This window comes from Campylobacter sp. RKI_CA19_01128 (assembly GCF_025771175.1).
Taxonomy (GTDB): domain Bacteria; phylum Campylobacterota; class Campylobacteria; order Campylobacterales; family Campylobacteraceae; genus Campylobacter_D.
In genome coordinates this window covers 1-115343 of record NZ_JAKMPU010000003.1, presented here as the reverse complement: position 1 = coordinate 115343, position 115343 = coordinate 1, and the positions used below count along the sequence as shown (strand labels likewise).

Sequence of the window (115343 nt, the reverse complement as noted above, 5' to 3'; positions counted from 1 at the left end):
TTTTAACGAAGCACCACAATATGCATCTTGGATATAAATATCACTATTACTAAGCTGCTTTTTAGCTTTTGCTAAAAGTTTTTCAAATAATTCCTCGCTAATAGGTTGGTTAATCTTACCCCAAGCAATATATTTTTGTGAAGGATCTTGTTTTACAAAATATTTATCCTTAGGACTTCTTCCGGTAAAAATTCCCGTATCCACACTAAAGGTACCATTTTTAGTACATACACCTTCATTGTTATTTTTTTCATGTTTTAAAAGCTCATCATAACTAAGATTATGAAAAACTTGCCCGATATTTTCTAAACCTAAATTTTCTAAACCTATCATTTTTGCCTCCTTATTTATAAGTCATTAAAACCTGGCCTTCACTTACACTCTCACCAGCATTTACTAAAAGTTCTGCAATTTCTCCATCTTTACTTGCACTAACTTCAATCTCCATTTTCATAGCTTCAAGCACAGCTACAACTTGACCTGCTTTAACACTATCATTTTCTTTTACTAAAATTTTAAATACATTTGCATTCATACTCGCAACGATGGCATTAGCACTATCATCTACTTGTGTCTTTTTCACTTCTGTTTTGTCTGAATTTACTTTGACAGCACTTTTAACATTAACATCTCTATCAAAACCTGCACTTACTTCCACATGATATTTATTACCATTAACTGAAACGGTAAATTGATTTTCATTGATAAGACTTGGTTTTAATTTGCTATTTTTTCTAACATTAACCTTAGCTTCACCTTTTAAGAAAGCTATACCTTTTTCTTTACAAGCTGCAACGATAAAAATATTTTCTTCACTTGTTTCTAAATTTTCTTTTTCCAATAAGTTTTTAATATAAGCTATACTTTTACTCTCATCTGCATCAGCGATATCTGTAGCTAATTTTGTAGTTGGTTCTAATTTTAATTGCTCGCTTGCAAGCTTAATTACTTCAGGATCTGGAGCAACGGGAGTTTTTCCAAAATATCCTAAAACCATCTTACCATACCCATCTGCTATTTTTTTCCAAGGTCCAAACATTACATTATTAAAAGCTTGTTGAAAATAAAATTGCGATACAGGAGTAACCGAAGTACCATAACCACCTTTTTCTACCACTTCTTGCATGGCTTTTATAACTTGAGGAAATTTATCTAAAATATTATTATCTCTCATCATTTGTGTATTAGCAGTTAATGCTCCACCTGGCATAGGCGAAAAAGGTATTAAAGGATTTACCGCTGTTGCTTCAGGTGGTAGAAAATAATCTTTTAAACAATCTTTTAACACTTCTTCATATTTTAAAATTTTTTCTTCATCCAAACCAAGATCAAAATTGCTTCCCTTTAAAGCATGAAGCATGGTTAAAATATCAGGTTGGCTTGTACCACCACTAACAGGAGCAGCAGCCAAATCTATACCATCAACACCTGCTTCTAAAGCCGCTAAATAGCATGCTATGCTTACCCCTGCAGTTTCATGCGTATGTAACCTTATATGCATATTTCCAGGCAAGTTTTTTCTAGCCATTTTAATAACTTCATAAATTTTATTTGGATTTGAAGTTCCACTTGCGTCTTTAAAACAAATACTATCAAAAGGAATTTGTGCTTGTAGGATTTCTTTTAAAATTCTTTCATAAAAAGGTACATCATGCGCGCCTTTACATTTTGGAGGTAAATCCATTAAAGTAATAGTGATTTCATGTTTTAAACCATGTTTAACTATGCATTCTCCACTAAATTTCAAATTATTTACATCATTTAATGCATCAAAATTTCTTATGGTAGTTGTACCATGTTTTGCAAACATTTTTGCATGTAAATCAATAATTTCTTTACTACCTGTATCAAGTGCTACAGTATTAACCCCTCTTGCAAGGGTTTGTAAATTTGCTTCTTTTCCAACGATGGCTCTAAATTTATCCATCATTTCAAAGGCATTTTCATTTAAATAAAAAAATAAGCTTTGAAACCTAGCTCCACCGCCAAATTCAAAATGCTTAATATCTGCTTCTTTAGCTGCTTCTAGGGCAGGAAAAAAGTCATTCATCAAAACTCTAGCACCATAAACAGATTGAAAACCATCTCTAAATGTGGTATCCATCACATCAATTAATTTTTTAGCCATAATTTTTCCTTATTTTTGCATCTTTGCAATTATAACCTTACTTTCTTAAAAAATAAATTTATAAAATTTGGTTTAACATAATGATAATAATCGCAACAGGCGCAACAAATCTGAGTAAAAAATACCATATTTCAAAAATACTTTTACTCATAAATTTAGAAAACAAATTATACATTTTCATTTTATCTACAAAAAATCCTACAAAAATAGCACTAGCAATAGCTCCAAGTGGGAGCATAAAATTAGAAGTTAATTTATCCAAAATATCAAAAAAACTAAAACCAAAAAAACTAAAACTAGCCCCATAACTAGCACTAAAAGATAAAATACAACTCATCCCTAAAAGAAAAACCACAAAACCTATAAAAACCAAAGCCTTTTTTCTTGAAATTTTATATTCATTCACAAGATAAAAAGTAAAAGGTTCTATCATAGAAACTGCTGAAGTAATCCCTGCAAAAAATAAGGCCAAGAAAAAATAAAAGGCTAAAAAATGCCCAAAGATAGCACCTAAGTTGGAAAATAAAGTCGTTAAAGATATAAATACAAGTCCAGCGCCTTCTGCGGGATTGGCATTAAATTTAAATATAAAAGTAAATACAATAAGTCCCATCATTAAGCCTATGCTGATATTTAAAAGCACAATTATGGCTGAACTTGTGATTAAATTTGTATCATCTTTTAATGAAGCTGCGTAAGTAGTAATACAACCTATACCTAAACATAAGGTAAAAAAAGCAAGGCCTAAAGCTGTTAAAACTGAGTTTAAACTAAGTTTAGTAAAATCAGGATAAAACAAATAAACAAAAGCTTCTTTAAAACCATCTTGAAAAAAGCAATACACTAGCATTAATACAAGCATGATAAATAAACTTGGCATGATCCAAACATTCAGTTTTTCTATACCACTTTTAACCCCTCTTGAGACAACAAACAAGGTAAGAAAAAAAGCAATTAAAAAATACAAACTACTTTCTAAAATACTATTTTGTATTAAATTTCCAAACAAAGCTCCTGCCTCTTGGGTATTACTAGGCAAATAATAAATCGAAGTTATCATGTATTTTAAAACCCAACCCATAATAACAAGATAAAAAGATAATACAAAAATTCCACCAAGCATAAAAAATCCCGCAAATTTCCATTTTTGAGCATACTTGGTTGCTAAACTTTTATAAGCATTTACAGGATCACTTTGACTTAATCTTCCCATAGCAATTTCAGCTAAAAATACACAAAATCCCACGCTAATAGTCAAAAGCAAATACAAAAGCACAAAAGCAAAACCACCATTTTGCCCTACTAAGGTTGGAAATTTCCAAGCATTTCCAAGCCCTATAGCACCACCTGCAACAGCTAATACAAAGCCTATTTTAGAAAATTTATCATTCATTTTAATGCCTTAGAAAAAAAGCTGTCTGGCCATGATTAAAATCACTGCTAATGGAGAAATATATCTTAAAAAGATATACCAAATTTCAAAATACACCCCACGCATAAAGGGATGAAATAAAATTTGCAAAGCTTCTTTTTTAAGCACAAAACCCACAAAAAACGCTGTAATTAAAGCAGAAATTGGCATTAATAAATTTTGTATGAAAAAGTCTAAAATATCAAAAAAACTTTTTCCAAAGAAATTTAAACTTGGTGCGCTTACATGATAAAAAGAAAGTATAGATAAACTTCCAAGAAAATAAACAATCACACCTACAAAAACCAAAGCTTTCTTTCTTGAAATTTGATAACGATTTATAAGATAAAAAGTAAAAGGTTCTATCATGGAAATAGCTGAAGTAATTCCTGCAAAAAATAAAGCTATAAAAAAGGCTATAGCTAAAACATTTCCTAAAAATCCTAATTTTGCAAAAAGTGTTGTTAATGATATAAATATAAGCCCTGGACCTTGTTGGGTAGGATCAGCCCCAAATTCAAATATAAAAGTAAATACAATAAGCCCCATCATTAAACCAATGATAGTATTAATGATGATAATATTTAAAGCACTACTTATAAAATTTGTTTTATCGGGCAAGCTTGCTGCGTAAGTTAAAATCACACAAACACCCAAAGACATACTAAAAAATGCAAGCCCTAGTGCATCTAATATAGAATTAACATTTAATTTTGAAAAATCAGGTACAAACAAAAACTCACTCGCTTTAGAAAAACCATCCATACTAAAAGAATACCCAAGCATTAAAATAAGTAGTATAAATAAACTTGGCATCATCCAAACATTGAGTTTTTCTATACCACTTTTAACACCTTTTGATACTACATAAAAAATAACTATAAATACAAAAGTAAAACATATAAATTGAGATAAAACATCATTAGAAAGTAAATTTCCAAAAATAGTGCCTGCTTCATTTGTATCTTTAGGTAGTTCAAAAAACCCAAAATAAGCATATTTTGCTATCCAACCTATCACAACACTATAAAAAGACACTAAAATAATAGCACCAAGCATAAAAAATCCCGCTAGTGACCATGCCTTTTTATTTTTTGGTGCTAAAGTATGATAAGCATTTACAGGATCTTTTTCGCTAAGTTTTCCTATGCTAAGTTCTGCTAAAAATATCACAAAAGCCACACCCAAGGTTAAAAGTAAATACACCACTACAAAAGCTGAACCGCCATTGTTACCTACCAGAGTTGGAAATTTCCAAGCATTTCCAAGCCCAACGGCTGAACCTGCCACTGCTAATACAAAACCTATTTTAGAAAATTTTTCATTCATCTTTTAACCTTAAAAAAATAATTGTTTTATCATGATTAAAATCACCGCCAAAGGTGAAATATATCTTACAAAAAAATACCAGCACTCAAAGTATTTACCCCTCATATAAGGATAAAATAAAGTTTGCAAAGCTTCTTTTTTAAGTACAAAGCCTACAAAGATTGCACCAAATAACCCGCCCAAAGGCATCATTAAATTTGAAGCTATAAAATCTAATATATCAAAAAAACTTTTTCCAAAAAATTCCAAAGAATCTTTACTCCACTCAATTCCTGATAAAATACACAAACTTCCCAAAAAATACACAATGAAAGCTATAAAAATCAAAGCTTTTTTTCTTGTAAAATTATAAGAATTAATTAAATAAAAGGTTAAAGGTTCTATCATGGAAACTGCTGAAGTAATCCCTGCAAAAAATAAAGCTATAAAAAAGGCTATGGCTAAAATATTTCCCAAAGGTAAAAAGCCAATTGGATCAATATTTGAAAACAAACTCATTAAAGATACAAAAATCAAACCTGGACCTTGCTGAGCTGGATTGCCATTAAATTCAAATATGAAAGTAAATACAATAAGTCCCATCATAATACCAATGATAATATTAATAATAATAATATTAATAGTACTTGTAATAAAATTTGTTTTATCAGGCAAACTTGCAGAATAAGTTATAATCGAACCCACTCCAATAGATAAAGAAAAGCAAGCAAGTCCTAAAGCACTCAAAAACGCCCCTACACCAAGCTTAGAAAAATCAGGAGAAAACAAAAATTCACTCGCCTTAGAAAAACCATCCATACTAAAAGAATACCCAAGCATTAAAATAAGTAGCATAAATAAACTTGGCATCATCCAAACATTGAGTTTTTCTATACCACTTTTAACACCTTTTGATACTACATAAAAAATAACTATAAATACAAAAGTAAAACATATAAATTGAGATAAAACATCATTAGAAAGTAAATTTCCAAAAATAGTGCCACTTTCTTCTATGCTTTTTGGTAAAGGAAAAAATCCAAAATAAGCATACTTCACAATCCATCCTATAATCACACTATAAAAAGAAACAATCAAAATAGCGCCTATTAAAGAAAAGCCGACTATAGACCAAGCTCTTTTGTGTTTTGGTGCTAAAGTATAATAAGCATTTACAGGATCTTTTTCACTAAGTTTTCCTATACTAAGTTCTGCTAAAAATATCACAAAACCTACACCCAAAGTCAAAAATAAATACAAAAGTACAAAGGCTGAGCCTCCATTTTGCCCTACTAAAGTTGGAAATTTCCAAGCATTTCCAAGCCCAACAGCCGAACCTGCCACTGCTAATACAAAGCCTATTTTAGAAAATTTATCATTCATAAAAATAACCTTAAATTTTATAAACACATAAAAAACATTTAATGTAGCTAAAAAAAACTTTAATTTATTTTAAAATATGCTTATTAATTTAAATTTCAATAATTTTAAAGCTATATTAATATATAATTTCGCTTTTATAAATCACGAGTAGGGATACGCAAGCCGAAAGGATTTAAATTTTAATCGAGGGAATACTATGAAAAAAATCGTATTTTTAATGCTAGCTTTAAGTGGTTTTGCATTCGCGGCTGAAGGTTCTATGAATCAGTGGTTAGCTTCTTTTTCTATCTTAGCAGCAGGTTTAGGACTTGGTGTTGCAGCTTTAGGTGGTGCTATTGGTATGGGTAATACTGCGGCAGCAACTATAGCAGGTACTGCTAGAAACCCTGGTCTTGGTGGTAAATTAATGACTACTATGTTTATTGCTTTAGCGATGATTGAAGCTCAAGTTATCTATGCACTTGTTATTGCTCTTATTGCTCTTTATGCTAATCCATTCCAAGCATTAGTAGCAGCTTAATTATAAAAGCCCTTTTTAGGGCTTTATGCGGTTATGGTGGAACTGGTAGACACGCCATCTTGAGGGGGTGGTGCGCTCAGCGTGTGCGAGTTCAAATCTCGCTAACCGCACCATTTAAGGAATTTTAAAAAATGGTTTTTTATCTCTTAATTAGCGCAATAGCTTTTTTAATTCTTTTTTTTGCTATTAAAAAATATACACTAAAATTAGATGAGCAAGCCTTACTTGAACCCATTAAAAATGATATCTATCCTGAATTTTGCGATCTTATTAACGAAGAAATAAGAAATATCAAAAACAATCTTTTACAAAACACTTTTACACTTCAAAATGAAAATAATAAAGATGAATTTTTGGAAAATTTAAGCGATATGAGCAGAAAGCTTAACCATATTCAAACTATGAATTTAAGTAAAAAAAGCAATGCTTTGTGGGAAGAAGCTCTTTTTGACTTTTTAAAAGAGCTCGAAAAGCTTAATGAACAATACTTAAAGAATAGTGATGAGATTAATGATTCAATCAGAACTTCTTTGCAAGAAAAATTTTCTAATTTAACAAAAAACTAACACAAACAAATTATTTATTTCAAAAAACACTTTATAATTTTAAGCTATTTTTATAAAGGAAATTCATGTTTGTCAATAAGAAAAAAATCAATGAGCAAATTATTCAATTAGAACAATCTAATCAAGCTTTTCAAGATATACTTAATGCTATTAGCAAAACTATGGCGATGATAGAATTTCAAACAGATGGGACCATCATTAGCGCTAATGAAAATTTTCTAAAAACTATGAATTACTCTCTAGATGAAATTAAAGGAAAACACCATAGTATGTTTTGCTTACCTGAAGTAGTAAAGTCTCAACGCTATGTTGATTTTTGGAGAGATTTAAAAGGTGGTAAATCAAGAAATGGTCTTTTTAGACGCATCGCAAAAGGTGGAAAAGACATTTATCTTGAAGCTAATTATCTTCCTATTTTAGATCAAAATAACAAAGTATATAAGGTTATTAAATTCGCCAATGACATTACTCAAAGGCACTATGAAATGCTTGATTTAAAAAATACCATAGATGCAGCTAATCGTTCTATGGCTATTATTGAATTTAATCCTTATGGAGAGATTTTAAATGCTAATGAAAACTTCACTCAAACTATGGGTTATTCACTAAATGAAATCAAAGGAAAACACCATAATATGTTTTGCGAAGAAAAGTTTAGAAACTCAAAAGAATATACAATTTTTTGGGAAGAATTAAGAAGTGGTAAATTCCAATCAGGAAAATTTATACGCTTTGGTAAAAACAATAAACTAATCCACCTAGAAGCAAGTTATAATCCTATCAAAAATGATGATGGAGAAATTTATAAAGTTATTAAATTTGCAACAGATATTACCGAGCAAGTTGTAAGAGATGAGGAAAAACTAAAGCTCATTAGCGAACTAGCAGAACAAAATGATAATTTAACTCAAGAAGGTGATAGTGTTATAGAAAATACGGTTCAAAATATTCAAAATATTGCCGAGATGATGAATAATAGTAGTAATTTAGTTTCATCATTAAATGAACAATCAGAAGAAATCAAAAATATCATTCAAACTATTAGTGATATAGCAGATCAAACCAATCTTTTAGCGCTAAATGCTGCCATAGAAGCAGCGCGTGCTGGAGAACATGGACGTGGTTTTGCCGTGGTTGCTGATGAAGTTAGAAATCTAGCTGAAAGAACTGGACATTCAGTAAATGAAATTACCACTACGATTAATTCTATTAGAAATGTAACAGCTGAAGTGGTGCAAAGTATTAAAGATGGTTTAAGTGGTGTAAATCAAAGTGTGGATTTAGCCAAAGAAGCTAGAGAATGTATGGAAAAAATTAGAAATAGCTCAACTAAAGTAGCACAAGCTATGCAGGATAAATAAGAGTTTTTAGCTCAAAAGCTAAAAACTTTTCCTGCTATAAAGCTTTTTTCTACCTTACCTTGCAAGGTATCATTTGCATATAAACCTTCCCCTTTAAAAGAAAGATTTTCTTCAAATACAACCAAATCAGCATCAAAACCAAGTTCTATTTTACCTTTGTTTAATCCTAAAAATTGCGCTTGATTATAGCTTGTAAAATCACATAATTCTTTCCAAGTTAAAATACCTTCTTTTACTAAATATGTAAAACATAAACTCATATACATAGCTATGGCATTAATTCCAAAGTCTGCTTCATCAAAAGCTAAATCTTTTTTAGTGCTAGGAGTATGCAAAGAGCTTAAGAAAGTAATTTTTTTATCTTGAAGTAATTTTTTAAGACCTATTAATTCATTTTTTGCTCTTAGTGGAGGTAAAATTTTTGCTTGAGTATTGAAATTTTCACAAGCGTTTTCATCTTTGATTAAATGATGGATTGAAATTTCACTATATTGATCATGTAGTAATTCAAATGATCTTGTAATTGCTAAAGAGTTAAAACAAGCTTTGTTTTTATAAAACTCCACTAATTCTTTCATTTTTGCTACTTCACTAGTCTCAGCTATATCGCTAATTCCTATAAGTCCTAATTCAAAACTTGTTTGCCCATCATTCATCACCCCATGATCATCAAAACTCTCATCAAAACACTTTAAAAACACCGGAGTTGATTTCATATTAGCATATTGCATGCACTGTCTTAAATAATTTGCGCCTAAAGTACTTGAAAGCTCCAAACCTTTTGCACCCATATCAATTAAGGTGGCGATATTTTTTAATTTTTCTGTTTTATCTAATACATTAATAGTAGGTAAAACATTAATATCTAAAGATTTTAATTTATCAAAATAAAGTGCATAGCCTTGAGTGTTAGCTTCTAAACTATCTTTTAAAACAATAGTCCCTACCCCGCCTTTTAAGCATGCTTTTTCAAGATCATATAATTTATCTATACTAAATTCATTATCAAGCAAACTAACATTTAAATCAATAAACGAAGGAAGCAAAGTTTTGCCTTTTATATCAACAATATGCTCATCATCTTTTAAATCATTAGCAATTTGAGTGATTTTTCCATCTTCTATTTTAAGATCAAGTACTTGTTCACCATAAATTTTTGCATTTTTAATAATCATGATATTTCCTCCTTTGATGACATCAAATCTTTCAAAGATTCCCAAGCATTTTTACCCTCTAGCATTAAAACCACTTCATTGACAATCGGGGTATAAATTTGAAATTGCTTTGATAAGGCATGTATGGCATAAGCAGTTTGCACTCCTTCGGCTACCTCTCCAAGCTCCATTAAAATATCTTTTATATTTTTGCCACTAGCCAAACTCAAACCTACTCTATAATTTCTTGATAGATTGCTTGAAGCTGTTAAAAATAAATCTCCAGCCCCACTAAGTCCTAAAAATGTTTCTTCTTTAGCACTAAAAAACTGCCCAAAACGGTGCATTTCTACTAAACCTCTTGAGACTAAAGAAGCTCTTGCATTATTGCCTAAATTTAAGCCATCACAAACTCCGCTTGCAATTGCTAAAACATTCTTATAAGCACCACAAATTTCAGCACCTTTAACATCAGAACTTGTATAGGTTTTAATATAGTTTGGAAAAAAACTCGCAAATTGATTACAGAGTTCTTGATTTTTACCACTAATAACCAAAGCACAAGGTTTTTTTTCTAGCACTTCGCTTGCAAAAGAAGGTCCGCTTAAAAAACAAAGTCTATCACTACTTATGAACTCACCAAATACCTCATCCATAAATTTTAAACTTTTGCAATCAATGCCCTTAGAAGCTACAAGAATTTTTTGATTTAAATCTTTAAAATTATTTGCAAGCCATTCATGTATTCCTTGAGCATATAAAGCAAAAACCAAATATTCATACCCTAAAGCTTCTTTGGTGCTAACAAAATAAGAAAGATCTTTTTCGTGAAAAGAAGTTATCACGCATTCATTTTTAACACTCAATGCATCATATAAAGCACTTCCCCATTTTCCTGCACCAATAACTGCTATTTTCATATTTAACCAAGTTTTGCTTTTAAAATTTCATTTACCTTAGCAGGATTAAACGCACCCTTGCCTGCTTTCATTGCTTGACCAACAAAGAAACCAAAAAGTTTATCTTTACCACTTTTATATTCAGCTACTTTATCTTCATTGTTTGCTAAAATTTCATCAACAATCTTTTCAATAGCACCATCATCGCTTACTTGTTTTAAACCAAGTTTTTCAATAGCATTATCAATTTCAACTTCTGTATTTTCAAACACATAAGCTAAAATATCCTTACCTGCTTTAGCACTAATAACACCTTCTTCTATGCGTTTGATTAAAACAGCTAATTTTTCTTGTTTTATAGGTGAGTTTTCTATAGTTAACTCACCTTTTAAAAGTCCCATTAACTCAGTTGTAAGCCAAGTAACACAAAGTTTTGGATTTAATTTTTGATCAATTAAATACTCAAAATATCTACAAAGCTCTAATGAAGAAACAATCACTTCACTATCGCTTTCTTTAATACCTAACTCACTAACAAATCTAGCTTTTTTCTCATCAGGAAGTTCAGGTATATCTTGATTTAGCATTTCATCATCTAAAATTACAGGTAAAAGATCAGGATCAGGAAAGTATCTATATTCAGCAGAATCTTCCTTACCTCTCATACTTCTAGTAACCAAATTAACCGTATCAAATAATCTTGTTTCTTGCACAACTTCTTGATCGTATTTTCCATCTTCCCAAGCTTCACTTTGGCGTTTTACTTCATACTCAATCGCCTTTTGGATAAAACGGAATGAATTTAAATTTTTAATCTCCACTCTAGTATAAAGCTTATCATCACCCTTTGGACGAATACTAACATTAGCATCACATCTAAAACTACCTTCTTGCATATTTGCATCTGAAATATCTAAAAATCTTATAATAGAATGAAGCTTTTTCAAATAAGCCACTGCTTCATCAGAACTTCTAAGTTCAGGCTCGCTAACGATTTCAAGCAAAGGTGTACCTGCTCTATTTAAATCTACTTTTGAAAAATTACTTTCATGTATATTTTTCCCTGCATCTTCTTCTAAATGAGCTCTAGTGATACCTATGCGTTTATTTTCTCCATTTACATTGATAAACAACTCGCCATTTTCCACTATAGGAATGTCAAATTGCGAAATTTGATAAGCTTTTGGCAAATCAGGATAAAAATAATTTTTTCTATTAAAAATACTTTTTTTATTTATAGTTGCATTAACTGCTTTTCCAAATGCTATAGCTTTTTTCACTGCTTCTTGATTTAATACAGGCAAAGCACCTGGCAAAGCTAAACATGTTGGGCATACATTAGTATTTGATTTTTCTCCAAAAGAAGTTGCACATGAACAAAAGATTTTTGTTTTTGTATTTAATTGTGCATGAACTTCAAGTCCTATAACAACTTCAAACATTAAAATTTTCCTTAAAATTTTTTGTTTATTCTAGCGTTTTTTATTTCAAAAAGAGTTTAAAAAAGAATAGAAGAAGATTAAAAAAGAAAAAAGCAAAAAATATTTTTTGCTTTTTAAAAATTAATGATGTTCATCAACTACAGTCGCACCTGCTAAATAAACATAAGTTAAAATCATAAAAATAAAAGATTGTAAAAATGCCATAAAAGTTAAAAGCATATAAGCAGGTAGTGGTGCAACCCAAGGCACAAGAGCTAAAATAACTGCTAAGAATAAATCATCTCCTTTGATATTACCAAACAAACGGAAAGATAAAGAAATAACTCTTGAAAAATGAGAAACCACTTCTATAGGAAACATTAAAGGTGCTAGAATTTTAACAGGTCCCATAAAATGTGCAAAATACTTAAAAAATCCTTGAGTTCTAATGCCTTCAAAATGATAATACACAAATACTATAATAGCCAAAGAAGCACTAAAATTTAAACTAGCACTTGGAGCTTCAAAACCTGGGATAATTCCTATGATATTACTAAAAAACACCATAAAACCTATAGTTGCAACTAAAGGCAAGTATTTTCTAGCAGCTTCATCACTACCCATGGTATCTCTACCCATACTTAAAATGCCTTCCATATAAGCCTCAGCTAAATTCTGACTACCTCTTGGGACAATTTGCATGGATCTTGTAGCAAGTTTTGCTAAAATTAAAGAAATCACAACCACTATACCCAAATGAAAAAAGTATGCAAAAGTGTGACTAGAATCTATAAAAGAACTAAATAAAAATAAATCTTTCATTAAAAATCCTTAGCAGAATAAATATTTCAAAGCTAATATTATAGAAAAAATTTGCTTATATTTTAATGAAAATTCATTTTATTAGCGCAAAAATATCCTCCTAAAATCGCACCTGTAAAACCACCTCCAGGAAATATAAAAGCATTAGCAAAATATAAATTTTCTATACTTTTACTTTTGTAATACAATCTATATTTAGCCCCTTCTTGATCTTGAGAAAATCCATAAATTGCACCCTCATAAGCTTTAGTATATCTTTGTATAGTTTTTGGCGTAGCTAATTCTTGATGGATTAAGTGTGAACTTAAATTTGGAAATATCTCATCTAGTCTTTGCACTATAGCTTTTAATACCTCTTCTTTTTTAGCTTTATAATCTTGTTTATTTAAATCCCATTCACTATAATTTGAACTAAAAGCTACAACACCTATGTATTTATCGCTAGCTAAACCACTATCAATTTTAGAATAATTCACAAAAGCCATAGGTCTTTTTTTGATATCTAATTTTAAAATATTAGTATTTTCATATGAACTATTTAAAAAATCATCTTCAAATATAAAATTGCAATAATCCATATTTTCATAAATTTTAGAAATATCTTTATCATAAATAAAATAAGCACTTACCAAAGAACAAGCGCGCTTTTTAGACTCTATTGTTTTGATTTCTTGGGTTAAATTTAAATCTTTAAGCAAGTCTTTATATACGATTAAAGGATCACAATTTGCAATGATATTTTGCGCATAGATGGTGTATTTTTGATTATTTTGAATGTATTCTACTCCATAAGCTTTTTGATCTTTTGTGAGTATTTTAACAACTTCAGCCTTAGCTAAAACCTGTCCTTGATTTTCTTTTATAACCTCAGCCAAAGCATCACTTAAAGCTTGTGAGCCACCTTTAATATATACCCCACCATCATAATAATGCTTTTGAGCAATGCCATGAAAACTAAAAATAAATTCCTTACTATCATGATGATAATAACTCATATTTGCATTTAAAATCTTTTTTAACTTATCATTTTTAATATAAGCATTTAAAACATCATAAACTTTTTTATTAAACAATCTATTTTTGATAAATATCCAAGAAGTGCTAAATGGAAATAACAATAATTCACTTAATTTTAAATCCCAAGGAAACCTTCTAATAGCATAAGCTTGCGTTTTTATAGCTTTAAAATATTTATCAATACCTTTACTTTCTTGTGGAAATTCTTTTTTCAAAACCTCTTTTACGTTTTCTATGCCATGAGGTAAAGTTAGATTATAATTTTTACTTTTAATACTCCATGCACTTGGTAAAGGTAAAATTTCAATTTTATTTTTTATACCAAGTTTTTCAAAAACCAAATGCTTCATGTCAGTTTTTGCTTCACCTAGGTCCATTTCATGAAGCCCCGCATCAATCAAAGCACCTTTTCTTTTAAAACAAGTAGCACAACCACCGATTAAAGAATGCTGTTCTAAAACTAAAACTTTTTTACCATTTCTAGCTAAAAAAGCACCCGCGCTTAAGCCTCCAAGTCCTGAACCTATAATGATTACATCAAATTTTACATCCATTCTAAAACCTCACGTAATTCTTTAGCTACAAAACATTTTAAACCAAGTTCTTCCATAGGTTTAACCGGCACTATGGCATTTTTAAATTTTTGCATTTTAGCTTCTTTTAAACGCACATCAAGTGAAAATACTTCTTTGATTTCACCATTTAAGCTAAGCTCACCCACAAAAACACTATCTTTACTCAAGGGGCGGTTTTTAAAACTTGAAATAATCGCTGCAACCACCGCTAAATCTGCCGCAGTTTCACTAATTTTTACCCCACCACTTACATTAATAAACACATCATAATGTCCCAAAGGAATTTCAAGCTTTCTCTCAAGTAAAGCTATGAGCATATCTAAACGATTTTTTTCATAGCCTGTTGCACTGCGTTTTGGGTATGCACTCTCACAAACTAAGGCTTGAATTTCTAGTACTAAAGCTCTGCTTCCTTCCATCACTACACTCAAAGCGCTACCACTTACCGCCTTACCACGCGTAAAAAATCTATTAGCTATGTCTTTAGCACTAATTAAACCCTTAGAAGTCATTTCAAAAATACCAACTTCGGAAATATTTCCAAAACGATTTTTAAAACCTCTTAAAATCCTTATTTCTTTATTAGCATCACCTTCAAAATAAAGCACTACATCTACCATATGTTCTAAAATTCTAGGTCCAGCTATAGCTCCATCTTTAGTAATATGACCTATGATAAAAGTGCTAATATTATTGGCTTTAGAATAGCGCATTAACTCAAAAGTAATTTCTCTAACTTGAGTGATACTACCTGCTGCTGAAGTAATTTTATTAGAATATAAAGTTTGAATAGAATCAATAATTAAAATTTCATAATCTTTTTTAGAAAGCTCGCTTAAAATATCTTCCAAGCAAAGTTCAGTAAGTAAAAATAAATTCTCACAATTTGCATTCAAACGATCTGCGCGCAGTTTGATTTGAGATTTACTCTCCTCTCCACTTACATAAAGTACTTTTTTACCACTTTTTGCCAAATTGGAAGCAATTTTTAATAAAAGTGTGGATTTTCCAACCCCAGGTGAACCCCCAATTAACACCAAAGAGCCCACAACAAGCCCGCCACCTAAAACCAAATCAAGCTCATTATCATCAGTGCTAATGCGAGTGAAATTTTCTGCTATAACGTCATTTATACATACTGCAGAACTTGGAGTGTTTGAGAGTGAATTTAACTCTTTTAAAACCTTAATTTGTTCTTGCTTTAGCTCAATAAAACTATCCCAAGAACCACATTCAGGACATTTGCCTAGCCATTTACTTTGTTGATTTCCACAAGCTTGACATTCAAATAAAATATGTTTTTTAGCCATAAATTATGCAAAAATCTCTTCAACTAAAGTTTTAACGTATTCATTAGGATTAAACTCATGAATTTGTCCTAGTTGCTCCCCTACTCCTACATATAAAACAGGAAGCTCAAGTTCTCTTGCTATACTAAACAAAGCCCCACCTTTAGCGGTTCCATCAAGTTTTGTAATAATTACTCCATCAAGTTTTACTAAATCATTAAAAGCTTTTGCTTGCAAAATTCCTGCCACACCTTGAGTACCATCAAGTACAAGGATTTTTCTATGAGGAGCTCCTTGCATAGCTTTATCGCTTATGCGAACGATTTTTTCAAGCTCATTAGCAAGATTTTTTTGATTTTGCAAGCGTCCTGCTGTATCTAAAATAACCCTATCATAGTTTTTTGCCAAAGCTTTAGAAATAGCATCATAAGCAACTGCTGAAGGATCATGTCCTTGTGAAGTAGCTATGATATCTATATCTAATTTTTGCGCCCATAATTTTAACTGCTCTATAGCTCCTGCCCTAAAAGTATCACAAGCTCCAAGTATAACTTTTTCGCCATTTTCTTTATGCAAATGTGCCATTTTAGCAATGCTTGTGGTCTTACCCACTCCATTTACACCTAAAATCAAATCCACAAAAGGTTTGGCATTAGCAAGTTCTGGCTTATCATAAATAAAATAAGTTCCCATAACACGCTCTAAATCGGCCTTTTTAACCTCATCGTTTGGAGGAAGATAGTAAATAATCTCTTCAACTATTTCATACGCCACATCAGCTTCTAAAAGCATTTCTTCAAGCAAATCTTTAGTAATGATTTTATTTGAAGCCTTAACTAAATGAATACTTTCTAAGGTTTTTTTCAAACCATTTTTTAAAAATCCAAACATCACATTATCGCTTTTTGTATATCTATATCTAACATTTCTTCAGGGATTATCCCTAAATACTCTTTAATCTTTTCACCTTTTGTATTAAATAACACCATTGTTGGTATAGAACTGACATTTAAAACTTTAGAAAAAACAAAATTATTCTCTCCTATAGCTACTGGAAATTTAATTTTTTCATCTTCTATAAAAGTTAATATTTCTTGCTCCTTATTCTCTTCTAAAAAAAGCGCTATTACTTCAAATCTATCTTGATATTTATTATTTAAATTATTTAAATGTGGAATTTGAGCCTTACAAGGTGCACACCAAGTCGTAAAAAAAACAAACAATTTAGCTTTAGCTGTATCATCAAAATTAAATGCTTGCTCATGATATTTCACATACATTTTTCTACCATCTAAAAATTTTAAAGTAAAATCAGTATTTTCACTTTGAGTTAAACTTGCATTGTCTGTATTTTCAGTGCTAGAATTTTCTTTATCACTCGAACATGAAGTAAAAAATATCATAATAAAAATTACTAAAAAAATTTTAAATTTCAAGTCTTATCCTTATGATTTTTTAAGCTTAAAAGTATAACATAAAAAGTTAAAAACTTTAAGGAAAGCCTTGATAAAAAACAATTTTAGAATAAAACAAAAATCCAAAATGCATTTAAAATTAAAGTATCAATACAAAAGGGATTTTTTGGTTTTTCAAGAAATAAAGAAAATTCTAAATTTATGCAAAAATTGTAGAAATATCCTTATATATATCCCTTTAAAATATGAAATTAATCTTTATAAATTCAGGCATTTTCTAACAAAAAAATATCAAATTTTCGTCCCATTTATGCAAGATAAAAGTTTAAAGGTAGTAAAATTAAGATTAGCTCTTGAAAAAAAGAGCTTTGGGGTGTATGAGCCAAAAGATTCTTTTTTGCAAACTCGCATTGATATTGCGATTATCCCTGTAATAGGCGTAGATGCAAAGTTAGGAAGAATCGGTCATGGTCAAGGTTTTTACGATAGGTTTTTTGAAAGCATTTCTTATAAAAAACCTTTGGTTATTTTTACGCAAATGATCGATGCAAAATCTGATCAATTTTTTAGCCAAGATCATGATATAAAAGGAAATTTTTATATAAACCCTTATAAAAAATATTTTAGGAAAGTTAAAAACAATGATAGAAATATTAGTCGCATTAATAGCCGTTTTTATAGGCGGAGGGATTGGGTATATAGTCGCCAAAAAGATTAATGATGCAAATTTCAATATCTTTTTAGAGCAAGCAAAAGCAAAAGCAAAAGCCATTGAATATGAAGCTGAGCTAACACTTAAAGATGCTAAAAATTCAGTTGCTGAAGCTGAATTTGCGGCAAAGAAAAAATTTGATGAAAAAATTCAAAAACTTCAAAAAGAACATTCTATTAAGCTAGAAGAGCTTAATAAAAAAGAACAAAATCTTCATTATCAAGAAAAACTTCATGAGGAAAACAAAAACAAGCTGGCAAAAGAACAGCAAGCTATAAAAGCTTTACATGAGGAAAATGAAAATTTAAAACAAAATTATGAAACAAAGCTTAGTGAAGTATTAAAAATTCTTGAACATTCAGCTGGTCTTACACAAGAAGAAGCAAAAAATATAGTTTTACAAAAAGTAGAAGAAAACTCAAGAGCTGAGATTGCTCATATTGTTAGAAAATACGAAGAAGAAGCTAGAAATGAAGCCAAAAGAAAAGCTAATTTTATCTTAGCGCAAGCTACTTCAAGATTTGCAGGGGAATTTGCTGCTGAAAGATTAATCAATGTGGTAAATATCAAAAATGATGAGCTAAAAGGTCGTATTATAGGTAAAGAAGGGAGAAATGTTAAAACTTTAGAAATGGTTTTGGGTGTTGATATTATCATCGATGATACACCTGGAGCAATTATTGTAAGTTGTTTTAATCTATATAGACGCGCCATTGCTACAAAAGTGATTGAACTTTTAGTTGAAGATGGCAGAATTCAACCTGCAAAAATAGAAGAAATTCATGAAAAAGTTTGCAAAGAATTTGAAGATAATATCTTAGAAGAAGGTCAAACTATAGTAATGGATTTAGGACTTAATAATATACATCCTGAAATTGTCAAATTAATAGGAAAATTAAGATATAGAGCAAGTTATGGCCAAAATGCTCTAGCACATTCTTTAGAAGTGGCACATTTAGCTGGAATCATAGCAGCTGAGTGTGGAGGGGATGAAAAATTAGCAAGAAGAGCTGGGATTTTACACGATATAGGCAAGGCTTTAACACATGAATTTGAAGGCTCTCATGTGGATTTAGGAGCTGAGCTTTGTAAAAGATACAAAGAGCATCCTGTTGTGATTAATGCAATTTATGCTCATCATGGGCATGAAGAAGCTATTAGCATAGAATCAGCTGCAGTTTGCACAGCAGATACACTAAGCGCTGCACGCCCTGGAGCAAGACGTGAAGTTTTAGAAGCCTTCTTAAAAAGAGTGAGTGAGCTTGAAGATATAGCAAAGAGCAAAGAAGGGGTTAAAAAAGCTTATGCTATTAATGCTGGTAGGGAAATTAGAGTTATTGTTAATGCAAAATTAGTCAATGATGATGAATCTGTGCTTTTAGCTAAAGAAATAGCTGAAGAAATTCAAGAAAAAGTTCAATACCCTGGTGAAATAAAAGTCAATGTCATCAGAGAGCTTAGAGCTATTGATTTTGCAAGATAAGGTTTTTCATGCAAGAAATGATAGATAATCTAAGCACTTATGGCTATTTGATTTTATTTTTTTATTCTTTTGGTGGAGGTATGGTTGCTATACTTGCTGCAGGGGTACTTTGTGCAAGTTCAACTAAACTTGATTTGCATTTGTGTATATTTTTAGCCTTTTTGGCTAATACCATAGGCTCAACTTTATTATTTATCTTAGGAAAATACTATAAAAAAGACATAATGCCTTATTTTAAAAATCATAGAAGAAAAATCGCTCTTGCTATGATGAAAATCAAAAAATATGGTGATTTGCTTTTAGTAGTGCAAAAATTTATCTATGGAGTAAAGACTATCATTCCTGTAGCAGCAGGTCTTTGTAAATTTAGCTTTATAAGATTTTTTATCATCAATACCTTAGCTAGTTTAATTTGGGCTGTTATTTTAGGTTATGCTGGTTTTATTTTTGGAAATACCCTAAAAGAAGCTTTTGAAACATTTGCCAACTATCCTTACATAGCTCCTGTTTTTATAATCACTTTAATTTTTATTATATGGTTATATTTATCACGCTTTTCTAAGAAAAAATGAGTTTAAAATTCTCTATAAAAGAAACTTATAGAGAATTTTTTATTTTATTATTATGTTTTTTAGTAATTTTTAGTTTAAATCTCATCTTTGAGTATAAAAAATATCAAAATTTTAAACTTACTAAGCATTTATTACTTAAAGATAACATTGTTTTGTCTTCTTATGAAAAAACTAATAAAAAAGGTAAAAAATATCAAGTTTTAAAACTCAAAAATTCTGATTTTATTTTTTACACCACTAGCTTTAAAGATCTAAATTTAAGTAAAAATGATGTGATAAATCTTAGAATAATCACTAAAAATATTAACTTTAAAGATTATCTTAGTAAAAGTTTTTATGCACCAAGTTATGATTTTAACAAAACTAAAACACAACAAGAAAATACCTTAATAAAGTATTTTTTAAATCAACATCATAATGAAAAAATCAAAGAATTTTATGGGGCTTTATTTTTTGCCAAAAATGTATCAAGTGAGCTTAGAAATGATGTAAATTTTTATAATATCGCACATTTAATTGCTATTAGTGGATATCATTTGGGCTTGTTATTTAGTTTTTGCTTTTTGATTTTTGCTCCTTTATATGCTTTTTTTCATAAACGATATTTTCCTTATAGAAGTTTAAAACTTGATATTAGCATTTTTGCTTTCTTACTTTTAATTTTTTATATATTTTTAATAGATTTTAGCCCTTCTTATACAAGAGCTTTACTGATGAGTCTTTTTGCTTTTTATTTATTTAGTAAAAATATTAAAATACTCAGTTTTAAATTTTTATTTTTAAGTATAGTCTTTTGCATTAGCATTTTTCCAAAACTTCTTTTTAATGTTGGGTTTTTATTTTCTATTTTGGGAGTTTTTTATATTTATTTATATCTTCATCATTTTAAAGATCAATTTTCAAATTTTACTCATGTTTTTTTGCTAAATATTTGGACCTTTTTAGCAATGATTATCCCTGTCTTATACTTTTTTCCTCTACTTAGCTTTCAGCAATTTTTAGCCATACCTTTAAGCTTAGCCTTTATAATATTTTATCCTTTGGTTTTAATCTTGCATATTTTCTCTTATGGAAATTTATTAGATTTATATTTAATGCATTTTTTTGAGTTTAAAATGCATGCGATTAATCTATCAATACCTTTTGTGTTTTATTGTATTTATTTAATTTTATCTTTAATCGCTATATTTAATAAATACTTAGCTCTTTTTGTAGTTTCTCTTGGGTTTATTCCCTTTATTTTCTTGATTTAAAAGCAAATAAGCCTTTAAGCCCAAAAGATAAATAATCCAAGAAATGTAAATCCACAAAAAGAAAAATAATATTACAGAAAAAGAACCATATACATTTAAATAAGTTTTATTATATACAGCATAATACACAAAAATCATCTTGGAAATATACCAAATTACAGAAGCACCAAAAGAACTAATAAGTAAGGTTTTTAAATCACCTTTTTTGCTTACTGAACTTGAATAAGAGACAAAAAATAAAGCCCATATAATCACATAGGGTAAAATCTCAAAAAAATTTAAAGCAATATTAAAATCATCTAAGGTTTTTTGTATAAAACCTGAAATATAAAAACTCACCCCAAGTCCAAGCGGAGTTAAAGTTGCTAAAGTCCAATAAGAACTTATACTATGCCAAAGACTTTTAGAATCTTCCTCTAAAAGCTTATTAATCACATAATCATAACCTGAAAAAAAAGCCAAAGAAGTCAAAGCCATAGCCAAAAGCCCTATAAGACCTAAATTTACGCTGTTTTTTAAAAAGGTATTGATATATTGTATGATTAATTCTTGTTGAGTTGGGATTAAAAAAGTAAAAATTAAATTTTTAATTCTTTCTTGATACATTTCAAAACTTGGAATTTGGGTAAAAACCCAAAAACATAAAAACAAAAGTGGTATTAAAGATAAGATAGTATAAAAACTCAAAGCCGCAGCATAATTTAAAATTTCTTTATCTCTTAAAGCTAAAAGAATTTTAAATAAGTTTTTAAAACTCATCAAAGTCCCATTTTGAAAGGATTGAGTATATTATTTGGATCAAATGCTTTTTTGATATTTCTCATTAAGTCCATTTCAGCTTCACTAAAAGCAAGCTTCATAAAAGGAGCTTTTGAAATGCCTATGCCATGCTCTCCACTTAAAGTCCCACCTAAAGAAACTGTAAGCTTAAACACCTCTTCCACAGCTTCATAACCTTTTTTAACTAATTCAGGATTGTTTTTGTCACTTACCATTACATTAGTATGTACATTCCCATCGCCAGTATGACCAAAACAAGGGATTTTAAAACCATATTTTTTAGAAATTTCAGCTATGCCTTTTAAAAGCTCAGGTAGTTTTGAACGTGGCACTGTAATATCTTCATTAAGTTTTAAATTTCCATACATTGCTATGCTTTGAGAACAATTTCTTCTAGCAAACCAAATATTAGCTGCTTCTTGCTCATCTTTTGCTATTTTAAACTCTCTTACGCCAGATTCATAAAAACTTTCTTGCAAGATTTTTAAATCTGCTTCCAAAGCCTCTTCTACATTACCATCTACATCAGCGATTAAAATCGCACCTGCATCCATAGGCAAGCCTTTTTGAAATTTTTGCTCTAATGCTTGTATGCTTAGTTGATCTAAAAATTCCATGGATACAGGAGTTACACCTTTAGCTAAAGTTTTATAAACTGCATTCATTGCTTCATCAATGCTGTTAAAAATCCCCATTGCTGTCTTTTTAAACTTTGGCAAAGCTACTAGTTTTAAAGTAATCTCGCTAAGCACAGCCAAAGATCCCTCACTTGCTATTAAAATTCCAGCTAGATTATAACCCGCTACATCTTTTATAGTTTTTTTACCTGCTCTAATAATTTCTCCATTAGGTAAAACAGCTCTTAAAGCCATTACGTAATCTTTAGTTATACCATACTTAGCAGCCCTCATACCCCCTGCATTTTCGCTTACATTTCCCCCTAAAGAAGAATACTCCATACTAGCAGGATCAGGCGGATAAAATAAACCATATTCTTTTACTTTTTCTTGTAAAGCCATATTTATCACACCAGGTTGTACCACTGCGACTAAATTTTCAAGATCAATTTCTAAAATTTTATTCATATGTTTTTCAAAGCTTAGCACCACTCCACCATTAATAGCTAAGCTTCCACCGGTAAATCCGCTGCCTGAACCCCTAGGAATAACGATGATTTTATTTTCATTGCAATATTTTAGAATTTGACTAATATCATTTTCATCTCTTGGAAAAAGCACTCCATCAGGCAAATAATGCTTTTTAGTAGCATCATAACTATACGCTCTTTTATGGATAGGATCAAAATGCGCATTTTCAACCCCTAAAAGATCTTGAAAGAATTTTTGATGAATTTCTTGCATTATTTTTCTCTAGTTAAGCTAATTAATTTTTCATAATATACATAATAATTTCCAATGGCCTCATCATTTAAGCTAAAAATATCACTTTTGTAACCTGTGATTCTTGAATAAAATGGAATTTGCAAACTTTGAGCTTGCGGTATGGCAAATTCTTCTATCTTGCCAAAATCTTGACAATCAACTATCTCAGCTTTATTTTCTAAAGCTACTACTAAAAGCCCTACAGCATTTTTTGAACAAAAAGATCTAAAATCTGATCTTCTTGGAGTTTGGCGGTATTCTTGTATCATATGCGCACCAAATAAATCAGGATGTAAAAAATAAATTCCATTTAATTTTTGAGCTATAAAATCATACACACTTTTATCAGGAGCTATAATCAAAGCTCTATCATATAAATAATTTAAAACTATTTTATCCCCTACTTGTGGTAATACATTTGGCAAAGGCATAGCATCTTGAGCTAGCATATCAAAAACTTTAAATTGTAATTTAACCAAGCCATTTTCACGCCCTATCACACTAGCTCTTGCAATGATAGATTTTTGTGTATCAATTTCATGCACAACTATACCACTTGAGTGCAATAAAATTCTAGGATCATCTTTTATATAACCATAAATATCATCTACTTTTTCAAGTTTTGTTTGTATTAAATCAAAATTTTTAGCTTGTAAAAATGCTAAAAAACAGCAAAGCATTAAGATAATTCTTGACAATTTATACTCCTTAAAAAGTGTAAAAAATAAATTATATTGTTTTTTCCTTACAAAATTGTAAGAAAAATTAAGTAAAATACAAATTTATGTTTAAATTTTAGAAGGCTTTAGATTATCATGAAAAAAATTTTCATATCTTTACTTATATCCATAAAACTTTTTGCTATTTCAAGTGTTGAAGAACTTTCTTGGGAAAATGGCAAAACTTTACTTGATTTTTTACAAGATCATTCTATACCGCTTAATTTATATTATAATCTTGACACCGAAGATAAAGAACTAAGCGCAGAAATTGCAAGTGGCATTAAATACCAAATGCTAAAAGATGAGCAAGGTGAGCTCGAGCAAGTTTTAATCCCAATTAGTGATGATTTACAAATTCATATTTACAAAAATATAGAAAATAAATTCGTATTGAGTTTTACCCCTATTTCTTACACTAAAGAAAAAAGAACCATTCGCGTAGCTATTAACAACTCAGCTTATCAAGATGTTTATGATGAAAGTGGCAGTGTAACCTTAGCAAGAGCTATGGTGAGAGCTTTTAAAAATAGTGTTAATTTTAAAAATGTCAGAAAAGGCGATAGCGTAGTATTAATTTATGAGCAAAAAAGAAGACTAGGAAGACTTTTTGGCGATATTAATATCCAAGCAGCTTTAGCTAACATTAGAGGTAAAGAATATTCTGTGTTTTTATATAAAGATTCTTATTATAATGCTCAAGGAAAAGAGCTTGAAAATTTCTTTTTAACTAAACCTGTTAAATACACAAGAATTTCAGATCGCTTTACTAGGGCAAGATATCATCCTATATTAAAACGCTACAGGGCTCACTTAGGTATTGACTATGCTGCTCCAACGGGTACTCCGGTTAAGAGCGCAGGAGATGGAACGATTAGTTTTGTTGGGACAAAAGGTGGCTATGGTAAGGTTGTACAAGTAAAACATGTATCAGGCTATATGACTTTATATGCTCACCTTAGCCGTTTTGCAAAAATCAAACGTGGTCAAAAAGTCAAACAAGGTCAAGTGATTGCTTATGTAGGCTCTACTGGTATGAGTACTGGGCCACATTTGCATTTTGGACTTTATCTAAATAACAAAGCAATTAATCCTGAAACCATAGTGAAAATTCCAAAATCAAGCCTAAGCGGTAAAAATAAAGAAGAATTTTTAAAAATGGCAAAAGAGTATGAAAATCGCTTGCAAAGCATTGATGAAAACTATAAAAATCCACCAAAAGAACAAAATATAGAAAATTCTATGGAGCTTTGAGATGATGAATGATTTTTTAGAAGCACAAGAACTTTTAAAAAATATTTCCAAAGATCAAAGCACCTATGAAACCAATGAAGCCCTAAAGACTATCAAAAGATATAACGAAGAGCTTTATTTGCAAACTCTTAAATCTTTTGATACTTACACACTTGCAAATGTAGCTACTATAACACCTGAACATATCTTAGAAGATATTTTAGAACACTTAAGCATTATAAAGATTGCAAAAGCAGTAGAAGAGCTTGAAAGTGATGATGCAACAGACTTAATTAAGCGTTTTGAAGAGCTAAATCCGCAAAAAACTTTAGCTATTTTAAACCGCTTAAGCTCTGAAGATAAAGAAGAAATTTTACGCCTTAAAAATTATGATGAAAATACTGCTGGTGCTTATATGCAAACAGAAATTTTCACAGCTTCTATTGATGAGAGTATAGAAAAAGCTATTAAAAGATATAGAATTTTAAAACATTCAGGACAAGTAGATCAAATTTTTCAAGTTTATATCATAGATAATCAAGGAAAGCTTTGCAATGCTATCAACCTAAGCGATCTTTTGCTTTGGGATTTTAAACTAAGTTTTGCGGATATTATTAAAAACAATAATGAAAGATATAAAAGCTATAGCATAAAAGATCATGAGGATATACAAAAGGCTATTGATATAGTAGAAGATTATGATTTGAGTGTTTTAGCGGTTGTAAATGATGATGGAGTGCTTTTAGGTAGAATTACCTATGATGATATCCATGATTTAATCCAAGAAAACGCAACAGAACAAATTTATAACTTAGCTGGAGTCGATGCAGATGTTGAGGAAGAAAGTGCTTTTAAAGCGGCTAAAGCTAGAGCTTTTTGGCTTATGATTAATCTTACTACTTCATTAATCTCAGCTAATATCATTAGCCTTTTTTCAGGTGAAATAGAACAACTTGTAGCCCTAGCAGTACTTATGCCTATCGTAGCTTCCATGGGAGGCAATACAGGCTCACAAGCTTTAGCAGTAACAGTTAGAAAACTCTCACTCAATGAAGTAGAATTTAAAGATGCTAAAAAAGTTATATTAAGAGAGAGTGGAATTTCTTTACTCAATGGATTTATATTTGCTAGTATTATGAGCATTATAGCTTTCATATGGTTTAAAACAGCTCTTTTGGGACTTGTTATAGCCTTATCAATGCTAATTAATCTAGCCTTAGCCGGTTTTGTAGGTTCTTTTGTACCTCTAACTTTGAAAAAATTTAAAATCGATCCTGCGGTAGGATCAAGTGTAGTGATTACTGCGATTACTGATGGTTTGGGATTTTTTAGCTTCTTACTTTTAGCAAAAATGATTTTATTATAAAAAAGGGAAATTATGTCAAACATTACATATAAAGGTCAAATTATAGAACTTGCAGGAATTGAACTAGAAGTTGGCGATAATGCTCCAAGGGTAGTTCTAAGAACCAAAAATCTTGCCCCAGTAGAAATAGCACCACCTGGAAAAACTCAAATTTTATTAACTCTACCCAGCTTGGATACGCCAGTATGTTCAAAACAAGCCAAAGAAACCAATAAAAGGCTAGCTTCTATGAAAAATATTGAAGTTATTATTGTTAGTATGGATTTACCTTTTGCTATGGATCGCTTTTGTGCTACTGAAGGGATTGATAATATTATAACCGCAAGTGATTTTGCCTTTAAAGATTTTGGCATAAACTATGGGGTATTAATAAATGATAGTATATTTGCAGGATTGCTAGCAAGAGCAGCTTTTGTAATTAAAGATGGAAAAATAGTATACAAACAGCTCGTAAAAGAGCTGATGGGAAAAATCGATTTTAAAGATTTAGAACTTTTTATGCATAGAAATTATGGTTACCCTTTGAATTAACCTTCAAAGTTTGTAACCACAAAATCTTCTTTTGGAGCTTCGATAAAGCACGATTTTTCTTTCAAAAAAAGCAAATCCACATGCCCTACAGGGCCATTTCTATTTTTACCTATAATGAGCTCAGCCTTTTCTTGCACAGGATTTGGCATAAATTTTCTCTCATAAGTCTTGCCTTCATTTTTGGCTTTATTTTCTCTTTCTTTTTCTTCTTGCTCTCTATAAACTTCATCTCTATATACAAATAAAATCGTATCTGCATCTTGTTCTATAGCACCACTTTCTCTTAAATCACTAAGCATAGGACGCTTGTTTGCTCTACTTTCTAATGAACGATTTAATTGCGAAAGTGCCACTACTGGCATATTTAATTCTCTTGCTAAAAGCTTTAAACCTCTTGAAATTTCACTCACTTGCAAATGCCTATCATTAAAAGCTGAGTTACTCATCATAAGACCGATATAATCTACCACGCAAAGCTCAATACTTTCATCTTGAGCTTTAATTTTGCGTAAAATCGAACGAATATCAGCTATACTAGCATAACCACTATCGTAAATATAAAGATTTTTTTGTGCATATTCATTACAAGCATCACCCACCCTACTCCACTCATCATCATTTAAATCTGCAATGAGAATTTTTTGCAAAGGAATGGAAGTTTTTGCACTGATTAATCTTTGCATGATTTGTGTAGCAGGCATTTCTAGTGAAAACATTACAACGCCTTTATTTTGTCTTAGTGTTTTTTCTATAAAATTTAAACAAATTGTAGTTTTTCCCATACCTGGGCGTGCAGCGATGATTACAAGATCGCCAGGTTTAAAGCCTTTTGTCATTTTATTAAGCTCACTAAAACCTGTATCAAGTCCTAAAATATCCTTGTTTTCAGCTTCTTTTTGCTTTTTAAACTCATCCATAAGCTCAGACATAACCATAGTCATATCTTTAATACTATTACTATTTACACGGTTGGTAAGATTAAAAATCTCTTTGCCTATTTCATCTGAAATTTGAGAAATGCTTTTATCTTCATTTACCCTTGTAGGTATAGTATAAGCAAAATTTAAAAGTTGGCGTCTAATGGATTTTTCTCTTAATTCATAAGCGTATTTGCTCACATCTGCTATAGAAGTAGTGGCTAAAACTTCAGCTAAAATTTGCTCATCTATTTTTTTATGTTTTCTTATAAAACTTGCACTTATAGGCTCACCTGCATTCACACAAGCTAAAATCGCTTTGTAAATATCTTGATGAGCTTTGAGTGAAAAATCATTAATCTCAATATCCGAAGAAATGCTAAAAAAAGAATCCTCACTATATATACAAGAACTTAAAATCGCCCTTTCAAGATCTAAATCAAAATGCTCATTATTTTGACTCATATTCACTCCTAATTATAAATTTGCAAATAAATCAGTTGATAAATATCGCTCGGCTGTATCATTTAGCATAGTTAAGACTTTTTTATCAGGATTTTCTAAAGCAATTTTTCTAGCCATATATACATTTGCCCCGCTTGAAATTCCTGCCATTATGCCATTTTTACCAAGCTCTAAGGCTGTATTTATAGCATCTTCATTACTTACACAAACTATCTCATCTATGATTTTTTGATTTAAAATTTTAGGGATAAAATTTGCGCCTATACCTTGAATTTTATGACTTGCAGCGGTATTTTGGCTCAAAAGTGGTGAAGATGCGGGTTCTAAGGCTATGATTTTAATATTAGGATTGTGTTCTTTTAAAATTTCTCCTACTCCACTAATAGTCCCACCTGTACCAAAACCTGCTAAAAAAATATCAAGATCAGGCAAAACTTTTAAAATTTCTAAGGCAGTATTTTTTCTATGTGCGTTTTTGTTGTTGATATTTTCAAATTGACTTACCATAAATGAATTTGGAATTTCACTCAAAAGCTCATTAGCTCTATCAAGCGCTCCTTGCATGCCTTTGCTTGCTTGAGTAAGCTCTAGCTTTGCACCAAAAAAACTCATCATTTTTCTACGCTCAATACTCATAGACTCAGGCATAGCTATGATAAGTTTAAGCTTTAAGCTTGCACAAATCATTGCTAAAGCTATGCCGGTATTTCCACTTGTAGCTTCTATAATGGTTGTTTCTTGATTAATCTTACCTTCATTTAAAGCTTGTTTTATCATCTCCACAGCCGCTCTATCTTTTATAGAATGACTTGGATTAAAATACTCGCATTTAGCATAAAGATTTGGAGCAAATTCTTTTAAAGAAATAATCGGGGTATTACCTATACAATCTAAGATATTATTATAAACTGACATTGTTTTCCTTGTAATTTTTTAAAACAATATCAAAAGAAAATTAATACTTAATTATGAAGAAAAACGCAAAAGTTAGAAACTTTTGCGCAAAGAATTATTTTTTAGCTTTTTTAGCAGTTTTAGCAGCAGCAACTGCGTCTTTAAGGTTTTTACCTACTTTAAATTTAGCAACTTTAGTAGCAGGTACTTTGATAGTAGCGCCAGTGCTTGGTACTCTAGCTTCCCTAGCAGCTCTTTCAGCCACAGAAAATGTACCAAAACCGATAAAGCTAATGCTATCACCTTTAGCTAATACATCAGTAATAGTAGCGATTACTGCATCAGTAGCTGCAGTTGCATCTTTTTTAGTTAGCCCAGCAGTTTGAGCAACTTGAGAAATAAAATCTGCTTTAGTCATAAAAAGCTCCTTGATTAAAAATGATTGTTAAGTTTAACACATTTATCAAGCTTTTGCAAGAGGTTTTCATGCAAAAAAGCTTTTCTTAGTACTATTTATCTAAAATATCACTTGCTTTTATTTGTTTAATTAAAGGATTTAAATCATAATTTTTGATTTTTTCTTCCATAATTTTAAAATACTCATCCATATTTTCAGGAGTTAAAATATTTGTTTGGTTTTTAATAGCATCAAGTTGCATTGAATTCATATCTATATTATAGTGGTTTAAGTCTTTATAATTTGCAATATCATCTGCATAATCTAAATCATCAAATCCGTATATTTTAATATTTTCAAGTGTTTTTGACTTTAAAATAATATATTTTATCAAATCTAACCATTGTTGGTAATATTGAAAATCAACTTGTGCCATCTTGTGATAAACTCTAGAATAAGTTGGTAAGATTAAAGAAAACTGAATATTTGGATACATTTTAGCGTAGTTAAATATATAAATATCAATATGATTTTTTAAAACATTAAGATCTTTACTCGAATAATCATGTATGTAATTTCCATTATATAATTGCATAATTTTTTTAATATCCTCTCTAACACCCTCTTCTATATTTTTAACCCAATTTTCAATCCCTCCAAATTGTTTTTGCGCAATCGGACTTTTAATCCATTTTGGTAAATTTTCTAACTCAGTATCACCTCCAACACATTTTTTACTACTAGAAAATTTCAATGCACAAAAAATAAATTTTTTATTAAGATAAATTTTTAAATCATTATAGGTGTTTTGATCATATAAATAGCTAAAATTAGAAAAATTTTGAAATTTTACATCCATAATTGCAAATTCATCTAAAGATATTACTAAATGTTTAATAATATGTTTTTGCAATATATAATCTAAAATAATCTTTCTTTGTTCAAAAGTGCTTCCACCTATTGATAAATTAATAAATTGCCCTCCAAGTTTAGAAGTTGCTTCAAAAGATGAAGTATTTTGAAGCATTGAAGTTCCAAAAATTATAGAATCAAATTTATTGTGATCAATTATACCTTTGGAGCTAATAGTTAAATCATTGTAATATGTTTTTTTTCTAAACCAAGGTTCATGATAAAGTTGTAATGGATCATACACATAAAGTAAAACTCCTAAAAACAATATAAAAGGCAAAGGTATTAATAAAGAACAAATTACAAATTTTTTATATGATTTAAACATTTTTATCCTTAGAAATTAAAATAAATAAATTCAGTATAAGGAACCACTCCTAAAGTTATCAAAGCTATATATAAAAAAAGCATGACTAATAAAGAATTTATATAACTAGCTTTAAAATTTTCAAGTTTTTCAATACTATTTTTAAACCCAATACATAAAATCATACAAACGATGATGTAAATTAAAGTTTCATTACTACCACTAATTTGCGCTAAAGATTCTTTCATTCTATGCCATTTTATTGGCAATTCCATCCAAGTTATACCAAACATAGCTTTTAAAAGATTTATAGCACCTTGAAGATTTTCGCTTCTAAAAAATATCCACGCAAGGTTAATAAAATTAAAAGTTACAAACCATGCAAATATTTTATAAATGATACTTTCTTTAAATTTTGCATTTGTGGTTATAAATGAATATATTCTATGAAGTACCATAGCTAGTCCATGCAACACTCCCCATATCACAAAACCCCATCCAGCTCCATGCCATACTCCACTTACAAAAGCCACTATAAAAAGATTTCTTAAATTTATAATCTTAGAAACCCTATTACCACCCAAGGGTATATATAAATAATCTTTTAAAAATTTACCTAATGTTATATGCCATCTTCTCCAAAAATCACTTATACTTAATGCTTTATAAGGAGAGTTAAAATTAATAGGAAGTTTTATACTAAAAAATAAAGCTATACCTATAGCCATATCACAATAGCCACTAAAATCAAAATAAAGTTGAAAAGTATAAGATAAAGAAGTTGCCCAAGCTTCGAAAATATTTAAAGTACCTCCATTTTCAACTATCTTAAACCCTGCATTAGCCCAAAGCGCAAAAGAATCAGCAATATATACTTTCTTAAATAAACCCATAGAAAATATAAATAATCCTTTAGCTATATTTTCCCAATTAATAAGAATAGAATTATTCCAAAGCATACTCTTAAATTGAGGCATCATTTCTTTATGATGTACTATTGGACCTGCTATAAGCTGAGGAAAAAATGTTATGAACAAAGCATAATCTAAAATATTTATTTTATATGTATTTTCACTTTTTAAACCTTCTATGTTTGTTCTTTTATAACAATCTACCAAAAAAGCAATTTGTTGAAAAGTAAAAAAAGATATAGCCAAAGGTAGCAATATATGTGGCAAAGGAATATTAAAATCTAGTTGGACTATTTGAAAAAATACATTAAAATTTTCCAAAAGAAAATCAGTGTATTTGAAAAAAGAAAGCAAAGCTAAATTAAAAAGCACTCCACTATAAAATAATAGCTTTACCCCCCCCCTATTAAGTAAAATTAAATTTGCAAGATAAAAATTCACACTCATAGAAAGCAATAAAATCAACACATATTCAACCTTCCAAAAAGCATAAAAAAATAAACTTGCTAAGACTAAAAATAATTTTGCACTTTGAACATGATTAAATTTTTTAAGCATATAAAATATAATTAAAGTTATAGGTAAAAATATAAATATAAATTCATAAGAACTAAAAACCATTTATACTCCTGAAAAATTTTTTGCTAAATTTATTACCACTTCAGGCTTTAAGTCTTTCATGCATTTGTGGTGTTTTAAAGGGCAGACCTTTTGCATACAAGGCATACAAGTTAAATTTAAATGTGCTATTTTAGCATTTTCTTGCCAAGGCGAGGTTTGACTAAATTTAGTAGAGCCAAAAACAGCCACCGTTTTCACCCCATAAGCTGCACCTATATGCATAGGACCACTATCATTTGTGATGAGCAAATCAAGCATAGAAATATTTTTACATAAAGTATAAATGCTAGTTTTACCACAAAGATTTTTTGCCCTTATGCCTTCTTTTAAAAGAAAATGCTCAATTTCATCACAAATTTCTCTCTCACTTTCCACTCCAAAGATTAAAATTTGATGGGTGGAGCTAAATTCCTTTGCTACCCTTGCAAAATAACTCGCTTCCCATCTTTTAGCACTTCCAAAATGTGCACCTGCATTTATACCTAAAATTTTTTGAGTTGATTTTGCTTTTATAGGAAGCTTTAAAGCATTTGAAGTTGCTTTAAAATTTAAGGCTTTTTCTATGAAATTTAAGTATTTTAAAACTTGATGTTCTTCTTTTAGAATATTTTTATCAAAATAAAATCTTTTCTTTGTTTTGATTAGATTTAAAACAATCTTACTTGAAAATGCCGAGCGAAATGAAAAAGCTAGATCAAATTTACCAAGATTTTTTCTAGCTTGTAAAATTTGCTTATATCTTTGCTTTTTATTTTCTACTAAAATTTGAGCATTTTCAAAGCGTTTAAAAAGCTCTGTACTTACAAAAGAACCATAAAAAGTAAATTTAGCTTGGGGGTATTTTTCTTTTATAGCATAAATAGCCGCACTAGCCATTACTGCATCGCCAAGCCAAGTAGGAAGGTTGATAAAAATATTCATGATTTTCCTTAAAAATAAAAGCTATAATTATACCAAAAAATAAAGAGCTAAAATGAGTCAAATTTCCATCATACTACCAACTTATAATGCGGAAAAATATATAGCTAGAGCATTAGAAAGTTGTATCAACCAAACTTTTAAAGATATAGAAATTATTGCGGTAGATGACCTTGGCAATGATAAAAGTATAGATATAGCTAAAGAATATACTAGCAAAGATGATAGAATAAAAATCATACATAATGAAGAAAATTTAGGAACTTTTGCTAGTAGAAATATAGGTGTATTAAATTCAAGTTCACCCTATATAATGTTTTTAGATCCTGATGATTATTTAGAGCTTAATGCTTGTGAAGTTGGACTTGAAAAAATCAAAAATGTAGATATGGTAGTGTTTGATGCATATGTACATAGAGTGAAATTTAAGAAATTTTATAGATTTAAACAAGATGGGCTTTTTAACAAAGATGAATTTTTGGAATTTTTACTTAAACAAAAACATTTTTGCTGGAGTGTTTGGGCAAAAGTATATAGGAAAAATTTGATTTTAAAAAGTTTTGAGTATGTTGATTTTAAAGAAAAACTTTGTTATGGGGAAGATGTGCTTTTTAACTATATAAATTTTATGCTAAGTGAGAGTTTTTTTGTATCGAAAGAATGTACATACCGCTATGAATTTAATGAAAATGGCAGATATGAAAACAAAAATAAAGAAATTTTATGGCAAAATTATAAAGATAAAAAAAGAACTTTTGAGCTTATAAGACAAATTCTAAATAATGATAAAAAACTTAACAAGAAAATATCTGATATTTTACAATACGAAATAAATGCTTTAAGAAATAGAGTGTTTTAGTAACTCTTTTAAATATATTTTTTTACTTATAAATTTTTGAATTTTGTTATTAATAATTTTACACTCCAACTGATCTAGATATTTATTTATATCCAAATTTAAATTTATATCATGAAAATCAGCAAAATGATAATCCCACCATTTTAATTTTAATAATCTTTCTATGGTTTTTTCATCAAATCTATATCTTATGATTTTAGCGGGTACTCCACCCACTATAGCATATGGTGGTACATCTTTTGTTACAACAGCTCTTTGTCCCACAACACAACCATTTCCAAGAATAATTCCTTGTTTTAAAAGAGCATCTTTTCCTATCCACACATCATTTTCTATGACTAATTTTTTTACTGATGAACTTGGATTGTAATCTTTTATAGGAAAATATTCACCTATTTTTTCAATTGAAGCCTTATTTACAAACAAATGGTTTTTTTCATAAGTAAAACTTGCTGTACTAATTCTATCTAATGGATGTTGATACCTAAACATTTCTACATTGCTAGCTATTGAACAATATCTACCAACTTTTACATAATAAGGTAAAATAGAACCTGTATAAGAAAATGAACCAATTTGATGTAAATGTGTTGAGAATCTACAGTATTCTTCTATACCCCCCCCCGTTAAAAGTTCTTGTGATACATATATAAAATATTTTTTAAATATCCTCAGTTTTCTTTCTTTTGTTTTTTTAAAAAAAATATTATTTTCATTTAATATATTTTCTATATTTTTATTAATTTCTATTTTGTAATAACTCATTAGCTTTTTTTAAATCCTCTGTTGTATCTATATCCAAACTATCTTTTTCATCCATTATATAGTAACTCGTTTTTTCTTGTAAAAAAGTTTGGTTATTTAAAAATAAATCTGACTTTACTATATAAATAGCACCATTGCTCATATAAGTTTTTGGTAATTTTTGTCTAGGCATAAATGGATATTTGTTATTACAAATTCCTTGCAAATTACCATTATCATCTATAAAAGCTTTTAAAATTTTATTATCACATTCTACAACACTTATTAATGCATTTGAGTTTTCATTTTTAAATTTTAAAAAAGCTTCATCTATATGTACATTTGTCCTTAAGGGAGAAGTGGGTTGTAATAAAACAATATTTTCATAATCTTTATAAAAACTCAAGGCATGCAATACAACCTTATCACTAGTTGTATCATCTAGTGCTAATTCTTTAGGTCTTTTTAACACATCTACACCTTGAGTTTGTCCATATTCTAATATATTATTACCATCGCTACTTAAAACAATTTTATCTACATACTTTGAATTTTTTGCCGCATTGATAGTATAATACAACAAAGGCTTATTATGTAAAAGAGCTAAATTTTTATTTTTTATACCTTTTGAACCAGTTCGAGCAGGTATTATAGCTAAAGTCATTTTTTATCCATGAATATTTTTTGCTTGTTTATAGCAAACAAAGTGTTATTTTTTAATAATTCATAAAATTGCTCAGAACTATTTAAAATTTCTAGTCTTTTATTTGTAATATTAGTGCATTTGCTAGTATTTAAAATCGCTTCTAATATATCTTTTTCCTTTGCATTTACTCTTATTGTTTTATTAATGTCAGTTCTACCATCTTGTCTTGAACCAACTAAAATTCCATTTACACCAAGATATATAGCTTCTTTTAAAATACAACTTGAATTTCCTATGATAAAATTGGCATTTTTTAACAGACTTATAAAATACTCAAATCTTAAAGAAGGAAAAATTTTAAATCTTTCATTATTTTTTAGCCTTTCATAGTTTTGCAAAATCAACTCAAATCCTAAATCGTTATTTGGATAAATAACTATATAATTTTTCTCACTTTTTATAAGGGCATTTACAAATTCTTCACTTTGTTTATACAAAGAGTTTATTTCGGTTGTAACTGGATGAAATATAGCTATAGCATAATTTTTAAATTTTATATCATAATATTTTTTTACTTCATCTAAAGATATAGTATTATTTAGCAATTCTAAATCAGGAGAACCTATAATAAAAATAGATTTTTCATCTTCACCCATTTGTATTAATCTTTTTTTTGCTATTTCATCATTTACTAAATGAATATGTGCTAATTTACTAATAGCGTGTCTTAAACTCTCATCTATAGTTCCTGAAAGCTCTCCGCCTTCTATATGTGCCACTAAGATATTATTTAAACTTCCTACTATAGCAGCAGCTAAAGGCTCCACTCTATCACCATGCACTACTATCAAATCAGGCTCTATCTCATGTATAAATTTAGAAAAACCATCTATTGTTGATGATAAAGCTTTATCCATTTGATAATACTTATCGTGATTTATATATTTATATATATTTTTAAAACCACATTTTTCTATTTCCATATAAGTAGAACCAAATTTTTTACTCATATGCATACCAGTTACAAATATAAATAATTCAAATTCATTTGAATTTTCAACTTTCATCATTAGTGATTTTATTTTAGAAAAATCAGCTCTAGTTCCACTAACAAAAACTATTTTTTTCATTCAAAATCATCCCAAGTTAGCTGTATATTATTTTTTATATCTTTTTTTGCTCTTTTTCCAAGTATGGATTCAAAATCCTTTGCACTTATGCCACCTTTTGAAGGTCTTTTTACCCAAATATTATCCATAGATAAAACTTCACCCTTTTTTATATCTTTAATACTTACTACACTAGCAAATGCAAAATCAATGGTTACTTGCTCTTCTTTTAAAGGATTTTTATTATTATCACCCATTAAAAGCACCATTTCTTGTGTTTGATTTATAAGATCTTTTAAGGCACTTTCATCCATAGAGCAAACTATATCAGGGCCTTTTCTATCCATGGTATCTGTAAAGTGTCTTTCTAGTACACTTGCTCCAAGAGCTATTGCGCCTATACACGCAAGATTGTTTGTGGTGTGATCACTAAGTCCATAAAGACAATTAAATTCTTTATATAATTCTAACATAGCTTGTAATCTTACTAAGTGCGATGGAGTGGGATATAAATTTGTAGTATGAAGCAAAACAAAAGGTATTTCATAGTCTCTAAGTATCTTAACTGTAGGTTTTATACTTTCTATGCTATTCATTCCGGTACTTATAATCATAGGTTTTTTAAATTGCGCTATATGTTTTATTAAAGGATAATTATTGCATTCACCCGAGCCTATTTTATAAGCACTTACACCCATATCTTCTAAGCGATTTGCAGCAGCTCTACTAAATGGAGTGCTAAGATATACTAAACCTTGTTTTTCTGCATACTCTTTTAAAGCTAGCTCATCTTTATAGTTTAATGCACATTGTTCCATAATCTCATAAATGCTAATATTTGCATTACCCGGTATAACATTTTTAGCTTCTTGACTCATTTCATCTTCGACTATATGAGTTTGGTGTTTTATTATCTTAGCTCCTGCTCTTTTAGCTGCATCTACCATAAGTTTTGCTATCTCCAAACTACCATTATGGTTTATGCCTATTTCAGGGATTACCAAAGGATTTTTCTGAGAAATAGTTAATTTATCTATTTTTATTTGCATATTTTTCCTTTAAGTAGTGTTTTATGTCACTTGGAAGCTTTACAAAGTCTCTTATTAGTTTATAATAAAAATTACTAAAAATTCTCCCATTTTTATCTTGTCTTATCTTAGCAATTTCCGCATAATGATAAGCACTAAAATTTGGAATTAATATATCATCAATAAAATCCTTTGGCTTTTCACTTAATATGAAAATATTATCAATATTTGGTGCAATATCAATATGTTGGCTCAAAATGGAATCTGGATTTAGAGAATATATTTTTACATCATAATTTTTTTGCAAAAAATCCAAAGCTTCTAAATCCATATCTCTACTGTGTTTATTGTATTTTGAATTTTTCGTATTAAATGCTGGTGCCAAGTTAATAATATTTTGTTTCTTGCTCTCAAAAGCATATTCCTGTAGGGTCTCATCGTAAAAATCAATACCCGTTAAATACAATTCTTTATAGTTTAAAGCTATGGCGATAGCACACATATAAATGCCAGAGGTTATTCTTCTATCATTATAAATTTCATTAAATTTAATAAATTCGTGAAACTTATGCAAGTCCCTAATTAAATCATATGCAAGCATTGCTCCAGGAAAATAATCGCTGAATTTATCTATAAAAATTTTATTCACCATATGATCCAAATTAAATGTTGCGCAAAATATATTATCAATATTATATTCATTTTTATTTTTTAAAACATTTAAAGTATAATATTGCTCTAAAAATAAACCGGGATTTGCGAATGCATATTTAATTTTATTTCCAAGATAATATTTTTTTTCAAAATAAAATTGATTTGTCCTAAAGACATCAAAATCTTTTGGCATCCGTTTATAATCTATTTTACTTAAGCTAGGACCATTGCCAGCTATAATGGCACTTCTTGAATTTCCATTCATTAACATATTCCTTAATCTATTATTTTTAGATATTATATCAAAAAACTTTTTAGGAATATATATGCAAATACAACAAAACAACCATTTGCTTTATAATAATCTAACAAAAAAACTAAGTTCACTTGTGCCTATAAAACCAATAAGAAGAAAATTAAGAAATCATATCCAATATAAGTTAGAACACCCTAAAGTAGCTAGTTATCTTTCAAAAAATTATGTCAATCCTTTTTTAGAAGGGAGAATTCCTCATTTTGATTTTGAAAAAAAACATCATTTTAAAAACGATAAAATCATTTGGCAATTTTGGTATCAAGGTAAAAATCAAGCTTCACCTATGATACAACAATGTTTCAATTCAGTGCAAAGTCAAATGAAAGATGACTACATAATCATCATTTTAGATAAAGACAATATAAAAGATTACCTTGATTTTCCACCATTTGTTATAGAAAAATTAGAAAATAATTTTTTTGGAGAAAAAACTATAACTTTTTTTTCAGATCTTTTAAGAGTATGCTTGCTTGCAACTTATGGTGGTATATGGTGTGATGCAAGTATATTTTTAAGCTCTAAAATTCCTAGTGAACTTTGCGATAAAGACTTTTTTACCTTTGAAAGATCAAAAATAAAACCTAGCAAAGAAAAATTGAAAAAATTTATTAAAAGTGGATATTTTTCTTATGGATATTTTAATTGGAATGATGATTTTAAGGTTAAAATGCTAAATAGTTTTATAATCTCAAAATCTCATCATAAAAATATCCAAGCCATGAAAGATACACTTATATACTATTGGTCAAATGAGAAAAATTCTAATAACTTTTATTATTTTACTTTTCAAATTATCTTTGAACTTTTAAAAGAACATGGCTTTATAAATGATACTTATAAAAACATGAGCGATATAGAATGTCATTTATTGCAATTTAGCGCCAAAGAAAAATTTAATTCAACTCTTTGGGAAGAAATTCAAAAACAAAGTTTTTTACACAAACTCACGCATTTTAAATCTATAAAAAAAGATTCAATGATAGATAAAATCATCTTGCAAAGTTGATTTTATCTAAAAATACCTTTTATTTTTTGGCAAATTTTCCAAAGATCATAAGGGATTTTTGTCTGGATAAAAGGTTTGATTATAGGTAATTTTTCCTTTAAATTTAAAGGATCTTTTTTAAATTTTTTAATCATCAAAGCCTTTTTTACATAAAAAGGCAAAAAAGCCTCTTTTATGGCTTGAGAATTTTCACTTTTTTGATCTTTAAAAAATTCTATCAACTCCAAAGCTGTTATCATCCTACTTGCTGCTTTTAAATAGTTTTTTGCCTCTTTAGCATTTTCTCCAAAAAATTCATACAAGTCTTTAAAATACTCTGACACATTTGCCTTTGTAACTTTTTTATCATGATTTGATATACTATTTGCCCTCAAACGGCATAAGTACAATCTTTTTGGTAAAATATAGATACTATCAGCACTCGCAAACAAAACCATGCCAAAATGAATATCTTCATTGATGATTTTGTTGATAAATTTAAGTTTTAATTGTTTTAAAAATGAAAAATCTATCATACCACCCCAGCTAAATGAGATATCCCTCGAACCTACTTTTATAGCTTGCTTAGCATAGTCTCTTGGAGTGATAGTGCATTCTTGAGTAAAATTAAATACATTCATTCTTGTTTTTTGACCCTTATCTTCTATACCATCATCATAAATACAAGCATGGTCAAACCATAATACATCTACATTTTGCATTCTCGCAACACACTCTTCTATGCAGTTTAACTCCCAATAATTATCAGAATCTAAAAAGATAATATAATCAATCTTTGGAATTTCTAATTTATCATCAATTAAAGTATTTTTGTACTTATAAATTTTATAAATATTTTGTGGATTATCGCCAATAATCTTAAAAATATTTAATTCATTTTCTTGTTCAATATGTTGTGTTTTATATTCACCATAAAAAAATTCTATACCTACATTTCTAGCACTACTTAAACCACCATTTTTTTTATCAAAAAGAGTGATTCTTTTGTCTTTTAAAGTGTATTCTTTTGCAATATTGAGTGAGTTCTCATCTGTGCTACCATCATTTACTAGTATGATTTCTAAGTTAGTATAAGTTTGATTGATTACACTATCTAAACATTCTTTTAGATATTTTTCTACATTGTATATGGGGATTACTACACCTACTTTTTTCATGCTTTATCTCCAAGTTGTTTTTTTATTTTTTATAGTTTCAAGATAAATTTGATGATTAATTTCAAGCATATTTTTGCTGTTTTCTTCATGGTAAATATGATAAGCTAGAGCATTAAATTTAAGCCTTTTAAACACTCCATCATTAAATAAAAATCTAGCTACAAACTCACTATCTTCCCTACCCCAGCCTATAAATTTTTCATTAAATCCCTCAATGGCTTCAAAATCACTTTTATAAAAGCTCATATTACAAGTTTTACTACCTTTAACAAGTTGTGATTTTTTAAAAAAAATCTTAGTTAGTTTTGAAAATTTATATATACATTTAGCTAAAAAAATATTTCTTTGATTTTTAAAACCTTTTTTATCAAATGCCAAACTAAAATCATTTTTGTTTAAAAGTTCTTTGCTTTCATTTTCATTTAAAATAGTTCTTGAGCCTTGCAAAATAGTCTTTAAACTAGCAAATTTTAAATGATCGCCGATGAAGTTTTTCTCTAAAATCATATCCCCATCGATTAAGATAATATATTCGCTATTAGAAGCATTAATTGCCTTATTGCGACTTGCCGCAGCACGAAACCCCTCATCTTCTTGCCAAATATGCTCTAACTTACAAGGAAAATCCTTTTGATAAGCTTGTATAAGTTTAGCCGTATCTTCCCTGCTTCCATCATCAGCTATTAAAACCTCATCTGGTAAAGGCTCTAAGTTTTTAACACTATCAAGCACCAAAGCAAGTCTTTCTTTTTGATTATAGGTTGTGATAATTAAAGCACAAGTTTTTGGCTTTTGCCTTTTTAGCTCATACAATTTCATATATTTAAAAAATGCTCCAAGACCATTGCAAGTACTTATGATAAAGCCTTTATAACCATAAAAAATTCCCTTTTTTAAAATATAATTTCTAAAAAAAGTCCAAATTCCTCTTAGCAATGCCTTGCAAACACTACTTTCTTTGTGTAAATTTTGCAAAGCCCAAAGCTTAGAATATTTTTGAAGCTTATCTAACAAACTATCGATATCATCAAATGTAAAATGCCTCAAACCATTTTGCAACTTAATCTTTTTGCTATCTTCATGCAAAACCAAACTCTCATGTACCAAATTTTCATTAAAACTAGTATGGGTTTTATTAAACACTCGCATTACATGATCAGGCCACCATCCACAAGCTTTAATCCACTCTCCATTGTATAAATTTTCTCTTGGCAAAGCTATGATATCTTCTTTATTAGGCTCAATTTGCCATAATTCTTGTAAAAATTCTTTCTTAGCAAGCTCATCTGCGTCAATATTAAAAATCCAATCATTGCTAGCATAACTTATGGCTAAATTTTTCAAAGGCCCAAAACCTATAAATTTATGTTGATAAATCTTGATATTTTTATAACTTTTACTAAACTCATAAGCAATTTTCAAAGTATCATCATTGCTATCATTTTCTATCAAAACGATCTCGCCAAATTCTTGCAAAGATTCCAAGCAAGCTTTTAAGGTTTTTTGAGCATTTTTAACAATCATTATCACACTAATTTGCTTTAAATCCATTTTATATCCTATAAATACAACTCATGGTTATATCTTTTAAATCTCTTATGAAAGAAAAAATACTCATCAGGTTTAAATTTAATCATCTCTTCACAACACTTTGCTTGATACTTAGTAAGCTCTTCTATACTTGCCTTACTTGCGTCTAAAGCCTTAAAAGTTTTTACAAAAAATTTCTCATCTTTTTGATACACAAAACAAGGTAAAATCATAGCATTTGTTTTTTTAGCAAGCACACTTGCACCTGCTATAAAATTTACTTCTTGATTAAAATATTGCACCTTTATACTTTCACCATCTACCGCATCTTGATCGGTTAAAATTCCAAGCGATCTACCTTCTTTTAAGGCTTTTAGCATTTTTTTAAGTCCACCTTTTTTCTCTATAAGCTCTATGTTAAACTGCGTGCGATTTTTACTTAAAATTTTATCCATTATCACGCTATCAAGCGCTCTTCCAACTATGGAAATTCCTTGAAACTTTGCCCCAAAAGATAAAGCCAAAAGCTCCCAGTTACCATAATGAGCCGTAGTTACGATCAGGGGTCTTTTACTTTGCATTATATTTAAAATTTGTTCCTCATCATCAAAGCAAATTTTATTGATGATTTCTTCTTTATTTGTATTTTGATTTTTGATAAAATCAATCCCAAATTTAGCAAAATTTTTATAGATATTATGGCTAGTTTCATCACGCCATTTTTGATCTTTTTCAGGAAAGCAAATTTTTAAGTTTGTATCAATGATTTTGCGGTGTTTGTGATTAAGTCTATAAGTGATTAAAGCAACCAAATTTGCAAAAGAGCTTAAAAGTTTTGAAGGTAAAATCTTCACAAGAGCTTTTAGTATATAAAAAAGGCTTAGATATATATAATTTATCATTTTTCTAAAAGCTCACAAGCAAGTTTAAAAATATCTTTTTCATCGATATTTTGTATACAAAAATCACTTCTATCAAATTTGAATTTAACATTAGTATCAAATTTTTTGCCCGCACTTATGGTTTTATTAATCTGAGTTTCAATGCACACACGACTATCCCATGTAGCGCCAAATATAGTTATAGAAGGTTTATTTAGCGCAAAAGCTAAATGAGTAGGTCCACTATCATTGCCTATAACCAAATCACTTATCTTTGTCATGCATATTAATTCTTTTAAAGATAGTTTTGGTAGTTGAATTAATGCTTGAGTTGAAGAATTAATAATTTGACTCAATTGAATTAATTCCTGTGATAAGCAATATTCTTTTTGATTGCCCCAACAAAGATAAATATTAATTTCTGAAAAAGCATTCACAAGCATTTTACACAATAATGCCATTTTCGTTATAGAATATATTTTATTATCTTCTGCAGAACCAACATGGATTAACACATTTTTTAAATTTTGATTGAAATCAATTCTTTGAATCAATTCATCTTTAACTTCTTCATCCAAAGGAAAAACTGCTTGTTTGTGATAAATTTCTTTATAGTCAAATTCTTCATTAAAAGCATAGTGTACGAGAGATAAATACCGAATGTACACATTTTCATTATAACTTACATCAAATTTTTGGCTATAAAAATTATGTGCAAAAGTTTCCCTTAAACCATTTTTATCAAAACCAAAAACATTAGAGCCTAAAATTCTACTGACCACAGCTGATTTAATCAAACCTTGCAAGTCAATCACAACATCATATTTATTTTGCCTGGCTTCAAAAAGGATCGCAAAGGTTTCTTTGAATTTTTTATCTTTTAAAGGTAACACATAAAGTTCATCTATCAAAGGATGATCTTGTAATAAATTAGCAAATCTTTTATCGACAAACCAATGAATTTCAATATTTTTGTTTATTTTTTTAATAAACTGCAAAACGATCGCAGATTGAATAATATCACCCAAAGCAGAAAGTCTTACAATTGCTATTTTCATTTTATATTAAACCTAATTTTAAATTTTCTGTTATGATTTTAACAAAGATTTTTTTAAAAAAAGGTTTATCATGCAAGAATATATTTGCGTTTTTGATTGTGAAAGCATTCCTGATATAGAATTGATAAAACATCTTTATGATTTTAATGGTGATGATTTAAGCATTAGCAAGCAAGCCTTAGAAAAACAAAAAGAAGAAAGTGGAAGTGAATTTTTACCCCTGCCTTTTCATAAAGTTGTAAGCATTTGTGCAGTAATTGCAGATAAATTTGGAAATTTCATCAAAGTCAATAAAATCAAAGGCGAAAATGAAAAGCAAATGCTAGAAGAGTTTTTAACTTCATAGACAAACACCAACCCCGCCTTGTAAGTTTTAATGGTAAAAGCTATGACATGCCTTTGCTTGTTATAAGAGCATTAAAATACAATATCAACGCAAGTGCTTATTTAGACGCAAGCGATAAATGGAATAATTATAAAAGTAAATTTGTAGAAAATAAACATTGTGATTTATTAGAATCTTTAGGAAGTTTTGGCCAAAAAGGCTTAAGACTTGACACACTTTGTGCTATGGCAGGACTTCCTGGAAAGTATGATGTACATGGAAATGAAGTATTAGAACTTTTTTATCAAAACAAATTAGAAAAAATTCACGAATACTGTGAAAGCGATGTGTTAAACACCTATATGCTATTTTTAAAATACGAACTCATCAAAGCTAATTTAACCCAAGAAGATTATCTTAATATTTTAGAAAATTTCAAAGAAGAACTTTTGCAAAAACATAGCGTTAAAAGCTATCAAAAGCCATTTTTAGAGGCCATAGAAAAAGAAAAGAGCAAGTTTTGAATTAATTAAGAAAAGTATATTAAAATAACTATTATTAAATATCACAAAAAGGATAAAAATGAAAATTTTAATCACCGGTGGCGCAGGATACATAGGCTCTCATACCTTAAAACAATTTTTAGAAACAAATCATGAAATTTGTGTATTAGATAATCTTTCAAAAGGCAGTAAAAAAAGCTTAGATGAACTTTCTAAAATCAGACCTTTTAAGTTTTTTGAGCAAGATTTAAGCGATTATGCTGGGATTAAAAAACTTTTCAAAGAAGAAAAATTTGATGCAATTGTGCATTTTGCAGCTAGCATTGAAGTTCCTGAAAGTATGGAAAATCCTTTAAAATACTATATGAACAATACCGCAAATACAAGTAATCTAATCCAAACTTGTTTAGAAACAGGTGTGAAAAAATTCATTTTTTCTTCAACCGCAGCTACTTATGGAGAACCACAAACTCCTATTGTAGATGAGCAAAGTCCATTAGCACCGATTAATCCTTATGGGCAAAGCAAACTAATGAGTGAAAAAGTCTTACAAGATGCTAATATGGCTAATCCTGAATTTAAATACTGCATTTTAAGATACTTTAATGTAGCAGGTGCTTGCATGAGTTATCCTATAGGTCAACGCTATCCAAAAGCTACTTTACTTATCAAGGTTGCTGCTGAAGTAGCCACAGGAAAAAGAGAAAAACTTTATATTTTTGGCGATGATTATAATACTAAAGATGGTACTTGTATTAGAGATTTTATCCATGTTGATGATATTTCAAGTGCGCATTTAGCTGCTTTAGAATACCTAGAAAACAATGAAAGTAATATTTTCAATGTAGGCTATGGGCATGGCTTTAGCGTAAAAGAAGTTATTGAAACCATGAAAAAAGTAAGTGGAGTAGATTTCACAGTAGAACTTGCACCAAAAAGAGCTGGGGATCCTTCTGTGCTTATTTCAAATGCGGATAAAATCAAAACTCTAACTAATTGGAAACCAAAATATGATGATTTAGAATTAATCTGTAAAAGTGCTTATGAGTGGGAAAAACAGTGTTAAAAAAACTTTTTTTCATACTCAATGCTCATGATAAGAAATTTTTATTTGCCTTACTAATTTTTTCTATTTTTATAGGATTTATAGAAAGCTTTGCTATTTCTTTGATCATGCCTTTTGTATCGGTAGCGAGTAATTTTGAGCTTTTAGAAAAAAGCTCCTATTTTCAACCTATCTATGAGTATTTTAATCTACCAAGCTATAAGATTATTGCTTATTTTGGCTGTATATTAATCGCCTTTTATATTTTTAGAGCCTTTTTAAATGCCTTTTATTTTCATTTGCTTGCGCGTTTTTCTAAAGGGCGCTATCACAGCCTTGCTTGTCGTATTTTTGATAAATACTTACATCTTGAATATGAAAATTTTACTAATAAAAATCAATCAGAACTTTTAAAAACCATCACTCAAGAAGTATTTCATTTAAGTACTTTAATTAGTGCATTTTTACTTATGTTAAGTGAAAGTTTTGTGGTGTTTTTGCTTTATACTTTATTGCTAATTATCAACTATAAAATCACTCTAGCTTTGAGTGCTTTTTTACTTTTAAATGCTTTTATTTTGATTAAAATCCTCTCACCCTTGGTAAAAAAAGCTTCCATAGCTAGAGAAGAGGCGATGAAAAATTATTTTGAAATTTTAAATGCAAATTTAAACAACCTTAAAATCATCAAACTCAAAACCAAAGAACAAAGCACACAAAAGCTTTATGAAATTCAAAGTGGGCTTTTTGCCAAAGCAAACATTAGCAATGAAAGCATGTCAAGCATTCCTAGAATTTACCTTGAAGGTATAGGTTTTTGTATGCTTTGTTTTATCGTGGTGTATTTAGTTTTAAGATATGAAAGTGATATTTCATCTATCTTAGCAACCATTACTATTTTCGTAGTAGCTCTTTATAGGCTTATGCCAAGTGCTAATCGTATCATCACAAGTTACAATGAAATCACATATTATAAAAACTCTTTAGATATTATTTATAATATGCTTAATGAAAAAGAAGAAAAGTTAGGCGATGAAAGTATTGAATTTAAAGAAAAAATCGTTTTGAAAAATCTTTTCTTTGCTTATAAGGGTAAGAAAAATTTATTTAAAAATTTAAATTTTGAGCTTAATAAAAATGAAAAAATCGCTTTTATAGGTAAAAGTGGAAGTGGTAAAAGTACTTTAGTTGATCTTATCATAGGGCTTTTAAAACCAAGCGATGGAGCTATTTTTGTAGATGGAATTAAACTTGATGAGAGCAATATAAAAAGTTTTAGAAGTAAAATTGGCTACATACCTCAACAAATTTATCTTTTTAATGATTCTATTGCTAAAAATATTAGCTTTGGAGAAGAAGTGGATGAAGCACTTTTGCATAAGGTGATCAAACAAGCTAATCTAGAAAGCTTTGTAAATTCACTTGAAGATGGAGTGCATACTAAGGTGGGTGATTCAGGTTCGTTTTTAAGTGGAGGCCAAAGACAAAGAATAGCCATAGCAAGAGCGCTTTATCAACAACCTGAAATTTTAGTTTTAGATGAAGCAACTAGCGCTCTTGATCAAGAAAGTGAAGCAAAAATCATGGAAGAAATCTATAAAATTTCAAAAGATAAAACCCTCATCATCATAGCCCATAGGCTCTCAACTATACAAGGTTGTGATAGAGTATTTGAAGTAAAACATGGGCACTTAAAGGAACAAGTATGAAAATCACTTTCATCATAGCTACTTTAAATTCAGGTGGTGCTGAAAGAGTATTGGTCACTTTAGCTAATGAGCTTTGCAAAAAGCATGAAATAAATATTATTAAATTTCACAAAGAAGACTCTTTTTACAAGCTTGATCCAAAAATCAAACTTTTTACCCTAGAGCAGTTTGACTTTTCCACTCTTTATAATAAAATAGCCTCACGCATTAAAAAATTCAAAGCCTTAAAACAAGCACTTAAAGACCATAAAAGCGATGTTTTTATCTCATTTTTAGATACTACCAATATCGCTTGCATTTGGGCAAATAAAGGCTCCAATACACCTTTAATTATTAGCGAGCATAGCTCTTATACTTATTTAAAATCTAAAATTTGGAAGTTTTTACGCCGTATAAGTTTTCCTCATGCAAATGCTTTAACCGTGCTAAGTAATGATGATAAAAAATACTATGAAAACTTTGTTAAAAAAGTTATCAATATGCCAAATCCTTGTCATTTTAGCCCCATTAAAGAAAATTTAGAAAAAGAAAATAATGTCATTTTCGTAGGCAGACTTGATCATAATAAAAATGCTTCTATGTTTTTAAAAGCCATAGCAAGGCTAGATACAAATTTACAAAAACAATACAATTTTTTCATAGCAGGCGATGGAGAATTAAGACAAGATTTAGAACAAGAAGCTAAGAATTTAAATATCAAGGTTAATTTTTTAGGTAAAGTTGAAAATATGCAAGAGCTTTATAAAAAAGCAAAAATAATCTGCCTTTGCTCTTTCATAGAAGGCTTGCCAACGGTTTTGCTTGAAAGTTTATATTATCAAGTAGCGCGTATTAGCACTAAATACACAAGCGGTCATAAAGATTTAATTGATGATGGAAAAGATGGATTTTTAGTAGATTTAGATGATGAAAAAGCTTTAAGCGAAAAACTCACGCTTTTAATGCAAGATGAAAATTTAAGAAAAACACTAGCACTTAATGCACAGCAGCGATGTAAAGATTACGAAGTGGCCAATGTAGCACAAAAATGGCTTGATTTAATCAAAGAAGTAAGGGTTTAAAATGAAAAAACTAGCAATTTTTATTTATTCTTTAGGAAGTGGTGGTGCTGAAAGAGTTGTATCTACGCTATTACCTGTGTTAAATTTAAAATATGAAGTACATTTGATTTTAATGAATGATAAAATATCATATGATATTCCTGAGATCAATATCCACTACCTTGAAAAATCAAATCCAAGCGAAAGTAATTTAGCTAAATTTTTAAAACTACCCTTGCTAGCTATGAAATACAAAAAGCTTTGTGAAGATTTAAAAATCAATTTACAATTTGTATTATTAAATAGACCTAATTATATTGCTTTAATGGCAAAATCCCTAGGACTTAAATCAACCCTTATTATCAATGAATGCACCACTCCAAGTGTGATTTATAAACATAATAATCTAAATTCTTTTATTAATAAATTTCTTATTAAAAAACTTTATAATAAAGCAGATTTAATCTTAGCAAATTCTATAGGAAACAAAGAAGATTTAATACAAAATTTCAATATAGAGGCTAAAAAATGTGATATTTTATACAATGCCATAGATTTAGAAAGCATTATAGAAAAATCTAAAGAAGAAATAGACTTTAAAGAACCTTTTATACTTAGTGTTGGCAGACTTGATCATGGTAAAAATCATGCTATGCTTATAAGAGCTTATGCAAAAGTTAAAACTGATTTAAAATTAATCATTTTAGGCGAGGGTATTTTAAAAGATGAGCTTTTAGCTTTAATAGAAACTTTAAATTTAAAAGACAAGGTCTTTTTACTAGGTTTTGATAAAAATCCTTATAAATACATGAGCAAATGTGACTTTTTTGCTTTTGCCTCAAGTTTTGAAGGCTTTTCTAATGTTTTAATCGAATGCCTAGCTTGTAATACTGCCGTGCTTTGCACTGATCATAAAAGCGGCGCAAGGGAGCTATTTTTAAATGATGAGTTTGGACTTTTAGTAAAAGTAGATGATGAAAAAGCCATGCAAGAAGGCTTAGAAAAAATGTGCAATGATGAAGCATTAAAAGCTTCATATAGACAAAAGGCTTTTTTGCGTGCAAAAGAATTTGATAAAATTAGCATAGCAAAGCAATTATTTGAATTTTTCAACAAGGCATAAAATGAAACTACAACAAAATTTCACGAATAATAATTCTATAAAATATACCTGTATTTTAATCCTTATAGCCTTTGCTTTTAGTGTTTTGTGTAGATTATACTGGGTAGCTTGGGCAAGTGAGTTTTATGAGTTTTTCTTTAATGATCAACTCATGATTACTACTAATGATGGCTATGCTTTTGCAGAAGGCGCAAGAGATATGATAGCAGGTTTTCATCAACCTAATGACTTATCTTATTTTGGAAGCTCACTTTCTACTTTGACTTACTGGCTTTATAGTATTTTGCCTTTTAGCTTTGAAAGTATTATTTTATATATGAGTACTTTTTTTGCTTCTTTGATTGTTGTGCCTATTATATTAATCGCAAGAGAGTATAAACTCACTACCTATGGCTTTATAGCAGCCTTGCTTGGAAGCATTGCAAATAGTTATTATAACCGCACTATGAGCGGGTATTATGATACAGATATGCTAGTATTAGTTTTACCAATGCTTGTTTTACTTACTTTTATACGCTTAACTATTAATAAAGACATTTTCACCCTACTTTTAAGTCCAATTTTCATCATGATTTATTTGTGGTGGTATCCATCAAGTTATTCTTTAAATTTTGCTATGATAGGACTTTTTGGACTTTATACTTTAGTATTTCATAGAAAAGAAAAGATTTTTTATCTAGCTATTGCTTTAATGATCATAGCTTTAAGTATGCTAGCATGGCAATATAAACTTGCTTTGATTGTATTATTATTTGCTATTTTTGCTTTTAAAGAAGAAAAAATTAATTTTCATATGATTTGGGCTTTGATTTTTATTAGCATTTTGATTTTACATTTAAGTGGTGGCTTAGATCCTGTTTTATATCAACTTAAATTTTACGTTTTTAAAGCTTCTGATGTACAAAATTTAAAAGATGCTGCCTTTATGTATTTTAATGTTAATGAAACTATTATGGAAGTAAATACTATCGATCCTGAAGTATTTATGCAAAGAATTAGTTCTAGTGTTTTAGTATTTATCCTTTCTTTTATAGGTTTTATCTTACTTTGTAAAGATCATAAAAGCATGCTTTTAGCTCTACCTATGCTTGCACTAGGTTTTATGGCTTTAAGAGCTGGACTTAGATTTACCATTTATGCAGTTCCTGTGATGGCTTTGGGTTTTGGGTATTTTTTATATACATTTTTTAATTTTTTAGAAAAAAAACAAATCAAACTTAGTCTAAGAAATAAAAATATCTTACTCATACTCATTGCATTTTTTAGTATAAGCCCTGCTTTGATGCATATTTATTATTATAAATCCTCTACTGTTTTTACTTCTTATGAAGCTAGTATTTTAAATGATTTAAAAAATAAAGCTCAAAGAGAAGATTATGTTGTTGCTTGGTGGGATTATGGTTATCCAATACGCTATTATAGCGATGTAAAAACCTTAATCGATGGTGGAAAACACCTAGGAAAAGATAATTTTTTCTCATCTTTTGTCTTAAGCAAAGAACAAATTCCAGCGGCCAATATGGCAAGACTTAGCGTAGAATACACTGAAAAATCTTTCAAAGAAAACTATCCTGATGTTTTAAAAGCTATGGTTAAAGACTATAACCAAACAAGTGCTAAAGATTTTTTAGAAAGTTTAAATGATAAAGATTTTAAATTTGATACCAATAAAACTAGAGATGTATATATTTACATGCCTTATAGAATGCTGCGTATTATGCCTGTGGTGGCACAATTTGCAAATACAAATCCTGACAATGGAGAGCAAGAAAAAAGTTTATTTTTCTCCCAAGCTAATGCCATAGCTCAAGATAAAACCACAGGTTCTGTTATGCTTGATAATGGAGTAGAAATTATTAATGATTTTAGAGCTTTAAAAGTAGAAGGTGCAAGTATACCTTTAAAAGCTTTTGTGGATATAGAATCTATCACTAATGGCAAATTTTATTACAATGAAATTGATTCAAAAGCTCAAATTTATTTGCTCTTTTTAAGAGAATATAAAAGCTTTGTGATTTTAGATGAAAGTCTTTATAATAGTGCTTATATACAAATGTTTTTATTAAATCAATACGATCAAGATTTATTTGAGCAAGTCACTAATGATGCAAGAGCAAAAATTTATAGGCTAAAAAGATGAAAATAGGAATTTTAACCCATAGTGCAATGAGTGTGTATTATTTTCGTCTTGCACTCATTAGGGCTTTAGAAAAAAATAATCATGAAGTTATAATCATCACTCCAAAAGATGATTTTGCTATTAAATTACAAGAACTAGGCTATAAGGTTTGTTTTTATGATTTAGCTAGATCAAGTGTCAATCCTTTGATTGTTTTTAAAAATCTACTTAGTTTAAAAAATACACTCAAAAGTTTAAATTTAGATCTTTTACAAACAAGTGCTCACAAAAGCAATACAACAGGTATCATAGCAGCTAAAATGGCGGGCATTAAATATACTTTTGGTTTGGTTGAGGGCTTAGGAAGTTTTTATATAGATGATGATTTTAAAAGCAAATTAGTAAGAATGAGCATTAATTTACTTTATAAAATTTCTTTTAAACTTGCTAATGGTTTTATTTTTGTCAATGAAAGCAATGCTTTATTTATGAAAAATTTAGGCTTAAAAGAAGAAAAAATCAAAATCATCAAATCCGTAGGACTAAATTTAAAACAATTTTTACCTTTAAAAATTAGCACAGAAGAAAAACAAGCTTTTTTAAAAGAACACAATATGCCTGATAAACCTATCGTTTTAATGATCTCAAGAGCGCTTTGGCATAAAGGCATTAAAGAATTTTATGAGGCAAGCCAAATTTTAAAAGATAAGGCAAATTTTGTTTTGGTAGGCGGAAGGGATGATAATAAATCTTGCGCACCATTAGAATTTTTAAACTCAAATGATGTTTTTTATCTTGGTGCAAGAAGTGATATTGCACATTTATTAAATTTATGCGATATTTTTGTTTTACCAAGTTATAAAGAAGGCTATCCAAGAACGGTTTTAGAAGCACAAGCTTGCAAAAAAGCATGTGTTGTAAGTGATGCTGAGGGTTGCATTGAAGCAGTGGATAATGCCATAGATGGTTTGATTTGCAAATGCAAAGATAGTAAAGATTTAGCTGAAAAAATCGCAGTTTTATTAGAAGGTGAAAAACTAAAAAATACTTTAGCGCAAAATGCTTTTCTTAGAGCGCAAAATTATGATGAAAATATCATAGCTTTGAAATATCTTGACTTTTATAGGGGTTTTACAAATGTATAAAAATGGTTTAAAGCGTGTTTTTGACTTTTTTTTAGCTTTGATTTTGTTGATTGTTTTTTCACCCTTTATAGTGCTTATAGGTATTGTTTTAAAAATCGTTCAAGGAAGTGTGCTTTTTAAACAAGCAAGACCAGGATTAAATGAAAAAATTTTTTATATTTATAAATTTAAAACCATGAGTGATGAAACCGATGAAAATGGAGAATTACTTCCTGATGAATTACGCTTAAAGCCTTTTGGCAAACTAGTTAGAAGCTTGAGCTTAGATGAATTACCACAGCTTTTTAATGTATTAAAAGGCGATATGAGCTTCATAGGCCCAAGACCTTTACTTGTAGAATACTTGCCCTTATACAATCAAGAGCAAAAAAAACGCCACGATGTAAGACCAGGTATTACAGGTTGGGCACAGATTAATGGACGCAATGCTATTTCTTGGGAGCAAAAATTTAAATATGATGTAGAATATGTGCAAAATTGCTCTTTTTTATTTGACCTTAAAATCTTTTTTATGACTATTATTAAAGTTTTAAAAAGAAGTGGGGTTAATAAAGAAGGAGTAGCTACAACGGATAAATTCAATGGACACAACTAAAAGTATTTATATATATGGTTCTAGTGGGCATGGTTTAGTCTGTGCTGATGTGGCTAGAAATTTAGGATATGAAAAAATCATCTTTTTAGATGATAATAAAGGCTTAAAATATCACTCCAACTTAGAAAAACACGATATGTTTATTGCTATTGGTGCAAACTCTATTAGAGAAAAACTTTTCAAAAAAGCAAAAGAAGATGGATTTAGATTAGTAAATTTGATACACAAAAGTGCTATTATTAGTCCAAGTGCTTTTTTAGATGATGAGGGTATTTTGATCATGCCAAATGTCGTAGTTAATGCTAAAGCTAGCATTGCAAAAGGTGTGATTTTAAATACTGCTTGTGTGATTGAGCATGAGTGTTTTGTAGATGAGTTTAGCCATATTAGCGTTGGAGCTAAACTAACAGGAAATGTAAAAATAGGAAAGCGTTGTTTTTTAGGAGTTAATTCAAGCGTTATTCCTTGTATGAGTTTAAATGATGATATAACTTTAGGCGCAGGAGCAGTTGTAGTTAAAAACTTAACTTCTAAAGGCATTTATGCCGGAGTTCCTGCTAAGAAAATAAAGGAGGTAAAATGAGATTTTTTCTATCAGCACCACATATGAGTGGAAAAGAATTAGAATACATACACAAAGCTTTTGAAAGTAATTATATAGCACCTTTGGGTGAGTTTGTTAATGCCTTAGAACAAAGTATTAAAGATTATACAAAAAGTTCCAACGCACTTGCTCTAAATGCAGCCACTGCAGCCATTCATCTAGCTTTAAGAGTTTTGGGTATCAAAGAAGGTGATGTAGTTTTAGCTTCAAGTTTTACTTTTATTGCTTCAGTAGCGCCTATTTCTTATATGAACGCTACGCCTGTGTTTATTGATTGTGATGAAACTTATAATTTAGATGTAAATTTATTAAAAAAAGCTATCAAAGAAAGTCCTAAAAAGCCAAAAGCTCTCATTTTAACACACCTTTATGGTAATGCTTCTAAAATGGATGAGATTGTCCAAATTTGTAAAGAAAATGAGATTTTTTTAATCGAAGATGCCGCTGAAGCTTTGGGAAGTTTTTACAAAAATAAAGCTTTAGGTACTTTTGGGGATTTTGGAGTATATTCTTTTAATGGTAATAAAATCATCACAACAGGTGGTGGTGGTATGCTTGTGAGTGAAAATCATGCTAATCTTGAAAAAGCAAGATTTTATAGCACTCAAGCTAGAGAAAATTGCCTTCATTATGAGCATAAAGAATACGGCTATAATTATAGAATGAGCAATATCTTAGGTGCAATCGGTACTGCTCAAATGGAAGTTTTAGAAGAAAGAGTGAGTAAAAAGCGTGAAATTTATAGCTGGTATAAAGAATTTTTAAGTGGCACCTTTACTTTTTTAGATGAACTTGAAAATACCAAGTCAAATCGCTGGTTAAGCACTGCTTTGCTTGATTTTGATTTAAATAAACTTAATACTTATGAAAAACATTGTATATGTGAAAATAAAAATATTCAAATTCAAGATAAAATTTTAAAAATCATACAAGTTTTAAAAGATAATAAAATCGAAAGTCGTCCGCTTTGGAAACCAATGCATTTACAAGAACTTTACAAAGGTTGCGATGCTTACTTAAATGGCAATAGTGAGTTTTTCTTTAGCAATGGAATTTGTCTTCCAAGCGCAACTACTATGAGTAAAGCTGATGTAGAGGAAGTTTCTACTTTAATCTTAAACACCTTAAAGGACTAAGATGGATTATAAAAGCAAACGCTTAGGTTTTTTCCTAGGCGCTGATATTTTACTTTTTGTTATAAGTATTTATTTGTCTTTTTCTTTACGCTTTAGTGCAGACATCCCAAGTGAATTTTATGAAGGTATGTTTAAAAGTGCTGTGATTTTGATTTTACTTAAAATCATTTTTCTAGCTTTTTTTAAAATTTATCAAGTTGCTTGGAGATTTTTTTCACTTAATGAGGCACGTAAATTAGTTATCGCTTTAGCTTTAGCTGAACTTGTATTTTTAGCAATTTATTATTTTTATGATGATTTTTTTAACCCTTTTCCAAGAAGCGTTATAGGAATAGACTTTGTTTTATCTTGTATGCTAATTGGAAGTTTGCGTATAAGCAAAAGAATGATAGTTGATTTTAGAAAGCCAAAATACAACGAAGAACATCCTTGTATAGTAGTTGGTGCCACTTCAAAGGCTTTGCATTTATTAAAAGGAGCCAAAGAAGGAAGCTTAGGACTTTTCCCTGTAGCTGTGGTAGATGAGCGTAAAAATTTAATAGGTACTTATTGTGATAAATTTATAGTTGAAGAAAAAGAAGCAATTAGAAAATATACCGCTGAAGGTATTCATACTGCTATCATTGCTTTAAAACTTGAGCAAGAAGAACTTAAAAAGCTTTTTGATGAACTCATTGCTTATGGGATTAATGATATAAAACTTTTTTCTTTTACGCAAAATGAAGCAAGAGATATAAGCATTGAAGATTTATTAGCGCGTAAGCCAAAAGATTTAGATAATGCTTGTGTGATTGATTTTATCAAAGATAAAATAGTTTTAGTTAGTGGAGCTGGTGGAACTATAGGAAGTGAGCTTTGCAAACAATGCATTAAATTTGGCGCAAAACACTTAATCATGCTTGATCATAGCGAGTATAATTTATATAAAATCAATGAAGAATTAAGCTTACATAAAGAAAAAATCGAACCTATTATGATGAGTATATTAGACAAAGAAGCATTAGAAAAACTTTTACAAGAAAAAAACATAGATTTGATTTTACACGCAGCAGCTTATAAACACGTGCCTTTGTGTGAGCAAAATCCACATTCAGCTATTTTAAATAATATCATAGGTACTAAAAATTTAATCGATCTTGCAAAAACTTACAAGGTTGCTAAATTTGTTATGATAAGCACTGATAAAGCTGTAAGACCAACTAATATCATGGGTTGTACAAAAAGAATTTGTGAGCTTTATGCGCTAAGTTCAAGTTGTGAAAATTTTGAAGTAGCTTGTGTGCGTTTTGGTAATGTTTTAGGCTCAAGTGGAAGTGTCATACCTAAATTTAAAGCTCAAATTGCAGCTAATGAACCACTTACTCTTACTCATCCTGATATAGTGCGTTATTTTATGCTTGTGGATGAAGCTGTGCAACTTGTTTTACAAGCTGCTGCTATTGCTAAAGGTGGAGAATTATTTGTACTTGATATGGGTGAACCTGTTAAAATCATGGATTTAGCTAAAAAAATGCTTTTACTTTCTAATAAAAAGTTAGAAATTAAAATCACTGGACTAAGAAAAGGTGAAAAACTTTACGAAGAGCTTTTAATCCATGAAGATGATTTGAAAACTCAATATGAAAGTATATTTGTTACCACTAGTGAAATTAAAGATTTAAAAATTTTAAATCAAGAAATAGAAAGATTACTCCAAAGCACAGATCCTGCAAAAGTTTTAAAGGAAATTGTGCCTGAGTTTAATCACAATAAAAATGGAGAGTGATTAAATTCTAATTTTATTTTTAAATGGTATAATATAAACTTTTAATTGATTAATAAAAATAAAAACGATACAATTACACTTTTATGTAATTACATCAAGACAAAGGAAAAAAAGTGAAGTTATTAGTAGTTGATGATAGTTCTACCATGAGAAGAATAATCAAAAACACTCTTGTAAGATTAGGCCACAAAGATGTTTTAGAAGCTGAACATGGAGTTGAAGCTTGGGATTTGCTTTCACAAAATGATGACATAAAAATTTTAATTACTGACTGGAATATGCCTGAAATGAATGGCTTAGAATTAGTAAAAAAAGTAAGAGCGGAAGAAAAATATGCTGATATGCCTATTATCATGGTAACTACAGAAGGTGGTAAGGCAGAAGTTATCACAGCTTTAAAAGCAGGTGTAAATAACTATATTGTAAAACCTTTTACACCTCAAGTATTAAAAGAAAAACTTGAAGATGTTTTAGGAACAAACGAAGGCTGATTATAAGTTTTTATGCAAACACATTATTACGAACTTTTTTTTCAAACAGATAAGGAATATTTAGATTTATTCCTTGATCTTGTTTTTTCTCTAGATATAGATGCCATAGAAGAAAAGGATGATGGCGTTTATATACGATCAGAAGAAGATATAAAACTCATTCAAATAGCCTTGCAAAGCTTTCATCAAAAATTATGTGAAAAATTTAACACTAAGATTTATTTTCATTCTACTTTAGAAAAAAAAGAAAATAAAAACTGGATAGAAGAGTATAAAAAAGGCATACAAGCTTTAACCATTGACAATATCCACATTCACACGACTTGGCAAGAAGCTATACAAGATAAAATCAATATTATTATAGACCCTGCCCTAGCTTTTGGCTCAGGACATCATGAAAGCACTTACACTTGTATAGAATTTTTACAAAAATACACAGATGATTCTAAATTTTGCTTAGATGTAGGCTGTGGAAGTGGGATTTTAAGTATCATCATGGCAAAGCTTGGAGCTAAAGTGCAAGCTTGTGATACAGATGAGCTAGCCATAGTTGCAAGCAAGGAAAATGCAAAATTAAATCAAGTTAGCTTTGATGATATTTGGGTAGGTTCTATTAATAAAAGCTTACATAAATATGATATAGTTGTGGCAAATATCATTGCTGATATTTTAATCATACTAGAAAAAGATCTTAAAGAAAAAACCAAAGAAGGTGGAATTTTAATCTTATCTGGTATTTTAAACAAATATGAAGAAAGAATTAAAGATAAATTCAAAGATTTGACTTTGTTAGAATGTAAACACAAAGGAGAGTGGTTGAGTTTAGCTTACAAAAAGGAAACAAAATAATGAATAAAAAACCAAACGAACCAAAAGATAATCCAAACAATAATAGCTTTTTTAATAAAAACCCTATTTTTATTTTCGCTATTTTTGCCATTGTGATGATTCTTTTATTTAAAGGATTTTCAGATGATGGTAGTATGGGTATTATGGGCGGAGAAAATACCAAAAAAGTTACTTATTCTGAATTAAAAACTTTAATCGAAAATAATCAAATTGCCCAAGTTAACATAGGTCAAACTACCATAAAAGCAGTGTCTAAAGCAGGAAATATGGTATATATTACCAAAAAAGTTCCAAATGATGCTACTTTTGTGCCTTTGCTTGATTCAAAAGGCGTTTCTTATGGAGCTTTTAACGAGAATAATTGGTTTATAGATATCTTACTTTCTTGGGTTTTACCGGTATTTATTTTCTTTGGTATATGGATGTTTTTAGCTTCTCGTATGCAAAAAAATATGGGCGGATCTATACTTGGTATAGGAAGCTCTAAAAAGCTTGTAAATTCAGAAAAACCAAAAGTTAAATTCAATGATGTTGCAGGTGTTGAGGAAGCAAAAGAAGAAGTTAAAGAAATAGTTGATTTTCTAAAATATCCTGAAAGATATATCAATCTTGGAGCAAAAATTCCAAAAGGACTTTTGCTTGTAGGTCCTCCAGGTACAGGTAAAACTTTACTTGCAAAAGCAGTAGCAGGCGAAGCTGATGTACCATTTTTTAGCGTATCAGGTTCATCTTTTATAGAAATGTTTGTGGGTGTTGGTGCTAGTAGGGTTAGAGATTTATTTGAAAATGCTAAAAAAGAAGCTCCAGCTATTGTATTTATAGATGAAATTGATGCTATAGGCAAATCACGTGCTGCAAGTGGCATGATGGGTGGAAACGATGAAAGAGAGCAAACTTTAAATCAACTTCTAGCAGAAATGGATGGCTTTGGTACTGAAAGCTCGCCAGTAATCGTACTAGCAGCGACAAACCGTCCTGAAGTCTTAGATGCAGCATTACTTAGACCGGGACGTTTTGATAGACAAGTTTTGGTAGACAAGCCTGATTTTAAAGGCAGATGTGATATTTTAAAAGTTCATATGAAAGATGTTAAAATTTCACCTGAAGTAAAAGTAGAAGATATCGCAAGATTAACAGCAGGTCTTGCGGGTGCTGATTTAGCAAATATCATTAACGAAGCAGCTTTACTTGCAGGTAGGGATTCTAAAAAACATGTAGAACAAAAAGACTTAGTTGAAGCAGTAGAAAGAGCTATAGCAGGACTTGAGAAAAAATCACGTAGAATTAATGATAAAGAGAAAAAAATCGTAACTTATCATGAATGTGGCCATGCTTTAATCGCTGAAACCACAAAAGGTGCTAAAAAAGTAAGTAAAGTTTCTGTTATACCGCGTGGTTTAGCAGCTTTAGGATATACGCTCAATACTCCTGAAGAAAATAAATTTTTAATGCAAAAACATGAGCTTTTGGCTGAAGTTGATGTGCTTTTAGGTGGGCGTGCAGCTGAAGAAATTTTCATTAAAGAAATTTCAACTGGTGCAAGCAATGACCTTGAGCGTGCAACTGATATCATAAAAGCTATGATTTCTATGTATGGTATGAGTGAAATTGCAGGTTTAATGGTGCTTGAAAAACAAAGAAATACTTTCTTAAGTGGCGGACAAACTATCAAAGATTATTCTGATAAAATGGCTCAAGATTTAGATGAGTATGTGAAGAAAACCTTAGATGAACGCTATGCGGGTGTAAAAGAAATTTTAAAAACTTATAGTGGTGCTATAGAAGTAATGGTACAAGCACTTTATGAAGAAGAAACTATTGATGGTGCTAAAGTAAGAGAGATTATTAAAAACTATGAAGAAGAAAACAATCTTCCAACGCGCTTAGAAGAAAAAGAGCAAGAAGTTACTAAGGATAACTAATGAAAACAAATTTTATTGCAAAGGCTGGCTGGAATTTACTTATAATTCTAGCTATAGTTTTTGCAATAGCTCAATTTATATGGGGATTTTCTTGGCTTTTATGGTGTATTTTTATACTTTTTGCTTGCCTTTTTAGAGCTAGTAAAATCGATTATATAGCAGATCCAAATACTATCATAGCTCCCATAGAAGGAAAAATAAAATGCATTAAAACAAGCTCATATAAAGAGCTTGGCGAATGCATAGAAGTGCAAATTATAAATAATATCGTTCATCAAGGCAGCATCATAGCTCCACTTAATATGGATATAGAAGAAACTAGACCAAGACACGGACTTTTTTTATGTCCATTTATGAAAAATACAAATTTAATGGGCGAAAGAATGCTATTTTTAGCACGCTCTAAAGGCAAACAATTGGCATTACGCGTTATTTTTGGCGCCTTAAATAGAAAAGTTCATATTGATGATTTTGGTCATCATTTAAACCATGGACAAAATATAGGTTTTATGTTTGATGGCAGTGTGAGTTTATTGCTTCCAAAAGATACTAGAATTTGCGTAAATGAAAACGATAAAGTACGCATTGGTGCATTGATAGGGTATTTAAATCCATGAATTTTAAACTAATTTATATTTTACCTAATCTTTTTACAGCTGCTTCCATATTTTTAGGCATTATTTCAGTGATTGCTTCTATTAATCAAAATTTTGATAAAGCATTAATTTATATCATTTTATCATTAATTTGTGATGGCTTGGATGGACGCGTTGCAAGAGCTACTAATTCTACTTCTAAATTTGGAGTTGAGTTTGACTCACTAGCAGATTTAATAGCCTTTGGTGTTGCACCTGCTATGCTTTTTTATATGAGTATAGGTTATGAATATGATCGTTTTGGTTCCTTAATAGCTGGTTTATTTGTAGTTTTTGGCGCTATACGCTTAGCAAGATTTAATGTCACCACAGGTACTTATGAACCTTCAGTTTTTATAGGACTTCCTATACCAACAGCTGCAGTTGTAAGTGCTTTATGGGTAAGCGCTTATTTATATTATGATTTTTTACGTGATTTTTCTTTGGTGATAGTATGTATTCAAATGCTTTTAGCTTTTTTAATGGTAAGCAATATAAGATATCCAAGTTTTAAAAAAATTGATTTAAAACGGGCAAATGTTTTAAAAGTATTAATCCTTTTAGTAATCTTATTTTCCATGCTTTATTTGTATTTTTTAGAAAGTGCGTTAATCGTCGCAAGCTTATATGTACTTTATGGAATCATTCGAAGCTTTTTTACTCTAGCTCGTAAATTTAAAAAAGATTAAAATTTTATTTTCACTTCACTTTTTAATAATATACTTCTCATTATTTTCAAAAAGGAGTAAAAATGAATAAAAACAAATTATTCAGACAAATTCACATTTACATTAGCTTATTTTTCTTACCACTAGCATTTTTATATGCTGTTACTGGTTTTGCTTATATAGCTGGTTTTGATGGGGAAAGTGGAGCTAAAATTCAAACTCAAAAAGTTCAAGCTATTATCCAAGAAGGCGCTGAAGCTGAATTTTTAATTGATTTTTTAAAGAAAAATAACTTAAAACTTCCTTCATCTTTGGAACCAAAACTTAACAAAAAAGGCGATGGAATAGAGCTTGGCACTATAAACTATACTGCAAGTATTGTCAAAATAGATGAAAATAATTATGAAATTATCACAAAAGAAAGAAGTTTACTTGGAAATATGATTTTACTTCACAAAGATAAAGGTATGTGGTATTTTTCTGTTCTTGGGCTAGCTTTTGCACTTGCTATGATAATCCTTTATATTTCAGGACTTTTAATCACTATCATAGCTATACGCAAAGACAGAGGCAAACAAATCGCAGTTTTAGGTGCTGGTTTTGTTATAACTTTAATCATAGCTTATCTTAGTGTATAAATTTAAGGTATATCTTATAATCAATAAGATATACTTTCCCTTTTAATACGGACAGATGGGTGAGTGGCTGAAACCACACCCCTGCTAAGGGTGCAGATCTTAACGGGTCTCGAGGGTTCAAATCCCTCTCTGTCCGCCACCTTATAAAATTCATTTCCTTTCATCTATTTTAATAATTTTTACTGTTATAATTATAATAAATTTAAAGGTAAGCTTCACATACTATGCAAATTTATGCTTCTATTGATTTGAAATCTTTTTACGCTTCAGCTGAATGTGTTTTAAGAAATTTAGATCCTTTAACAACTAATCTCATTGTAGCAGATGAATCAAGAACAGATAAAACCATCATACTAGCAGTTTCACCTGCACTAAAAACTTACAATATACCTGGTAGATTAAGACTTTTTGAGTTTAAACAAAAAATCCACTCAATCAACCAAGAAAGATTAAAACAAACTCAAAAACACTGCTTTAAAGCTAAAAGTTTTGATACATTAGAACTTAAAAATGATTTAAATTTAGAACTAGATTACATCATCGCCAAGCCCAGAATGGCTACTTATATAGAATTTAGCACAAAAATATACAGTATTTATTTGAAGTATTTTGATGCAAAAGATATCCATATATACTCTATTGATGAAGTTTTTATTGATCTTAGTTCTTATCTTGAAAAATACAAACTTTCAGCTTATGAGTTACTTACTAAGGTTTTACTTGATATTTTACACACAAGTAAAATCACTGCAACAGCAGGTATAGGCACAAATTTATACTTAGCTAAAATTGCTATGGATATACTTGCTAAAAGACAGCAAGTAGATGAAAATGGCTTACTTATAGCCTTTTTAGATGAAAAATTATATAGATATAAATTATGGCAACACAAACCTTTAAAAGATTTTTGGCGTATAGGCAAAGGCATTGCCTTAAAACTTGCAAATTTAAACATTTATACTATGGGAGATCTTGCAAGATTTTCTTTAAAACACGAAGCTTTGCTTTATAAACACTTTGGTGTTAATGCTGAATTATTAATTGATCATGCATGGGGTATTGAAACTTGCACGATGAAAGATATTAAAAATTACAAATCACAAAATCACTCTAAAGTCATGGCTAAAGTTTTGCCTTTTGCATATGATAATAATCAAACAATAAAAGTTTTAAAAGAACTTGTCGATCATTTAGTGCTTGAACTTATACAAAATAACCTTAAAACAAACCATATCACGCTAGATATACAATATGATAAAAGCAATTTAGAAAATTCAAGCTTTTTGGGTTCTTACAAAGGAGCTATCACTAAAGATAATTATGGAAGAACTATACCTAAAAATGCTCATGGAAGTATAAATTTAGAAAATTTTACCCATTCTTTAAAAATCATCAATAAAAAAGCCTTGGAACTTTTTTACAAAATCAGCGATAAAAACTTAAGCATTAGAAAAATCAGCCTAAGTTTAAATAATATCACAGATAAAGCACAAGAAAATTTCCAAGAATTAAATTTATTTAGTGATTTTAATGCAATTTTGCAAGAAAAAAATCAACTTGAAAAAGAAGAAAAGCTCCAAAAAGCAAGACTTCAAATCATGCAAAAATTTGGTAAAAAAGCTATTTTAAAAGCTTCAAGCTTGGATGATGAGACTAAAGAAATTACTTCTTTAATAGGAGGTCATAATGCATGATGATTATAAAGATATAATAAATAAAAAATATCAAAAATCAAAACAATTTCCACCAATGCCAAGAGAAAAAAGAGCGGCGCAATTTGCTCCATTTTCAGTGCTAAATGGTTTTAACAAAGCTATTTTAAAAACGCAAAAAGATATGGAAAAAGCATTAGAAAATAGCAAATATCAAGAAGAAAGCTAAGTTCTTCTTGATAAAATTTTATTTTGCATTAGAGTATTTTTCAAACTCTCCACTTTCATCGATTTCATTGCCATAAAGTTTGTGTAATTCATAGTAATATTTTACAAATTCCTTACATTCTTCATCAAGTGGTAAAAACACCTCATCTTCTAAAATACAAAACTCATCTAAATAATTTTTAGCATCTTCTTTTAGCATATAATGTCTTGCTAACTTATAGTAATTTTGCATAAACACAGCTTTAAAGGCTTCATAAGCTTCTTCATCAAATTTAATGTTTAATTTCTCATTTGCAAAAGATAACACCCCTGATTTAAACAACAATGATAAATGAATCAAACCTTCTGTATAATAAGGCTTAACCTCCTCTACTCTTTGCCAAGCGATCAATCCTATAGCCCTTTTAATAAGCTCATAAAACACTGGAAGCTTTAAATCATATTCTTCATGTAAAAAGAAATTCACAAGCCCGCCCGCAGTAGCTTTAAACTCTTCTATATTTTTAAATACACCACTTTCATTCATTTTCTTTTCGCTATCATTTGCCACAAAGAAAATATGTCCAAACTCATGACCTATGGTAGAAACTTCATAAATTCTTTTCCATAATTTTTCATTATAAAATAAAATTTCTCTCCCATAATCTAAAAATTCTTTTTCAAATACCATAGATGAAAGCTTCATAAAAGGCTTGGTTTTAGCATTTTCATAAACATAATTTAAAAAAGCAAAAATCTTTTTGCCTGCTATATTGCTTACATACTCATCATTTGGCACTACTTGAGCAGAAAAAAGTCCCTTAAGCTCTGCCCCATAAAAAATCATAGGCATACAAATATAAAGCTGAGTTTTTTCAAGATTAAAATTCACTTCATCAAACAAAGCTTCATCTTCTTCATCTAAATTTGCATACACCATTGCAAAACTTTCTTTGATTTTATCTTTAAACTCACTCCCATTAAAATCACTCACATCTTCTAAGCGTATATCCCACTCAAGTGCTACTGCATGTGTGTAAGAGTCTTCATAGTATTCTAAAGGATGGCCAATTTGCAATGGGCATTTTACTTCCATCCACGCAAGCTCTGCTTCTTGCCATTTTTTAACCACTTCATTATTATCTTTTTCACAAAATGCAAATTTTAATTTTTCTATATAATCAATATAAGCATTTTTTTCATCATCTAACGCACAATTTCTTAGTTTTTCTAAAAGTTTATCAAACTCATATTCAAGCTTTAAAACCTCATTTTCAAAAGCCTTTGCATAAGGTAAAAATCTCCAAAGTGTTCCTATTTTAACTAAAGCCCCATAACTTCTTTCACAAATTTCACCATCTTGATTAAGCTGATAAAGCTCATTTTGTTTTAAAAACTCCAAAGCATCACTTAAATTTGGAAATTGTTCTTTTAAGATTTTATTATTTGTATCTAAAATTTGCTTGCTCCAAACAAGCTCAAAAGAATTCATAACTACACCTATATTATGCACACCTTGAACTAAAGCCAAATAAAACTCATCAAGTAAATTTTTACTCTTAATCTCATCGATTAAATCTTGATGTTCTACTTCATAAAAGGCTCTTACCAAAGAAAAAACTTTATATTTTATTTGAGAAATTTCTTCTTCATTTAAACCTTTTTTTTCAAGTTCTTGGACTAAATTTTCCTCTTTTAAATCCACCAAACGACGCAACATTGCCAAAACATTGCTTTTTTCATTTTCAAGATTAGCTAGTTCTAAGGCTCTATCTATCAAAGGATGACTTTGATTCGTTTGAAGTATATTATAAAGACTATTGATATTTTGTTTCCTATTTTTCACAATTTTTGCTATTTGCTTAAAATCATTCATTTTTTACCTTTCTTTATTTTTAAAACTTAATTATAATGTTTTTTTTAAAACACAAGGAGAATGTATGAAAGATATGGGAGAACCTAAGCTAAGAGTTATAGCTATGCCAAGCAATACAAACCCCGCTGGCAATATCTTTGGTGGTTGGATCATGTCACAAATTGATCTAGCCGGAGCCATTGCTGCAAGAGAACTTTCCCCACAAAGAGTTGTCACAGTTGCGGTAGATAAAATCATTTTTAAAGAGCCAATTTTCGTAGGTGATTTGGTATCTTGCTATGCAAAAATCATCAAAGCAGGTAATACATCCATCACCGTAGCAGTAGAAGTAGTTACTCAAAGAGCTAATGAATATGGCCGTGTGTATTGTATGCATGTAACTTCAGCTGTAGTAACTTATGTGAGCGTAGATAAAGATGGAAATAAATTTCCTATTGATGCTGATTTAAAAAGATTACACGGCTTTTAATATGTTTTATTGTATTTTTAAAAAACTTTTTATATCATCACAAAAAATTTTCTAAGGCTTATATATGCGTGGATATAAAATATTTTCTGGTTCAGCAAATGAAGAATTTGCTAAAAAAATCTCAAAATACCTTTCATTGCCTCTAAGCAATGCAGGTGTGAAGCGTTTTAGCGATGGTGAAATTAGCATTCAAATAGATGAAAGCGTGCGTGGTAAAGATGTATTTATCATTCAAAGCACTTGTGCTCCAACAAATGATAATCTAATGGAACTTTTAATCATGACAGATGCATTGCGTCGCTCAAGTGCAAGCTCTATCACAGCTATCATCCCTTATTTTGGTTACGCTAGACAAGATAGAAAAGCAAGCCCTAGGGTGCCTATTACTGCAAAATTAGTAGCAAATCTTATAGAATCAGCTGGTGTGGATAGAGTAGCTACCATAGACTTACATGCTGGACAAATTCAAGGCTTTTTTGATATACCGGTGGATAATCTTTATGGGAGTATTATTTTTAATGATTATATCAAAAATAAAAACTACAAAAATCCTATCATCGCAAGTCCTGACATAGGTGGTATAGCAAGAGCTAGAAGCGTGGCAAAAGCTTTAGGACTTGATATAGTTATAGTAGATAAAAGACGCGAAAAAGCTAATGAAAGCGAAGTGATGAATGTCATCGGCGATGTAAAAGATAAAGAAGTGATTTTGGTAGATGATATCATTGATACAGCAGGAACCATAGTAAAAGCTGCCGAAGTATTTAAAAGCAAAGGTGCAAAGTCAGTTATAGCTTGCTGTACTCACCCTGTACTTAGTGGTGTAGCTTATGAAAGAATAGCTAAAGATGCGCTTGATGAGCTAGTAGTAACTGACACTATACCTTTAAAACAACAAATGGATAAAATCAAAGTCCTAAGCGTAGCACCTATTTTTGGTGAGGTAATACGCAGAGTTTATCACAATGAAAGTGTGAATTCTTTATTTGTATAAATTCTTTGCAAGGACCATCCTTGCAAAGAAAATCTAAACTTCAAATAATTCTACAATTTTATATTAATTAAAATTATATTTTGCTATAATTAATAAATTATTATTAATTAAGGAGTTATTATGATTAAAAATTTAATCTTAAATTTTGGTAGAACTATACTTGATATAGTGGCTGCATTAAGCTTTATTATAGCGATTATTTATTCTATTGCGCTGATGTTTACTCTAGGATTTATAGTAGGTCTAGTAACACTTATTGGATCTTTAGTTGCAATATTTTTAAGCTTTTTTGTAATTTATCTTGTCATAGATATAAGAGATGCACTAGTTAATAAAAACTAAATTACTGGTGGAGACGAGGGGAATTGAACCCCTGTCCAAAAATAAAACAACCACGGCATCTACATGCTTAGCAAAGGTGAAAATTTCATCTAGCCAAACTCACCTTCCAAAATTTCAAGCTAGACTAAGACTTTAACTTCAATTAAAACTTGTCAAATTTCAATCTACACTATCGAAAATGACCAAATTCTAAGCTAGATAGTATCACTTAAAATTCAGGCTCAACTGAACTTACGCAGCTTTAGCGTAAGCAGGAGCAAATTTAACGTTGTTTGCGTTTAATTTTAATTTGAGCTTTATACGCTTTGCTCAAAGCGACATGCCACCAAGGCCACTCTACTCCTGTCGAAGCCAAGTCGTCCCCATTATTTAGAAATTTTATCTGGAACATTTGCAATTTGAGGGTTAAATACGCTTAAAAAAGAAGCATTTTTTTCATAATCACTGCAATATCTATCAAGCTGCTCACCCACTAAAAACATCCAATCCACAAATTCATCGCTAGCAGGCCCATCAAATTTAGCTGCTTCTTGCATAATTTCCTCACAAAATGTGCAAAAATTTGCAATCTCATCTAAATTTAATCTTTTAGCAGCCCAAACTACATTGTGGATATTTTGTTCTAAGTCTTTTAAAGCTTCTTTGTATTTTGAGCTATCGCTGCTTAACTTTACTATCAAAGGCTCTAAAACATCGCAAAGACTTCTAAAAAAATACAAAAAACGCTCGATTTCTTCAAGCTCGTAATCTAACTCTAATTGCTCTAAAATTCCCATAAAAACTTCTATAATCTAAGTTTAAATGTTTATTTTAGCAAATTTTAGATAAAATTAAAATTTCTTACAAAATAAAATGGAAAAAATATGGATAGAATCGTAGAGATTGAAAAATTCTCCCCTGATGAAACTTATGAAACAAGCCTTAGACCTTCAAATTTTGACGGCTACATAGGACAAGAAAACATTAAAAAAAATTTAGAAGTTTTCATCAAAGCTGCTAAAAAAAGAAATGAATGTCTAGATCATATCCTTTTTAGTGGACCTGCAGGACTTGGTAAGACAACTTTAGCAAACATTATCTCATATGAAATGAATGCAAATATTAAAACTACCGCTGCACCCATGATAGAAAAAAGCGGGGATTTAGCTGCGATTTTAACTAACCTTAGCGAAGGAGATATTTTATTTATCGATGAAATTCATCGCTTAAGCCCTGCCATAGAAGAAGTGCTTTACCCTGCTATGGAAGATTTTCGTCTTGATATTATCATAGGTAGTGGTCCTGCTGCACAAACGATAAAAATCGATTTGCCCAAATTTACTTTAATAGGTGCTACTACAAGAGCAGGTATGCTAAGTAATCCTTTGCGCGATCGCTTTGGCATGCAATTTCGCTTGGAATTTTATAAAAATGAAGAGCTTGCTATCATTTTAGAAAAAGCAGCTCTAAAGCTTAATAAAACTTGTGAAAAAAAAGCTTCTTTAGAAATAGCCAAACGTAGCCGTTCTACCCCAAGGATTGCTTTAAGATTACTTAAGCGTGTAAGAGACTTTGCTGATGTAAATGATGAAGAAATTATTAGCGAAAAAAGAGCTAAAGAAGCGCTTGATTCTTTAGGGGTAAATGAGCTTGGTTTTGACGCGATGGATTTAAGGTATTTAGAGCTTTTAACTGAAGCTAAAAGAAAACCTATAGGACTTTCTAGTATAGCTGCAGCATTAAGTGAGGATGAAAATACCATAGAAGATGTGATAGAGCCATATTTACTAGCAAATGGCTATATAGAAAGAACAGCCAAAGGTCGTATTGCGAGCTTAAAAAGTTTTGATATTTTAAAATTAAAATACAACAAGGGTTTATTTGATGAAAAGTAGTAATTTTTTCTTAATTAGTTTTATTTTATTTATTTTATTTTGGGTGCTTTTTTTATTTAAACCTTTTTTGATGAATATAGCCATAGCAAGTTTAATGGCTGTTTCTACTTCTAATGTTAATGTTAAATTCTTAAATATATTCAAAGGTAAAAAAGTCATAGCAGCAGCAGCTACCACTGCTTTTATGTTAGCTTTATTTTTTATACCTTTTGTATATGCTATTATAGAACTTGCAAAAGCAGCTAGCGGTTTTAATATAAGTTATATTCATAATACCATAGAATATTTTAAAAATTATTCTTTGCACCTACCTGAATCTCTAAGCTTTATAGAACCAAAAATCAAAGAAGCGCTAGCAAGTATTGATTTAAATTCCATCTCTAAAGATGTTTTAACCTATCTTTCAAGCGCAACTAAATTTGGGACTAAATTTCTAACTGATATGGTGTTAATTTGTGTGTTTTATTTCTTTGCTAATCTTTATGGAGCCCAACTCATTGGCTATATCAAAACCATAGTACCTATGAAAAAAGAAGAAACTCAAGGCATTTTAAGTGAAGTGAGTAATGTAATGTCTGTTGTGTTTTATTCTATGGTGCTAAATGCCATTTTGCAAGGGGTGCTTTTTGCTATCATTACTAAATTTTATGGTTATGATGCGATTTTAATGGGAATATTATTTTGCTTTAGCTCTTTAATCCCTGTTGTAGGCGGGGCATTAGTTTATGTGCCTGTTTCTTTATATGAATTTGCAAACAACAATCTAAGCGGTGCTTTAGTGATTTTCATTTATAGCGTGGTAATGATATCTTTTATCGCAGATACTTTAGTAAAACCTTATATCATTAAATGGATTAATGAAAAACTTGTTCAAATTCCAACGCAAATTAACGAACTTTTAATTTTCTTTGCGATGATAGCAGGAATTTCAAGTTTTGGCTTTTGGGGTATTATCCTTGGACCTGCTATTTTGACTTTCTTTATTTCTACTTTAAAATTATATGTGATTTTAAAAGAAAAACATTTTGTATAAAGGCGATTATTTTTCAATAATCGCTAAAATTTCTTCTTCGCTTGTGAATTTTTTATTATATTTTATCACTAAAAATTTAGAGTTTTTATACACATCTAAAACTCCATTTATACCTTTAATATTATTTAAATCATGCTTTGTTTCTAAAGACAAATAGACATTTTTAAAATCTGCTGGACTTTGTAAAAACAAAAGCAACACAAACCAAATTACAGACAAAGCTATCAAAATAAAAGCAAGAGTGACTAAACTAAAATGGTGTAAAAAATACCCTCCAACAACACCGCCTAAAAAGCTTCCAAAATAGCCAAAAGCATTAAACACACCCAAAGCTGCGCCTTTTTCATTTACCTTAGCAAATTTACTCGCACAGCTTTGCATAATAGGCTCATGTAAATTAAATCCTATAAAAAACACTACAACACCCACCATAAACACTAAAGCATTATGCGAAAAAGCAAATATAATATAAGCGATGATAAAAAATGCCACACCTAAAAGCAATATCTCTTTGCTTAAGCCTCTTTTTTCTCCCAAAGATCCTGATAAACCCATAGCTAAAAACCCAAGCACCATAGAGCTAACATAAACATGCCATAAATTCTCACTTGGATAATTAAACTCATGTACTAAAACCAAAGGAATACTTAAAAACGCAATACTCATAAGCATTTTTTGCATACAATTAGTAAGATTCATCAAAGCTAAGTTTTTTTCTTTTAAAAGTTTTTTTAATGGAGTTTTAGTATTTTCATGTACTATTGTATGCTCTTTTGGTACAACGCTAAATAAAAGCACGATACAAATTAAACTCAAAATCGCACTTAAATCAAACAAACTTGAAAGTCCAAATTTAGCACTCATTAAAGGAGAAAGCACCAAAGAAGCTGCAAAAGAAAGTCCTATAAATGAACCCATGATAGCCATAGCCTTACCGCGATTTTCTTCATTGATAAAATCACTTATCATAGCAGTAGCTACTGCTCCTATGGCTCCTGCTCCTTGTAAAAGCCTTCCAAACATCATCGTATAAATATCATCAGCATATGAACATACCAAAGAACCTATGATAAACACCACAAGTCCTATTAGCATAGTTTTTTTACGCCCTATTTTATCTGAAATGATTCCAAAAGGAACTTGCAATGCCATTTGAGTTAGAGCATACACACCTACTAAAAGCCCTACTAAAAACTCATTGGCTCCTTTTAAATTTAAAGCATATAAACTTAAAACCGGCAAAACTATAAATAATCCAAAAAATCTAGTTCCTACAATAAAAGACAAAGGTAAAACAGTTTTTAACATCTTTTCTCCTTATAAAGGATAATTTTACTATGATTTTGATAAACTTTTTTTAAAGTCAAAACAAAAAGAGTAATTTATGAAGAAAAAATTAAAAATCATTCTAGCAACTTCTAACGCACACAAAGTAGAAGAAATCAAAAAATTTTTAACTACTTATGAAATTTATGCCTTAAATGAAATCATCACCCCTTTTGAAATCATCGAAGATGGCACGAGCTTTAAAGAAAATGCTTTGATAAAATCTAAAGCTATTTTTAATGCTTTAGGCAAAAAGCAAGATGAATTTATCACCTTAAGTGATGATAGTGGTATAAGCGTAGAGGCTTTAGACAATGCACCGGGGATTTTTTCTGCAAGATACTCTCAAGAAGGCACTGATGAGGCCAATAGAAACAAACTCATCCAAGCCTTACATGAAAAAAATCTACATCAAAGCAAAGCTTTTTACACTGCAGCCATAGCTATAAGTTCAAAATATGGACATTTTAGTACGCATGGATATATGCATGGCCTTGCTATTGATACTCCAAGGGGTAATAGTGGCTTTGGATATGATCCTTTATTTATCCCAAAAGGTTTTGATAAAACCTTAGGTGAATTAGATGAGCAAGTAAAATTAAAAATTTCACACCGCTCGCAAGCACTAATGTTTGCTACTTACATCTTAAGAGCATTAGAAAAAATGGAGTATTAATGAAACAATTTATAAAATATATGCTTATTGCTTTTGGGCTTTATGTGATTTGGATGTTGCTTTATTATAATTTTGCTTAAGATAATGATAGCTTAAAATAAAACTTGGTAATAAAAAAAGCGAACCAAATAAAAGCAAACTCATAGCCAAAACCGTAAGCAAGCCAAAATAAATCGTTGGGATAAAATTACTACTAATCATCACTAAAAAACCTAGAATAATCGTAACACTAGTATAATAAATCGCACTTCCTATACCCATATGTGAAGCTTTTATAGCCTCTTCTAAGTTTTTATGTTTTAACTCTTCTTTAAAACGATGAATATAATGAATCATATCATCAACCCCTATTCCTATACAAATAGCAGCTATGGTAATGCTCATAATATCAAGTGGTATATTGAAAACACCCATTAAACCAAACACCAAAGCCAAAGGTATGAGATTGGCCAAAATCGCCACAAAAGCATAAACAAAACTTCTAAAAATTACCACAAATAAAGCAAAAATCACAAGCACCACAAAGGCTAAAGTATCAAATTGTGATGAAAAAAGACTTTGAAGCATATTATTATACAAAGGCATAATACCACTGATTTTAACCTCTACATTATCTTTTTGTAAAAGTTCTTTTAAGTCTTTTTCAAGCTGTTTTAAAAAAGCATCGCGTCTTAAATTTGGATCACTATCTAACATACGCACGCTAAATCGCAACTCATTATTTTCTACACTTACAAAAGGAGTTAAAACTTGCTTTTTAAAATTCTCATCTAAATTTTCATATAAAAACGCTAAGGCAAAATCATCTAAAGCCTTGCCATTATTAATGCTTTTTCCAAGCTCTAGCAAACTTTGTAAGCTAAGCACAGAACCTACATATTCTTGCTTACTTAAAAACTCATGAACCTTAGCAGCTATTCTTGTTTTTTCACTACTAAAAAAATACCTATCATCTTTAGCTAAATCATCAAATTCTTGTTCAAACTCATCTAAACTTTCATTTTGTTTTGGATTTTGCTTAAACTTAACAATCACATCTAAAGGCATAGTTCCACCCAGCTCTTTATCTATAATCAACAAGCCTTGTTTAATCCTAGAACTATCTTTAAAATAACTCACAAAGCTATTTTCTACTTTGATTTGTAAAATTCCATACAAAGCAAAAGCTACACAAAATAAACTTATGCCATAGATAAATTTTCTATGTTTTAAACTTACATTTGCACAAAAACTTAAAAATTTCAATGAATTTTGATTAAGCTCTTTAAAATTTAAACGCAGCATTAGTACCAAAATACTTGCAAAATAAATATAAGCTAAAACCAAACTCACGCTAATACCAAGACTCATCATAATACCAAGTTTGATAATAGGCTCAATATCTGAAAAGACAAAACTTAAAAACCCAACAACTGTAGTTAAAATAGCAAAAAAACTAGGACTTGCTTTATCAAGTAAGGTTGAGAGTAAAAGCTTATAAACGCTAGCTTTTGGGTGTTTGTGTAAATTTTCTATAAAATGCACGATTAAGTGTATTACAACAGAAACGGTGATAATAAGCACTAAAGCTACATAGTTTGAAGACACTACAGTAATATCAAATCCCAAAAGTGCGAAAATCCCGCTTGAAGTAAAAAGCGAAACCACACAAATTCCCAAAGCCAAAAACACCAAACGCAAAGAGCCAAAAAACCACCAAAGTGCTATAAATAAAAGCCCTACTAAACTAAAACCATAAATTTTTAAATCACTTTTTACATAATTAATCATATCGTTAGCGATCATTTCTACACCACCAAGGTGTAAAAAGTCTCCATTTTGACTATATTTAGATACTATTTTAGTGATTTCTTCTAATCTTTTTGCACTAAATTCCCTTGAGCTTTCTTGGTGTTTTTTAATCAAGGCTCTAAAATGCTCTTTTTCATTTTCACTTTTTGCATTATCCCTTGAATTAATCAAATCATTATAAACAAGATCAGGCGCTAGATAAATCAAAATCCCTGTTGTTTTTCCATCTTTTGAAATGATATTATTTTTATAAAAGGGTTGATTTAAAATTTCTTTTTTAGCTAGATTAACATCCACATCTTGACTAAAAATATTAGGTATATTTTGGATAAGCTCTTTTAATTCTTTACCTTTAGAACTTGCAAGTAAAGGCGCATTAGTGATAGAAAATACCTTTTGCACACCATTGATTTTTTCTAAATCAAGAGTTAAATTTTTTATAGTTTCTAAATTTTCTTTAGCAAAAATATCTTTATCTTTAGGAGCAAAAGCAAGCATTAAAAAATTATCATTGCCATAACGTGCTGAAACTTCTCTATATAGCTTCAAACCCTCATCATGCTCTAAAAGCAAGCTTTCAGCACTTGCATCAACACTTAAATTTTTAGCAAAAAAACTAAAAAATACACAAAAGATTAAAGTAATCCCCAAAGTTAGCTTTGGGAAATTAAGAAAGATTTTTAAAATTTTACTTAGCATTATTTAGAAAAATCAACACTAGAAAGCTTTTCAAGTAAGGTTTTAAAATCGCCATTTTGCAAGACATCTTTAAATTGTGAGCGATAAGTTTGTATAATACTTATACCAAAAATATCTACATCATAAATTTGCCAATCATTGTTTTTATCATAAAATTTAAAGATTACAAAATTTTCTTTACCATCTACTATCATAGAAGTTTTTAAAAAGGCTCTTTTATTTTTTTCTTCTAAATTAATCACTTTTAATTTTTGAGAATCATACAAAGCAAGCTTATCTGTGAAACTTTTTTTAAGGTTTTTTTCAAAAGCTTTGTTAAATTCATTTTTTTCATTTTCACTTAATTTTTCATATCTTGTAGAAAGACTAAGTTTGGCCATAAGCTCATAATCAAAAACACCATCAAATAAAACAAAGATTTTTTCCGCCGCTTTAGCTTTATCATTTTTATTTTGATCTAAAATTTTTAAGCTCTCATCAATTTTTTCTTGCATAGTTTTAGAAATATCTTGCAAATTTAAAGCGAATGCAAATACTACACTAAAAAGCAAAACTATGATTTTTTTCATTTATTCTCCTTATTTGATGAGTTCTTGGCGTCTTTGTTCATACGCATCGCGTATAAAAGTATAATAATCTACACTATTTTGGTAAATATCATCTATTTTTTCATACTCAAAACTTAATTCATTGAGTTTTAATGCAGCATTTACGCCTGCTCCAACCCAAAAATTCTCAATATATCCCTCAGGCACCATAAACCAATTTACAGGTAAAGCTAAAGCATCTCTTACATTATAAGGACCTAAAAGTGGAAGCACTAGGTGTGGTCCACTACCTACTCCCCATTTGCCCAAAGTCGTTCCAAAATCAGCCTCATAACTTTTTAAAGGAGTTTTGCTCGCACTATCTAACAAACCAAATCCAAAAATCACATTCACACAAAATCTTCCAAATTCCTCGCCAGCTTTTCTAAATTCTAAACTTAAAAGGTGATTGATAAATCTAAAAGGCGATCTTGTGGTATCAAAAGCATTTTTTACCCCTGTTCTTATAAAACTTGGAGTAATACTTTTATAAGAAAGTGCAACCGGTCTTAAAAAATAAATATAAAGATCATAATTAAATTTACTCATAGCTTTATTATAGCTATAAAAGCTATCTTTGACTTCTTTTTTTTGATATTCTTGTTCAAAATCTTCAAAGTCATTGGCTAAAATCAAAGTATTAAAAAATAAACACAAACTTAGTATGTATTTTAACAAGCTTTTTCCTTTTAAAATTTCATAAATTATACAAAAATTAAAATAAATTTTTACATTAAAATGCTCTTAAAATATTCTTTAAAAAAATTAAAATTTTTTATTTGCTTATGAAATAAGTCTTAGAAAATATGCAAAAAATACAAATTTATTTTTGCTTTTAAAAATAAGCTATAATTTTTTCAAAATTTACTACTAAAAGGATAAAAAATGAAAAAAATTTTCACCCTACTTTTTTTGTGCATTTTTGGTTATAGCGCTGATGTAAATATCGCTGCAGCTGCAAATGTAGCTTATGCTTTTAAAGCCTTGCAAAAAGAATTTCAAAAAGAAAACCCTGATATTAGTATCAATGTAAGCTTAGGCGCTAGTGGAAATTTAGTCTCACAAATCAAAAATGGAGCGCCATTTGATATATTTATGGCTGCAAATATGAAATTTGCACAAAGCTTGTATGATGATAATTTTGCTAGTACAAAACCTATTATTTATGCTCAAGGAGCTTTAGCTTTACTCAGTGTTAGAATGGATTTAAACAAAGGATTACAAACGCTTAAAGAAGAAAAAGTAAAAATCATCACCATAGCTAATCCCAAAGCTGCTCCTTATGGTCAAGCTAGTATAGAAACTTTACAAAATGCTAAAATTTATGAGCAAACAAAAGCTAAAATCATCGAAGCAAAATCCATAGGAGAAGCACTTACTCAAACACTAAAAGCGGCCGATGTGGGTTTTATAGCAGCAAGTGCTTTATATGAAGATACACTAAAATCTTATAAACTCCAAGAAGGAAAAAATTATATTTTAATCAATCCAAAGCTTTATGAGCCAATCAATCAAGGCATTGTTATCACTTCTTATGGTAAAGATAATGCCAAAGCTAAGAAATTTTATGATTTTATTTTAAGCAAAAAGGCTAAGGAAATTTTCAAAGCTTATGGCTATAATATCCCATGATTAAAGCTAAAATAAATACTATAAAAAATCATGAAAATATAAACTGGGTAGAATTTCTTATAAATAAACATAAATTATATATGCTTGCTTTAGAACTTGATGAAAAAGCAAGCATTGATCAAGAAGTTTTACTTGCTTTTAAAAGTAGCGAATGCTTACTTAGTAAAAAAAATTTAGAAAACTCATTTTTAAATACCTTTTATGCAAAAATCATTGATATTTTTCAAGGACAAATCATCACTATCGTAAGATTAGAAAATGAAATTTGCACTTTCGAAGCTCAAATTAGCACCCATGAGTTTTTAGAGCAAGACTATCAAAAAAATGATTTTGTATTTGCTTACGTACATCCTAGTGCTTTATTTATCAAAGAGTATTTATGTTAAAACTTGACTTTGAAAAAATCTTTAAAAATAAAGAAAAAGAATTTAAACTTAAGGTTAAATTTGAAGTTAAAGAAGGAGAATTTTGTGCTATTTTTGGAAAAAGTGGCAGCGGTAAAACTACACTTTTAAGAATTTTAGCAGGTTTTGAAAAAGCGCAAGGAATTTGCATTTTTAATAATACGATATTTTTTGATGATAAAAACTTTCTAAGCCCACAAAAAAGAAAACTTGGCTTTGTTTTTCAAGATTATGCTTTATTTGAAAATATGAATGTAGAGCAAAACTTACTTTTTGCCAAAAAAGATCTAAAATTTGCTAATGAACTTTTAGAACTTTTAGATTTAAGCAAACACAAAAAAAGTCATATTTTAGAACTAAGTGGAGGACAAAAACAACGCGTAGCTTTAGCAAGAGCCATTATGCAAAAACCCAAACTTTTACTTTTAGATGAACCATTTAGTGCCCTAGATAATGAGATAAAACTACACTTACATGATTATCTTTTAAATATACATAAAACTTATAAAATCACTACTATTTTAATCAGTCACGATGTAAGTGAAGTTTATAAACTAGCCAATAAAGTCATCATTTTAGAAAATGGAGCCATCATTAAAGAAGGCTCGCCCAATGAAGTTTTTTTAAAAACACAAGGCTCACAAAAATTTGCTATAAAAGCACGCATTTTAAAACTACAAAAGCAAGATAGCATATTTATAGCCATACTTGCCATAGGTAATCAAATCAGCCAAGTAGCACTAAGCCCTTTAGAAGCTAAAGATTTTAAAGAAAATGATGAAGTGCTTTTGAGCCAAAAAGCTTTTGCGCTAAATTTAACTAAGATATAAAAAACAATGTTAAAATAAGATAAATTATTACAGGGTTATAAATGATTTATGGATTTTTTATCTTAAAAATTTTATACTAGCTTATGGACAAAATGGAAGATAAAAACTGCATATGGTTATTTTTTCTACGCCATAGCTCCACCTTTTATCCTTTTGTAGTTTCATTTTTAATTAATTTAAAAGGATATAAAATGCATTGGTTAGTATTAGCAATTAGTATAGTTTTTGAAGTGATTGCAACAAGCCCGATGAAGTATGCAAGCATAAGTAAAAATAATCTTTATTTAATCGTTTTTGCGGTGTTTTTTTCATTTTCTTTAGCAGGTTTATTTTATGCTTTGAAAAAAATTGATTTAAGTATAGCTTATGCAACTTGGGCAGGTTGTGGTTTGGCACTTGTTAGCGTGGTGGGATTTTTAATCTTTAAAGAAGCAATAACCATTAATAAAATCATTTTTATTATTTTAATCATCACTGGAGTGGTGGGATTAAAACTTGGTGCTTAAGCCTTTTGGCTTAAAGCACATTCATACTTTGTATCATTACTTTTGCTTTACATTCAGCACAGCAATATAGTGTTTTTATCTTAGCCTCATCGCCCATAAATCTTGGCTTCATAATGCTAGCAATTTTTTCAATGGCCTTTTTAGTAGCAAATTCTTTCCCGCACTCTACACAAGCAAAAAGTTCATCTTGAGCTAAAACCATAAAAGAAAAATACTCTTTTTCTAAATCTATCCCGCTTCTTTGAAGCATTAAAGTATCTTTTTCAGCACAACTTGCCTCACAATATCCACAGGTAGTACATAAGCTTGCATTAAATTTCAAAGAATTATCCTTAGCATCAGCCACTAAAGCTCCTACATTACAAGCTCCCACACAAGAAAGACATAAGGTACAGGTATCTGTATTGATAGTGATTTTTCCATAGCGTATCCATTCTTTGCTTGGGATATTGCCTAAATTTTCTTCTTTTATAAGTTCTCTTAATCTTATAGCAAAATCTTCTCTTTTTAAAAGCGCAGGATTATAAGAAATAAATTTGAGATTTTCTATAAAATGCGCTTGATTTATAGCCTCTAAAAGTTCTTTTTCATCTTTAGCTAGAAAAATTGCATTTTGTTTAAATTTTCTTTGAAAAATTTCATTCATCAAAGCTATTACTTCTAAAGCACCTTGCGATAAGCCATCACTATAAAAAACCACACTCGCACCACTTGTTTGAAGCATAGCTAAAAAATGCGCTTGATCAAGATAGTTTTCGCCTTTAATCATAAAAGGCATTACATCTTCTTTTAAAGTGATATTTAAATTTTCTATAGGCATTTTCTCAGGGATTATTAAAATGATTTTATCTTCATAAAATTTTAAAATTTCATAAAAGCTATTGCGTGGCATAGGTGCATAATCAAGCGCCCCGCTAGGACAAATCCCCACACAATCACCACAGCTTAAACAATCTACATGAGAAAATTCTAATTTTCTTTGCTCATCATCTTTTAAAATAGCCACACTAGGACAAATTTCAGCACATTTTCCACAATGAACACTTCTTCTTTCATGGTATTGACAAATGCTATCATCATAACTAATATAATTTCTAAATTTATATTTTGGAGAATTAGAATTTAAAAGTTTTATAAGTTCTTCTTGACCTAAAGTAGTTAAATCATAACAACCACTTTGTTGATCAAAACTTTCTTTTTTTACATCATATAAGAAAAAATCACAATCAATCTCTACTTGCTCATTATCTTTTAAAGCTATCACGCAAAGCTCGCCCACGCAACCTAAAACACCCAAACATTGCTCATTGTTTAGTTTTAAAACCTTGTATTCTTGTTTTTTTAAGCTTTCAATAAGCTCATTTTGATCCTCATTGCTTACGATAATTACATTTTTACCCACTTCTTTGGTGTATTCTAAATCAAGTCCTAAATCATAAACTTTAGATCTAATCTTATATAAAGACTCAATAGTTTTGGCTTTTTTTAGCACATCATCTTGTGAATTTTTAAGATAAAAATTAATCTCAGGTGCATAAACTTCAGGGTTTAAAAGCTTTGAATTTCCTATAAAAACTTCTTCATTACAGGCTTTTTGAACTATACTAATATCATCACTTAAAGGAATTAAATCTTCATTTTCTAAAAATACAAAATCTTTCATAACGCTCTCTTTTAATTTTTTTTATCTTATTATATAAATTTCATTATAAAAAAGTTATAATTTTACTAATTTATTCTTAAGGTTTAAGATGAACAAATTTAGAAATTTTCCTCCCATAAACGCACTTATAAACGATAAAAACTTGGCTAATTACCCTTTGTATTTAAGATCTCATTTTGCAAAAATAGTTGTTTCAAATTGTAAAAAAGAACTAAGTGAAGATGAAAATTTAAATTTTAGCTTGCAAGATTTGCTAAGTAAAATTGCTCAAAGTATTGATGAGTTTTTAAATATGCAAAGTCAAAGTTTGATCAATGCTACTGGAGTTATCATACATACTAATCTTGGTCGTAGCATTATTGATGAGAGTATTTTTGAAAGAACTAAAGAAATCATCTGCTCTTATTCAAATTTAGAGTTTAACATGCAAAGTGGCAAAAGAGGTTCAAGGTATGACGCACTTAGTGCGAATTTAAAAATATTATTTGATTGTGAAGATTGTTTGGTTGTTAATAATAATGCCTCGGCTGTATTTTTAATCTTAAATACCTTAGCAAAAAATGAAGAAGTTATTACTTCAAGAAGTGAGTTAGTTGAGATTGGGGGAAATTTTAGAATTCCTGAAGTTATGCTAGCAGCTGGAGTTAGGCTAAAAGAAATAGGCACGACTAATAAAACTCATCTGTACGATTATGAAAAAGCTATCAATGAAAATACTAAAATGATTTTAAAAACTCATCGTTCTAATTTTGCTTTTAAAGGTTTTTTTGAAGAAGTAAGCTTAAGTGAAATTCATGCTTTAACAAAAAAGAAAAAACTCATATCTTATTATGATTTAGGTGCTGGCTGGTGTGAAAAGATTAATAAACAACTTAGCAAAAACGAGCCAAGCGTGAAAGAGCTTTTAAAACATTGTGATATTTTAAGTTTTAGTGGCGATAAGCTTTTTGGCTCTACTCAAGCAGGCATTATACTTGGAAAGAAAAAATACATTCAACAACTAAAGAAAAATCAACTTCTAAGAATGTTAAGGGTTGATAAAATCACTCTAGCTTTTTTAAATGAAACTACCAAAGCATACTTAGAAAAAGAATATGAAAAAATCCCTACACTAAAACTTTTAAATGATGATTTAAAAACCATAGAAAAAAAGGCTTTTTTTGTCAAAGAACAAATTCCTATTAAGTGTGAATTAAAAGCTTCTAAAAGTTTAGTAGGTGGTGGCTCTATGCCTGATAAAAGCTTAGATACTTTTGTGTTAAGTTTTGATGAGAAAGCTTTGCTTTTACAAGAAAAATTTAGAAAAAAAGGTGTGATTGGCCGTGTTGAAAATGGGCATTTTGTGCTAGATTTTAGAAGTATTTTAGAAAAAGATTTAAATAAAATAATAAGCATTATCAAAGAGGTATTTCATGCATAGTATTATCATAGGCACTGCTGGACATATTGATCATGGTAAAACTTCGCTTATTAAAGCTTTAAATGGTTTTGAAGGTGATGATTTAAAAGAAGAGCAAGAAAAAGGTATTACGATTAATCTTAGCTTTTCAAATTTAAAAAGTGAAAATTTAAATATTGCTTTTATCGATGTGCCTGGACATGAAAGTTTAATTAAAACTATGATAAGTGGTGCTTTTGGCTTTAGAGTGTGTATGTTTGTCATAGATATAAATGAGGGTTTAAAGGCTCAAAGTATAGAGCATTTAAGGGTTTTGGAATTTTTAGGCGTAAAAGATGTAGTGCTTATTTTGAGTAAGGTTGATTTATGCAAGGATTTACCGCAAAAACAAACAGAGCTTTTAAAAGAATTAAAAGCTTTTAAAATCAGTATTTTAAAAGCTTTTCCAACTAGCATTTATGATGAGCAAAGTATATTAAATTTAAAAAACTATCTGCTTAGTTTAAAGCCTAAAGAAAATGATGAAAATTTGATTTTTAGATACTACATTGATAGAGTTTTTTCTCTAAAAGGTATAGGGACGGTAGTAACAGGAAGCTTAAATGAAGGAAAAATCAGCAAAAATGAAAAAATCTTTTGCCTTGAAAATCAAAAAGATATCATTGTAAAAAACATACAAATTCATGAAGAAAATGTTTTAGAAGCAAAAGCTTATAATAGAGTTGCTTTGAGTTTAAATTGTGATTATCATAAGTTAAAAAAAGGCTATGTATTAAGTAAAAAAGGTGTTTTTAAAAGCTTTAAAAGTATCGATGGGGTTGTTTTTAATACTGAGATTAAACACGGGAGTATTTTAGAATTTTGTAGTGGCTCAAAAAAGCTTAATGCAAAAATTAGTGTAATCAAAGAATTTGAAGATAAAACTTATATTAGTTTAGAGTTTGATAAAAGCTTACCTTTGTGTTTTGATGATAAATTCATCTTGCTTGAAAATGGGCGTATTAAAAGTGGTGGCGTGGTGTTAAATGCAGTGAGCGAGCCTTTAAAAAAAGATATAAAAGCTAAATATTTAGCACTTTTAGAACAAAAAGATTTTAAAAAAGTATTTGAATTTTTAAAACAAACTCACAAACTTGGCTTTGGCTTACTTTCAAGCTATCAACGCTTTAAACTCACTCATGAACAAGCTTTAAACTTAGCAAAAAGCTTAGATCATGTTTTTGTCGATGAGCAAGCTTTAAATGTATACGATCTAAATGCTATGCAAACTTTGAAAGAATTTATTGATTTTATTTTCTCTAAAAATCCTTATGCTTTAATCTCGCCTCATTCTATCGCCTTAAGGCTTAGCTGGGCGAGTGAGAGTTTTTGTGCTTATGTACTCAAGCAAATGCAAGAAAAATTAGATTTTAAAGACGGCATATGGTTTTTAAAAGGACAAAATTTTGAAAAATTACAAGAAAAGGCTCATTGCGAGCTTTATGAAATTTTAAAAAAAGAAGGTATAAAACCTACCGCGCCTTACAATCTTTATGAATATTTAGAGCTTGATAGGAAAAATGGAGATCTTATCTTAAAAAAACTCACTAAAGAAAACAAAGTCAAAAGATTAGCGCATAATCTTTTTATAGAAAAAAATGCCCTTGAAAATCTCATGCAAGAGTTTTTAAAGCTTTTACAAGATCATCATTTAGATGTCACTTTTGTAAAAAATCATTTTCAAATTTCAAGAAAATACGCCATAGCTTATTTAGAATACCTTGATAAAAACTATCCTCAAGTGATAAAAATCAAGGAAAAAAGAATGCTAAAAGTCTAAGTGTTAAAATTTACATTTTATAATGATACAAATTTAAATTAAAGGAAAAAAATGAAAAAATCTCTAGCTCTTTTAACTCTTGCTAGCTCTTTATTTGCTGCAAGTAATGAAGAAATTATTAATTTTTTTAAGAAAAATCCAAATTTATCAAATGCAAATATTAGTGTTTCTAGTAGAGAAAAAATTCCTGATACTAACTTTGAAGCCGTGATAGTTAATTTTGAAATTAGTGGTAAAAATTTCCAAGAAATCGTTTTCACTCAAGATAATATCATCACAACCGAAGTAATTGATGTAAAAAAAGGTGAGTTTTATTCTCAAGTTTATCAAGCAAAACTCATGGAAAAACAACAAGCTGAATTTTCAAAAAAAGCCTTAGTGGAACTTAAAAAAGAAAAAATGTTTGTTTCTTTAGGTGATAAAAACAAACCTTTGCTTTATGTTTTTAGTGATCCTGAATGTCCATACTGTAGAATGCATTTAGATAAAATAGAAGAAACACTAAAAACTCATCAAGTTAAATTTATCTTAACCCCTATCCATGATACAAGCGCATTTGAAAAATCTGCATTAATCTATAAAGAAAGCAAAAATGCTAAAGATGATGCACAAAAAATCGCTATCATGAAAAAATACTATGATAAAGATATAAAAGATTATAAAAAACCTAGTGAAGCTGAAGTTAAAGCAGTAAGAGAAACTTTTGCAAAATACTCTAAACTTGGTCTTCGTGCCGTACCAACCATAATCGATGCTCAAAAATAATCTTTTCTTGCTTGTGCTTGCACTATTTTTAAGTGCTTGCACAGGCCCTGTGCAAACTTTTATCCAAACAAATAATGAGGGTATTTTCCTACATGCTAATAAAAATCAAAGTTTTTCTTTACACATCAATAATCCTTCAAAATTAAACACAAATTTAGAGGCCAAACTCACTCAAAAATTACAAAATTTGGGATTGGTTTTAGATAATACTCAAAGTGATTATAAAATCTATCTCAATATAGTAGATTTTAAGAAATTTTCTTACGCACAAAGACTAATTGCTTCTAATGCGAGATTTTTTTATAATGACTTTGATAAAATAGATAATGTTTTTGAAATGGAAGTAGAAAATTATTATCTTTTGCAAGTTAATTTACAAATTAGCTCCAAAAACTCTACTCAAAGCACCTCGCTTTTAGCAAGAACTGCTTATCTTAGCAATATAGATAGAGCCAAAGAATCTTTAGAAGAAAAAATTGCTAATCAAATAACAAGCTTTTTTTATATGCATTAAAGATGGCATTTAAGCCATCTTTTTAAATATAACCATGATCAATCATCGCATCAGCTACTTTTTTAAAGCCTGCTATGTTTGAACCTACTACTAAATTTCCTTCATGATTATAAGCTTTTGCACACTCGTATGAATTTTCAAAAATATTTTTCATAATCTTATGCAATTTTGCATCAACTTCATCAAAACTCCATTGACACATACTTGCGTTTTGTTGCATTTCAAGTTGAGAAGTCGCTACCCCGCCTGCATTTGCAGCCTTAGCTGGAGCAAATAAAAAGTCTTTTTGATTTAGCATAAAATCAATCGCTTCAAGTGTGCTTGGCATATTAGCTCCCTCTGCTACCATACGACAACCATTGTGATATAAGGTTTTAATATCTTCTAAATTTAACTCATTTTGCGTAGCACTTGGAAAAGCTATATCACAAGGTATACTCCATACTCCATTACAACCTTGTTTATACGCACTTTTTGGAGTAAAAATTGCACCTTTTTTAAGCGCTGCATAATCACTCACCCCAGCTCTTTTTACTTCTTTAATTTCTTTTAATAAATCTAAATCTATTCCATCTTTATCATAAACAAATCCATCACTATCGCTTATTGTGATTGCTTTTGCACCAAGTTGGTATAGTTTTTCTATGGTATAAATTGCCACATTTCCACTACCTGAGACTGCACATTCTTTTCCTTCTAATGCATTGTTATATTTTGCTAGCATTTCTTGAGTAAAATACACACAGCCATATCCTGTTGCTTCTGTTCTTGCTAAGCTTCCACCCCATGGAATTTTCTTTCCCGTTAAAGTTCCATCAAAATTAGAGCTAATTTTTTTATAAGCTCCAAACATATATCCAATTTCCCTAGCACCAACCCCTATATCACCCGCTGGCACATCAGTGCTTGCACCTATGATTTTTGAAAGTTCAGCCATAAAAGCTTGACAAAAACGCATAATTTCTGCTTCGCTTTTACCTTTAGGGTCAAAATTTGCTCCACCTTTAGCACCGCCTATCATCAAACCCGTTAAAGAGTTTTTGAAAATTTGCTCAAAACCTAAAAATTTCAAAACATCCAAATTTACACTAGGATGAAATCTAAGTCCACCTTTATAAGGACCTAAACTAGAATTAAACTGCACTCTATAGCCAAAATGTGTTTGAGCTTTACCTGCATCATTGATATATACAACTCTAAATATAGTTGTTTTTTCAGGCATTACAATACGCTCTAATATTGCATGATCTTGATAAGTTTTGTTAGATTCAAGTAAAGGCTCTAAAGAATTTAATACCTCAGTTGCTGCTTGAAAAAAGATAGGTTGTCTTGGGGATATTGTTTGAATTTTTTCTAAAGTTTCGTTGATATATTGTTTAGCCATACTCATAAATTGTCCTTTTTATAGTATCTTGCTGTTTGTTTTAGCTAAAAATTTTTTTAGCGCCATTTGCTCCTTTGTTCCTATTTTGTAATAAATTAGCTTTAAGTATGCGCTAATTTCCTTTTGAGAAAGATTTCTTGATTTAGAATAATCTAGCAAAATATATTGTGGAATGAAAATTTTACTTTTTGTGAAATTTTTCATCATTTTTTTATAAATAGAAAAATTTTTAACACAAGAAAAGCGTGCAAAAACAAAAGGTAGTTTTGTCTTTTCATACCATAATTCACACAAATCAATATAATCTTTTGGATTTTGCAAATAAAGTTTTAAAGCCTTATCACCGATGATAACCTCCCCTTTTTGCTTTAAAACTTTTGCAAGAGCATTAGAAGTTGCAGAACTTGCATCTTCTTTGCTTTGAGAATGTTTTTTTACTAAAACGCTTTTTACCTTTTTGCTTGCGCAAATTCCCACATTTAAGGTTTTGTATTTTTTTCTACGACTTTCAATACTTGAAATAATCGCTGCATCAATGCGTCTAAAATACAAATGGCGATTTAGCTTACTAGGAACCCCTTTTTTGTATTCTGTAGTTTGCTTAACATAGCTAGGAAAAGCTGCTTTTTTAAGATAGATATGCAAAGGGAGTAAATTAAGATAATCTATCTTTCCAAAAACCATCTTAGCCTTTCTATGATTAAGTATTAGTATCCTATAAAAAAATATCTTAAATATAAATTAATTTAATTAAAAATATAATCAATACTAAAATTTATATCAAAATTTAACATTTATTGTAAAAAATTATTTTGTAATCTTAGATTATTAAGTAAAAAATTAAAATAATAGAAAAGTCAAATTGAAAGATTGAAAATAAAAATTAAGTTTTATTCAAAAAAATATTTTAAATAAAACTTAATCTATAAAAACTATTGTAAACTTGCTAGATATTTTTGATAGTCAAATTCTTTTACCAAAGCCACTCCATCTTCAACCGCAGCTTTTGCCACAGCAGCACTAACTACAGCTTTTACCCTGCTATCAAATGGTTTTGGTATAACATAGTCTCTACCAAAGCTAAGCTCTTCTACCCCATAAGCTTGTTTTACCTCATCAGTTACTTCAAGCTTAGCTAAATCAGCCAAAGCTTTAGCAGCAGCTACTTTCATATTTTCAGTGATTTTAGTCGCTTTTACATCTAAGGCTCCTCTAAAAATAAAAGGAAAACCTAAAACATTGTTAATTTGATTTGGATAATCACTTCTACCTGTTCCAACTATAGCATCATTTCTAACCCTTTTAACATCTTCAGGCATTACTTCAGGCACAGGATTAGCTAGTGCAAAAATCACAGGATCTTTAGCCATACTTAAAATCATCTCATCATCTAAAATCTTAGGTGCACTTAAACCCAAAAACACATCAGCACCTTTTAAAGCCTCTCTTAAAGTACTATCTTTGGTATCACTTACAAATTCTAGTTTGTATTTATTTAAATCATCTCTTTGGGTATTAATCACACCTTTACTATCTACTAAAACGATATTTTTAACCCCTAAATTTCTATACATTCTAGCACTTGCAATACCCGCTGCACCCGCACCACTTACTACTACTTTAATATCTTCAAATTTTTTACCACTAATTTCCATAGCATTCATTAATCCTGCTGTAGAAATGATCGCGGTACCATGTTGATCATCATGCATTACTGGAATTCCAAGATCTTGCAATGCAGCTTCTATTTCAAAGCATTTTGGTGCTGAAATATCTTCTAAATTAATTCCTCCAAAGGTAGGTGCTATAGCTTTACAAAAGGTAACAATCTCATCTACACTATGAGCATTAATTTCTAAATCATAGGCATTAACATTAGCAAATTTTTTAAATAAACAAGCCTTTCCTTCCATCACGGGCTTACTTGCGCTTGCTCCTATATTACCAAGTCCCAAAACCGCACTACCATCACTTACTATGGCAACTAAATTAGCTTTATTGGTGTATTTATAAGCCAAAGTTTCATCTTTTGCTATCTCAACACAAGGTTCAGCAACCCCCGGAGAATAAGCTAAAGATAAATCATGCGCACTATCCATAGGCTTTCTAGCAACAATATCTACTTTACCCCCTAAGTGGTATTCTAAAGCCTCTTCTTTTAAATTCATTATTTCCCCTTCATGTAAGTTAGTAAATTTTCTATTCTAAGCTTAGCTTTTTGCACTCCTAAAAATTCTAATACTTCAAATATACTAGGACTTACCGAGCTTCCAGTGAGTGCAATGCGTATAGCTTGGGCTAGATCTTTTAACTTAAGATTATTTTCTTCTAAGAATCGATTAGTTAATTCTTCAAATTCGCAAGCATTTTTTTGCTCATTTAAAACCATAGCGTATTTTTCCAAATAAGTTAAATTTGTTACATTAAGAAATTTATCTATGGCCTTTTGATCGTATTCTTTTGGGTCATTTAGTAACACTTTAGCCCCATTAATGATATCATGCAAGGTTTTAGCCCTCTCTCTTAACATATCCAGTAAAAATCCTGCTTTTTCATACTGACTTAAATCAAATCCTAAATCTTTTAATTGTCTATTGATTTCTTCAAAAGGTAAGGTTTTAATATAATGAGCATTAAGCCATTCTAGCTTTTTAAAATTATAGCAAGAAGCACTTTTATTAATATGATTTGGATCAAAAAGCTCTTGCATACTTTCTAAAGAAAAAATTTCATCATCGCCATGACTCCAACCAAGACGCACTAAGAAATTTAGCAAGGCTTGAGGTAAAATCCCCATATTTTTATACTCCATCACATCAGTTGCTCCATGACGCTTAGAAAGTTTTTTACCATCTTCACCATGTATCATAGCTACATGATAAAATTTAGGAATTTTAAAGCCTAGTGCCTCATAAAGAACGATTTGTTTTGGGGTATTTGATAAATGATCATCCCCTCTTATAACATCACTCACACCCATTAGTGCATCATCAATTACAACAGTTAAATTATAAATTGGGCTACCATCGCTTCTTGCAATTACAAAATCATCTAAAATATCTTCAGCCTTAAAACTAACCTCGCCTTTAATACCATCTATAAATTTAATCTCTCCACTTTGTGGTGCTTTTATACGCACCACAGGCTCAATACCACTTGGGGGAGTTCCTTTAAAATCTCTATATCTACCATCGTATTTTGGGCGCTCTTTAGCTGCTTCTTGCTTAGCTCTTAACTCATCAAGCTCTTCTTTGCTCATATAACAATAATAAGCCTTACCCTCATCTAATAATTTTTGAATGTATTTTTTATAAATTTCAAATCTTTGGGATTGATACTCAATCATCCCATCATAATCAAGCCCACACCATTTAAATGCTTCTATAATAGCTTGTGTAGCTTCTTGTGAATTTCTTTTTAAATCCGTATCTTCAATACGCAATAAAAATTTACCCTTATTTTTTCTTGCATAAAGATAATTATATAAAGCCGTTCTAAGCCCTCCTATGTGCAAATATCCTGTTGGAGAAGGAGCAAAACGCGTTGTGATTTCTTGCATATTTTTACCTTTTTTAAATTTTTATTGTTATAATGCTATATTTACACTTAAATAAAGGTTTTATATGAGAAAATTTTTAATATCTTGTTGTTTTGCTGCAAATATTTTATATGCTCAAACCCTTGGTGGCGTAGCAATGGTAGTAGAAAATCAACCTATTACTCTTTATGATATAGAACAAACCATGAAAGAATTAAAAACTGACGATAAACAAAAAGCTATAGCATTTTTAGTAGATGATAAAGTTCAACAAAGTGAAGCTAAAAAGTTAGGAATTTATGTAAGTACTTTTGAACTTAATGAAAAATTAGCCCAAATAGCAAAAGGCAATAAAACCGACATTAATGGTTTGCAATCAAAGATAGAAAAAGATGGTTTAAGTTTTGAAGTTTTTAAAAATAAGGTTAGAAAAGATCTTGAAAGAGAAAAGCTTTATAGAAGCATAATGCAAAATGCAAAAATCAATATCGATGATGAAACACTAAAACATTTTTATGAAAGCAATCTTGATAAATTTAGCACTTTTTCAAATATAGACTTAGTTGTTTATAATTCTACTAATCCTGAACTTTTACAACAGCTTGCACACAATCCTATGTATAAAAATTCTCAAATTAAATCAAAAGCCATTAGTTTAAACGCAGCTAGTTTAGATCCAAGATTACTTGCTTTGTTAAATAATACCAAAATAGGAGAATTTACTCCAGTATTAAATGGCGAAAATGCTTATATAGTATATTTTGTAAAAGAAAAATATGGTAAAAATCCTATCGAATTTGACTTAATCAAAGATCAAGTTAGCAATGTCTATACCCTAACCCAAAAAGAACAAGCCTTAAAAAATCATCTTGATAAAATAAGAGCAAATGCTCATATAGAAGAATTAAGATAGGTTAAAAAACCTATCTTAAATTAATGTCTTGAAAGATAATTTGTATCATAATTATTATTGATAAAATCTGCATTATCCATCATTGCTAAATGAAAATCTTTAGTTGTTTTAATCCCACCTACAATAAGCTCTTGCAAGGCTATTTTCATTTTAGAAATAGCTGTGTTCCTATCTTCTCCCCAAACAACTAATTTTCCAATCATAGAATCATAATAAGGAGGCACGCTATAATCTTGATAACAATGACTTTCCATTCTTACATTGCGTCCTGCTGGAGCTACGTATTTTGTGATTTTACCTGGGCAAGGTAAGAAAGTTTTGGAATCTTCAGCAGTGATTCTACATTCTATAGAATGACCTTTAAGTTTAATTTCTTCTTGCTTTGGTAAAGGATACCCTTCTGCTACTTTAATCATAAGCTCGATAATATCTACCCCACTTACCATCTCACTCACACAATGCTCAACTTGCAAGCGCGTATTCATTTCAATAAAATAAAAATCTAAATTTTTATCCACTAAAAACTCAAAAGTTCCCGCACCCTCATAATCAATAGCCTTAGCAGCTTTAACTGCTGTTTCATGAAGTCTTGCTCTTGTTTTTTCATCTAGTAAAATTGCAGGAGATTCTTCTATAAGCTTTTGATGGCGTCTTTGCATAGAGCAATCTCTCTCACCCAAATGTATCACGTTACCAAAGCTATCTCCTATGATTTGCACTTCTATATGGCGTGGGTTTTGGATGTATTTTTCCATATACATAGTTCCATCACCAAAAGCACTCATCGCTTCACTTTCTGCTGACCAATAAGCTTTTTCTAAATCTTTTTCATCTTCAACTACACGCATACCACGACCACCGCCGCCTGCTGCTGCTTTTAAAATCACGGGATAGCCTATTTCTTTAGCAAGTTTTTTTGCTGCTTCAACCCCACCTAAAGCCCCATCGCTTCCTGGAATTACAGGTACACCTGCTCTTTGCATTACTTGTTTAGCTTTGCTTTTATCACTCATTAGTGCCATAGCAGCTACTGAAGGGCCTATGAATTTGATATTATGTTTTGCACAAATTTCAACAAAATTTTGATTTTCACTTAAAAATCCATATCCTGGAAAAATCGCATCCGCTTCGCTAATTTCAGCCGCACTAATAATAGCTGGGATATTTAAATAACTTTCTGAACTTCTAGCATTTCCTATACAAATACTCGCATCAGCGTATTTTAAATACAAAGCATCTTTATCTGCAGTAGAATACACACAAATTGCTTTTTTTCCCATTTCTTTTACAGTTCTTAAAGCTCTTAATGCAATTTCTCCACGATTTGCTATTAAAACTTTTTTAATTTCCATTTTATAATTTCTCCACCACAAATAAAGGCATACCAAATTCTACAGGCTGGCCATCTGCAACTAATACTTCTACTATCCTACAATCATATTCAGCTTCGATTTCATTCATGATTTTCATCGCCTCAATAATTGCTATAGTACTTCCTTTTTTAATAGTTTGTCCTGCTTTAGCAAAAGGTGCTGCACCTGGGCTTGGAGCTTGATAAAAAGTACCTACCATAGGGCTGTTGATAGTTGGTTTATTAGAAGAGTTTGAGCTTGCTTTGGTCTCATTAACTACATTTACATTAATTGGCTGTGGAGCTGGAGCAACAGGAGCTGGAGCCGGTAATTCACAACATAAATCTTTTTCTAGTTCTATTTCAAATCCATCTTGTTCTTTTATTTTAATCTTACTTATACTTGCTTCTGCAAAAAGTTGCATTAGTTCTTTGATTTCTTCTTTTGTCATATATTCTCCTTAATTTATAAGACTTAATTTATAATTATATATAAAAATACTAAAAATAACTTCAATTATTTATTTTTTACTTTTATTTTAAGATATAATTTAAAAATTCACTTTAATTATAAAGGACAAAAATGGGCTTAAAAGCAGATAATTGGATCAAAAAAATGGCATTAGAGCACAATATGATAGAGCCATTTTGCGAAGCAAATATAGGTAAAGGTATAGTTAGTTATGGGCTTTCAAGCTATGGATATGATATAAGAGTTGGAAGAGAATTTAAAATTTTTACTAATGTAAATTCCACTGTTGTAGATCCTAAAAATTTTGTAGAAGAAAATGTAGTAGATTTTGTAGGTGATGTATGTATAGTACCTGCAAATTCTTTCGCACTTGCAAGAACTGTTGAGTATTTTAAAATGCCAAATGATGTTTTAGCAATTTGCCTTGGCAAAAGCACTTATGCAAGATGTGGCATTATAGTAAATGTAACTCCTTTTGAGCCAGGTTTTGAAGGACATATCACTATAGAAATTTCAAACACAACCCCACTACCTGCTAAAATTTATGCCAATGAAGGTATAGCTCAAGTTTTATTTTTACAAGGAGATGAACCTTGTGATGTAACATATGCTGATAAAAAAGGCAAATACCAAGCCCAAACAGGTATAACTTTACCAAGAATTTTAAAATAATTTTATTTTCAGTCGATATAAAAACTTAGTCAAGTAATAGGAAAATAAATATGTTTAATGGAAAAAGCATTTTAATCACCGGTGGTACAGGAAGTTTTGGAAAAACTTACACTAAAACTTTACTTCAAAAATACAACCCCAAAAAAATCATCATTTATTCACGCGATGAACTCAAGCAATTTGAAATGGCAAGAGAATTTAATGATAATTGCATGCGTTATTTTATAGGTGATGTAAGAGATAAAGAAAGATTAAATATAGCGATGAAGGATGTTGATTTTGTCATCCATGCAGCTGCTATGAAACATGTGCCAATTGCAGAATATAATCCAATGGAATGTATAAAAACCAATATCCACGGAGCGCAAAATGTAATCGATGCGTGTTTGGAAAATAATGTAGAAAAATGTATCGCTCTTTCAACTGATAAAGCATGCAATCCTATTAATTTATACGGGGCTACAAAGCTTGCAAGCGATAAGCTTTTTGTAGCAGCAAATAACATAGCAGGAAATTCTCACACTAAATTTAGCGTTACAAGATATGGCAATGTAGTAGGCTCAAGAGGCTCTGTTATACCATTTTTTAAAAAACTCATCAATGAAGGTGCTAAAGAACTTCCTATCACAGATGAGAGAATGACAAGATTTTGGATATCTTTAGAAGATGGGGTTAATTTCGTGCTGAATAACTTTACATACATGCATGGAGGGGAAATTTTCGTGCCAAAAATTCCTTCTATGAAAATTGTAGATTTAGCTAAAACCATGGCTCCTAATTTAGCTCATAAAATCATAGGCATAAGAGCAGGTGAAAAACTACATGAAATTATGATTTCAAGTGATGATAGTCACTTAACTTATGAATTTGAAAATTATTATGCCATTAGCCCAAGTATTAAATTTACTAATATGGAAATTGATTTTAGCATAAATGCAAAAGGACAAAAAGGAAAAAAAGTTTCCAATGGCTTTTCTTATAGCTCAGATAATAATAAAGAATGGATTAGCCAAGAAGAGCTTTTAAATATAATAAATCATACAGAGCTTGAAAAATGATAACTTATTCTCATCAAAATATTGACGAACAAGACATACAAGCAGTTTGTAAAGCTTTAAAAGATGATTTTTTAACCGGTGGAAAAAAGGTTGAAGAATTTGAACAAGCCCTTTGTGAATATGTGGGTGTAAAATATGCTTGCGTGCTAAATTCAGCCACTTCTGCCTTACACCTTGCGTATTTATCTTTAAATGTAAAAGAAAAAATTGTCTTAACAACTCCCATTACCTTTGCTGCAACTGCAAATGCTGCTTTAATGGCAGGTGCTAGGATTGAGTTTATAGATGTAAAAAGTGATGGAAATATTGATGAGAAAAAACTTGCTTTAAGATTAAATCAAGATAGCTCTAATATAGGGGCAATTTGCGTGGTTGATTTTGCGGGAAATAGCGTAGAAATGGATGAAATTTTAGCCCTAGCAAAACAATATAATATCCCACTAATAGATGATGCAAGTCATGCCCTAGGTGCTACCTATAAAGATCAAAAAGTAGGTTCTATGGGAGATTTGAGCATATTTTCTTTTCATCCGGTTAAACCTATCACAACCTTTGAGGGTGGTGCGGTTGTTAGCAATGATGAGGAATTAATCTCAAAAATCAAGCTTTTAAAAAGTCATGGTATAGTCAAAAAAAGACTTTGGGATAGTGATATGATTGAACTAGGCTATAATTATCGCTTGAGCGATGTAGCTTGTGCTTTGGGTATAAATCAACTAAAAAAACTTGATAATATGCTAGAAAAAAGAGAAATCATCACAAGTTTTTATGATAAAGAATTTAAAAAAAATCCTTATTTTAGCACCATAAAAATCAAAGATTATAAAAAAAGCTCAAGACATTTATACCCTATTTTGCTTTTTCCTGAGTTTTATTGCCAAAAAGAGATTATTTTTGAAAAATTATTAAATTTAGGCATAGGTGTGCAAGTGCATTATAAGCCTACTTATGAGTTTAGTTTTTATAAAAACTTATATGGAAATTTATTTTTAGAAAATGCGGATAATTTTTATAAAGCTGAACTTAGTATACCTGCTCATCAAGAAATGAGTTTAAAAGAAGCACAATTTATTAAAGATAGTTTATTTAAGATTTTAGAAGAAACTAAAAAGGCTTGTTGTGAGTAAAAGTATGTATGAGCTAGCTTGTGAGCTTTTTCCTATATGCAGAAGTATTACTGGGAAAGGCTTTAGACAAAGCTTAAAAATACTTGATGAGGCTATGGGGGGGGGTATATTAAAAATTCACTCTATAGCAAGCGGGAGTAAAGTGTTTGACTGGGAAGTACCTGCTGAATGGGAGATAAACGATGCTTATATCATCACTCCAAATGGAGAAAAAATTTGTGATTTTAAGCAAAATAATCTTCATGTGTTAAACTATAGCACAGGCATAGACACAGAGCTTGATCTAGCAAGCTTACAAGAACACCTTTACTCTATAGAAGATATGCCTGATGCCATACCTTATGTGACAAGCTATTATAAAAGGCGTTGGGGGTTTTGTATAAAACATGAAGATAGAGTTAAACTAAAAGAAGGAAAATATAAAGTTTTCATAGATGCAAAACACCATGAAAATGGAGTTTTAAACTATGCTGATTTACTCATACCTAGCACGCAAGAAACAAAAGATGAAATTTTAATTTCCACTTATCTTTGTCATCCATCTATGGCAAATAACGAGTTAAGTGGTCCTGTGGTAGCTGCATTTTTAGCTAAATGGCTTTTAGAACTTAAAGAGAGAAAATATAATTATCGTTTTGTTTTTATTCCTGAAACCATAGGGAGTATAGTTTATCTTAGTAAACATTTAAAGCACTTACAAAAACATACCAAAGCAGGTTTTGTACTCTCTTGCATAGGCGATGATAATACTTACTCACTCATTCACACTCCAAGTGAAAATACCCTAGCAGATAAAGTAGCTTTGCATACTTTAAAAGAAAAAAATAATTTTAAAGAATTTAGCTTTTTAGATAGAGGAAGCGATGAGAGACAATACTGCTCTCCTTTGGTAAATTTACCCGTAGTTGGAATTTGTAGAAGCAAGTATCTAGAGTATAAAGAATATCATACTAGCAAGGATGACTTAAATTTCATCAGTAAAGAGGGATTGCAAGGTGGCTTAAAAGCTATACAAGAAATCATTATGAATTTAGAGGTTAATGAAATTTATCAAAATACGATATTTTGCGAACCCAATTTAGGCAAAAGAGACTTATACCATACTATCAATACTTCTTCAACCAATGATATACCAATATCATGTAACTTTTTAGCATATTGTGATGGTAAAAACGATGTTTTAGATATAGCCTCAAAGCTAAACATGCAAGCTTATGAATTAAAAGATTTAATAGAAAAATTAAAATTTCACGGATTGATAAAATGAAATATTTCTTAGAACATAATGATAAAAAATACTCTAATATTGACTTAATAGAAGCTTTCAAAAAACTTGGCATCAAAAAAGGCGATATTTTATGTGTACATACTGAACTTTTTAATTTTGGCACACCCTTGCTTCCTAGAAATGAATTTTTACAAACTATATTAGATTGTTTTTTTGAAGTTATAGGTAAAGAAGGTACTTTAATCATGCCTACTTTTACTTATAGTTTTTGCAAAAATGAAGTTTATGATAAATTAAATTCTCCTACAAAAATGGGTGCTTTAAATGAATATTTTCGCAAACAAGCAGGAGTAAAACGCACTAATGATCCTATATTTTCCTTTGCTATAAAAGGAGCCAAAGAAAAATTGTTTTTAAAGGACACTACAAGTTGTTTTGGAGAAAATTGTGTGTATGATGTTTTAATAAAAGAAAATGGAAAATTTCTTACTTTTGGGGGTATTGGACACACCATAACCCACCATATTGAAGAAAAATATCAAGTAGATTATAGATATTTTAAAAAATTCCAGGGTTTTATTCTTGATGAAAATGGAGAAAAACAAAAAAAAGAAATCTTATATTTTGTTAGAGATTTAAACAAACACTCTCTTCCTAATATTAAAAATATTATTAAAATAGCTTTATCATCTTTTAAAAGCGATATGATAAAATTTGCCAATGATAACATAAGTATTTTTATTGCTCAAGAATATGAAAATGCCATAATAAGAGCCTTAAACATGAATAAAAATGTACTTATTCTAAAGGATAGTTAAAAAATGGAAAATAAATTTTATGAAATTTTAGAAAATATACTAGAAGTAAAAGTTGATGAAAATTCAAATTTAAACATGCAAAATTGCAAAAATTGGACTTCTTTAAATCATATTGATATAATCATGAGTTTAGAAGAAGAATTTGAAATCAAATTTAGCAAAGATGAATTAAGTCAGCTAAAATCACAAAATGAACTTTTGCAAGCTATCAAATCAAAGGTAAAAAATGAAAAATATTAAAAACTTATTTGAGTTAATAGCTATAAAAAATCCAATTCACGCAAAATATTTAAATAAAATCAGTCTAACAAATGAAGATGAAATAGAATTTGAAAATCTCATTTCATATTATCTTCAAAACAATATTTCTTTACAAGAGCAGTGCGAATGCTATTTAACTATACTTAATGACACTTTAGAAGAAACAAAATATTTCATAGAAAATAACTCATATAGATATAAAAGTTTTGAAGAAGTAAAAGATAAAGTCTATTTTAATGAAACTTATATGAAAAAATACATGATAGGGCTTGCGCTTTCATCTTATATTTGGATTGCTCATATAAAAGTTAGAAAGTATTTTGAAAATTATCTTCAATCAAAAAGCAAACATGATAATTATTTTGAAATAGGCCCAGGACATGGAGAATTTTTTACTAAAGCTGTTAAAAGTTTGAAATTTGATTATTATTTAGGTTTAGATTTATCCCCTACTAGTTGCGAATTGACAAAAAATATGGTGGAAAATCAAGTTAAAAATTTAATTAATAATTGTGAATTTTTATGTAAAGATTTTTTTCAATTTCAATTTCACAAAAAAGCTGATTTAATAGTAATTGGAGAAGTTTTAGAACATGTTGAACAGCCTTTAGAATTTTTAAAAAGAGCAAAAGACTTATTAAGTGATGAAGGTGAAATTTTTGCAACCATACCTATCAACGCACCTGCAATTGATCATATATACTTATTTACACATCCAAATGAAATTTTTGAAATGGCAAAAGAAGCAAATTTAAAAATAAAACAATATGAATGTTTTATGGCAAATGACTATTCTTTAGAAAAAGCTTTGAAATTTAAAAATGCTATAACTATGGCTGTGGTATTTGAAAAATGAATTTAAATTTACCAATCCACCATATAGGTGTAGCATGTAAATCTTTAGAAAAAGAAAGAAAAATATTTGAAAAGCTAGGTTTTATTAAAGAAGCTGAATTTATAGACAAACAACAAGGGGTAAAAGGAGAATTTATCATTCCAAAAAATAACTTATTCCCCCAATATCGCTTTGAACTTTTATCAAATTTAAATGAAAAAGGTGTATTAGATAGTTATTTGAAAAATAAAACTAAAATGTATCATATAGCTTATGAAAGCAAAAATATAGAGCAAGATTTATCTTTGCTTTTAAATGATGGTTTGATAGTTGTTGACATAATGAAAGCAAGTTATTTTGCAAAACTTTGCTTTGTAATGATGAGTAATAATTTATTGATAGAATTGGTAGAGCTAAAATGAATCTTTTTTCACCGAATTTAAAAAGAAATGATCTCATAAAGCTTAGCAAAGAAAATCATCATAAAAAAATTACTATTAATGTCTTTAGAAATCATTCTTTTGAAGTGATTTCAAGCATACTAAACGCATTTTTAGCCTTTAGTAAATTAAAGGCTGAATTTAATATAAGTTCTTATGATGATAGTTTAGGTTATGATAATTTTCAAAAAGCAGATTTAAACATCATATTTATAGATTTAAACAATTATAAAAAAAATGTAGATGATTTTATCAAAGAAAAAATACAAGAGCTATCAAGCATTAGCAATGCTCCTATCATCACACTTTTACTTGGCAATACAAACTTAAAAGAATATAGTATTTGCAAAATACTAAAGCCCTTTTTAGATGAAAATCTCATCATAGATGATAGTAATTTTGAAATAAATGCAAGCAGGCTTAGCAATAAAGCTTGTGTAAAATTAGCCCAAATTCTAGGACTAAAAATCCTACCTAGCTTCTTGCAACCAACTTTAAAAGCAATCATCATAGATCTTGATAATACCTTATACCAAGGAATTTTAGGCGAAGATGGCATTGAAAATCTTGCTTTATCTAATAATCATAAAGCCTTGCAAAGCGAGCTTTTAAATTTAAAAAATCAAGGTTTTTTACTCGCCATCGCTTCAAAAAATGAAGAAGAAGATGTAAAAAAACTTTTTTCACAAAGAAAAGACTTTTTATTACAACTTGATGATTTTAGTATGATCAAGGCTAATTGGAAAAGTAAAGATGAAAATATTAAAGAAATTGTAAATTTTTTTAATATAGCTTTTGATAGTGTGCTGTTTATTGATGATAATATAGCCGAAATTGAAAATGTATCACACCTTCATATTAATACCTTACTAGCTGATGAAAATAGCGCTTATAGTTTAAAACTCTATCCTAGACTTTTAAAAACAAGCTTTAGTAAAGAAGATGAGTTAAGAAGTGCTGATATTAAAGCAAATTTACAAAGACAAGAGCTTGGCAAGCTTAGCCCTAAAGAGTATTTTGAAAAATTACAAATTTGTTTGAAATTTCATATCAACCACGCAGATGAACTTGAAAGAATTTCACAACTGCTTAATAAAACTAATCAATTTATATCAAATTACTCAAGATTAAGCTTAAAAGAATGTGAAGAATTTATGCAAAAACATGCTATTTTGACTATAAGCATGAGTGATAAATTAAGCGATAGTGGTATTATAGCAATTTTTGTAGCTTATAAAGATGAAACAAATTTAATCATAAAAGATCTTTGCATAAGTTGCAGAGCCTTAGGAAGAAAGCTTGAAGAAATTATGCTATATAAGGCTATAGAGTTATTACATGTGCATTTTAATACAAAAGAATGTATTTTATACTTTCAAAAGGGCGAAAGAAATATGCCATTTTTAGAATTTTTATATAGTTTAAATGCAAATATAAAAGAAAATTTTGCTCTAATCCAAAAAGAAATGATAAATTACGAAGGACTTATAATTGAAAGCTAGTTTTAATAAAGCCAAAATAGCAGGCATAAGCGTTTGCGTGCCTAATAAATGCATAAATATAGATGATTGCTTAGAAGATGTTTTTCAAAATGATGCCAAAATACTAAAAAGAATGAAAAAAATTTCAGGCATACAAGAAAGATTTATCGCTGATGAAAATATTAGCACAACAGATTTAGCCTATGAAGCAAGTATAAATTTATTTAAAATGCTTAATTTTGATAAAAATGAGCTTGATATGGTGATTTTTATTACACAAACACCTGATTTTTTTATGCCATCATGTGCAAACTATCTTCACAAACGATTAAATTTAAAGCCTCAAACCATAGCTTTTGATGTAAATCAAGCGTGTTCGGGATATTTATATGGCTTATTTATAGCTTTTTCTTTTTTAGAAAATCAAAATGCAAAAAATATTTTATTAATTTGTGGTGATACTTTAAGCAAAACCATAAATCCTTTGAATGCAAATTTAGCTCCAATCTTTGGCGATGGAGTAAGCGCAACACTCATAAGCTGTGCAAATGAAAAATCGTTTTTTAAGCTTTATTCTAATGGAGAAGGTTTTGATAAACTCATCATACCTAATAGAGCTTTTGCTAAACTTGATGAGGGTAAAAGCTCCAATAAAGAAATATTTCAAACTAATGAGCATAGAAACCTAGACAATCTTTACATGGATGGAGCTGAAATTTTTAATCAAGCGCTTAATCTTGAGAGCCAAAGCATAAAAGAAATGCTTGATTTTTGTGAAAAAGATAAAAATGAAGTGGATTATTTTTTATTGCATCAATCCAATCAATTTTTAGTCGATTCTATTATAAATGATTTGAGTATTGATAGCTCTAAAGCACCAAATTTTTTGATGTCAAAATATGCTAATTTGAGTGCTTGCTCTTTACCTGCTTTACTTTGTACAATGCAAAAAAATGATTTTAATGCCATTTTAAGTGCTTTTGGCGCTGGATATGCCTGGGGGAGTGCTTATATAAATTTTGATAAAAACTTTAAAACTGATACAATTTCAATTTATAAAGGAGAAAAAAATGACTAAAGAAGAATTATTAGAAGCTATTAGCGAAGCTATGCATATGGATGAAACACTAAAAGAAGATATGATTTTAGATGATATTGATGAATGGGATAGCTTAGCTTTTGTATCTATCATGGTATTATTTAAAAACTCACTTGGTAAGCAAATTAACGGTGATGATCTTAAAAAATGTGAAAAAGTAAGCGATCTTTTAGCTTTAGCTGGTGTTTAAACAAATATTTGTTTAAACCCTTTTCACGCTTAAAACAATCTGCTCATTTTTCTCTTTAAAGGTATATATTAAATCATCACATTTATATGAGATTTCTTTTTTATAAGTTTTATCTTTTAAAGATTCTTGTAGAATTTGTGGTAAATGCTTTTTTATAAGTAGTTTCATAGGTATACCCATACCATGAGTTAGATTTTTAATAAACTTACCATCTATTTGTTTTTCATCTATAACTTTTATAAATTCAACATCAAATCCATGTTTTTTTAAAGTATCAACGTATTCTTCTTTTTCTTCTAAAGACACCCATTCATCAAATTTAGAATGATAAGCAATGTATTTTGGATTTGGATATTTTGCTTGTATATTTAGATGATCTTTATTTAATGTTTCTCTAATTAGTTTTCTAGCAAGTGAAAAATAATAATGTGATTGCTTATTTGTAGTCCAAAATGTTTTATCACAACAGCATAATCTTATATTTTGAAAGAAATTAAAAGTCGCAACCGAATAATACTCGGTAAAATCAACTTCTTTGCCAAAACCTATAACCCTCCATAAATCAGTAAGGCTAACATGGGAAGAATTATCCACCACAACATCAACAAGCCAAGGGGCTAATTTTGCACATAAATTTGCCAAATATCCTCCATGAGATGCTCCAACTAAAATATGCTTTATACCCCCCCCCATAGCTTTAAAAGCGAAATTTTTTCTAATATATAAAAGAGCATTTAGTATATCTGTTGCTTGCATGATACCAAAATTTTGATATTCATTCTTTGTAGGCTGTAAACTTGCACTTAAATCTAAATAATAATTCCTATCAATCTCCCAATTATTTTTATTTTTTTGAATTTCTTTATCAAGATAATCCATAGCAGGATGAAATTCTTCAAAAGAATTAAGTTTTGATATATCATAAGGAATTTCTATACCAATAGCCTTTATACTTGTGTCAAATATAAGCCTATCAATATCATCAAGATAAATCTTAGCCCCAGTTTGAGGACGATTTCCTATGCAATGATAATTTACATTTAAAACTGCTACATTATAATTTCTAGCACAATAATCACTTATATATAAATCATCTTTTATATCCCCACCAATGCCACTTATAATACAAACAATAGCCTCTATTTCTTTGCTATCATCATAAGTTAATTTCAATTCTAATTTACTTTCTCTTTTTATATTTAATTCTACATCATCGCAAGAGTCTATGAAATAAGTTTCATTCTTTAACATTTAAAAAGTCTTTGCTAGTTTTAGATATATTCTATCAAATAATATCTAAAACAAATTCATCATTTTTGTCTTTAAAGGTAAAAACTTTATTTTTACAAGGATAAGATATACTATCTTCTTTCATACTAAATGTTTTATCTTTTAATTTTTCAAGCATAATAGGTAATTCTTTATTAAATAATGCCTTATCAGGAATTCCACACCCATGAGTTAAATTTTTAATAAATTTACCATCTATATCTTTTTCATCTATTAGGTGAAAATCTACTTCATAATTTAAGGCTTTTAAAATTTCTATCATAGAAATTTTATAATCAGCTGGAGTTAAGTCATCTTTGGCACTATGATAACTTGTATAAATAATATTTTTATTCTTTTGAGCTTGTAAAATCAAATGATCTTTATTAAGTAAAGCTCTTATTAAATAATTTTCATCAGCAAAATAATAAGGTGAGTTTGGGTTTTTGCGTGTCCAATGGGTTTTAAGATAGAAATTTATTATACAATGATCACTATAAGAAATTCTATCACAATTTTTTAAATCCCTTCCTATGATATATCTTAATGGAGGTAATGCAGCACCTGAATTATCTATCACTCCATCTACATACCAAGGAGCTATTTTAGCGCACATTAATGCCACTAAACCACCGTATGACCCCCCCCCCCCGTAAATTTTAGGTAAAGATTTAAATTGAGGATAATTTTTCATTATATCTTTTAAGGCATTGATATGATCGATTGCAGGCATAATGGCAAAATTATTATACTCATTGTTAGGTGGGATATATGCAGCAGATAAATTTACTCTATAGCTTTTATTAAGATTACCATCTTGTTTTAACTTTTCTATTTGTTTTATCAATAATTCTCCATATATATGAGCATTTACGCAAGAAACATTAGTATTTTGTATACAAAAATCTTGTAACACTTGTTTTAATATCTCAATGTCTTCACTTTCGAATCTTTTTGTAGCACTATATCTTTCTACATCTGAAACTCTTTGGCAAAAACAATGATAAAAAACATTTACAGCTACTACATCAAATTTTTTAGCTATAAATTTTCTATAACTTTCTAAAAAATATACATTTTCATTAGCTCCATACCCACCTATAATAAAAACAATAGCTTTCATTTGCTTGCTATCATCATAAGTAATTCTATATTCTAATTTACTTTCTCTTTTTATATTTAATTCTACATCATCACAAGAGTCTATGAAATAGGTTTGGTTTATGAGCATGTTAAGCCTTTTAAAATTAAAATTTAATTATACTTATTTTTTATAAAAATTAAAGAGAGTTTATGAAAAATCTTTGTATTATCCCAGCGCGTGGTGGTTCTAAACGTATTCCTAGAAAAAATATCATTGATTTTTTAGGAAAACATTTGATTGCTTATAGCATAGAAAGTGCTTTAAATTCGAGTATTTTTGATGATGTGATTATCTCAAGCGATGATGAAGAAATCATCGAAGTAGCTTTAAAATATGGAGCCAAAGCTCCTTTTGTGCGTAAAAAAGAACTAAGTGATGATTATGCAAGTTCAACCGCTGTAATCCAAGATGCTATCATCACTCTAGAAAAACAAGGTAAAATCTATGAAAATGTGTGTTGCTTATACGCAACTGCTCCACTTATAGATGAGTTTATCTTGCAAAAAGCTTTTGAGCAATTTAGTCAAGAAGAATGTAAATTTTTATTTTCAGCTTGTGAATTTGAATACCCTATACAAAGAGGTTTTTACCTTGATGAACAAAACAAAGTTTATATGTTTGATGAATCAAACTATAACAAACGCTCACAAGATCTTACTAAAGCTTATCACGATGGTGGCGCATTTTACTTTGGCAAAAAAGAAGCATGGCTAGAAGAAGATTTTATGTTTAAACCTTATTCTAAAGCCTTTTTACTTCCAAGGAATAAAATTTGCGATATTGACACCTTTGAAGACTTAGAATTTGCTAAAATACTATATCAGCTTCACAAAGGTAATAAATGTTTATAAATAAAATCAAAGGTTTTAAATACCCTGATATGGAGCTTGTAAGATGGTTTTTTAAAAATAAGCTCGACACTTTGAAAAATGCAAAAGTTTTAGAATTTGCCTCTCATAATGGTAATAATCTTTCTTTATTTGCAAATTATGATTATGAATGTATCGGCGTAGAACTTAGTAAACAAAATCATGAAAATGCTATTTATAATTTTAAAGAAATTATGCATTATCAAAAGGCAAGTTTTTTTAATGAAAATATGCTTGATTTTGCTAAAAATCATCAAAAAATAAATGCAGATGTATTGTTAATACCTAATGTAATTAATTATATTACAAAAGATGAATTTAAAATTTTACTGCAAGATACAAAACAAAACAACCTATATCAAACAAATAAATTAGGATATGCTCATTTTTTCTTAAGAGCAAGAAGTGTTAAAGATCATCGCTACGGACTTGGAGAAAAATTAAAAAACGGTAGTTTTATTTTAAACTATGATGAATTTAGTGGTGAGAAAAATTGTCTTTGCACGGCATATCAAGAACATGAACTTGTAGAAATTTTAAAGAGAATTTAAATTTATATGATTTTGAAGTTATCACAAGTGAAAATATCAATATAAAAAATAAAGTTTATATCAAAGATAGCGATATAATCATCTATGGTAAAATCACTAAGGAGTAAAAATGTACTTAAGAGATTTAAAAGGTTTAAAATTTCCAGATTTAGCTGTAATTAAATTCTTTTTTAAACAAGGACTACATCAAAAAAGCAACCAAAAAGTTTTGGAATTTGCCTGTTCTAATGGCAATAATCTTTCTTTATTTGCAAATTATGATTATGAATGTATCGGAGTTGATTTAAATCAAGAAAATATTAACAATGCTAATTACAATTTCAAAGAAGTAATTCAATGCAAAAACTATCAGTTTTTTCATGATGATATCTTAGAATTTCCCTTAAAAAATCCAAATATTAACGCAGATATTTTTATGATTCCCAATGTGATTAACTATCTTTTGAAAGAAGATTTTTTAAAATTATTAAAAATTTCAAAAGAAAATTCTATGTATAAAGAAAATGCTTTGTTTTTTTTAAGAACAAGAAGCATAAAAGATTATAGGTATGGCTATGGAGAAAAAATAGCTCATAATTGTTTTAAAATCACAAATGATAACACCACAGGAGAGCTTGGATGCATAAACACTCTCTACCAAGAATACGAACTTGTAGAAATTTTAAAAGAATATTTAAATTTATATAATTTTAAAGTACTTACTTATGAAAATACCAATATCATGGGAGAAGATGAAAGATTAGTTAATGATAGCGATATTGTAATTTATGGAAAAATTAAGTGAAAATAGCCATTATGCAGCCAACCTTTAACCCATGGCTTGGCTATATATACATGATACAAAGTGTTGATACTTTTGTCTTTTTAGATAATGTGCAATTTGAACGCAGATCGTGGCAAAATAGAAATAAAATTAAATTACAAGATAAAACCTTTTTACTAGGATTAAACTTACAAAAAGCACCACAAAAAACATTACTTCAAGATATATTATTTGAAAAAGATGATAAATGGAAAATTAAATTTTTAAAAACTATTCATCATGCTTACTCTAAAAGTATTAATTTTAATAAATACTACAATATCTTAGAAAAAGCTTTATTTAAACATACACATTTAGCACAATTTAACATGGAGTTAATCAAAATATATTGTGAACACTTAAACATTAAAACTCCTATTTTACAAACTTCTTCTTTAAATTTAAAAAACGAAAAAAAAGAAAAATTACTACTTGAAATTTGTCAAACATTAAAAGCTGATCATTACCTCTCTCCAGAAGGCTCAAAAAACTACCTTGAAAAAGAAGCGGCAAAAGAAATTTTTAAAAATGCAAATATAAAAATTGAATATTTTGATTTTATCCATCCAACCTATACTCAATTGGGTGTAAATTTTATAGCTTATTTGGGAATTTTAGATTTTTTATTTAACGAAAAAGAGCCTTGTATCAAATTTCAAGAATGTGTCAAAATAAACGAGTATAATAATGAGAGTTCTTTTTAGAAGCGATAGTTCTAGCGCTATAGGACATGGACACATTAAAAGAGATCTTTTGTTAGCTAAACAATACCAAGATGTATCTTTTGCTTGTTTACCACTAAAAGGCTCTTTAATAGATGAAATTCCTTATCCTGTATATGAGCTAACAAGTGCTAGTATATATGAACTCATCAATCTCATCAAAAAGGAAAATTTTGATCTTTTAATCATTGATCATTATGAGATCACTGCAGATGATGAAAAACTCATTAAATTAGAAACAGGAATTAAAATTCTTAGCTTTGATGATGAGATAAAAGAACATTTTTGCGATATTTTACTTAATGTCAATGCTTATGCTAAAGAAAGTGATTATGAAAATTTAGTGCCAAAGTATTGTGAATTAAGATGTGGCTTTTCCTATGCTCTAATACGCGATGAGTTTTACCAAGAAAGCAAGATAAAAAGAGAGAAAATTTATGATTATTTTATCTGTATAGGGGGAAGTGATCCAAAAAACATTTCCTTTGATATAGCAAATAAACTAAATAAAAATAAAACTATCATCATAGCTACCACAAAAGCAAATTCTCATCTAAAATTGCTTCAAAAATTAAGCCAAAAAAACCCTAATATACAAATTCTTATTGACCATCCTAGTCTTGCTAGATTAATGAATGAAAGTAAAAAACTCATCATTAGCGCAAGCTCATTAGTCAATGAAGCTTTGATTTTAAAAGCAAATTTTAAAGCCATAGCTTATGCTAAAAATCAAGAAAAACTTGCAACTTGGCTTGCTAAAAAAGGCTATGAAGTGGAGAATTTTATATGAAAATAATTATTGCTACTCTTAGACAACATAATATCAACAATTTCTACAAAATAAAAGAATTATATAAAACATACACTTTTTATCTCATAACAAAAAAAGACGATCTTACTTTAGAAAAAATAACAAAAATAAATCCAGATTACATATTCTTCCCGCATTGGTCTTTCTATATACCTCAAGAAATTTACAATAACTATCAATGTATTATTTTCCACCTTGGAAATTTACCATTTGGAAGAGGAGGCTCACCTTTACAAAATTTAATCATAAGAGGGGTATATAAAAGCAAAATTTGTGCTTTAAAAGCTTGTGATACATTAGATGGTGGAGAAATATATTTAAAACACAATATTAGTTTTAAAATTTCAAATGCACAACGAATTTATGAAAAAATCTCAAAAATCATATTCTTTAAACTAATACCAAGAATTTTACATACAAAAATCAACCCTCGCACACAAAAAGGGAAAGTAGTAATTTTCAAAAGAAGAACAAAAGAACAAAGTAATATCAATACACTTGAAAACCCAAATTTGATAAAAATATATGATTTTATACGCATGCTTGATGCTATTGATTATCCAAAAGCTTTTTTGGAATTTGAAAATATAAAAATGGTTTTTCAAAATGCAAAAAAATACAATAATAAAATAAAAGCAGAGGTAATATTTTATGAAAAATAACAAAATTTTAATTATAGCAGCTCACCCAGATGATGAAGTTTTAGGATGCTTTGGAACTATAGCAAAATACATTCAACAGGGGTATGAAGCTTATACTTTAATACTTGGAGAAGGCAAAACAAGCAGAGATATAAATAGCAAAAATGAACAAGAAATTTTAGAAGATGAGTTATTTAAAGCAAATAATCTTTTAGGTATTAAAAAAGTTTTTAGAAAATTTTTTCCTGATAATGCTTTTGACAAAATACCATTGCTAGAAATAGTCAAAAGTATAGAAGAAGTTAAAAATGAAATTAAACCAAATATAATTTTTACACATTATGAAAAAGATCTTAATATAGATCATCAAATTACATATAAAGCAACAATTACTGCTACAAGATCTCTACAAGAAGAAAGCGTTAAAGAAATTTATAGTTTTGAAATTCTTTCAAGTACAGAATGGAATTATCCATTAAGCTTTCAACCTGATGTATTTTTTGATATTAGCGCGACACTTGATTTGAAACTAAAAGCTATGTCTTTTTATCAATCAGAACTAAGAAATTATCCTCACCCAAGAAGCTTAGAGGGGATAAAAATCAATGCGCAATACCAAGGAATGAGAGTTGGTCTTCAATATGCTGAAGTGTTTAAAAGTGTAAAGGTTATAAAGTGATTTTTTATAAAAATTTTACTAATCTTACAAAAGAAGAAAAAAAAGAAATTTTTTATATAAGAAATTCTCCAAATATCTCTAAATTTATGAAAACAAAAAATATAAATTATAAAAACCACTTAATATTTTTAAAAGAACTAAACAAAAGTAAAAACAAAAAATATTTTTTATTGATAAAAAATAACGAGAAGCTAGGAGTAATATATTTTAACAATATCATAAATTTATCCTGTGAATTTGGGCTTTATGGTATAAAAAAAGGTATAGGCGAGCTTTTAATGCAAGAAGTTAAAAACTATGCTTTTAATATTTTAAAAGTTCAAACTTTAAACGCTTGTGTTTTCAAAGAAAACACAAAAGCTTTAAATTTATATTTAAAACATGGTTTTAAAATTATTAAAGAAGATAATAATTTTTATTTTGTAAATTTAAACAATCCTCACAGGGATATTATTTTTTAAAAGCTCATTTTTAACATCATTTGGAGTATATTGACTAAAATGAAATATAAAAGCACCTGCTAATGCATTCGCACCAAGTTGTGTAGCTTTTACCCCATCTTGAGGCTTAGAAAGCCCTCCATTGATAATAAGTGGGATTTTTAATTTACCTTTAAAATATTCCAGTAATTCCCAATCATACCCCAAAGAACTTCCTTCTTTATCAACACTTGTTAAAAGTATCTCCCCTGCTCCTAAAGATTCATATTTTAATGCAAGTTCTAGCGGATCAATATCTAAAATTTCATTATTAAAAACTTTAAATTTATTTTTGTCTTTTTTAACATCAATCGAGCATACTACACAAGAACTTCCAAAAGCATTTGCCACATTTTTGACAAAACCTGGGTTTTGCAAAGCCATAGAATTAATACTAATTTTATCAGCACCTATATCTAGCAATTTTCTAATATCTTCTAAAGTTCTAATCCCACCTCCAATGGTTAAAGGCATAAAACACTCATTAGCTATATCTTCTAAGCTTTCAAAATCTATAACGCTATTTTTATTAATATCCAAAACTATAAGCTCATCAACATTTCTAGCATTATATATCCTAGCTGTGCTTACCACATGTCCTATAGTTCTAAAAGAAGAAAAATTGATACTTTTTACAAGCTGATGATCTTTTAATAACACGCAAGGTATGATTCTTGTTTTAAGCATATTAGACCTTTAAATTTGCAAAATTTTCCAAAAGTTTCAAACCCACATTTTGGCTTTTTTCAGGGTGAAATTGCACAGCAAAAATATTATCTTTTTCAAAACTTGCACAAAAAGGTTTTTCATACTCACAAAAAGAAGTTTCCACCCTCTCTAAACATTCTACATAATAAGAATGCACAAAATAAAAATCACTTTTTTCTAAAATTCCATCAAAAAGCTTGCTTTTTTTATCACTAAATTGCAAATCGTCCCAACCACTGTGCAATAATTTTTCTTTACTTAAATCAAATTTCAAAACCTTTGCTTTTATAAAATCAAGCCCTTCACACTCTCCGCCCTCATATCCCTTACTGGAAAAAAGTTGCATACCAAGACAAATTCCTAAAATAGGCTTTTTATCTTTTAAAACACATTCTTTTAAAAGCTCATCTAGTGCAAGTTTTTTTAAATTTTCCATACCTTGTTTAAAAGATCCAACGCCTGGCAAAACTAATCTAGAAGCATTTTTTATATCTTCTTTTTTAGAACTTATAATCACTTCTTGATTAAGTTTTTCAAAAGCTTTTAAAACAGATTTAAAATTTCCAAGATGATAATCAACAATACAAATCATTTCAAAATAAACTCATCTTTTTTTATCAACGACCCATCACTATCTCTTAAGAATTTACCATTTTCATCGCGTTTAAATATCTTTTTATTAGTATAAGAATCTACAATTTTTTCAAATTCTTTTTCACTAAAACCACTAAATTCCAAATATTTCTTAATAGCCTTTTTAGGTGGCTTTCCATCATATTTATTTACAAGCCTCACGCCCTCTTCACGGCTAATATAGCCAAGTCTTATATCCAAGCACGCATTATCCGTAGCTCTTCCAAAACCATATTTGCAGTATTTTAAATAATCATGCACATGGTTTGAATAACAATCTAAATTTTCAAAATTCTCATAAGTAGTTTCAACTGGTTTTGTACTAGTTTTAAAACCATTTTCTTGGGCTAATTTTAAATTATACTTATAATCCCATTTAAAATAATATCCCAAAAATAACCCTGTAACTCCTACTCTTTGAAGCTCTTCATCACTTGGATAAGTATAAAAATATAAATCCTTCTCTCTAATACCATCAACTCCAATCATATCAGAAATTCTATTACCCAAAAGTCCGCCAAATTCTTCAAGCCACTCTCTACCTAAAGTGTTTTTTTCTTTAGAACTAGCTGGTCCACCATATTCAATCTGCGGACTTTCCCCCCAAATAATCAAAGGAATGTCAAAAGCAACAGCTACTTTTGGAACACAAGTAAAAATTCCCAAATGGTTTTGCCATTCATTATCGCCCGTTCTTACAAAAGCTTCACGGGATAATTTTTTATATACCAAAGGATTTCTTTTTATATGGATCAAATCAACACCAAGATTGTTTAAATTTTTTAAATTCTTTTTACCTATTTTAGTAGGGATACTTGGTTCAAAACAAACACACAAAGGATTAAGCCCAAGCTCAAGACATTTTAAAACTTGAAAAGTAGAATCCTTACCGCCACTTACTCCTATAACACAATCATACACGGGGTGTTTTTTATATTTTTTCACAAGTTCTAGAAATTCTTTTTCACGCTCTTGCCAATTTATCTCATGATTTTTCGCTTCTTGCGAGCAACACGCATCACAAATTCCCTCATCATTAAAATGCAAATCAGGCTTAGTATCTGGCATAACGCATTTTTTACAAAATTTCATATTAACTCCAAAAAATATTTATAATCATCATAAATCGACTATGATTATATTTTCTAAAGCTAAATAAATTTTATTTTGTTACAATTTTTTTATTTAAAGGTTTATAGATTATGGATTTAACTTTACTTCCTTATATGATTATAGGGATTTTTTCGGGTATGGCTTCAGGAGTTTTTGGCATAGGCGGTGGTATGATTATCGTTCCTTTCATGCTTACTTTAGGGCTTAGCTCTCACCATGCTGTTGCAATTTCTGTTGTACAAATGATTTTTGCTTCTATTTTTGGCTCCTATTTAAACTATAAAAAGAAAAATTTAATCTTAAAAGATGGACTCATCATAGGCTTTGGAGGCTTTTTAGGTGCGATGTTTAGTGGGATTTTGCTCTCATATTTTTCAGATATAACCTTAACAAGTATTTTTCTATGCGTGAGTATTGTATTCTTTTTAAAATTTGCTTTTAATCAAAAAAGCACTATTGGAAATATCAATCACTCTAACATCTTAAAAAATTCTATTTTGTTAATTTGTGGTGTATTTACAGGAATTTTTGCCATATCTTTAGGGATTGGCGGTGGGCTTTTAATCACCCCTATTTTAGCTTATTTTTTAGGCTATGATACTAAAAAAGTAGTGCCGCTTAGCTTATTTTTTGTGATTTTTGCTTCCATTTCAGGGATTAGTTCCTTTATATATAATGACATTATTGATAAAGAAGTCTTGCAAAATGGAAGCTTAGTAGGACTTAGTTCTATGCTAGGGGTTTATCTTGGTATTAAAATCATGGAAAAAATCAACCTTAAATCTCACCGCATAGCACTTTTAGGCATTTACACTCTTTCTATAACTATGACTATTATAAGCTTGATTAAAAAGCTAAATTTATTTTAATCTATCAGCAAATTTTTGTCTATTGGAAGTATAGACAAAGCTTAAAACTTCTGCCACTGCTTTAAAAAGCTCTGGTGGGATAAGATCATTTACCTCACATGCTTTATAAAGTTCTCTTGCTAAAGGAGGATTTTCATAAATCATCACATTGTATTCATATGCCATATCTTTTATACGCAAAGCTAAAAAGTCCACTCCTTTAGCTAAAACTTTTGGCGCAGCTTCTTTAGAGCTATCATAACGCAAAGCAACCGCATAGTGAGTAGGGTTAGTAATCACAACATCAGCACTAGCAACATCTTGTACCATTCTGCGTCTTGCTGCTTCCATTTGCAAACGACGAATTCTTCCTTTTACCAAAGGATCTCCTTCGCTTTGTTTGTATTCATCTTTGATTTCTTGTTTGCTCATGCGTAAATTTTTAAAGTACTGATACCTTACCAAAAGCACATCTAAAAGTCCTATAATCAAAAAAGCTATAATCACAATAGCCGCAAGTATAATAGCCTTATCCCTAAGCCATAAAAGTTGTGGATAAATCGTATAAAGCTCTACTCTAGGAAGTTCTTTCATAAATTGTAATAAAAAAATAAAAGCTATTCCAAAAACCACTCCAACTTTAAGAGTAATTTTTAAAGCTTCAATGATTTTTTTCAAAGAAAAAAGATTTTTAAGACCATTAATAGGGTTAATTTTGTTAAAATTTGGAGTAATAGGTTTGGTGGTAAAAATAAAACCAAATTGCATTAAATTTCCAAGCACGCCTGCAACCATAATCGTTAAAGTAATAGGTAAAACCATAATAAACATTTCTATCATGGTTTTTATAATAATTTTTTGCAAGATTTTTAAATCAAGTTCTATACCTATAAAGCTTTGATAAAACCTATACAAACCGCTAATTCTCTCACCTATAAAAGGCAACATAAACAACACCACAACCACAGCTATAACAAGCACAGCTACAGCAGATGCATCTTGGCTTTTTGGGACATTGCCCTCTTTACGAGCATCTTCTATTTTCTTGGATGTGGGTTCTTCTGTTTTTTCTTGATCATCAGCAGCCATAAAAAACCTTTAAATTTTTAAAGCAAAATTATAGCATTTAATCCAAGTATCAACAAATTTGACTACTTGGATTTAGCTTATCCCAGCCACTAAAACTTTTTCTTTCTAGCATCCTCTA

At 29.5% G+C, this 115343-nt stretch carries 114 protein-coding genes, 2 tRNA genes, 1 other RNA gene and 2 pseudogenes (1 of these 119 running past the window's edge); 68 read left to right on the top strand and 51 right to left on the bottom strand.

Annotated features, from left to right (window positions below):
• The 5 genes in view from pckA to L8U98_RS03455 are tightly spaced (at most 58 nt apart) and all read right to left on the bottom strand, a layout consistent with a single transcriptional unit that may run on beyond the window.
• Positions 1–333: the 5' portion of a phosphoenolpyruvate carboxykinase (ATP) gene (pckA, locus tag L8U98_RS03475; protein ID WP_263682346.1), read on the bottom strand. It extends 1242 nt beyond the left edge of the window; the window shows 333 of its 1575 coding nt (coding positions 1–333); its start codon is at positions 331–333; the stop codon falls past the left edge of the window.
• Positions 334–343: 10 nt separating this feature from the next.
• Positions 344–2128, bottom strand: coding sequence for a biotin/lipoyl-containing protein (locus L8U98_RS03470; protein ID WP_263724950.1), 1785 nt, complete (start codon positions 2126–2128; stop codon positions 344–346).
• A gap of 58 nt (positions 2129–2186) precedes the next feature.
• Positions 2187–3521, bottom strand: a complete 1335-nt coding sequence (locus L8U98_RS03465) for a sodium-dependent transporter (protein ID WP_263724949.1) — start codon at positions 3519–3521, stop codon at positions 2187–2189.
• A 9-nt stretch (positions 3522–3530) separates the two neighbouring features.
• The gene (locus tag L8U98_RS03460; RefSeq protein WP_263724948.1) at positions 3531–4868 is read right to left on the bottom strand and encodes a sodium-dependent transporter; all 1338 of its coding nucleotides are present in this window, start codon (positions 4866–4868) and stop codon (positions 3531–3533) included.
• A gap of 9 nt (positions 4869–4877) precedes the next feature.
• Complete coding sequence (locus L8U98_RS03455) at positions 4878–6230, bottom strand: sodium-dependent transporter (protein ID WP_263724947.1); 1353 nt, start codon at positions 6228–6230, stop codon at positions 4878–4880.
• A gap of 196 nt (positions 6231–6426) precedes the next feature.
• Between L8U98_RS03455 and L8U98_RS03450 the strand changes: the two genes are divergently transcribed.
• The 4 genes from L8U98_RS03450 to L8U98_RS03435 all read left to right on the top strand — a co-directional run bounded on the left by L8U98_RS03450 (position 6427) and on the right by L8U98_RS03435 (position 8677).
• Positions 6427–6750 (top strand): F0F1 ATP synthase subunit C, encoded by a 324-nt coding sequence (locus tag L8U98_RS03450; RefSeq protein WP_012661906.1) that lies wholly within the window; start codon positions 6427–6429, stop codon positions 6748–6750.
• A gap of 27 nt (positions 6751–6777) precedes the next feature.
• Positions 6778–6863, top strand: a tRNA-Leu gene (locus L8U98_RS03445).
• Between the two features lie 18 nt (positions 6864–6881).
• On the top strand, positions 6882–7316 hold the full coding sequence (locus L8U98_RS03440; protein WP_263663465.1) for a hypothetical protein: 435 nt from the start codon (positions 6882–6884) through the stop codon (positions 7314–7316).
• A gap of 65 nt (positions 7317–7381) precedes the next feature.
• Entirely contained in the window at positions 7382–8677 is a 1296-nt protein-coding gene (locus L8U98_RS03435; protein ID WP_263724946.1) for a methyl-accepting chemotaxis protein, read from the top strand.
• A gap of 11 nt (positions 8678–8688) precedes the next feature.
• Here L8U98_RS03435 and L8U98_RS03430 read toward each other — a convergent pair whose 3' ends face one another.
• The 8 genes from L8U98_RS03430 to L8U98_RS03395 form a co-directional block, all read right to left on the bottom strand.
• Positions 8689–9852, bottom strand: coding sequence for a metal-dependent hydrolase (locus L8U98_RS03430; protein ID WP_263724945.1), 1164 nt, complete (start codon positions 9850–9852; stop codon positions 8689–8691).
• Complete coding sequence (locus L8U98_RS03425; protein WP_263724944.1) at positions 9849–10751, bottom strand: NAD(P)H-dependent glycerol-3-phosphate dehydrogenase; 903 nt, start codon at positions 10749–10751, stop codon at positions 9849–9851. Before L8U98_RS03425 ends, L8U98_RS03430 begins: the two co-directional genes overlap by 4 nt.
• A 2-nt stretch (positions 10752–10753) precedes the next feature.
• Positions 10754–12172, bottom strand: coding sequence for an Asp-tRNA(Asn)/Glu-tRNA(Gln) amidotransferase subunit GatB (gene gatB / locus L8U98_RS03420; protein ID WP_263682354.1), 1419 nt, complete (start codon positions 12170–12172; stop codon positions 10754–10756).
• A gap of 120 nt (positions 12173–12292) precedes the next feature.
• Positions 12293–12973 carry a F0F1 ATP synthase subunit A gene (locus tag L8U98_RS03415; RefSeq protein WP_039668715.1) on the bottom strand — a complete coding sequence of 227 codons (681 nt, stop codon included), beginning with the start codon at positions 12971–12973 and terminating at the stop codon, positions 12293–12295.
• 62 nt (positions 12974–13035) lie between these two features.
• Positions 13036–14544 (bottom strand): phytoene desaturase family protein, encoded by a 1509-nt coding sequence (locus L8U98_RS03410; protein ID WP_263724943.1) that lies wholly within the window; start codon positions 14542–14544, stop codon positions 13036–13038.
• Positions 14535–15875: a DNA repair protein RadA gene (gene radA / locus L8U98_RS03405; RefSeq protein WP_263682356.1), complete on the bottom strand. Its 1341-nt coding sequence runs from the start codon at positions 15873–15875 to the stop codon at positions 14535–14537. The genes L8U98_RS03410 and radA overlap by 10 nt, the downstream gene beginning before the upstream one ends.
• 3 nt (positions 15876–15878) lie before the next feature.
• Entirely contained in the window at positions 15879–16745 is an 867-nt protein-coding gene (gene ftsY, locus L8U98_RS03400; protein WP_263724942.1) for a signal recognition particle-docking protein FtsY, read from the bottom strand.
• The gene (locus L8U98_RS03395) at positions 16745–17290 is read right to left on the bottom strand and encodes a TlpA family protein disulfide reductase (protein WP_263702212.1); all 546 of its coding nucleotides are present in this window, start codon (positions 17288–17290) and stop codon (positions 16745–16747) included. Before L8U98_RS03395 ends, ftsY begins: the two co-directional genes overlap by 1 nt.
• Positions 17291–17357: 67 nt before the next feature.
• Between L8U98_RS03395 and L8U98_RS03390 the strand changes: the two genes are divergently transcribed.
• The 4 genes from L8U98_RS03390 to L8U98_RS03375 are packed head-to-tail and all read left to right on the top strand — an operon-like array spanning position 17358 to position 21289.
• Positions 17358–17987 (top strand): 5-formyltetrahydrofolate cyclo-ligase, encoded by a 630-nt coding sequence (locus L8U98_RS03390; RefSeq protein ID WP_263692177.1) that lies wholly within the window; start codon positions 17358–17360, stop codon positions 17985–17987.
• Positions 17911–19464, top strand: a complete 1554-nt coding sequence (gene rny, locus L8U98_RS03385; RefSeq protein ID WP_039628788.1) for a ribonuclease Y — start codon at positions 17911–17913, stop codon at positions 19462–19464. The genes L8U98_RS03390 and rny overlap by 77 nt, the downstream gene beginning before the upstream one ends.
• Positions 19465–19472: 8 nt before the next feature.
• Entirely contained in the window at positions 19473–20036 is a 564-nt protein-coding gene (locus tag L8U98_RS03380) for a DedA family protein (protein WP_263724941.1), read from the top strand.
• Positions 20033–21289, top strand: a complete 1257-nt coding sequence (locus L8U98_RS03375; protein ID WP_263724940.1) for a ComEC/Rec2 family competence protein — start codon at positions 20033–20035, stop codon at positions 21287–21289. Before L8U98_RS03380 ends, L8U98_RS03375 begins: the two co-directional genes overlap by 4 nt.
• Here the strand turns inward: L8U98_RS03375 and L8U98_RS03370 are convergent.
• From L8U98_RS03370 to L8U98_RS03360, 3 genes are read right to left on the bottom strand one after another with little or no spacing between them, the layout of a single operon-like run.
• Positions 21236–22048 carry a YihY/virulence factor BrkB family protein gene (locus tag L8U98_RS03370; protein WP_087685400.1) on the bottom strand — a complete coding sequence of 271 codons (813 nt, stop codon included), beginning with the start codon at positions 22046–22048 and terminating at the stop codon, positions 21236–21238. The genes L8U98_RS03375 and L8U98_RS03370 overlap by 54 nt on opposite strands.
• On the bottom strand, positions 22048–23430 hold the full coding sequence (locus L8U98_RS03365) for an FAD-linked oxidase C-terminal domain-containing protein (protein WP_261529964.1): 1383 nt from the start codon (positions 23428–23430) through the stop codon (positions 22048–22050). The genes L8U98_RS03370 and L8U98_RS03365 overlap by 1 nt, the downstream gene beginning before the upstream one ends.
• Positions 23430–24140 carry a plasminogen-binding N-terminal domain-containing protein gene (locus tag L8U98_RS03360; protein WP_412175041.1) on the bottom strand — a complete coding sequence of 237 codons (711 nt, stop codon included), beginning with the start codon at positions 24138–24140 and terminating at the stop codon, positions 23430–23432. Before L8U98_RS03360 ends, L8U98_RS03365 begins: the two co-directional genes overlap by 1 nt.
• Before the next feature lie 126 nt (positions 24141–24266).
• Between L8U98_RS03360 and L8U98_RS03355 the strand changes: the two genes are divergently transcribed.
• The 3 genes from L8U98_RS03355 to tpx are packed head-to-tail and all read left to right on the top strand — an operon-like array spanning position 24267 to position 27300.
• Positions 24267–25424: a peptidoglycan DD-metalloendopeptidase family protein gene (locus L8U98_RS03355; protein ID WP_047208535.1), complete on the top strand. Its 1158-nt coding sequence runs from the start codon at positions 24267–24269 to the stop codon at positions 25422–25424.
• Position 25425: 1 nt separating this feature from the next.
• Entirely contained in the window at positions 25426–26769 is a 1344-nt protein-coding gene (gene mgtE, locus L8U98_RS03350; protein ID WP_263663450.1) for a magnesium transporter, read from the top strand.
• 12 nt (positions 26770–26781) lie between these two features.
• Positions 26782–27300, top strand: a complete 519-nt coding sequence (tpx, locus tag L8U98_RS03345; RefSeq protein WP_263724939.1) for a thiol peroxidase — start codon at positions 26782–26784, stop codon at positions 27298–27300.
• Here tpx and L8U98_RS03340 read toward each other — a convergent pair.
• From L8U98_RS03340 to waaF, 6 genes are all read right to left on the bottom strand, one after another.
• A complete protein-coding gene (locus tag L8U98_RS03340; protein ID WP_039618998.1) occupies positions 27297–28682 on the bottom strand; it encodes a replicative DNA helicase in 1386 nt (461 codons plus the stop codon). The genes tpx and L8U98_RS03340 overlap by 4 nt on opposite strands.
• Before the next feature lie 12 nt (positions 28683–28694).
• On the bottom strand, positions 28695–29597 hold the full coding sequence (cysK, locus tag L8U98_RS03335) for a cysteine synthase A (RefSeq protein WP_263724938.1): 903 nt from the start codon (positions 29595–29597) through the stop codon (positions 28695–28697).
• A gap of 94 nt (positions 29598–29691) precedes the next feature.
• Complete coding sequence (locus L8U98_RS03330; protein ID WP_039619003.1) at positions 29692–29994, bottom strand: HU family DNA-binding protein; 303 nt, start codon at positions 29992–29994, stop codon at positions 29692–29694.
• 91 nt (positions 29995–30085) lie between these two features.
• Positions 30086–31213, bottom strand: a complete 1128-nt coding sequence (locus L8U98_RS03325; RefSeq protein WP_263724937.1) for a hypothetical protein — start codon at positions 31211–31213, stop codon at positions 30086–30088.
• Between the two features lie 8 nt (positions 31214–31221).
• Complete coding sequence (locus L8U98_RS03320) at positions 31222–32724, bottom strand: MBOAT family O-acyltransferase (protein ID WP_263724936.1); 1503 nt, start codon at positions 32722–32724, stop codon at positions 31222–31224.
• Positions 32725–33645 (bottom strand): lipopolysaccharide heptosyltransferase II, encoded by a 921-nt coding sequence (waaF, locus tag L8U98_RS03315; protein ID WP_263724935.1) that lies wholly within the window; start codon positions 33643–33645, stop codon positions 32725–32727.
• Positions 33646–33697: 52 nt separating this feature from the next.
• Between waaF and L8U98_RS03310 the strand changes: the two genes are divergently transcribed.
• On the top strand, positions 33698–34501 hold the full coding sequence (locus L8U98_RS03310; protein WP_263691862.1) for a glycosyltransferase family 2 protein: 804 nt from the start codon (positions 33698–33700) through the stop codon (positions 34499–34501).
• On the opposite strand, the gene L8U98_RS03305 is transcribed toward L8U98_RS03310, so the two are convergent.
• Genes L8U98_RS03305 through L8U98_RS03285 form a run of 5 tightly spaced genes read right to left on the bottom strand, consistent with a single transcriptional unit; the run spans position 34481 to position 38953 of the window.
• Positions 34481–35266, bottom strand: a complete 786-nt coding sequence (locus L8U98_RS03305) for a CatB-related O-acetyltransferase (protein WP_263724934.1) — start codon at positions 35264–35266, stop codon at positions 34481–34483. The genes L8U98_RS03310 and L8U98_RS03305 overlap by 21 nt on opposite strands.
• Positions 35241–35909, bottom strand: coding sequence for a cytidylyltransferase domain-containing protein (locus L8U98_RS03300; protein WP_263724933.1), 669 nt, complete (start codon positions 35907–35909; stop codon positions 35241–35243). Before L8U98_RS03300 ends, L8U98_RS03305 begins: the two co-directional genes overlap by 26 nt.
• On the bottom strand, positions 35906–37021 hold the full coding sequence (gene neuC / locus L8U98_RS03295) for a UDP-N-acetylglucosamine 2-epimerase (protein WP_263724932.1): 1116 nt from the start codon (positions 37019–37021) through the stop codon (positions 35906–35908). Before neuC ends, L8U98_RS03300 begins: the two co-directional genes overlap by 4 nt.
• Entirely contained in the window at positions 37018–38049 is a 1032-nt protein-coding gene (gene neuB1 / locus L8U98_RS03290) for a sialic acid synthase (RefSeq protein ID WP_263724931.1), read from the bottom strand. The genes neuC and neuB1 overlap by 4 nt, the downstream gene beginning before the upstream one ends.
• Entirely contained in the window at positions 38030–38953 is a 924-nt protein-coding gene (locus tag L8U98_RS03285; protein WP_263724930.1) for an alpha-2,3-sialyltransferase, read from the bottom strand. Before L8U98_RS03285 ends, neuB1 begins: the two co-directional genes overlap by 20 nt.
• A 55-nt stretch (positions 38954–39008) precedes the next feature.
• Between L8U98_RS03285 and L8U98_RS03280 the strand changes: the two genes are divergently transcribed.
• Complete coding sequence (locus L8U98_RS03280) at positions 39009–40004, top strand: capsular polysaccharide synthesis protein (protein WP_263724929.1); 996 nt, start codon at positions 39009–39011, stop codon at positions 40002–40004.
• On the opposite strand, the pseudogene L8U98_RS03275 reads toward L8U98_RS03280, so the two are convergent.
• The 4 genes and pseudogenes from L8U98_RS03275 to waaC form a co-directional block, all read right to left on the bottom strand.
• A pseudogene (locus tag L8U98_RS03275) lies at positions 39988–41161 on the bottom strand (glycosyltransferase family 2 protein). The gene L8U98_RS03280 and the pseudogene L8U98_RS03275 overlap by 17 nt on opposite strands.
• 3 nt (positions 41162–41164) lie before the next feature.
• Positions 41165–42712, bottom strand: a complete 1548-nt coding sequence (locus L8U98_RS03270; RefSeq protein ID WP_263724928.1) for a glycosyltransferase family 2 protein — start codon at positions 42710–42712, stop codon at positions 41165–41167.
• A gap of 8 nt (positions 42713–42720) precedes the next feature.
• Complete coding sequence (locus L8U98_RS03265; protein ID WP_263724927.1) at positions 42721–43593, bottom strand: lipid A biosynthesis lauroyl acyltransferase; 873 nt, start codon at positions 43591–43593, stop codon at positions 42721–42723.
• Positions 43590–44630, bottom strand: a complete 1041-nt coding sequence (waaC, locus tag L8U98_RS03260) for a lipopolysaccharide heptosyltransferase I (protein WP_263724926.1) — start codon at positions 44628–44630, stop codon at positions 43590–43592. Before waaC ends, L8U98_RS03265 begins: the two co-directional genes overlap by 4 nt.
• Positions 44631–44662: 32 nt before the next feature.
• On the opposite strand from waaC, the pseudogene L8U98_RS03255 reads away from it, so the two are divergent.
• From L8U98_RS03255 to L8U98_RS03160, 20 genes and pseudogenes are all read left to right on the top strand, one after another.
• Positions 44663–45479 (top strand): annotated as a pseudogene (locus L8U98_RS03255) (3'-5' exonuclease).
• A 58-nt stretch (positions 45480–45537) separates the two neighbouring features.
• The gene (gene galE / locus L8U98_RS03250; RefSeq protein WP_039626879.1) at positions 45538–46524 is read left to right on the top strand and encodes a UDP-glucose 4-epimerase GalE; all 987 of its coding nucleotides are present in this window, start codon (positions 45538–45540) and stop codon (positions 46522–46524) included.
• Positions 46518–48212: an ABC transporter ATP-binding protein gene (locus L8U98_RS03245; protein WP_263724924.1), complete on the top strand. Its 1695-nt coding sequence runs from the start codon at positions 46518–46520 to the stop codon at positions 48210–48212. The genes galE and L8U98_RS03245 overlap by 7 nt, the downstream gene beginning before the upstream one ends.
• Positions 48209–49273, top strand: a complete 1065-nt coding sequence (locus tag L8U98_RS03240; RefSeq protein WP_263724923.1) for a glycosyltransferase — start codon at positions 48209–48211, stop codon at positions 49271–49273. The genes L8U98_RS03245 and L8U98_RS03240 overlap by 4 nt, the downstream gene beginning before the upstream one ends.
• Position 49274: 1 nt before the next feature.
• The gene (locus tag L8U98_RS03235; RefSeq protein ID WP_263724922.1) at positions 49275–50375 is read left to right on the top strand and encodes a glycosyltransferase; all 1101 of its coding nucleotides are present in this window, start codon (positions 49275–49277) and stop codon (positions 50373–50375) included.
• Position 50376: 1 nt separating this feature from the next.
• Positions 50377–52515, top strand: a complete 2139-nt coding sequence (locus tag L8U98_RS03230; protein WP_263724921.1) for an STT3 domain-containing protein — start codon at positions 50377–50379, stop codon at positions 52513–52515.
• Entirely contained in the window at positions 52512–53639 is a 1128-nt protein-coding gene (gene pglA, locus L8U98_RS03225) for a N,N'-diacetylbacillosaminyl-diphospho-undecaprenol alpha-1,3-N-acetylgalactosaminyltransferase (protein WP_263724920.1), read from the top strand. The genes L8U98_RS03230 and pglA overlap by 4 nt, the downstream gene beginning before the upstream one ends.
• On the top strand, positions 53632–54234 hold the full coding sequence (gene pglC, locus L8U98_RS03220) for an undecaprenyl phosphate N,N'-diacetylbacillosamine 1-phosphate transferase (RefSeq protein ID WP_087685512.1): 603 nt from the start codon (positions 53632–53634) through the stop codon (positions 54232–54234). The genes pglA and pglC overlap by 8 nt, the downstream gene beginning before the upstream one ends.
• Positions 54221–54817: a UDP-N-acetylbacillosamine N-acetyltransferase gene (gene pglD, locus L8U98_RS03215; protein WP_114640582.1), complete on the top strand. Its 597-nt coding sequence runs from the start codon at positions 54221–54223 to the stop codon at positions 54815–54817. Before pglC ends, pglD begins: the two co-directional genes overlap by 14 nt.
• The gene (pglE, locus tag L8U98_RS03210) at positions 54814–55974 is read left to right on the top strand and encodes a UDP-N-acetylbacillosamine transaminase (RefSeq protein WP_263708548.1); all 1161 of its coding nucleotides are present in this window, start codon (positions 54814–54816) and stop codon (positions 55972–55974) included. Before pglD ends, pglE begins: the two co-directional genes overlap by 4 nt.
• Before the next feature lies 1 nt (position 55975).
• Positions 55976–57739, top strand: coding sequence for a UDP-N-acetylglucosamine 4,6-dehydratase (configuration-retaining) (gene pglF / locus L8U98_RS03205; protein ID WP_263724919.1), 1764 nt, complete (start codon positions 55976–55978; stop codon positions 57737–57739).
• 113 nt (positions 57740–57852) lie between these two features.
• Positions 57853–58230, top strand: coding sequence for a chemotaxis response regulator CheY (locus L8U98_RS03200; protein ID WP_039619063.1), 378 nt, complete (start codon positions 57853–57855; stop codon positions 58228–58230).
• A gap of 12 nt (positions 58231–58242) precedes the next feature.
• Entirely contained in the window at positions 58243–59079 is an 837-nt protein-coding gene (locus L8U98_RS03195) for a 50S ribosomal protein L11 methyltransferase (protein ID WP_263724918.1), read from the top strand.
• The gene (ftsH, locus tag L8U98_RS03190) at positions 59079–61001 is read left to right on the top strand and encodes an ATP-dependent zinc metalloprotease FtsH (RefSeq protein ID WP_263724917.1); all 1923 of its coding nucleotides are present in this window, start codon (positions 59079–59081) and stop codon (positions 60999–61001) included. Before L8U98_RS03195 ends, ftsH begins: the two co-directional genes overlap by 1 nt.
• Positions 61001–61618, top strand: a complete 618-nt coding sequence (locus tag L8U98_RS03185; RefSeq protein WP_263682381.1) for a phosphatidylserine decarboxylase — start codon at positions 61001–61003, stop codon at positions 61616–61618. Before ftsH ends, L8U98_RS03185 begins: the two co-directional genes overlap by 1 nt.
• Positions 61615–62325, top strand: a complete 711-nt coding sequence (pssA, locus tag L8U98_RS03180) for a CDP-diacylglycerol--serine O-phosphatidyltransferase (protein ID WP_263724916.1) — start codon at positions 61615–61617, stop codon at positions 62323–62325. The genes L8U98_RS03185 and pssA overlap by 4 nt, the downstream gene beginning before the upstream one ends.
• Before the next feature lie 62 nt (positions 62326–62387).
• On the top strand, positions 62388–62942 hold the full coding sequence (locus L8U98_RS03175; RefSeq protein ID WP_263682382.1) for a PepSY-associated TM helix domain-containing protein: 555 nt from the start codon (positions 62388–62390) through the stop codon (positions 62940–62942).
• A 49-nt stretch (positions 62943–62991) separates the two neighbouring features.
• Positions 62992–63081 (top strand) — tRNA-Ser (locus L8U98_RS03170).
• 85 nt (positions 63082–63166) lie between these two features.
• Entirely contained in the window at positions 63167–64636 is a 1470-nt protein-coding gene (locus tag L8U98_RS03165) for a DNA methylase (protein ID WP_263724915.1), read from the top strand.
• Positions 64629–64823 carry a hypothetical protein gene (locus L8U98_RS03160; protein ID WP_263724914.1) on the top strand — a complete coding sequence of 65 codons (195 nt, stop codon included), beginning with the start codon at positions 64629–64631 and terminating at the stop codon, positions 64821–64823. Before L8U98_RS03165 ends, L8U98_RS03160 begins: the two co-directional genes overlap by 8 nt.
• A gap of 18 nt (positions 64824–64841) precedes the next feature.
• Here L8U98_RS03160 and ciaB read toward each other — a convergent pair whose 3' ends face one another.
• The gene (gene ciaB, locus L8U98_RS03155; RefSeq protein WP_263682385.1) at positions 64842–66677 is read right to left on the bottom strand and encodes an invasion protein CiaB; all 1836 of its coding nucleotides are present in this window, start codon (positions 66675–66677) and stop codon (positions 64842–64844) included.
• Positions 66678–66741: 64 nt separating this feature from the next.
• Between ciaB and L8U98_RS03150 the strand changes: the two genes are divergently transcribed.
• The 3 genes from L8U98_RS03150 (at position 66742) to L8U98_RS03140 (ending at position 68482) form a co-directional block, all read left to right on the top strand.
• Positions 66742–67146 carry an acyl-CoA thioesterase gene (locus L8U98_RS03150; protein ID WP_012661971.1) on the top strand — a complete coding sequence of 135 codons (405 nt, stop codon included), beginning with the start codon at positions 66742–66744 and terminating at the stop codon, positions 67144–67146.
• A 64-nt stretch (positions 67147–67210) separates the two neighbouring features.
• Positions 67211–68140, top strand: coding sequence for a ribose-phosphate pyrophosphokinase (locus L8U98_RS03145; protein ID WP_039619082.1), 930 nt, complete (start codon positions 67211–67213; stop codon positions 68138–68140).
• A gap of 120 nt (positions 68141–68260) precedes the next feature.
• Positions 68261–68482 (top strand): hypothetical protein, encoded by a 222-nt coding sequence (locus L8U98_RS03140; protein ID WP_263682386.1) that lies wholly within the window; start codon positions 68261–68263, stop codon positions 68480–68482.
• A gap of 5 nt (positions 68483–68487) precedes the next feature.
• Here L8U98_RS03140 and ssrA read toward each other — a convergent pair.
• Positions 68488–68846: a transfer-messenger RNA gene (ssrA, locus tag L8U98_RS03135) on the bottom strand.
• Between the two features lies 1 nt (position 68847).
• Positions 68848–69258 (bottom strand): hypothetical protein, encoded by a 411-nt coding sequence (locus L8U98_RS03130; protein WP_039619086.1) that lies wholly within the window; start codon positions 69256–69258, stop codon positions 68848–68850.
• An 87-nt stretch (positions 69259–69345) separates the two neighbouring features.
• Here L8U98_RS03130 and ruvB point away from each other — a divergent pair, with 87 nt between their 5' ends.
• The gene (ruvB, locus tag L8U98_RS03125) at positions 69346–70356 is read left to right on the top strand and encodes a Holliday junction branch migration DNA helicase RuvB (protein ID WP_263724913.1); all 1011 of its coding nucleotides are present in this window, start codon (positions 69346–69348) and stop codon (positions 70354–70356) included.
• Positions 70346–71389 carry an AI-2E family transporter gene (locus L8U98_RS03120; RefSeq protein WP_263682388.1) on the top strand — a complete coding sequence of 348 codons (1044 nt, stop codon included), beginning with the start codon at positions 70346–70348 and terminating at the stop codon, positions 71387–71389. The genes ruvB and L8U98_RS03120 overlap by 11 nt, the downstream gene beginning before the upstream one ends.
• Before the next feature lie 6 nt (positions 71390–71395).
• Here L8U98_RS03120 and L8U98_RS03115 read toward each other — a convergent pair whose 3' ends face one another.
• On the bottom strand, positions 71396–72697 hold the full coding sequence (locus L8U98_RS03115) for an MFS transporter (RefSeq protein WP_263724912.1): 1302 nt from the start codon (positions 72695–72697) through the stop codon (positions 71396–71398).
• Positions 72698–72773: 76 nt separating this feature from the next.
• On the opposite strand from L8U98_RS03115, the gene rdgB reads away from it, so the two are divergent.
• Complete coding sequence (gene rdgB / locus L8U98_RS03110) at positions 72774–73391, top strand: RdgB/HAM1 family non-canonical purine NTP pyrophosphatase (protein ID WP_263724911.1); 618 nt, start codon at positions 72774–72776, stop codon at positions 73389–73391.
• A gap of 24 nt (positions 73392–73415) precedes the next feature.
• Here rdgB and L8U98_RS03105 read toward each other — a convergent pair whose 3' ends face one another.
• From L8U98_RS03105 to L8U98_RS03095, 3 genes are read right to left on the bottom strand one after another with little or no spacing between them, the layout of a single operon-like run.
• Positions 73416–75881 (bottom strand): efflux RND transporter permease subunit, encoded by a 2466-nt coding sequence (locus L8U98_RS03105; RefSeq protein ID WP_263724910.1) that lies wholly within the window; start codon positions 75879–75881, stop codon positions 73416–73418.
• Positions 75881–76450: an ABC transporter substrate-binding protein gene (locus L8U98_RS03100; RefSeq protein ID WP_263724909.1), complete on the bottom strand. Its 570-nt coding sequence runs from the start codon at positions 76448–76450 to the stop codon at positions 75881–75883. The genes L8U98_RS03105 and L8U98_RS03100 overlap by 1 nt, the downstream gene beginning before the upstream one ends.
• Positions 76451–76459: 9 nt before the next feature.
• Positions 76460–77146, bottom strand: coding sequence for a VacJ family lipoprotein (locus L8U98_RS03095; RefSeq protein ID WP_263724908.1), 687 nt, complete (start codon positions 77144–77146; stop codon positions 76460–76462).
• 207 nt (positions 77147–77353) lie between these two features.
• Here L8U98_RS03095 and modA point away from each other — a divergent pair, with 207 nt between their 5' ends.
• From modA to L8U98_RS03075, 4 genes are all read left to right on the top strand, one after another.
• Positions 77354–78100 carry a molybdate ABC transporter substrate-binding protein gene (gene modA, locus L8U98_RS03090; protein WP_263724907.1) on the top strand — a complete coding sequence of 249 codons (747 nt, stop codon included), beginning with the start codon at positions 77354–77356 and terminating at the stop codon, positions 78098–78100.
• A complete protein-coding gene (locus tag L8U98_RS03085) occupies positions 78097–78486 on the top strand; it encodes a hypothetical protein (protein ID WP_263724906.1) in 390 nt (129 codons plus the stop codon). The genes modA and L8U98_RS03085 overlap by 4 nt, the downstream gene beginning before the upstream one ends.
• Positions 78480–79334: an ABC transporter ATP-binding protein gene (locus L8U98_RS03080; protein WP_263724905.1), complete on the top strand. Its 855-nt coding sequence runs from the start codon at positions 78480–78482 to the stop codon at positions 79332–79334. The genes L8U98_RS03085 and L8U98_RS03080 overlap by 7 nt, the downstream gene beginning before the upstream one ends.
• A gap of 191 nt (positions 79335–79525) precedes the next feature.
• Entirely contained in the window at positions 79526–79840 is a 315-nt protein-coding gene (locus L8U98_RS03075) for a DMT family transporter (protein ID WP_263724904.1), read from the top strand.
• A gap of 10 nt (positions 79841–79850) precedes the next feature.
• Here the strand turns inward: L8U98_RS03075 and L8U98_RS03070 are convergent, their stop codons facing one another.
• Positions 79851–81503: a 4Fe-4S dicluster domain-containing protein gene (locus tag L8U98_RS03070; protein WP_263724903.1), complete on the bottom strand. Its 1653-nt coding sequence runs from the start codon at positions 81501–81503 to the stop codon at positions 79851–79853.
• An 88-nt stretch (positions 81504–81591) separates the two neighbouring features.
• On the opposite strand from L8U98_RS03070, the gene selA reads away from it, so the two are divergent.
• Genes selA through L8U98_RS03050 form a run of 4 tightly spaced genes read left to right on the top strand, consistent with a single transcriptional unit; the run spans position 81592 to position 86000 of the window.
• Positions 81592–82923 (top strand): L-seryl-tRNA(Sec) selenium transferase, encoded by a 1332-nt coding sequence (gene selA, locus L8U98_RS03065; protein WP_263724902.1) that lies wholly within the window; start codon positions 81592–81594, stop codon positions 82921–82923.
• Positions 82916–84721 carry a selenocysteine-specific translation elongation factor gene (gene selB / locus L8U98_RS03060; RefSeq protein ID WP_263724901.1) on the top strand — a complete coding sequence of 602 codons (1806 nt, stop codon included), beginning with the start codon at positions 82916–82918 and terminating at the stop codon, positions 84719–84721. The genes selA and selB overlap by 8 nt, the downstream gene beginning before the upstream one ends.
• 51 nt (positions 84722–84772) lie before the next feature.
• Complete coding sequence (locus L8U98_RS03055; RefSeq protein WP_074692860.1) at positions 84773–85486, top strand: thioredoxin fold domain-containing protein; 714 nt, start codon at positions 84773–84775, stop codon at positions 85484–85486.
• Positions 85473–86000: a hypothetical protein gene (locus tag L8U98_RS03050; protein WP_263724900.1), complete on the top strand. Its 528-nt coding sequence runs from the start codon at positions 85473–85475 to the stop codon at positions 85998–86000. The genes L8U98_RS03055 and L8U98_RS03050 overlap by 14 nt, the downstream gene beginning before the upstream one ends.
• 22 nt (positions 86001–86022) lie before the next feature.
• Here L8U98_RS03050 and gdhA read toward each other — a convergent pair whose 3' ends face one another.
• The 4 genes from gdhA to gltX all read right to left on the bottom strand — a co-directional run bounded on the left by gdhA (position 86023) and on the right by gltX (position 90943).
• Positions 86023–87390 (bottom strand): NADP-specific glutamate dehydrogenase, encoded by a 1368-nt coding sequence (gene gdhA, locus L8U98_RS03045; protein WP_263724899.1) that lies wholly within the window; start codon positions 87388–87390, stop codon positions 86023–86025.
• Between the two features lie 12 nt (positions 87391–87402).
• Positions 87403–88068 carry an MqnA/MqnD/SBP family protein gene (locus tag L8U98_RS03040; RefSeq protein ID WP_263663404.1) on the bottom strand — a complete coding sequence of 222 codons (666 nt, stop codon included), beginning with the start codon at positions 88066–88068 and terminating at the stop codon, positions 87403–87405.
• A 248-nt stretch (positions 88069–88316) separates the two neighbouring features.
• Positions 88317–89552, bottom strand: coding sequence for a malic enzyme-like NAD(P)-binding protein (locus L8U98_RS03035; protein WP_263724898.1), 1236 nt, complete (start codon positions 89550–89552; stop codon positions 88317–88319).
• Positions 89552–90943 (bottom strand): glutamate--tRNA ligase, encoded by a 1392-nt coding sequence (gene gltX / locus L8U98_RS03030; protein WP_263724897.1) that lies wholly within the window; start codon positions 90941–90943, stop codon positions 89552–89554. Before gltX ends, L8U98_RS03035 begins: the two co-directional genes overlap by 1 nt.
• A gap of 64 nt (positions 90944–91007) precedes the next feature.
• Here gltX and L8U98_RS03025 point away from each other — a divergent pair, with 64 nt between their 5' ends.
• Positions 91008–91835 carry a peptidylprolyl isomerase gene (locus L8U98_RS03025; protein WP_263663401.1) on the top strand — a complete coding sequence of 276 codons (828 nt, stop codon included), beginning with the start codon at positions 91008–91010 and terminating at the stop codon, positions 91833–91835.
• Positions 91836–91855: 20 nt separating this feature from the next.
• Here the strand turns inward: L8U98_RS03025 and L8U98_RS03020 are convergent, their stop codons facing one another.
• Together L8U98_RS03020 and accB are read right to left on the bottom strand one after the other, a co-directional pair.
• Entirely contained in the window at positions 91856–93187 is a 1332-nt protein-coding gene (locus tag L8U98_RS03020; RefSeq protein ID WP_087685488.1) for an acetyl-CoA carboxylase biotin carboxylase subunit, read from the bottom strand.
• A 1-nt stretch (position 93188) separates the two neighbouring features.
• Complete coding sequence (gene accB, locus L8U98_RS03015; protein ID WP_173787016.1) at positions 93189–93638, bottom strand: acetyl-CoA carboxylase biotin carboxyl carrier protein; 450 nt, start codon at positions 93636–93638, stop codon at positions 93189–93191.
• A gap of 131 nt (positions 93639–93769) precedes the next feature.
• Here accB and dcd point away from each other — a divergent pair, with 131 nt between their 5' ends.
• From dcd to L8U98_RS02960, 11 genes are read left to right on the top strand one after another with little or no spacing between them, the layout of a single operon-like run.
• The gene (gene dcd / locus L8U98_RS03010; protein WP_012661997.1) at positions 93770–94330 is read left to right on the top strand and encodes a dCTP deaminase; all 561 of its coding nucleotides are present in this window, start codon (positions 93770–93772) and stop codon (positions 94328–94330) included.
• A 50-nt stretch (positions 94331–94380) separates the two neighbouring features.
• Positions 94381–95388: a UDP-N-acetylglucosamine 4,6-dehydratase (inverting) gene (pseB, locus tag L8U98_RS03005; protein WP_263724896.1), complete on the top strand. Its 1008-nt coding sequence runs from the start codon at positions 94381–94383 to the stop codon at positions 95386–95388.
• Positions 95385–96515: a UDP-4-amino-4,6-dideoxy-N-acetyl-beta-L-altrosamine transaminase gene (gene pseC, locus L8U98_RS03000; protein WP_263724895.1), complete on the top strand. Its 1131-nt coding sequence runs from the start codon at positions 95385–95387 to the stop codon at positions 96513–96515. The genes pseB and pseC overlap by 4 nt, the downstream gene beginning before the upstream one ends.
• A 4-nt stretch (positions 96516–96519) precedes the next feature.
• Complete coding sequence (locus L8U98_RS02995; RefSeq protein ID WP_263663510.1) at positions 96520–97782, top strand: DUF4910 domain-containing protein; 1263 nt, start codon at positions 96520–96522, stop codon at positions 97780–97782.
• The gene (locus L8U98_RS02990) at positions 97779–98561 is read left to right on the top strand and encodes an AAC(3) family N-acetyltransferase (RefSeq protein ID WP_263663396.1); all 783 of its coding nucleotides are present in this window, start codon (positions 97779–97781) and stop codon (positions 98559–98561) included. Before L8U98_RS02995 ends, L8U98_RS02990 begins: the two co-directional genes overlap by 4 nt.
• 3 nt (positions 98562–98564) lie before the next feature.
• Positions 98565–98801: an acyl carrier protein gene (locus L8U98_RS02985; RefSeq protein WP_263663395.1), complete on the top strand. Its 237-nt coding sequence runs from the start codon at positions 98565–98567 to the stop codon at positions 98799–98801.
• Positions 98788–99678 carry a class I SAM-dependent methyltransferase gene (locus L8U98_RS02980; RefSeq protein WP_263663394.1) on the top strand — a complete coding sequence of 297 codons (891 nt, stop codon included), beginning with the start codon at positions 98788–98790 and terminating at the stop codon, positions 99676–99678. The genes L8U98_RS02985 and L8U98_RS02980 overlap by 14 nt, the downstream gene beginning before the upstream one ends.
• The gene (locus L8U98_RS02975; protein WP_263663393.1) at positions 99675–100079 is read left to right on the top strand and encodes a VOC family protein; all 405 of its coding nucleotides are present in this window, start codon (positions 99675–99677) and stop codon (positions 100077–100079) included. The genes L8U98_RS02980 and L8U98_RS02975 overlap by 4 nt, the downstream gene beginning before the upstream one ends.
• Positions 100076–101599 carry an HAD-IIIC family phosphatase gene (locus tag L8U98_RS02970; RefSeq protein WP_263724894.1) on the top strand — a complete coding sequence of 508 codons (1524 nt, stop codon included), beginning with the start codon at positions 100076–100078 and terminating at the stop codon, positions 101597–101599. The genes L8U98_RS02975 and L8U98_RS02970 overlap by 4 nt, the downstream gene beginning before the upstream one ends.
• Positions 101589–102656 (top strand): beta-ketoacyl-ACP synthase III, encoded by a 1068-nt coding sequence (locus L8U98_RS02965; protein WP_263724893.1) that lies wholly within the window; start codon positions 101589–101591, stop codon positions 102654–102656. Before L8U98_RS02970 ends, L8U98_RS02965 begins: the two co-directional genes overlap by 11 nt.
• Entirely contained in the window at positions 102649–102867 is a 219-nt protein-coding gene (locus L8U98_RS02960; protein ID WP_214135280.1) for an acyl carrier protein, read from the top strand. The genes L8U98_RS02965 and L8U98_RS02960 overlap by 8 nt, the downstream gene beginning before the upstream one ends.
• 12 nt (positions 102868–102879) lie before the next feature.
• On the opposite strand, the gene L8U98_RS02955 is transcribed toward L8U98_RS02960, so the two are convergent.
• Positions 102880–104118, bottom strand: a complete 1239-nt coding sequence (locus tag L8U98_RS02955; RefSeq protein WP_263724892.1) for a DUF2920 family protein — start codon at positions 104116–104118, stop codon at positions 102880–102882.
• 34 nt (positions 104119–104152) lie between these two features.
• Positions 104153–105367: a DUF2920 family protein gene (locus L8U98_RS02950; protein ID WP_263737848.1), complete on the bottom strand. Its 1215-nt coding sequence runs from the start codon at positions 105365–105367 to the stop codon at positions 104153–104155.
• Between the two features lie 62 nt (positions 105368–105429).
• Here L8U98_RS02950 and pseF point away from each other — a divergent pair, with 62 nt between their 5' ends.
• From pseF to pseH, 8 genes are all read left to right on the top strand, one after another.
• Entirely contained in the window at positions 105430–106131 is a 702-nt protein-coding gene (gene pseF, locus L8U98_RS02945; RefSeq protein WP_263737847.1) for a pseudaminic acid cytidylyltransferase, read from the top strand.
• Positions 106122–106700, top strand: coding sequence for a class I SAM-dependent methyltransferase (locus L8U98_RS02940; RefSeq protein ID WP_263737846.1), 579 nt, complete (start codon positions 106122–106124; stop codon positions 106698–106700). Before pseF ends, L8U98_RS02940 begins: the two co-directional genes overlap by 10 nt.
• A gap of 109 nt (positions 106701–106809) precedes the next feature.
• Positions 106810–107484 carry a class I SAM-dependent methyltransferase gene (locus L8U98_RS02935; RefSeq protein ID WP_263663385.1) on the top strand — a complete coding sequence of 225 codons (675 nt, stop codon included), beginning with the start codon at positions 106810–106812 and terminating at the stop codon, positions 107482–107484.
• Positions 107481–108206 carry a WbqC family protein gene (locus L8U98_RS02930; protein WP_263724887.1) on the top strand — a complete coding sequence of 242 codons (726 nt, stop codon included), beginning with the start codon at positions 107481–107483 and terminating at the stop codon, positions 108204–108206. The genes L8U98_RS02935 and L8U98_RS02930 overlap by 4 nt, the downstream gene beginning before the upstream one ends.
• Positions 108190–109014 carry a UDP-2,4-diacetamido-2,4,6-trideoxy-beta-L-altropyranose hydrolase gene (gene pseG / locus L8U98_RS02925; protein WP_263737845.1) on the top strand — a complete coding sequence of 275 codons (825 nt, stop codon included), beginning with the start codon at positions 108190–108192 and terminating at the stop codon, positions 109012–109014. The genes L8U98_RS02930 and pseG overlap by 17 nt, the downstream gene beginning before the upstream one ends.
• Complete coding sequence (locus L8U98_RS02920; protein WP_263737844.1) at positions 109011–109697, top strand: methionyl-tRNA formyltransferase; 687 nt, start codon at positions 109011–109013, stop codon at positions 109695–109697. Before pseG ends, L8U98_RS02920 begins: the two co-directional genes overlap by 4 nt.
• Positions 109687–110355, top strand: a complete 669-nt coding sequence (locus tag L8U98_RS02915) for a PIG-L deacetylase family protein (RefSeq protein ID WP_263663381.1) — start codon at positions 109687–109689, stop codon at positions 110353–110355. Before L8U98_RS02920 ends, L8U98_RS02915 begins: the two co-directional genes overlap by 11 nt.
• Positions 110352–110816, top strand: a complete 465-nt coding sequence (gene pseH, locus L8U98_RS02910) for a UDP-4-amino-4,6-dideoxy-N-acetyl-beta-L-altrosamine N-acetyltransferase (RefSeq protein WP_173787031.1) — start codon at positions 110352–110354, stop codon at positions 110814–110816. The genes L8U98_RS02915 and pseH overlap by 4 nt, the downstream gene beginning before the upstream one ends.
• Here pseH and L8U98_RS02905 read toward each other — a convergent pair.
• Genes L8U98_RS02905 through L8U98_RS02895 form a run of 3 tightly spaced genes read right to left on the bottom strand, consistent with a single transcriptional unit; the run spans position 110784 to position 113267 of the window.
• Positions 110784–111521 carry a HisA/HisF-related TIM barrel protein gene (locus L8U98_RS02905; RefSeq protein ID WP_263737843.1) on the bottom strand — a complete coding sequence of 246 codons (738 nt, stop codon included), beginning with the start codon at positions 111519–111521 and terminating at the stop codon, positions 110784–110786. The two genes, pseH and L8U98_RS02905, sit on opposite strands and share 33 nt — an antisense overlap.
• Before the next feature lies 1 nt (position 111522).
• The gene (gene hisH / locus L8U98_RS02900) at positions 111523–112134 is read right to left on the bottom strand and encodes an imidazole glycerol phosphate synthase subunit HisH (RefSeq protein ID WP_263737842.1); all 612 of its coding nucleotides are present in this window, start codon (positions 112132–112134) and stop codon (positions 111523–111525) included.
• Positions 112131–113267: an N-acetyl sugar amidotransferase gene (locus L8U98_RS02895; RefSeq protein WP_173787034.1), complete on the bottom strand. Its 1137-nt coding sequence runs from the start codon at positions 113265–113267 to the stop codon at positions 112131–112133. Before L8U98_RS02895 ends, hisH begins: the two co-directional genes overlap by 4 nt.
• Before the next feature lie 110 nt (positions 113268–113377).
• On the opposite strand from L8U98_RS02895, the gene L8U98_RS02890 reads away from it, so the two are divergent.
• On the top strand, positions 113378–114157 hold the full coding sequence (locus tag L8U98_RS02890) for a sulfite exporter TauE/SafE family protein (RefSeq protein ID WP_263737841.1): 780 nt from the start codon (positions 113378–113380) through the stop codon (positions 114155–114157).
• Here the strand turns inward: L8U98_RS02890 and flhB are convergent.
• Positions 114149–115225 carry a flagellar biosynthesis protein FlhB gene (gene flhB / locus L8U98_RS02885; protein WP_039628948.1) on the bottom strand — a complete coding sequence of 359 codons (1077 nt, stop codon included), beginning with the start codon at positions 115223–115225 and terminating at the stop codon, positions 114149–114151. The two genes, L8U98_RS02890 and flhB, sit on opposite strands and share 9 nt — an antisense overlap.
• Between the last annotated feature and the right edge of the window lie 118 nt (positions 115226–115343).

Bases quoted from the DNA above. Each gene is read 5' to 3' on its own strand.
- ftsH (WP_263724917.1), top strand. From the start codon at position 59,079: ATGAATAAAAAACCAAACGAACCAAAAGATAATCCAAACAATAATAGC.
- L8U98_RS03465 (WP_263724949.1), bottom strand. From the start codon at position 3,521: ATGAATGATAAATTTTCTAAAATAGGCTTTGTATTAGCTGTTGCAGGT.
- L8U98_RS03055 (WP_074692860.1), top strand. From the start codon at position 84,773: ATGAAAAAATCTCTAGCTCTTTTAACTCTTGCTAGCTCTTTATTTGCT.
- L8U98_RS02895 (WP_173787034.1), bottom strand. From the start codon at position 113,267: ATGAAATTTTGTAAAAAATGCGTTATGCCAGATACTAAGCCTGATTTG.
- L8U98_RS03305 (WP_263724934.1), bottom strand. From the start codon at position 35,266: ATGAGTTATTACAAAATAGAAATTAATAAAAATATAGAAAATATATTA.
- L8U98_RS03105 (WP_263724910.1), bottom strand. From the start codon at position 75,881: ATGCTAAGTAAAATTTTAAAAATCTTTCTTAATTTCCCAAAGCTAACT.
- L8U98_RS02915 (WP_263663381.1), top strand. From the start codon at position 109,687: ATGAAAAATAACAAAATTTTAATTATAGCAGCTCACCCAGATGATGAA.
- pseF (WP_263737847.1), top strand. From the start codon at position 105,430: ATGAAAAATCTTTGTATTATCCCAGCGCGTGGTGGTTCTAAACGTATT.
- L8U98_RS03075 (WP_263724904.1), top strand. From the start codon at position 79,526: ATGCATTGGTTAGTATTAGCAATTAGTATAGTTTTTGAAGTGATTGCA.
- L8U98_RS02980 (WP_263663394.1), top strand. From the start codon at position 98,788: ATGAAAAATATTAAAAACTTATTTGAGTTAATAGCTATAAAAAATCCA.
- L8U98_RS03285 (WP_263724930.1), bottom strand. From the start codon at position 38,953: ATGTTAATGAATGGAAATTCAAGAAGTGCCATTATAGCTGGCAATGGT.
- ftsY (WP_263724942.1), bottom strand. From the start codon at position 16,745: ATGTTTGGATTTTTAAAAAATGGTTTGAAAAAAACCTTAGAAAGTATT.
- L8U98_RS03365 (WP_261529964.1), bottom strand. From the start codon at position 23,430: ATGCAAGAAATTCATCAAAAATTCTTTCAAGATCTTTTAGGGGTTGAA.
- L8U98_RS02920 (WP_263737844.1), top strand. From the start codon at position 109,011: ATGAAAATAATTATTGCTACTCTTAGACAACATAATATCAACAATTTC.
- L8U98_RS03265 (WP_263724927.1), bottom strand. From the start codon at position 43,593: ATGATAAATTATATATATCTAAGCCTTTTTTATATACTAAAAGCTCTT.
- radA (WP_263682356.1), bottom strand. From the start codon at position 15,875: ATGGCTAAAAAACATATTTTATTTGAATGTCAAGCTTGTGGAAATCAA.
- gltX (WP_263724897.1), bottom strand. From the start codon at position 90,943: ATGCAAGAAATCACAACGCGTTTTGCTCCTTCTCCAACAGGATATTTG.
- L8U98_RS02950 (WP_263737848.1), bottom strand. From the start codon at position 105,367: ATGCTCATAAACCAAACCTATTTCATAGACTCTTGTGATGATGTAGAA.
- L8U98_RS03070 (WP_263724903.1), bottom strand. From the start codon at position 81,503: ATGAAAGATTTTGTATTTTTAGAAAATGAAGATTTAATTCCTTTAAGT.
- L8U98_RS03130 (WP_039619086.1), bottom strand. From the start codon at position 69,258: ATGGGAATTTTAGAGCAATTAGAGTTAGATTACGAGCTTGAAGAAATC.
- L8U98_RS03145 (WP_039619082.1), top strand. From the start codon at position 67,211: ATGCGTGGATATAAAATATTTTCTGGTTCAGCAAATGAAGAATTTGCT.
- selA (WP_263724902.1), top strand. From the start codon at position 81,592: ATGAACAAATTTAGAAATTTTCCTCCCATAAACGCACTTATAAACGAT.
- L8U98_RS03035 (WP_263724898.1), bottom strand. From the start codon at position 89,552: ATGAATTTAAAAGAAGAGGCTTTAGAATACCACTTAGGGGGTAAAGTA.
- accB (WP_173787016.1), bottom strand. From the start codon at position 93,638: ATGACAAAAGAAGAAATCAAAGAACTAATGCAACTTTTTGCAGAAGCA.
- L8U98_RS03100 (WP_263724909.1), bottom strand. From the start codon at position 76,450: ATGAAAAAAATCATAGTTTTGCTTTTTAGTGTAGTATTTGCATTCGCT.
- L8U98_RS03175 (WP_263682382.1), top strand. From the start codon at position 62,388: ATGAATAAAAACAAATTATTCAGACAAATTCACATTTACATTAGCTTA.
- rdgB (WP_263724911.1), top strand. From the start codon at position 72,774: ATGAAGAAAAAATTAAAAATCATTCTAGCAACTTCTAACGCACACAAA.
- L8U98_RS03280 (WP_263724929.1), top strand. From the start codon at position 39,009: ATGCAAATACAACAAAACAACCATTTGCTTTATAATAATCTAACAAAA.
- L8U98_RS03355 (WP_047208535.1), top strand. From the start codon at position 24,267: ATGAAAAAAATTTTCATATCTTTACTTATATCCATAAAACTTTTTGCT.
- L8U98_RS02940 (WP_263737846.1), top strand. From the start codon at position 106,122: ATGTTTATAAATAAAATCAAAGGTTTTAAATACCCTGATATGGAGCTT.
- L8U98_RS03325 (WP_263724937.1), bottom strand. From the start codon at position 31,213: ATGTTTAAATCATATAAAAAATTTGTAATTTGTTCTTTATTAATACCT.
- L8U98_RS02890 (WP_263737841.1), top strand. From the start codon at position 113,378: ATGGATTTAACTTTACTTCCTTATATGATTATAGGGATTTTTTCGGGT.
- L8U98_RS03470 (WP_263724950.1), bottom strand. From the start codon at position 2,128: ATGGCTAAAAAATTAATTGATGTGATGGATACCACATTTAGAGATGGT.
- L8U98_RS03320 (WP_263724936.1), bottom strand. From the start codon at position 32,724: ATGGTTTTTAGTTCTTATGAATTTATATTTATATTTTTACCTATAACT.
- modA (WP_263724907.1), top strand. From the start codon at position 77,354: ATGAAAAAAATTTTCACCCTACTTTTTTTGTGCATTTTTGGTTATAGC.
- L8U98_RS03235 (WP_263724922.1), top strand. From the start codon at position 49,275: ATGAAAAAACTAGCAATTTTTATTTATTCTTTAGGAAGTGGTGGTGCT.
- waaC (WP_263724926.1), bottom strand. From the start codon at position 44,630: ATGAAAATAGCAATTGTAAGACTTTCTGCTTTGGGTGATATTATTCAA.
- L8U98_RS03370 (WP_087685400.1), bottom strand. From the start codon at position 22,048: ATGAGTTTTAAAAACTTATTTAAAATTCTTTTAGCTTTAAGAGATAAA.
- L8U98_RS03270 (WP_263724928.1), bottom strand. From the start codon at position 42,712: ATGGATTTAAAGCAAATTAGTGTGATAATGATTGTTAAAAATGCTCAA.
- pglF (WP_263724919.1), top strand. From the start codon at position 55,976: ATGGATTATAAAAGCAAACGCTTAGGTTTTTTCCTAGGCGCTGATATT.
- L8U98_RS03460 (WP_263724948.1), bottom strand. From the start codon at position 4,868: ATGAATGAAAAATTTTCTAAAATAGGTTTTGTATTAGCAGTGGCAGGT.
- L8U98_RS03085 (WP_263724906.1), top strand. From the start codon at position 78,097: ATGATTAAAGCTAAAATAAATACTATAAAAAATCATGAAAATATAAAC.
- L8U98_RS02995 (WP_263663510.1), top strand. From the start codon at position 96,520: ATGTATGAGCTAGCTTGTGAGCTTTTTCCTATATGCAGAAGTATTACT.
- pglA (WP_263724920.1), top strand. From the start codon at position 52,512: ATGAAAATAGGAATTTTAACCCATAGTGCAATGAGTGTGTATTATTTT.
- L8U98_RS02985 (WP_263663395.1), top strand. From the start codon at position 98,565: ATGGAAAATAAATTTTATGAAATTTTAGAAAATATACTAGAAGTAAAA.
- L8U98_RS03410 (WP_263724943.1), bottom strand. From the start codon at position 14,544: ATGGATGTAAAATTTGATGTAATCATTATAGGTTCAGGACTTGGAGGC.
- L8U98_RS03240 (WP_263724923.1), top strand. From the start codon at position 48,209: ATGAAAATCACTTTCATCATAGCTACTTTAAATTCAGGTGGTGCTGAA.
- L8U98_RS03165 (WP_263724915.1), top strand. From the start codon at position 63,167: ATGCAAATTTATGCTTCTATTGATTTGAAATCTTTTTACGCTTCAGCT.
- pseB (WP_263724896.1), top strand. From the start codon at position 94,381: ATGTTTAATGGAAAAAGCATTTTAATCACCGGTGGTACAGGAAGTTTT.
- selB (WP_263724901.1), top strand. From the start codon at position 82,916: ATGCATAGTATTATCATAGGCACTGCTGGACATATTGATCATGGTAAA.
- L8U98_RS03230 (WP_263724921.1), top strand. From the start codon at position 50,377: ATGAAACTACAACAAAATTTCACGAATAATAATTCTATAAAATATACC.
- flhB (WP_039628948.1), bottom strand. From the start codon at position 115,225: ATGGCTGCTGATGATCAAGAAAAAACAGAAGAACCCACATCCAAGAAA.
- ruvB (WP_263724913.1), top strand. From the start codon at position 69,346: ATGGATAGAATCGTAGAGATTGAAAAATTCTCCCCTGATGAAACTTAT.
- cysK (WP_263724938.1), bottom strand. From the start codon at position 29,597: ATGTCAGTTTATAATAATATCTTAGATTGTATAGGTAATACCCCGATT.
- galE (WP_039626879.1), top strand. From the start codon at position 45,538: ATGAAAATTTTAATCACCGGTGGCGCAGGATACATAGGCTCTCATACC.
- L8U98_RS03340 (WP_039618998.1), bottom strand. From the start codon at position 28,682: ATGAGTCAAAATAATGAGCATTTTGATTTAGATCTTGAAAGGGCGATT.
- neuC (WP_263724932.1), bottom strand. From the start codon at position 37,021: ATGAAAAAAATAGTTTTTGTTAGTGGAACTAGAGCTGATTTTTCTAAA.
- waaF (WP_263724935.1), bottom strand. From the start codon at position 33,645: ATGAATATTTTTATCAACCTTCCTACTTGGCTTGGCGATGCAGTAATG.
- L8U98_RS03380 (WP_263724941.1), top strand. From the start codon at position 19,473: ATGCAAGAAATGATAGATAATCTAAGCACTTATGGCTATTTGATTTTA.
- L8U98_RS03185 (WP_263682381.1), top strand. From the start codon at position 61,001: ATGAAAACAAATTTTATTGCAAAGGCTGGCTGGAATTTACTTATAATT.
- L8U98_RS03450 (WP_012661906.1), top strand. From the start codon at position 6,427: ATGAAAAAAATCGTATTTTTAATGCTAGCTTTAAGTGGTTTTGCATTC.
- L8U98_RS03140 (WP_263682386.1), top strand. From the start codon at position 68,261: ATGATTAAAAATTTAATCTTAAATTTTGGTAGAACTATACTTGATATA.
- L8U98_RS03050 (WP_263724900.1), top strand. From the start codon at position 85,473: ATGCTCAAAAATAATCTTTTCTTGCTTGTGCTTGCACTATTTTTAAGT.
- L8U98_RS02955 (WP_263724892.1), bottom strand. From the start codon at position 104,118: ATGTTAAAGAATGAAACTTATTTCATAGACTCTTGCGATGATGTAGAA.
- L8U98_RS03195 (WP_263724918.1), top strand. From the start codon at position 58,243: ATGCAAACACATTATTACGAACTTTTTTTTCAAACAGATAAGGAATAT.
- L8U98_RS03435 (WP_263724946.1), top strand. From the start codon at position 7,382: ATGTTTGTCAATAAGAAAAAAATCAATGAGCAAATTATTCAATTAGAA.
- L8U98_RS03300 (WP_263724933.1), bottom strand. From the start codon at position 35,909: ATGACTTTAGCTATAATACCTGCTCGAACTGGTTCAAAAGGTATAAAA.
- gatB (WP_263682354.1), bottom strand. From the start codon at position 12,172: ATGTTTGAAGTTGTTATAGGACTTGAAGTTCATGCACAATTAAATACA.
- pssA (WP_263724916.1), top strand. From the start codon at position 61,615: ATGAATTTTAAACTAATTTATATTTTACCTAATCTTTTTACAGCTGCT.
- neuB1 (WP_263724931.1), bottom strand. From the start codon at position 38,049: ATGCAAATAAAAATAGATAAATTAACTATTTCTCAGAAAAATCCTTTG.
- dcd (WP_012661997.1), top strand. From the start codon at position 93,770: ATGGGCTTAAAAGCAGATAATTGGATCAAAAAAATGGCATTAGAGCAC.
- L8U98_RS03425 (WP_263724944.1), bottom strand. From the start codon at position 10,751: ATGAAAATAGCAGTTATTGGTGCAGGAAAATGGGGAAGTGCTTTATAT.
- L8U98_RS03440 (WP_263663465.1), top strand. From the start codon at position 6,882: ATGGTTTTTTATCTCTTAATTAGCGCAATAGCTTTTTTAATTCTTTTT.
- L8U98_RS02970 (WP_263724894.1), top strand. From the start codon at position 100,076: ATGAATCTTTTTTCACCGAATTTAAAAAGAAATGATCTCATAAAGCTT.
- L8U98_RS03150 (WP_012661971.1), top strand. From the start codon at position 66,742: ATGAAAGATATGGGAGAACCTAAGCTAAGAGTTATAGCTATGCCAAGC.
- mgtE (WP_263663450.1), top strand. From the start codon at position 25,426: ATGATGAATGATTTTTTAGAAGCACAAGAACTTTTAAAAAATATTTCC.
- pseC (WP_263724895.1), top strand. From the start codon at position 95,385: ATGATAACTTATTCTCATCAAAATATTGACGAACAAGACATACAAGCA.
- L8U98_RS03115 (WP_263724912.1), bottom strand. From the start codon at position 72,697: ATGTTAAAAACTGTTTTACCTTTGTCTTTTATTGTAGGAACTAGATTT.
- L8U98_RS03120 (WP_263682388.1), top strand. From the start codon at position 70,346: ATGAAAAGTAGTAATTTTTTCTTAATTAGTTTTATTTTATTTATTTTA.
- L8U98_RS03160 (WP_263724914.1), top strand. From the start codon at position 64,629: ATGCATGATGATTATAAAGATATAATAAATAAAAAATATCAAAAATCA.
- L8U98_RS03455 (WP_263724947.1), bottom strand. From the start codon at position 6,230: ATGAATGATAAATTTTCTAAAATAGGCTTTGTATTAGCAGTGGCAGGT.
- L8U98_RS03040 (WP_263663404.1), bottom strand. From the start codon at position 88,068: ATGGTTTTTGGAAAGATAGATTATCTTAATTTACTCCCTTTGCATATC.
- L8U98_RS02990 (WP_263663396.1), top strand. From the start codon at position 97,779: ATGAAATATTTCTTAGAACATAATGATAAAAAATACTCTAATATTGAC.
- ciaB (WP_263682385.1), bottom strand. From the start codon at position 66,677: ATGAATGATTTTAAGCAAATAGCAAAAATTGTGAAAAATAGGAAACAA.
- pglD (WP_114640582.1), top strand. From the start codon at position 54,221: ATGGACACAACTAAAAGTATTTATATATATGGTTCTAGTGGGCATGGT.
- L8U98_RS03310 (WP_263691862.1), top strand. From the start codon at position 33,698: ATGAGTCAAATTTCCATCATACTACCAACTTATAATGCGGAAAAATAT.
- L8U98_RS03330 (WP_039619003.1), bottom strand. From the start codon at position 29,994: ATGACTAAAGCAGATTTTATTTCTCAAGTTGCTCAAACTGCTGGGCTA.
- L8U98_RS02975 (WP_263663393.1), top strand. From the start codon at position 99,675: ATGAATTTAAATTTACCAATCCACCATATAGGTGTAGCATGTAAATCT.
- hisH (WP_263737842.1), bottom strand. From the start codon at position 112,134: ATGATTTGTATTGTTGATTATCATCTTGGAAATTTTAAATCTGTTTTA.
- pglE (WP_263708548.1), top strand. From the start codon at position 54,814: ATGAGATTTTTTCTATCAGCACCACATATGAGTGGAAAAGAATTAGAA.
- rny (WP_039628788.1), top strand. From the start codon at position 17,911: ATGATAGAAATATTAGTCGCATTAATAGCCGTTTTTATAGGCGGAGGG.
- gdhA (WP_263724899.1), bottom strand. From the start codon at position 87,390: ATGAGTATGGCTAAACAATATATCAACGAAACTTTAGAAAAAATTCAA.
- L8U98_RS02935 (WP_263663385.1), top strand. From the start codon at position 106,810: ATGTACTTAAGAGATTTAAAAGGTTTAAAATTTCCAGATTTAGCTGTA.
- L8U98_RS02960 (WP_214135280.1), top strand. From the start codon at position 102,649: ATGACTAAAGAAGAATTATTAGAAGCTATTAGCGAAGCTATGCATATG.
- L8U98_RS03080 (WP_263724905.1), top strand. From the start codon at position 78,480: ATGTTAAAACTTGACTTTGAAAAAATCTTTAAAAATAAAGAAAAAGAA.
- L8U98_RS03375 (WP_263724940.1), top strand. From the start codon at position 20,033: ATGAGTTTAAAATTCTCTATAAAAGAAACTTATAGAGAATTTTTTATT.
- pseG (WP_263737845.1), top strand. From the start codon at position 108,190: ATGAGAGTTCTTTTTAGAAGCGATAGTTCTAGCGCTATAGGACATGGA.
- pglC (WP_087685512.1), top strand. From the start codon at position 53,632: ATGTATAAAAATGGTTTAAAGCGTGTTTTTGACTTTTTTTTAGCTTTG.
- L8U98_RS03025 (WP_263663401.1), top strand. From the start codon at position 91,008: ATGAGAAAATTTTTAATATCTTGTTGTTTTGCTGCAAATATTTTATAT.
- L8U98_RS03430 (WP_263724945.1), bottom strand. From the start codon at position 9,852: ATGATTATTAAAAATGCAAAAATTTATGGTGAACAAGTACTTGATCTT.
- tpx (WP_263724939.1), top strand. From the start codon at position 26,782: ATGTCAAACATTACATATAAAGGTCAAATTATAGAACTTGCAGGAATT.
- L8U98_RS03415 (WP_039668715.1), bottom strand. From the start codon at position 12,973: ATGAAAGATTTATTTTTATTTAGTTCTTTTATAGATTCTAGTCACACT.
- L8U98_RS03020 (WP_087685488.1), bottom strand. From the start codon at position 93,187: ATGGAAATTAAAAAAGTTTTAATAGCAAATCGTGGAGAAATTGCATTA.
- L8U98_RS02905 (WP_263737843.1), bottom strand. From the start codon at position 111,521: ATGCTTAAAACAAGAATCATACCTTGCGTGTTATTAAAAGATCATCAG.